Here is a 113,087-nt window from a genome sequence, read left to right on the forward strand (position 1 = left end):
TCCCCGGTGGCGCTGCGCTTACCGGGGCTACAAAACCTGGCCCCCACATCATTTTGTGATGCTCTTCTCCCTTTCCATCTTCCGCATTTGCCATTTATGTTCATTTTAATGAAGATATAACCATTCAATAAAATGAAGATAAATAATGAGCCGTAACTTTATCAAGAAAGAGGGCGTCGCGCAGAACAGCCTGGCGCGATACTTACTCGGCGAAAAAACCGGGAACCGTCTTAAGACCATTGACGAACTGGCCGGTGAGTGCGGGTTTTCCGTCGGCCTGATCCAGGCGGCGTTAAAAACCCTTGAAAGCGCCGGAGCAGTTGCGGTGGAACGCCGTGGGCGCAACGGCAGCTTTCTGGTCAACATGGACCACAAACTGTTACTGGATTTCGCCGATATCGGCAACGTCGTCTGTGCGATGCCGCTGCCCTATACCCGGCTGTATGAAGGGCTGGCCAGCGGGCTGAAAGCGCAGTTCGACGGCATCCCGTTTTACTACGCCCACATGCGGGGTTCGGATGTCCGCGTGGAGTGCCTGCTCAACGGCGTTTACGATCTGGCGGTGGTTTCTCGCCTGGCGGCGCAAAGCTATGTCGACAGAGGGGATGTGTACATGGCCCTGGAACTCGGCCCCCATACCTATGTGGGCGAGCACAAGCTGATTTGCCGGGCGGGTGCGCAACAGATCAAACGGGTGGGTCTCGACCCGCGCTCTGCCGACCAGCGCATCATGACGGATGTGTATTTCGCCGGGCAATCCGTCGAGCTGCTCGATGTGCCGTATCACGAGTGTCTCGCCCGGATCGTCAAAGGGGATATCGACGCGGTGATCTGGAACGTCGCGAACGAGATCGAACTCGATACCCACGGGCTGGTGGCGCAGCCTCTGAAAGGCGACCCGCGTTTTGAAGATGCCTCGGAAGCGGTGGTGTTGACCCGCGTGGACGACATCCCTATCCAGCAGCTACTGCGCACGGTGGTGAACAAATCTGCATTACTGGCTCATCAGCAGCGCGTTCTGGTGGGCGAACAAGAACCCAGTTATTGAGTGTTGATTAAATGAGGTAAGGCGATGGAAGAGAGGCTCAACCTGCTGTGTCAGGCGGGGATCATTGATAAGGATATCTGTGACGGCATGTCAGGTGTCGTCACACAGCTCGAAACCGTATGGGCCATTTCCGTGCACAACGAGCAGGGCGAGATGGCGATCACCCATATGGCGAATGCGCTGATGCGCAGCCGCCGTGGCGAGGAGATTGGTCCGCTGGACGCGGGTATTCTGGACGAGATGCAAAGCTGTGACATCTGGCCGCAGGTCGAGTCTGTACACCAGGCGGTGCTCGCGCCGTTCGATGTCCGGCTCCATCCCAACGAGGAAGGCTACCTGCTGGCGAATCTCTTTAGTTTGTGGATGGCCAGCAAAGGCTAAACGGTGCGTCAGGAACCAGCGTCTACGCATTAAATATTCAAAAAAATGATGATTTAAGTTGTTATCGTCTGCATGGAGTCGAGAGGCAAGGGCATGTTTACTGGAGCACTCAAGGCACAGAACCCGGCGCTGATAGAGGCCGCGTGTGAATTATGGCGGCAGGGAGCCATCCTGCCGGATACCTGGGTTATCGACGTCGATCGGGTGATGGAGAATGGCCGTCTCCTGCTTGAGACCGCAGCCCGGCACGGCATCACGCTCTATCTGATGACCAAGCAGCTCGGGCGTAACCCGTGGCTGGCACAAAAGCTGATAGAACTCGGTTTCCACGGCACCGTGGCGGTGGATTTTAAAGAGGCTCGCACCCTGCGTAAGGCCGACGTGCCGGTCTCGCACGTGGGCCATCTGGTGCAGATCCCGAAAAGCCAGATAACGGAAAACGTCCTCGCGCCGGTCGAGATGATCACCGTCTTCTCACTGGAAAAGGCGCGGGAGATTTCGGCTGCGGCGCTGGAGAACGGACGCGTTCAGCCCATCATGCTAAAAGTGTTCGACCCACAGGACAGGCTTTATCCTGGTCAGGAAGCCGGTTTTTCGCTCGCGGTGCTGGATGAAGTGGTATCGCTCATCCGCTCGCTTGCCGGTGTGAAACTGGCGGGGCTGACGCATTTTCCCTGCTTGCTGTGGGATGACGAGCAGCAGCAAACCCTGCCTACGCCCAACTTACACACTCTGCTGAAGGCCCGCGATCGTCTGCTCGCCCAGGGCGTTGAGCTTGAGCAACTGAATGCGCCATCGGCCTCGAGCTGCAGCACTCTTGCGCTGCTGGCCAGTTTTGGCGTGACGCATGCGGAGCCAGGTCACGCCCTGACGGGTACCATTCCGGCGAACCAGCACGGCGATCAGCCCGAGCGCATCGCCATGCTCTATCTCACGGAAGTTTCTCACCATTTTCAGGGCAACAGCTACTGCTTCGGCGGCGGGTACTATCGGCGCGGGCATGCGCAGAACGCGCTGGTTTATCCGCTTCAGGGCCACACCGGTATTCCCGCCAGCCTGCTGCCCATGGATGAGAGCAGCATTGATTATCACATTCCGCTGGCCGGTGAGTTTCCGGTCGGCAGTCCGGTGGTGATGTGTTTTCGCACGCAAATTTTCGTCACACGCAGCGATGTGGCGCTGGTGTCCGGGATCTCCCGCGGCGCGCCGGTGCTCGAAGCTGTGTATGACAGTCTCGGCAACCCGGTGTCAGGAGGTGGCAATGAGTAAGTTTGTGGTGGTGGTGATTGACAGTTTTGGCGTTGGGGCAATGGACGATGTGCCGCAGGTCAGGCCGCAGGATATCGGGGCCAACACCTGCGGGCACATTTTGCAGCATTTCCCCCGGCTTCGTTTACCCGTGCTGGAGAAGCTTGGCCTGATAAACGCGCTTGGGCAGGACGTGGGCGTGATGAAGCCATCAGCGAGTGCGGTTTATGGCACCGCGGCGTTGCAGCACGAAGGGGGCGACACTTTCATGGGTCATCAGGAGATCCTCGGTACGCTTCCCAAATCGCCGCTGCGAATGCCTTTTTCCACGGTGATTGATGAGGTTGAACAGGCACTGCTCGCCGATGGCTGGCAGATCGAACGTCGGGGCGAAGGGCTGCAATATCTGTGGGTGAATCAGGCGGTGGCGATCGGTGACAACCTCGAGGCGGATCTGGGGCAGGTGTTTAACATCAGCGCCAATCTCACGGATATCTCCTTTGAGGAAGTCCGCACCATCGGCGAGATCGTTCGCCGTCAGGTGCAAGTGGGGCGCGTGATCGCCTTTGGCGGCCTGCTGGAAAGCAGCCAGCAGATCCTGGACGCCTTGGAAGAAAAACAGGGCGTTTATATCGGGATTAACGCCCCGCGTTCGGGTGTATATAACAACGGTTTTCAGGTCGTGCACATGGGCTACGGCGTGGATGCCAGCGTTCAGGTTCCGCAAAAGCTGCACGAGGCAGGCATCAAAACCGTGCTGGTCGGCAAAGTGGCGGATATCGCCATTAATCCGCACGGCGTGAGTTACCAGAATCTGGTCGACAGCCAGCGCATTCTGGACATCACGCTCGATGAAGTGTGCCAGCCGGGTGATGCCTTTATCTGCACCAATATTCAGGAAACCGATCTCGCCGGGCACGCCCAGGACGTGGCGCGCTACGCCGACCGCTTGCAGCTGGTGGACAGCAATCTTGAGCGCCTGATGGAGGCCATGCAACTCGGGGACTGTCTGGTGGTGATGGCCGATCACGGCAATGACCCGACGATCGGCCACAGCAAACACACGCGTGAAAAAGTCCCTCTGCTGGTCTGGCAGCCGGGCATAGCGCCTGCGCAACTGGGGGCGAGGAAAACCCTGTCTGACGTAGGGGCTACGGTCTGTGACTTTTTCCACGCCGCCGCGCCGCAAAACGGCACGTCATTCCTCGCTTCGCTACATATGACTGACAACGGAGGCCATCATGGCTGAACAGATTCGTTTTGATGCGTCGGGGTATACCTATGCCCACGAACATCTGCATATCGATTTGTCCTCGTTCAAAAACAACATCGACTGCCGCCTGGATCAGTATGCGTTGATTTGTGCGGAGATGAAGACGCTCTACGCTCAGGGCGTGCGCAATATCATTGAGATGACCAACCGCTACATGGGGCGTAACCCGCAGTTTATGCTGGATATTATGGGCGATACGGGGATGAACGTGGTCGCCTGCACCGGTTATTACCAGCATGATTTTTTCCCGGCCCACGTCGCGACCACGCCGGTAGAGGCCCTGGCACAAGAGATGATCGACGAGATCACCCTCGGTATTGACGGCACCGAACTGAAAGCCGGGATCATTGCGGAAATTGGCTCGAGCGTGGATGTCATCACCCCGATTGAGGCCAAAGTGTTTGCCGCCGCGGCAATCGCGCACCGGGAAACGGGCCGCCCCATCTCCACACACACCTCATTCAGCACCATGGGCCTTGAGCAACTGGCGCTGCTGAAAAGCCACGGCGTGGATCTCTCCCGCGTGGTCATTGGGCACTGCGACCTGAAAGACAACCTCGACAACATCCTGCGGATGATCGATCAGGGGGCTTTTGTTCAGTTCGATACCATCGGCAAAAACAACTACTACCCGGACGAAAAGCGCGTGGCGATGCTGGTCGAGATTGCCCGCCGCGGCCTGCTCGGCCACGTGATGCTCTCCATGGATATCACCCGACGCTCGCATCTGAAAGCGAACGGCGGCCCCGGCTTTGACTATCTGCTGACCACCTTTGTGCCTCTGTTGCGCGAGGCTGGCTTCACCCAGGCCGACATTGATTTGATGTTACGTGATAACCCCTCTGTCTTCTTTAAATAAGGATCTCCCATGAAAAAGATCGGTGTTGCTGGCTTACAGCGCGAACTGATGAAAAAGACCATCGAATCCGCCGCGCCTGGCTGCTTTGAGGTGTTTATTTATAACGATATGGAAGCCGCGATGAAGGTGAAATCCGGCCAGCTCGACTACTACATCGGTGCCTGTAATACCGGTGCTGGCGCGGCGTTATCCATTGCGATTGCGGTGATCGGCTACAACAAAAGCGGCACTATCGCCAAACCCGGCATTAAGGCGAAGGAAGATCAGGTCGCCAAAATGGTGGCGGACGGCAAAGTCGCCTTTGGCCTGTCGGTAGAGCATATCGAACACGCCATCCCGATGCTGATTGCGCATTTAAAATAGAGGCCGCGCTATGGATTTCTATATTCAAATTTTAGTCGTGGCCTGCCTCACCGGGATGACGGCGCTGCTGGCGCACAAATCTGCGGCGGTCTTCCACGACGGCATCCGCCCGATCCTGCCGCAGCTTATCGAAGGCAATATGAACCGCCGCGAAGCGGGGAGTATCGCATTCGGTTTGAGCATCGGTTTTGTGGCGTCAGTGGGCATCTCATTCACCCTGAAAACCGGGCTGCTGAACAGCTGGTTGCTTTTCTTGCCGACGGATATTATTGGCGTGCTGGCCTTTAACAGCGCGCTGGCTTTTGGGCTCGGCGCAGTCTGGGGCGTGCTGATCCTCACCTGTCTGCTGCCGGTGAACCATCTGCTGACGGCGCTTCCGGTTGACGTGCTGGGCTCGCTGGGTGAACTGAGCTCGCCGGTGGTGTCGGCCTTTGCGCTGTTCCCGCTGGTGGCGATTTTCTATCAGTTCGGCTGGAAAAACAGCCTCTTCGCCGCGTTTGTCGTGCTGATGACACGCGTGATTATCGTGCGCTACTTCCTGCACCTGAACCCGGAATCCATTGAGATTTTCGTGGGGATGGTGATGCTGTTAGGCATCGCAATTACTCAGGATCACCGTACCCGCGGCGAGCGCGAACATGACGACGCCGGGCTGTCAGTGTTTGAAGAGCGAACCTCGCGGATCATTAAAAACCTGCCGTATATTGCCATCGTCGGCGGGCTGATTGCTGCCGTGGCCAGCATGAAGATCTTCGCCGGTTCCGAGGTCTCCATTTTCACCCTTGAAAAAGCCTACCATGCAGGACTCGATCCGGCGCAATCTCAGACCCTGATCAATCAGGCGGCGCTGGCAGAATTCATGCGCGGTCTGGGCTTCGTCCCGATGATTGCCACCACGGCGCTGGCGACCGGCGTCTACGCGGTGGCAGGCTTTACCTTCGTGTTTGCGGCAGGTTATCTGATCGCCAATCCGCTGATTGCCTTTGTGGTGGGGGCGCTGATCATCTCTGCCGAAGTGCTGCTCCTGCGCTCGATTGGCAAATGGCTGGGCCGCTACCCGTCGGTGCGTAACGCGTCGGACAATATCCGCAATGCGATGAACATGCTGATGGAGATGGCGCTGCTGGTGGGCTCGATCTTCGCAGCCATCAAAATGGCCGGTTACACCGGCTTTACCATCGCGGCGGCGCTTTACTTCCTGAACGGATCTCTGGGCCGTCCGGTTCAGAAGATGGCGTCTCCGGTGGTGGCGGTATTAATCACCGGGATTGTGCTCAACATGCTCTTCTGGTGCGGGCTGTTCGTTCCGGCCTGATCCCTTGCGAAACCTGCTGCTTCGGCGGCAGGTCTTCATGGAGTGAACCTATGAATACCTGGCCTTTGCAGAGCCTGACCATGGAACAGGCGCAGCAAAAACAGTTTCAGCTGGTGGATATTATCTGCCGTCATTTTCCGGGAAGCGATTTCCTCAGCGGCGGAGATTTGGGTCTGGTTCCGGGACTTAATCAGCCGCAGATGACTCAGCGGGTCGAAGCCGTCATCGCTGATTTTTTTAATGCGCCTAAAGCGGCGCTGGTGCAGGGGGCGGGGACGGGCGCGATTCGAAGCGGCCTCGCGGCTTTGTTGAAAGCGGGGGAGACGCTGCTGATCCACGATGCGCCGGTTTACCCGACCACGGCAGTGATTGTCGAACAGATGGGCCTTCGCCTGATTCGTGCCGATTTCAATCAGCTTGATGAGGTGGCGAAAGCGATTGAGGCACACCGCCCGCAGGCGGCGCTGATCCAGCATACGCGCCAGAAAATGGACGATGCCTATTCCCTGGAGGACGTCATCGCCTGCCTGAATCATTACGGCATTCCCTCGCTGACGGACGATAATTACGCGGTGATGAAGGTTGAGAAGATCGGCTGCGAGTGCGGCTCTGGCCTGTCCACCTTCTCGAGCTTCAAACTCTTTGGCCCGGCGGGAGTGGGGGTGGTTGTGGGTGACGAAAATGCCGTGAGCCGCGTGCGCCAAAGCATGTACTCCGGTGGCAGCCAGGTTCAGGGCGTTCAGGCGATGGAGGTCCTGCGCGGGTTAGTTTTCGCGCCCGTGATGCACGCGGTGCAAGCGCTGGTAAATGATCGTGTGGTGGCGGCACTGCAAAGCGGGGCGATCCCGCAGGTGAAGCAGGCGTTGATAGCGAACGCGCAGTCCAAAGTGCTGCTGGTGGAGTTTCATCAGCCGATTGCGGAGAAAGTGCTGGCCCGTGCCCATCAGCTGGGGGCGCTGCCTTACCCGGTTGGGGCTGAATCGAAATATGAAATTCCGCCGTTGTTTTACCGGCTTTCCGGGACGTTTCGCCAGTCCGACCCCACGCTTTCCCAGCGCATGATCCGCATCAACCCGAATCGCAGTGGGGCTGAGACGGTACTGCGCATTTTGCGGGAAAGTTGCAGAGACCTGTAGGTCTGATAAGCGAAGCGCCATCAGGCAATTTCCCCGGTGGCGCTGCGCTTATAAAAAAAACCGGCCATCGCCGGGTTTGTTTTTACATACGTTCTACGGTTTCGATCCCGAGGGTATCCAGCCCCAGCTTCAGCGTCTTCGCGGTCAGCTGTGCAAGTTTCAGGCGGCTGTTGCGAATTTCTTCGCTTTCGGCGGAGAGAATCGGGCAATGCTCGTAGAAGCCAGAGAACAGACCGGCCAGATCGTACAGGTACGCACACATCACGTGCGGCGTGCCTTCGCGCGCGACCACCGCCAGCGTCTCTTCGAACTGCAGCAGACGAGCAGCCAGCTGCGCTTCGCGATCTTCGTTGATCACCACGGTCGCATTCGCCAGCGCGCTTTCGTCGATGTCGGCTTTACGGAACACGGACAGCACGCGGGTGTAGGCATACTGCATGTATGGCGCGGTATTGCCTTCGAAGGCCAGCATGTTGTCCCAGTCGAAGATGTAGTCGGTGGTACGGTTCTTGGAGAGATCCGCGTATTTCACCGCACCGATACCCACGGCTGTCGCCAGTTTTTCCAGCTCGTCGGCTGGCATATCCGGGTTCTTCTCAGCGACCAGACGACGCGCACGTTCCAGCGCTTCATCCAGCAGGTCGGAAAGTTTCACGGTGCCACCGGCGCGGGTTTTGAACGGCTTGCCGTCTTTACCCAGCATCATGCCGAACATGTGGTGTTCCAGTGGCACAGAATCAGGCACGTAACCGGCTTTACGCACGATGGTCCACGCCTGCATCAGGTGCTGGTGCTGACGGGAGTCGATGTAGTACAGCACGCGGTCCGCATGCAGGGTTTCGTAGCGATATTTCGCGCAGGCGATATCGGTGGTGGTGTAGAGATAGCCGCCATCCTTTTTCTGGATGATCACGCCCATCGGTTCGCCTTCCTTGTTTTTGTACTCATCAAGGAACACCACCGTTGCGCCTTCGCTCTCCACCGCCAGTTTTTTGGCTTTCAGATCGGCCACGATGCCCGGCAGCATTGGGTTGTAGAGACTCTCGCCCATCACGTCGTCGCGGGTCAGGGTAACGTTCAAACGGTCATAGGTTAACTGGTTCTGAGACATGGTGATGTCGACCAGCTTGCGCCACATTTCGCGGAAGTAGGCGTCGCCGCCCTGCAGTTTCACCACATAGCTGCGCGCACGCTCGGCGAAGACTTCATCTTCGTCGTAATGTTTTTTGGCTTCACGGTAGAAACCTTCGAGGTCGGCCAGCGCCATTTCGCCCGCGTTTTCCTGCTGCTGTTTTTCAAGATAAGCAATCAGCATCCCGAACTGTGTGCCCCAGTCGCCGACGTGGTTGGCGCGAATCACTTTATGGCCGAGGAATTCCAGGGTGCGCACCGCGGCATCACCGATGATGGTGGAGCGCAGGTGACCGACGTGCATCTCTTTCGCCACGTTTGGCGCAGAGTAATCGATAACGACGGTTTGCGCTTGCGGCTGGGACACGCCCAGACGGTCAGATTTCAGCGCCGCGTCGATGTGACCGGCGAGGAAGGCCGGATCGAGGAAAATGTTGATAAAGCCTGGGCCTGCAATCTCAACTTTACTGGCAATGCCGTTGAGATCCAGATGAGTCAGCACCAGCTCAGCGAGTTGTCGCGGCGGCATGCCCAGTTTTTTAGCCACTGCCATCACGCCATTAGCCTGATAGTCGCCAAACTGTACTTTTGCTGACTGACGAACCTGCGGTTCGCAATCCGCAGGAGCCCCTGCGGCAATCAGTGCCTGACTGACTTTTTCGGAGAGAAGAGCCTGAATATTCACCTGGATACCTTACTTTTTTGCTGCGGGCGAGTTGAACCCACACCAGTTTGAGAATTTAGTGCCGGAGTATACTGCAAATGCCCTCTGGCGTCAGCATTGCACAGGCTCAAGAGCGCTCAGAAAACAGGCGAAGAAATAGTGCATAAGCATGCAGTCGGGAATTCGTGAAATCTGCGGTTGGTTGCAGCCATGCAACAGAGTAAATTAGCGGCTTTGCGACAGGATAAGAGAACCGCTGATGACGAACTGGCAATCCATTGACGAACTGCATGATATTTCCGCAGATTTACCGCGTTTCACCCAGGCGTTCACAGAACTTGCCACCCGGCTGGGGCTGGATATCGCTCCGCTCGACGCCGATCACATTTCCCTGCGCTGCCATCAGGACGCAACGGCGGAGCGCTGGCGTCGCGGGTTTGAACAGTGCGGCGAACTGCTGTCGGAAAATGTCATCAACGGTCGCCCGATTTGCCTGTTCAAACTCCATGAGCCTGTCTGCGTGGCGCACTGGACATTTCACGTGGTTGAATTGCCGTGGCCGGGCGAAAAGCGCTATCCGATCGAGGGCTGGGAGCATATCGAAATCGTACTGCCGGGCGACCCGGAAACCCTGAATGCCCGCGCGCTGGCGCTGCTGTCGGACGACGGCCTGAGTAAGCCCGGTATCTTTGTGAAAACCAGCTCGCCAAAAGGGGAGCGCGAGCGCCTGCCGAACCCGACGCTGGCGGTGACCGATGGAAAAGTGACGGTGAAATTTCACCCCTGGACCATCGAGCAAATCGTCGCCAGTGAAGCATAACCCGCAAAAGAGTGTGAACTCACGCTGAGTCCGCCGTTTTACGGCGTGGCATGATGGTTTATTACCGTGAATGAAAGGAGGAAGTGTGGCGCTACTGGAGATCTGTTGTTACAGCATGGAATGTGCTGTCACGGCGCAACAAAACGGGGCCGATCGCGTTGAACTGTGCGCCGCGCCGAAAGAGGGGGGTCTGACGCCGTCATACGGCGTGCTGAAATCTGTCCGCGAGGCGGTGACCATTCCCGTCCACCCGATTATTCGCCCGCGCGGTGGAGACTTTTGTTACTCGGCGGGTGAATTTGACGCCATGCTGGAAGATGTGACTCGTGTTCGCGAACTGGGCTTTCCGGGTCTGGTGATCGGCCTGCTTGATGAAGAGGGTAACGTCGATATGCCGCGTATGCGCCAGATTATGGCGGCAGCAAAAGGGATGGCGGTGACTTTTCATCGCGCGTTTGATATGTGTAAAGATCCGATTCAAGCCTTTGAAAATCTGGCCGAATTGGGCGTGGCGCGCATCCTGACATCCGGCCAAAAGTCGAGTGCTGAAAAAGGACTGCAATTAATTATGGAACTAAAAGCGCATTCCGGTGTTCCAATAATAATGGCAGGTGCGGGAGTCCGCGCCAGCAATCTGGAAACGTTTTTAAACGCAGGGGTGGAAGAGCTTCACAGCTCGGCAGGCAAGTGGACGCCTTCGCCTATGCGCTATCGCAATACAGGATTGTCAATGTCGACAGATGCCGAAGCGGATGAGTACTCCCGCTACGGGGTAGATGGAGAGTCGGTTGCGGTAATGAAATCAATGATTGAGCAGTTTCACGTGTAGCAGCGATTTTTACCGCGCATCATGTCGCCCAATATGATGCTTGCTTGTACCAGGCCCCTGCAATTTCAACAGGGGCCTTTTTTTCTCCTTCATATTTCAAGCCGCAGCTGCGTTGGCTGCCTCGCTCACACCGGTCACTGACTCATGTCAGCTCCCGGCGATTCGCTGCGTTGCCGCCTTGCTGCAACTTGAACTATTTTGGAGAAACCGTGCTAACTGCCGGGTGGCGGCTTCGCCTTACCCGGCCTACAAAATCGTAGGCCCGTGCAAGCGAAGCGCCGCCGGGCAAATCACGGCTTCGTCGCAATCAACACCGCACGCATCGGCGCGGGATAGCCTTCGATGGTTTTGCTGCTGTCGTTCGGGTCGAGGAATTCGGCCAGCGACTCGGTGGTCAGCCACTCGGTGCGACGCTGCTCTTCCGTCGAGGTCACGCACACATCCACAATGCGGATATCGACAAAACCACACTTCGCCAGCCAGTTTTTCAGCGCCAGCGCGGACGGGATGAAATAGACGTTACGCATCTGCGCGTAGCGATCGCCCGGCACCAGCACCGCGTTTTCGTCGCCTTCGATCACCAGCGTTTCCAGCACCAGTTCGCCGCCGCTGACCAGCTGATCTTTCAGCTGCCACAGATGCTCCAGCGGGGAGCGGCGATGGTACAGCACGCCCATCGAGAAGACCGTATCAAACGCATTCAACGCGGGGAGTTGTTCGATGCCCAGCGGCAGCACGTGGGCGCGCTGATCGTTACCCAGCAGTTTACGCACCGCTTCGAACTGGCACAGGAACAGCTGCATCGGGTCGATCCCGACCGCCAGATGCGCGCCCGCGCCAATCATGCGCCACAGGTGATACCCGCTCCCGCAGCCGACGTCCAGAATCGTGCGACCGGTTAAATCCGACAGATGCGGCAGAACGCGATCCCACTTCCAGTCGGAACGCCATTCGGTGTTGATGTTCAGACCGTACAGGGAGAACGGCCCTTTGCGCCACGGCATCAGGTTGCGCATCAGCTTTTCAAGACGCAGCAGCTGGCCTTCGCTCAGTGGCTCGGCACTTTCCGCCGTCACGCTGTGCAGCAGGTCCAGTTTGTACGGCGTCATTTCCGGCAAAAACTCGACCGCATTGCTCCACTGCTTAAACTGGCCGTGCAGGGAGTCGCGCTGCCAGGCAGCGACCTGAGCAGGCAGGGTTTCCAGCCAGTGGGAGAGGTGGTTTTTGGCGATAAGTTGATAGAAATTGCTGAAGTCGATCATGCGTTGTCCCCTTTCAGAGCCACCAGGGAACCAAAGTTAAAGCACTGGAACCAGAGTTCGCTGTGCTCAAAACCGGCTTTATGCAGGCGCGCTTTATGCGCTTCGACGGAGTCGGTGAGCATCACGTTTTCCAGCATGCTGCGCTTTTGGCTGATCTCAAGCTCGCTGTAACCGTTGGCACGTTTGAAATCGTGATGCATGTTGAACAGCAGTTCGCCGACTTTCGCGTCTTCAAAGCTGAATTTCTCTGACAGCACCAGCGCGCCGCCGGGGTTCAGCCCCTTGTAAATTTTGTCCAGCAACAACTGGCGATCTTCGGGCACCAGGAACTGCAGGGTAAAATTCAGTACCACCATCGAGGTGTTCTCGATGTGGATATCGCGAATATCGCCTTCAATGACCTCAACGGGCGTCGGCGCTTTATAGGCATCCAGATGACGGCGGCAGCGCTCGACCATCGCCGGAGAGTTATCGACGGCAATGATCTTGCAGCCTTCGTGATGCACGTTACGGCGAATCGACAGCGTCGCGGCGCCCAGTGAACAACCCAGGTCATAAACCTGCGTACCGGGTTGAACAAAGCGTTCAGCCAGCATGCCGATCATTGAGATAATATTGGAATAACCTGGAACAGAGCGCTGGATCATATCCGGGAAGACTTCGGCTACCCGTTCATCAAAGGTCCAGTCGCCCAGACTGGCGATAGGCGCGGAAAAAAGCGTGTCGCGATCAGACATAACGTAAAAATCCGGGAAAAATAAAGTGGCGTATTGTGCGCTAATGGAAGGAGAAAACCAACTCCCACGGCATATACCACAGGTTAGCCAGCACCATCAGCAAAAGCGAACACCAGGTCGCGCTCATGCCAGAACGACGCCAGCGGAATAAGCGGTGGTGAAAGCCGTAATAGTGCATCAGTCGTCCGGCGATCAACAGCAGACCGCAGACGTGAACCATCCAGGTTTCCGCGCCGTCCATCTCCATGAGCAGCAGCAAAATCAGCGCAACGGGAATGTATTCCACCGCATTGCCATGAATACGGATGGCGCTTTGTAACTCCGAAAACCCACCGTCACCGTATGAGACGCGGTATTGCATTCTCAGGCGCACAACATCAAACGAAAACTTAATCAGTAGTAATGCACCTAACACCGCGTACAGTGCGCTGACCATACAAACTCCCTGTTTTTGGCAGATGGCACTTCTATGATAGGGGCTGACGTCAGAAAAGAGAAGATTGTTGTGGGATGGAGGGGGCAGGGCCAAGGGACGGAACCGCAGCCTGCAAGGCTTGCCACAGAGCATCGACCAGTTCAGGTGCCTGGGCGATATCCGGCGTGTGCAGGAAAAGGTAAGGGGTGGTGGTTTGCTCCCACTTCGGCAGCGTTTGCAGCCAGACGGCGAACATCTCGCGATTTTGCTGCATATTGTCGCTGCCGATGAACCGTACCATCGGATTATTGGCCGTCACCACGGCGTGAACCGGCACTTTCGGTTTTTTGCGCTGGGCGTCGATAATGGCTTCGTTATGCGCCACGGCGCTGTGGACCGGGCGGCTGTCCAGAATGACCCGATTCACACCGCGCTCATGCAGCCCACGGTTAAGCGCTTGTTCCGCTTCGCCTTTGGCGAAAAATTCCTGATGACGCACTTCCACGCCGTAGGTGAATTCGCGGGGAAGGGCGTCGAGAAAAGCCCAAAGCGCAGGCAGATCGCGCGGGCCAAAGGTGGCAGGGAGTTGCAGCCAGTACTGGCCGATGCGGTTCGCCAGGGGCGACATCCTTTCGAAAAACTCCTCGGTTAAATCTCCGCACTGGCGCAGCGCGGCCTGGTGGGAAATGGTCGCCGGGAATTTAAAGCAGAAGCGGAAGTCATCGGTGGTCTGCTCGCGCCAGCGCGCGACGATCTCCGCGCGCGGCAGGGCGTACAGCGTGGTATTGCCCTCCACACAGTTAAAATGGCGGGCATACTCTTCAAGGCTGGTAATGCCAAGGCGCACCCATTTCGGGTGCGACCATTGGGGCAGGCCCAGGTAAATCATAACGCGCTGAGGATCTCGTCGGTGCTGCGCACGCGACCGATACGCGGGAAGATATGGGTCATGCTGCCCTGATGCTGATCCGCCGAGGCGGCGCTGCACGCGTCTTCGGCAATCACCAGGTTAAAGCCCAGCTCCCAGGCGTTACGCGCGGTGGATTCCACGCCGATGTTGGTGGAAATCCCGCACAGGATGATGGTGTCGATCCCACGACGGCGCAGCTGGAGTTCCAGATCGGTGCCGTAGAACGCGCCCCACTGGCGTTTGGTGACTTCGATATCGCTATCCTGTTTGCCGAGCGTTTCAGGATAGGTCCACCAGTTTGCCGGCAGCGCGGCAGCAGGGGCTTGCGCATCCACCGGCTGTTTCAGCGCTTCGGCGAAATCCGCTGACCAGCCCACGCGCACCATGACCACCGGCGATCCGCTGGCGCGGCATTTATCCGCAAGACGTGCGCTGCGGCTGACCACATCCGAAGCCGTATGCGGGCCTCCGGCGAACGGCAGAATGCCTTCCTGCAAATCGATCACGACAAGTGCGGTTTTGGTGGCATCAAGTGTTAACATCATTACTCCAGTCAAAAGATTAGCGTCCGTCACACCTTACGATGATACAGGGTAAGTAAGATCGGATAATTTTGTTAATTTTTGTGAGAATGCGCAATAAGAGCGCAGCAATCGCGCGTCTGGCAAGCTTCTCTCTTATCGTACGGCGGAATTTCCAGTATAATAGCCGCCTTTTTTCATCCAGTTGTGACATACAGAAAGCTGCGACATAGTAGCCTGTAACTCAGGCGACATTTAGCCTGCGGCTAAATTAAGGGATATCTCATGCGTACAGAATATTGCGGGCAGTTGCGTCAGTCCCACGTTGGACAGCAGGTGACCCTGTGTGGTTGGGTCAACCGTCGTCGTGATCTCGGTAGCCTTATCTTCATCGATTTGCGTGACCGTGAAGGCATCGTGCAGGTGTTCTTCGATCCGGATCGTGCGGACGCGTTAAAACTGGCCTCCGAACTGCGTAATGAGTTCTGCATCCAGGTCACTGGCACCGTGCGTGCGCGTGACGAAAAAAATATCAACGCCGACATGGCGACGGGTGCCATCGAAGTGCTGGCGTCCGACCTGACTATCATCAACCGTTCAGAATCGCTGCCGCTTGACTCCAACCACGTCAACACCGAAGAAGCGCGTCTGAAATATCGCTATCTGGATCTGCGTCGCCCGGAAATGGCTCAGCGCCTGAAAACCCGCGCGAAGATCACAAGCCTGGTGCGTCGTTTCATGGACGACCACGGTTTCCTCGATATCGAAACCCCGATGCTGACCAAAGCCACGCCGGAAGGCGCGCGCGATTACCTGGTTCCGTCTCGTGTGCATAAAGGCAAGTTCTACGCGCTGCCGCAGTCTCCACAGCTGTTCAAGCAGCTGCTGATGATGTCTGGTTTTGACCGCTACTATCAGATTGTGAAATGCTTCCGTGACGAAGACCTGCGCGCTGACCGTCAGCCTGAATTCACCCAGATCGACGTCGAGACCTCCTTCATGACTGCACCTCAGGTGCGCGAAATCATGGAAGCGCTGGTGCGCGGCCTGTGGCAGGACGTGAAGGGTGTGGATCTGGGCGATTTCCCGATCATGACCTTCGCCGAAGCGGAACGTCGTTACGGCTCTGACAAACCAGACCTGCGTAACCCGATGGAACTGGTGGACGTTGCTGACCTGCTGAAAGCGGTTGAGTTTGCGGTCTTCTCCGGCCCGGCTAACGATGCGAAAGGTCGTGTGGCTGCTCTGCGTGTACCTGGCGGTGCTCAGTTGAGCCGTAAACAAATTGATGACTACGGCAATTTCGTCAAAATCTACGGCGCGAAAGGCCTGGCTTATATTAAAGTCACCGAACGTGCGAAAGGCATCGAAGGCATCACCAGCCCGGTGGCGAAATTCCTGAACGCAGACATCGTGGAAGCGATCCTTGAGCGCACCGGCGCACAGGACGGCGACATGATCTTCTTCGGCGCAGACAACAAGAAAGTGGTTGCCGACGCGCTGGGCGCACTGCGCCTCAAACTGGGTAAAGACCTGAACCTGACTGACGAAGCCAAATGGGCTCCGCTGTGGGTGATCGACTTCCCAATGTTTGAAGATGACGGTGAAGGCGGCCTGACGGCGATGCACCACCCGTTCACCGCACCGAAAGACATGACCGCGAGCGAACTGAAAGCCGCTCCGGAAGAGGCGGTTGCGAACGCCTACGATATGGTGATTAACGGTTATGAAGTGGGCGGCGGTTCCGTACGTATCCACAGCGGCGAAATGCAGCAGACCGTGTTCGGCATTCTGGGCATTAACGAGCAAGAGCAGCGCGAGAAGTTCGGCTTCCTGCTGGATGCCCTGAAATACGGCACCCCTCCGCACGCGGGTCTGGCGTTTGGTCTGGATCGTCTGACCATGCTGCTGACCGGCACGGATAACATCCGTGATGTGATTGCCTTCCCGAAAACCACCGCTGCTGCGTGTCTGATGACCGAAGCGCCAAGCTTTGCTAACCCGGCCTCTCTGGCTGAGTTGGGCATTCAGGTTAAGCCGAAAGATAAAGGTGAGTTAGAGGCGAACGACTAGCATGTCATATAAGCTTCCCGTTTCTGTTCTGGTGGTCATCTATGCAGAAGACACGAAGCGGGTGCTGATGTTGCAGCGGCGCGACGATCCTGAGTTCTGGCAGTCGGTTACCGGCAGCCTGGAAGAGGGAGAAACCGCGTCGCAGGCCGCCGCGCGTGAAGTAAATGAAGAGGTCACCATTAATGTTGCTCAGGAGCAACTGACCCTGAAGGACTGTCAGCGCACGGTGGAGTTTGAAATTTTTAGCCATTTACGTCATCGCTATGCTCCGGGAATCGAGCGCAATACGGAATCGTGGTTCTGTCTTGCACTTCCCCATGAACGGCAGATCGTGTTCACCGAACATCTGACCTACCGCTGGGTTGAGGCGGCCGAAGCGGCCACCTTAACCAAGTCGTGGAGCAACCGGCAGGCGATTGAAGAATTTGTAATTAACGTTAATTAATTTCCAAGCATTTCAGTTTCCAGGAAGGCGGCAAGGTCGCGAATCGCCAGGAGCTTACGTTGGTAAGTAACTGGTGTGAGCGGACGCGGCCAACGCATCCGGAAGCTGAAAGGCGAAGGATAATTTTGGAGAACTTTTTATGGCAGGTCATAGCAAGTGGGCCAACACCAAACACCGTAAAGCGGCACAGGATGCCAAGCGCGGTAAGATCTTTACTAAAATCATTCGCGAGCTGGTGACGGCAGCCCGTCTGGGCGGCGGCGATGCGGGTTCTAACCCACGTCTGCGCGCGGCGATTGATAAAGCACTGTCTAACAACATGACGCGTGACACCCTGAACCGTGCCATCGCACGTGGCGTGGGCGGCGATGACGACGCGAACATGGAAACCATCATCTATGAAGGTTACGGCCCTGGCGGTACAGCGGTGATGGTTGAGTGTCTGTCCGACAACCGTAACCGTACCGTTGCCGAAGTGCGCCATGCGTTCACCAAAACCGGTGGCAACCTGGGCACCGACGGTTCCGTGGCTTACCTGTTCAGCAAAAAAGGCGTGATTTCCTTCGAGAAAGGCGACGAAGACGCGATCATGGAAGCGGCGCTGGAAGCGGGTGCTGAAGACGTGGTGACCTTCGACGACGGCGCAATTGACGTTTACACCGCCTGGGAAGAGATGGGCGCGGTGCGTGATGCGCTGGAAGCGGCGGGTCTCAAAGCAGACAACGCTGAAGTGTCGATGATCCCATCGACCAAAGCCGATATGGATGCGGAAACCGCGCCAAAACTGCTGCGTCTGATCGACATGCTTGAAGACTGCGACGACGTGCAGGAAGTTTATCATAACGGTGAGATCTCTGATGAGGTCGCCGCGACTCTCTAATGAGAGTCATTGAACCTCTAACCGGAGACGCGTGATGTCGATTATTCTCGGGATTGACCCCGGCTCGCGCATTACCGGTTACGGCGTTATCCGCCAGGTGGGTCGCCAACTGACCTACCTCGGCAGCGGCTGTATTCGCACCAAAGTCGATGATTTACCGTCGCGTCTGAAGCTCATTTACGCGGGCGTGTCGGAAATTATCACCCAGTTCCAGCCCGACTTTTTTGCCATTGAGCAGGTCTTTATGGCGAAAAATGCTGACTCGGCGTTAAAGCTGGGCCAGGCGCGCGGCGTGGCGATTGTCGCGGCGGTCAACCAGGATTTGCCGGTGTTCGAATACGCGGCGCGTCAGGTCAAACAGACGGTGGTGGGCAATGGCGGGGCAGATAAAGTGCAGGTCCAGCACATGGTGCGGACCTTGCTTAAACTTCCGGCCAACCCGCAGGCGGATGCCGCCGATGCGCTGGCGATTGCGATAACCCACTGCCATGTGAGCCAAAACGCCATGCAAATGAGCGAGTCGAGGCTCAATCTGGCGCGAGGCCGGTTACGATAATCACAAATCAGGCTGGATAAACATCCAGCCTTTTTTTATGATGACGGAAGTTAATTTCGCATCTCACGCAGGAGCATCATGTGATTGGCAGACTCAGAGGCATCATCATTGAAAAACAACCCCCGTTAGTTCTGCTGGAAGCGGGAGGCGTGGGGTATGAAGTCCATATGCCAATGACCTGTTTCTATGAACTTCCGGAGTCGGGTAAAGAGGCGATTGTTTTCACCCAGTTCGTGGTGCGTGAAGATGCCCAGCTTCTGTATGGCTTTAATAACAAGCAGGAACGCATGCTGTTCCGCGAGCTGATTAAAACCAACGGCGTCGGGCCTAAGCTGGCGCTGGCAATTTTGTCCGGCATGTCGGCGCAGCAGTTTGTGAATGCCGTTGAGCGTGAAGATCCCGCTGCGCTTATCAAACTCCCGGGCATCGGCAAAAAAACCGCTGAACGCCTGATCGTCGAAATGAAAGACCGCTTTAAAGGTCTGCATGGCGACCTGTTCACACCGGCGTCCGATCTGGTGCTGACCTCGCCGAACGGTCCGACGGATGACGACGCAGAGCAAGAAGCGGTGGCTGCGCTGGTGGCGCTGGGCTATAAACCACAGGAAGCCAGCCGGATGGTGAGCAAAATCGCCAAACCGGATGCCAGCAGTGAAACCCTGATTCGTGAAGCGCTCCGCGCGGCATTGTGAGGTAGTAGAGGATGATTGAAGCAGACCGCCTGATTTCGGCAGCCAGCAATGTTCCAGAAGATGTGGTGGATCGCGCGATCCGCCCGAAGCTGCTGGAAGAGTACATCGGCCAGCCGCAGGTTCGCTCACAGATGGAAATCTTTATCCAGGCGGCGAAACTTCGCGGGGATGCCCTCGATCATCTGCTGATTTTTGGTCCTCCCGGCCTCGGTAAAACCACGCTGGCGAACATCGTTGCCAATGAGATGGGCGTGAACCTGCGCACCACCTCGGGCCCGGTGCTGGAGAAGGCCGGGGATCTGGCGGCGATGCTGACTAACCTCGAACCGCACGACGTGCTGTTTATCGATGAGATCCACCGTCTTTCGCCGGTGGTGGAAGAGGTGCTCTATCCGGCGATGGAAGATTATCAGCTGGATATCATGATTGGTGAAGGCCCGGCGGCGCGCTCAATCAAAATCGATCTGCCGCCGTTTACCCTGATTGGCGCCACCACCCGTGCGGGTTCACTGACCTCGCCACTGCGCGACCGCTTCGGCATCGTGCAGCGCCTCGAGTTTTATCAGGTGGCGGATCTGCAGTACATCGTTGGTCGTAGCGCCCGCTTCATGGGGCTTGAGCTGAGCGACGAGGGCGCGTTTGAAGTGGCTAAGCGCTCGCGGGGTACACCGCGTATCGCCAACCGTCTGCTGCGGCGTGTGCGCGACTTCGCGGAAGTGAAGCATGATGGCACCATCTCGCTGGATATCGCCTCCCAGGCGCTGGATATGCTGAACGTTGATGCCGAAGGGTTTGACTATATGGACCGCAAGCTGCTGCTGGCGATTCTGGATAAATTCTTTGGCGGGCCGGTCGGGCTGGACAACCTGGCGGCGGCGATTGGCGAAGAGCGTGAAACCATTGAGGATGTGCTGGAGCCATATTTGATCCAGCAGGGCTTTTTGCAACGCACACCGCGTGGGCGTATGGCAACGGTTCGCGCGTGGAATCACTTCGGGATTACGCCACCGGAAATGCCGTAGTTCGCAGCGGAAAAAAAAGCCGGATGGTGGCTGACGCCTTATCCGGCCTACAACGAAACATGTCGCCCGGTACGCGCAGCGCGACCGGGGAAAAGAGTTAGCTCGCGGGTTTCTTCATCATACTGAAGATAAACATCAGCGCGGCACACAGCACCACTGACGGGCCGGCTGGCGTGTCGTAAAACGCCGAGAAGGTTAATCCACCGGTCACGGCAATGATGCCGACAATTACCGCCACACCCGCCATCTGCTCCGGTGTACGAGCGAAACGACGCGCGGTTGCGGCCGGGATAATCAGCAGCGACGTAATAATCAGCGCACCGACAAACTTCATCGCCACCCCAATCGTCAATGCGGTCACCAGCATCAGCAGCAGCTTCACGCGCTGCAGTTTAACGCCATCCACAAAGGCTAAATCAGCACTGACGGTCATCGCCAGCAGGTTGCGCCATTGCCACAGCAAAATCCCGAGCACGATCGCCACGCCAATGGCGATAGAGATCAGATCTTCCGGCGTCACTGCCAGAAGGTCGCCAAACAGATACGCCATTAAATCGACGCGAATGTTCGACATCAGGCTCACCACCACCAGACCGAGCGACAGCGCACTGTGGGCCATAATGCCCAGCAATGTATCCACCGCGAGGTGAGGGCGCTTCTCCAGCCACACCAGACCGGCGGCGAGCAGCAGCGTCACGGCAATGACGGCGTAGAACGGGTTCACATCCAGCAACAGGCCAAAGGCCACGCCCAGCAATGAAGCATGGGCCAGAGTATCGCCAAAATAGGACATCCGGCGCCAGACGACAAAAGAGCCCAGCGGGCCCGCGGCACAGGCGAGCATCACCCCGGCTAACCAGCCGGGTAATAACAATTCAATCATGAGTGTCCATTTCCCCGACGCAGGACAATCCGTCCCTGTAAATCATGGCGATGATTATGGTTGTGGCGATAAATCCCCAGCTGTTCGGCCCCGCGAGAGCCAAACATGGAGATAAATTCAGGATGCATCGACACCACTTCCGGCGTGCCGGAGCAGCAGATGTGGTGATTCAGACACAGCACTTCGTCGGTCTTCGCCATCACCAGGTGGAGGTCGTGCGACACCATCAGGACGGCGCAGTCCAGCTCGCGGCGCAGCTGATCGATAAGGTCGTACAGGGCGACCTGGCCGTTGACGTCGACGCCCTGGGTTGGCTCGTCGAGTACCAGCAGCTGCGGCTTGCTCAGCAATGCACGCGCCAGCAGAACGCGCTGGGTTTCACCGCCGGAGAGTTTCTGCATCGGCGCTTCGACCAGATGCCCGGCCTGAACGCGCTTCAGCGCGGGAAGGATATCGTCTTTACGGGTGCCCGGACGCAGTCGCAGAAAACGGCCGACCGTTAAGGGCAGGGTGGCGTCGAGATGAATTTTTTGCGGGACGTAGCCGATTCGCAGCTTGTCGTCACGCTTGATGACGCCTGAATCAGGTGCTACCAGCCCAAGAACCACGCGCACCAGCGTCGATTTGCCCGCGCCGTTTGGGCCGAGCAAAGTTAAAATTTTGCCGGGTTTGAGGTCCAGCGATACGTCAGAGAGGACGCGGCGCTGACCAAAAGAAACCGAGATATTTTCGAGAGAAACTAAATTCGTCATGTCAATTTAAGCTTGCAGAAGTCAACGAATGTTATAATATCACATTCCACGCATTCATTACGATCATAAGTTGCATTATGTTACATAAAAATACGCTTCTTTTCGCAGCATTATCCGCTGGCCTTTGGGCTTCAGCAGCACAAGATGTTAACGCCGCCGTTGTCGCTTCGCTTAAACCACTGGGATTCATCGCTTCGGCCATCGCCGATGGCGTGACAGAAACCCAGGTTTTACTGCCTGACGGGGCCTCCGAGCATGATTATTCTCTGCGCCCATCTGATGTAAAACGCTTACAGAACGCGGACTTAGTGGTCTGGATTGGTCCAGAGATGGAAGCCTTCATGCAAAAGTCCGCAAGCAAAGTTCCGCCGCAAAAACAGGTGACCATCGCCGAGCTTTCCGGCGTGAAACCGCTGCTCATGAAAGGGGCTGACGACGACGATGGCGATCACGACCATGATCACGCCGATGGCGAAAAAGGTGACGACCATCACCATCACGGCGAGTACAACATGCATCTTTGGCTCTCCCCAGAGATAGCGCGGCTCTCAGCGGTTGCAATCCATGACAAATTAGTGGAACTTATGCCGCAAAGTCGAGCCAAACTAGACGCCAACCTGAAGGATTTTGAGGCACAATTAGCCGCAACCGATAAGCAGGTGGGTAACGAGCTCGCACCGTTGAAAGGAAAAGGGTATTTCGTTTTTCATGATGCCTATGGCTACTACGAAAAACACTACGGCCTGACCCCGCTGGGTCACTTTACCGTCAACCCGGAAATTCAGCCTGGTGCGCAGCGTTTACATGAAATCAGAACACAGTTGGTTGAGCAAAAAGCGACATGCGTTTTTGCTGAGCCACAGTTCAGGCCAGCGGTCGTTGAAGCCGTGGCCAGGGGAACGTCCGTGCGCATGGGGACCCTGGACCCGCTTGGAACCAATATTCAGCTGAGCAAGGCGAGTTATTCGCAGTTCCTCAGCCAATTGGCGAACCAGTATTCGAGCTGCCTGAAAGGAGATTAACGAGGAAGTGAACACGTGCAACAGATAGCCCGCTCTGTCGCCCTGGCATTTAATAATCTGCCTCGACCCCACCGCGTTATGCTGGGGTCCCTTACAGTTCTTACATTAGCGGTCGCCGTCTGGCGGCCCTATGTGTACCACCCACATTCAGCCCCCATCATTAAAACCATCGAACTGGAAAAGAGCGAAATCCGCTCATTGCTGCCCGATGCCAGTGAGCCTATCGATCAGGCCGCTCAGGAAGACGAAGCTATTCCTCAGGATGAACTGGATGACAAAACCGCGAACGAAGCGGGCATCCACGAGTATGTTGTCTCTACGGGCGATACGCTGAGCAGCGTTTTGAACCAGTACGGTATCGAGATGGGTGATATCAGCCAGCTCGCCGCATCCGATAAAGATCTGCGTAATCTGAAAATTGGTCAGCAACTCTCCTGGACACTTACCAGCGGTGGCGATTTACAGCGTCTGACCTGGGAAGTCTCACGTCGTGAAACCCGTACCTACGATCGGTCTGGAAACGGTTTCAAAATGACCAGCGAAATGCAGCAGGGCGACTGGGTCAACAATGTGCTTAAAGGCACCGTGGGTGGCAGTTTTGTTGCCAGCGCACGCGAAGCTGGGTTAACGAGCGGTGAAATCAGCTCGGTCATCAAGGCCATGCAGTGGCAGATGGACTTCCGCAAACTGAAAAAAGGCGATGAATTCTCAATCCTGATGTCCCGCGAAATGCTGGACGGCAAGCGTGAGCAGAGCCAGCTGATGGGCGTGCGTCTGCGCTCAGAAGGCAAAGATTATTACGCCATCCGCGCTGAAGACGGTAAGTTCTATGACCGCAACGGTACGGGCCTGGCGAAAGGTTTCCTGCGCTTCCCGACGGCGAAACAGTTCCGCGTTTCATCCAACTTTAATCCGCGTCGTCTTAACCCGGTAACGGGCCGCGTGGCGCCGCACCGTGGCGTTGACTTCGCCATGCCGCAGGGCACGCCAGTGCTCTCTGTCGGTGACGGTGAAGTGGTTATCGCCAAACGCAGCGGCGCGGCAGGGTATTATGTCGCCGTTCGTCACGGTCGCACCTACACCACCCGCTATATGCACCTGCGTAAACTGCTGGTTCAGCCGGGTCAGAAAGTGAAACGCGGTGACCGTATCGCGCTGTCGGGCAACACCGGGCGCTCAACGGGCCCACACCTGCACTATGAAGTGTGGATCAACCAACAGGCCGTGAACCCGCTGACGGCGAAACTGCCGCGTACCGAAGGGCTGACCGGCAAAGATCGCACCGATTATCTGGCTCAGGTCAAAGAGGTTATGCCGCAACTGCGCTTCGACTAACCTGTCGTAATGTTAAAGCCGGTGCAGAGATGCGCCGGCTTTTTCTTTTGTGCGATGCAGCCTGCCTCGCTACACTAACTGATGATTATTTTTAGCTTCACCAGACCCTGGAACCCGCATGGAAACCCAAAAAAACAACAGTGAATTCATTCCCGAGTTTGAGAAATCTTTTCGCCACCCGCGCAACTGGGGCGCCTGGCTGGGCGTTTATGCGTTTGCGGGCATCGCGCTGCTTCCTGCATCTGTGCGCGATCCGGTTCTGGGCAAAATTGGCCTGATCGCCGGACGAATGGGCAAAAGCGCTCGCCGCCGCGCCCAAATTAATCTCTTCTACTGTTTCCCGGAAAAAAGCGACGCCGAGCGGGAAGCCATTATCGACGCTATGTTTACCACCGCGCCGCAGGCGATGGCGATGATGGGCGAGCTGGCGCTGCGCGGGCCGGAAAAGATTAAGGACCGCGTTGACTGGAAAGGGCTGGAGATTATCGAGGAGATGCGTCGCAACGACGAGAAGGTGATTTTCCTCGTGCCGCACGGCTGGGGCGTAGATATTCCGGCCATGCTGATGGCCTCTCAGGGCCAAAAGATGGCGGCCATGTTCCACAATCAGGGCAATAAAATCTTTGACTACGTCTGGAACACCGTCCGTCGCCGTTTCGGTGGCCGACTGCATGCGCGTAACGACGGTATCAAACCATTTATAAAATCGGTGCGCGAGGGTTACTGGGGCTATTATCTGCCCGACCAGGATCACGGCGCCGAGCACAGCGAATTCGTGGATTTCTTTGCCACCTACAAAGCGACGCTGCCCGCGATTGGTCGTCTGATGAAAGTCTGCCGTGCCCGCGTGATCCCACTGTTCCCGATTTACGATGGCAAAACCCATCGCCTGACCATCGAAGTGCGTCCACCGATGGACGACCTGCTGGAAGCAGACGACAACACCATCGCGCGCCGGATGAACGAAGAGGTCGAAATTTTCGTGGGGCCAAATCTTGAGCAGTACACCTGGATCCTGAAGCTGCTCAAAACGCGCAAGCCCGGTGAGACAGAGCCGTATAAGCGCAATGAGTTGTACCCGAAGAAATAAAAAATCCCCCGGCGACGGGGGATTTTTTTAGCAATAACACACTGGCGAAATTACTCGACAGTCATCACGCGAGTGGTGTTGGTCGAGCCAATGGTGCTCATCACATCGCCCTGGGTGACGATCACGATATCGCCGGAGACCAGATAGCCTTTATCGCGCAGCAGATTGACCGCGTCGTTCGCTGCGGCAACACCGTCGTTAGTGCTGTCGAAGAAGACCGGAGTCACGCCACGATACAGGGCCGTCAGGTTCAGGGTGCGTTCATGACGGGACATGGCAAAAATCGGCAGGCCGGAGCTGATACGGGAAGTCATCAGCGCGGTGCGGCCGGATTCGGTCATGGTGATGATCGCGGTCACGCCTTTCAGGTGGTTCGCCGCGTACATGGCGGACATGGAAATCGCTTCTTCCACGTTATCAAACTGAATGTCCAGACGGTGTTTGGAGACGTTGATGCTTGGGATCTTCTCAGCGCCCAGGCACACGCGCGCCATCGCGGCCACGGTTTCAGCCGGATACTGACCCGCTGCCGTTTCCGCAGAGAGCATCACCGCATCGGTACCATCCAGCACGGCGTTGGCAACGTCCATCACTTCCGCACGGGTTGGCATTGGGTTGGTGATCATCGACTCCATCATCTGGGTCGCGGTGATCACGGAACGGTTCAACTGACGCGCACGACGGATCAGCGCTTTCTGGATGCCGACCAGCTCAGGGTCGCCGATTTCAACGCCCAGGTCGCCACGGGCAACCATCACCACGTCAGACGCCAGAATCACATCATCCATGGCTTCCTGGCTGCAGACGGCCTCCGCACGTTCCACTTTAGCCACGATGCTGGCGTCGCAGCCTGCATCACGCGCCAGACGGCGAGCGTAGTTCAGGTCTTCGCCGCAGCGCGGGAAGGAGACGGCCAGATAGTCGACGCCAATCTGCGCGGCCGTGATGATGTCGGCTTTGTCTTTTTCGGTCAGGGCTTCAGCGGAGAGACCGCCGCCGAGTTTGTTGATGCCTTTGTTGTTGGAAAGCGGGCCGCCCACGGTCACTTCGGTGAACACTTTCATGCCCTGGACTTCGATCACTTTCAGCTGCACGCGACCATCGTCGAGCAGCAGGATATCGCCCGGCACCACGTCGGCAGGCAGACCTTTATAGTCGATGCCCACTCGCTCTTTGTCGCCTTCGCCTTTACCCAGGTTGGCGTCGAGGAGGAATTTATCGCCGATGTTAAGGAAAACTTTGCCTTCTTTAAACGTCGAGACGCGGATCTTCGGACCCTGCAGGTCGCCGAGGATAGCCACGTGACGTCCCAGTTTTGCCGCGATCTCACGGACCTTGTCTGCACGTAATTTGTGGTCTTCTGGCGTACCGTGAGAGAAGTTCATGCGTACCACGTTGGCGCCCGCGGCGATAATTTTCTCGAGGTTATTATCGCGGTCAGTTGCCGGACCTAAGGTGGTAACGATCTTGGTTCTGCGAAGCCTTCTGGACATGTAATACTCCGTTGACTGAAACAACTTTGGTGTTGCGTGAACATAGATTCGGCGCTGTGTAGAAACTACCGAATACCGAAAAAAGTAACAACCTTATAAAAACATTCAGGGTACATCGCCCTTAATGAGCAATTCTTTATCAAAACGCGATTCCTTGAGCGCTTCTTTGACCCGCTTCAAGTTATCTCTGAATTTCGCGCCGCGACGCAGGGTAAATCCCGTTGCCAGCACGTCGATGACCGTTAACTGCGCCAGCCGGGAGACCATCGGCATATACATGTCCGTATCTTCCGGCACATCCAGCGTAATGGCCAGCGTCGCTTCACGCGCCAGCGGCGTTCCCGCGGTGGTGAGGGCAATCACCATGGCATCGTTTTCACGCGCCAGCTGTGCCAGCTCCACCAGACTTTTGGTCCGCCCGGTGTGGGAGATCAGCACCACCACGTCATCTTCGTTACAGTTCATACAGCTCATGCGTTGCAGCACAATGTCATCGGAGTAAATCACCGGGACATTAAAGCGAAAAAATTTGTTCATCGCGTCGTGGGCCACGGCGGCGGAAGAGCCCAGCCCGAAGAAGGCGATTTTTTTCGCCTGGGTGAGCAGATCCACGGCGCGGTTGAGCGACTCTTTATCCAGCGACTGGCGCACATGGTCGAGCGTCGCCATCGCCGATTCAAAAATTTTGCCCGTATAAGCCTCTACGCTGTCGTCTTCATCGACATTGCGATTTACATAGGGCGTGCCGTTTGCCAGACTTTGGGCCAGATGCAGTTTAAAATCAGGAAAACCGCGCGTCTCAAGACTGCGACAAAAGCGGTTGACGGTAGGCTCGCTGACCCCCGACTCCTGCGCCAGAGCGGCGATGCTGGAATGAATGGCCTGAGTCGGTGAGGCGAGAATAACTTCCGCCACTTTACGCTCGGATTTGCTAAGGTGTTCCAGTTGAAACTGGATTTTTTCCAGCATGTTCATGATGACAAGACGCTCATGGGTGGAAACGATTTCATTAATTGATGAAATCGTGATTCGAATTAGGAAGAATATACCCCTCTGACCTGGTCGAAGGGTAATGAACAACACGAAAAGTTGTTGTTTTTTTTCATTACTTGATCGCGGTCGGGTTTTCGCAACGGCCCGGCCGCGCAAAGATCCAACGGATTCGTCGTGATTCCCGTAACTGAAGCGTGTAAACAATCAAAAATCGCGTTATCGCACGCGAGGTTAAGCGCTAATGGTTTCGGGAATGACGTAAAAGCAGTACAGTGCATTGTAATAAAATTACAACGATATTCTGGCAAAAGCACCAGGATATCCAACTGAGGAGAATGACATGGCGGTAACGCAAACAGCCCAGGCATGTGACCTGGTCATTTTCGGCGCGAAAGGCGATCTTGCACGCCGTAAATTGCTGCCTTCCCTGTATCAACTGGAAAAAGCAGGCCAGATCCACCCGGACACTCGCATCCTGGGCGTGGGCCGCGCTGACTGGGATAAAGACGCCTACACCAAAGTGGTGCGTGAAGCGCTCGAAACTTTCATGAAAGAGAAGATTGATGAAAGTTTGTGGGATGCGCTGAGCGGTCGTCTTGATTTCTGCAACCTGGATGTCAACGATACCAAGTCGTTTGGCCGTCTGGGCAAGATGCTGGACCAGCAAAACCGTGTGACCATCAACTACTTCGCGATGCCGCCAAGCACCTTCGGCGCCATCTGCAAAGGTCTGGGCGAAGCGAAACTCAACGCTAAACCGGCGCGTGTAGTCATGGAAAAACCGCTGGGAACTTCTCTTGCGACTTCGCGTGAAATCAACGACCAGGTCGGGGAATACTTCGAAGAGTGCCAGGTTTACCGTATCGACCACTATCTGGGTAAAGAGACGGTGCTGAACCTGCTGGCCCTGCGTTTTGCGAACTCCCTGTTTGCGAACAACTGGGACAACCGCACTATCGATCACGTGGAAATTACCGTGGCCGAGGAAGTGGGCATCGAAGGGCGCTGGGGTTACTTTGACCAGGCCGGTCAGATGCGCGACATGATCCAGAACCACCTGCTGCAAATCCTCTGCATGATCGCCATGTCTCCTCCGTCAGACCTCTCTGCGGATAACATTCGCGACGAGAAAGTGAAGGTGCTGAAGTCTCTGCGCCGCATCGATCGCTCGAACGTGCGTGAGAAAACCGTCCGCGGTCAGTACACCTCCGGCTTCGCGCAGGGTAAAAAAGTCCCTGGCTATCTGGAAGAAGAGGGCGCGAACAAGTCCAGCAACACCGAGACTTTCGTGGCGATCCGCGTCGATATCGACAACTGGCGCTGGGCGGGTGTTCCGTTCTATCTGCGCACCGGTAAACGTCTGCCGACCAAATGTTCTGAAGTCGTGGTCTATTTCAAGAACCCGGAACTGAACCTGTTCAAAGAGTCCTGGCAGGAGCTGCCGCAGAACAAACTGACTATCCGTCTGCAGCCTGATGAGGGCGTGGATATTCAGGTGCTGAACAAAGTGCCGGGCCTGGATCACAAACACAACCTGCAAACCACCAAGCTGGATCTGAGCTACTCCGAAACCTTCAACGAAACGCACCTGGCCGATGCTTACGAGCGTCTGCTGCTGGAAACCATGCGTGGGATTCAGGCGCTGTTCGTGCGTCGCGATGAAGTGGAAGAGGCGTGGAAGTGGGTCGACTCCATTACCGAAGCCTGGGCCGCCGATCAGGATGCGCCAAAACCGTATCAGGCAGGCACCTGGGGACCGGTCGCGTCAGTGGCGATGATCACCCGCGATGGCCGTTCCTGGAACGAGTTCGAGTAAGACGGAAGCTAATCCAAACGGGTTATTTTACCGGTAACATGATCTAACACAGATTGTGGCACAATTTTTAATCATTTAAGCTCCGCGTGGATTCACCCGTGGAGCTTTTTTTATTACACTGGCTGAAGCGATTTTGCCCCCGAGCTACGGACTGCAAGCGTTTCAGCCTTGTTAAGACAAGCGATTCATCTTGTTAACTCCCGCGCCTGGACAGATAAATTAGAGGAGCTTCTATGAATCCTGTATTGTTACGCGTAACACAGCGCATTGTTGAGCGCTCGAAAGAGACACGTTCTGCCTACCTCGCCCGCATCCAGCAGGCAAAAACCGACACGGTCCATCGTTCACAACTCGCCTGCGGGAATCTGGCCCACGGTTTCGCCGCCTGCCAGCCGGACGATAAAGCCTCGCTGAAAAGCATGCTGCGTAACAATATTGCGATCATCACCTCCTACAACGACATGCTCTCCGCGCACCAGCCGTACGAACACTACCCGGAAATTATTCGCAAAGCGCTGCACAGCGCCAACGCGGTCGGGCAGGTGGCGGGTGGCGTGCCAGCCATGTGCGACGGCGTGACCCAGGGTCAGGACGGGATGGAGCTCTCCCTGCTGAGCCGCGAAATCATCGCCATGTCTGCGGCGGTGGGCCTGTCCCACAATATGTTCGACGGCGCGCTGTACCTCGGCGTGTGCGACAAAATTGTCCCGGGGCTGGCAATGGCGGCCCTGTCGTTCGGTCATCTGCCCGCGATTTTTGTTCCGTCTGGCCCGATGGCGAGCGGTCTGCCGAATAAAGAAAAAGTGCGTATCCGCCAGCTGTATGCGGAAGGCAAAGTGGATCGCAGCGCGCTGCTGGAAGCTGAAGCCGCCTCATATCACGCTCCCGGCACCTGTACGTTCTATGGGACTGCCAACACCAATCAGATGGTGGTGGAGTTCATGGGTATGCAGCTCCCTGGCTCGTCGTTCGTTCAGCCAGATGCACCGCTGCGTCAGGCCCTGACCGAAGCGGCCGCGCGTCAGGTGACGCGTCTGACCGGCAACGGCAACGAGTGGATGCCGCTCGGTAAAATGGTTGACGAAAAAGTGATCGTCAACGGGATTGTCGCCCTGCTGGCGACCGGCGGTTCCACTAACCACACCATGCACCTGGTGGCGATGGCGCGTGCGGCGGGGATCCAGATTAACTGGGATGATTTCTCTGACCTGTCTGAAATCGTGCCGCTGATGGCGCGTCTCTACCCGAACGGTCCGGCAGATATCAACCACTTCCAGGCGGCGGGCGGCGTACCTGTGCTGATCCGCGAGCTGCTGAAGGGCGGCCTGCTGCATGAAGACGTCAACACGGTGGCCGGTTTCGGTCTGCAACGTTACACCATGGAGCCGTGGCTGAACGACGGCGAGCTCGACTGGCGCGAAGGCGCGCAGGATTCCCTCGACGAGCAGGTGATCGCCACCTTCGCGAAGCCATTCTCCCATCACGGCGGCACCAAAGTGCTGAGCGGCAACCTCGGTCGCGCGGTGATGAAAACCTCCGCCGTGCCGGTTGAAAACCAGATCGTGGAAGCGCCTGCGGTGATTTTCGAAAGCCAGCACGACGTGCTGCCTGCCTTCGAAGCTGGCCTGCTGAACAAAGACTGCGTGGTGGTGGTTCGTCACCAGGGACCGAAAGCGAACGGCATGCCAGAATTACATAAACTTATGCCGCCACTTGGTGTATTATTGGACCGCTGTTTCAAAATTGCGTTGGTCACCGATGGACGACTCTCCGGCGCATCAGGTAAAGTGCCATCAGCAATCCACGTCACTCCCGAAGCTTACGACGGTGGGTTACTGGCGAAAGTCCGCGATGGCGATATGATCCGCGTGAATGGCCAGACAGGCGAACTGACCCTGCTGGTGGATGAAGCCGAACTGGCCGCCCGTAAGCCGCATATTCCTGACCTGAGCGCGTCGCGTGTGGGAACAGGGCGCGAAATGTTCAGTGCACTGCGCGAGAAACTCTCCGGTGCTGAACAGGGCGCAACCTGTATTACGTTTTAAGACGACAAGAATTAACGATCTGGCGAGAGAAAAACACTGATGAAAAACTGGAAAACAAGTGCAGAAGCAATCCTGACAACTGGCCCGGTAGTGCCGGTTATCGTGGTGAACAAACTGGAGCACGCCGTCCCGATGGCGAAAGCGCTGGTTGCAGGTGGTGTTCGTGTTCTGGAAGTGACGCTGCGTACCGCATGCGCGATGGACGCGATCCGCGCTATCGCCAAAGAAGTGCCGGACGCGATTATCGGTGCCGGTACCGTGCTCAACCCTCAGCAACTGGCAGAAGTGACCGAAGCGGGCGCACAGTTCGCCATCAGCCCGGGCCTGACCGAGCCGCTGCTAAAAGCCGCAACCGAAGGCACGATTCCGTTAATCCCGGGTATCAGCACCGTGTCTGAACTGATGCTGGGTATGGATTACGGCCTGAAAGAGTTCAAATTCTTCCCGGCTGAAGCCAACGGCGGCACCAAAGCGCTGCAGGCGATTGCGGGCCCGTTCTCTCAGGTGCGTTTCTGCCCGACGGGCGGTATCTCTCCGGCGAACTACCGCGACTACCTGGCGCTGAAAAGCGTCCTGTGTATCGGTGGTTCCTGGCTGGTTCCGGCGGATGCGCTGGAAGCGGGCGACTGGGATCGCATCACTAAGCTGGCGCGCGAAGCAGTGGAAGGCGCGAAGTAATTTTTTGCTGTGGCGGGTGGCGGCTTCGCCTTACCCGCCCTACAAAATCTAACCGGGCAAACATCTGTTGCCCGGTTTTTATTATCCCTTCACACTGACGGCCTGCGCTGCACTTTTCGCGCGCTCAACTGCACTTTCCACGCTATCCCCGGTGGCTAACGCCACGCCGAGACGACGGATGCCGTCAATTTCCGGTTTACCAAACAGACGCAGTTGCAGACCCGCACCGACGGCGGCCTCAACATTATCAAAGGTGACGTTCTGGCTGGTCAGCTGCGGCAGGATCACCGCCGACGCGGCCGGGCCGTACTGGCGGATGCCGCCAACCGGCAGACTGAGGAACGCGCGCACGTGCAGAGCGAACTCCGAGAGATCCTGGGAAATCAGCGTCACCATCCCGGTGTCGTGCGGACGCGGGGAGACTTCGCTGAAAATCACCTCATCGCCGCAGACGAACAGCTCAACGCCAAACAGGCCGTAACCGCCCAGCGCCAGCACCACTTTGCGGGCCATCTCCTGCGCGCGCTCCAGCGCCAGGGCGCTCATCTGCTGCGGCTGCCAGGATTCACGATAATCGCCATCCTCCTGACGATGACCAATTGGGTCGCAGAAATGCACGCCATCCACGGCGCTGACTGTCAGCAGGGTGATTTCAAAATCAAACTTCACCACACCTTCGACTATGACGCGACCGGCACCTGCGCGGCCACCCTGCTGGGCGTAATCCCATGCCTTATCGAGCGCGGAGGCGTCACGGATAAAACTCTGACCTTTCCCGGAGGAGCTCATTACCGGCTTAATGATGCACGGGTAGCCAATCTGTTCGACAGCCTGCAGAAACTCATCTTTCCCGTCGGCAAAGCGGTAGCTCGACGTCGGAATCGCTAACTCCTCGGCGGCCAGACGACGAATGCCTTCCCGGTTCATGGTCAGTTTAGCGGCGCGGGCGCAGGGCACCACGCGCTGGCCTTCCTGCTCGAGGGCAATCAGCGTATCGGTGGCGATGGCTTCAATTTCCGGCACCACAAAGTCCGGTTTTTCCTCGGCAATCAGGGCGCGAAGGGCGTTCCCGTCCAGCATATTGATCACATGCGAGCGGTGGGCGACGTGCATCGCCGGGGCGTCGGCATAGCGATCGACGGCGATCACCTCAATCCCCAGGCGCTGGCACTCGATAGCCACCTCTTTTCCCAGTTCGCCAGAACCTAACAGCATGACGCGCGTCGCGGCCGGACGCAGAGCAGTTCCTAAAAGAGTCATAAAATCCCCCTGAAAAAGTTGCGCGCAGTATAAACGAAAACGTTTGCGTCTGTCTTCCCTCAACGGGCAGCGTGATGATGAGCGGGGGAAATTTGCGCTTCTTTAGCGCGGACAGACATTTCCTGACATCACCTCGCATAGGCTGTACCCATTGCGAACCGTTAAGTGGGGAAAATCATGTCAGGCTGGTTGAATCAATTGCAATCCATGTTAGGACAGAAGGCGTCGTCATCGGGCGGTGAGGGGCTGAGTAAGCTGCTGGTGCCCGGTGCGCTCGGTGGACTGGCGGGCCTGCTGGTCGCCAATAAATCCTCGCGCAAACTGCTGACCAAATACGGCACCGGCGCGCTGCTGGCCGGTGGTGGGGCCATTGCCGGAACGGTGCTCTGGAACAAATACAAAGAGAAAGTGCGGACAGCTCATCAGGATGAACCGCACTTTGGTGAGCAAATTTCACCGATGGATCTGCGTACCGAACGCCTGATCCTGGCCCTGGTGTTTGCCGCGAAAAGTGACGGCCACATTGATGACAAAGAGCGATCCGCCATCGAGCAGCAGATGCGGGAAGCGGGCGTGGAAGAGCAGGGCCGAGCGCTGGTGGCGCAGGCGATTGAACAGCCGCTCGATCCACTCCGTCTGGCGCAGAGTGTGAAAAACGAGGAGGAGGCGCTGGAACTCTACTTCCTGAGTGCCGCGGCCATCGATATCGATCACTTTATGGAGCGAAGCTATCTGAATGCCCTCGGCGACGCGCTGAAAATTCCGCAGGATGTTCGGGAAGGGATCGAACAGGATATTAAGCAGCAAAAACAGGCATTACAGGGGTAATTTTATCTGACGGCTGTCACGTTTCGCTTGCATCGTGCGCGCGTTTTGCCACCCTTATAGGGTGTAAAACCAAAAAGAAAAACTGACATGCTGCCAAAAGCCCGACGTATTCCCAAAGCGCTCACCACTCACGGTGACACGCGCATCGATAATTACTACTGGCTGCGGGACGACGAACGCTCGCAGCCGGAAGTGCTTGATTACCTTCATCAGGAAAATGATTACGGCCGCAAGGTGATGTCCTCGCAGCAGGCGCTTCAGGATCGTCTGCTGGAAGAGATGGTCGCGCGGGTTCCGCAGCGCGACATCTCGGCGCCCTGGACCAAAAACGGCTACCGCTATCGTCATCTCTACGAGCCGGGCAGCGAATACGCCATCTATCAGCGCCAGTCTGTGCTTTGTGCTGAATGGGACGACTGGGAAACCCTGCTCGATGCCAACCAGCGCGCGGCGCACAGCGAGTTCTATACTCTCGGCGGGATGGGTATTTCGCCGGATAACACCATCATGGCGCTGGCGGAAGACTATCTGTCACGCCGCCAGTACGGCCTGCGCTTTCGCAACCTGGACACCGGGAACTGGTATCCGGAAATGCTCGATAACGTTTCGTCGGACTTTGTCTGGGCGAACGACTCTGAAACCGTCTATTACGTCAAAAAGCACGCCTCAACGCTGCTGCCTTATCAGGTCTGGCGACATACGGTCGGCACCTCTTCGGGTACCGATGAGCTGGTGTACGAAGAACAGGACGACACCTTTTACGTCAGCCTGCACAAAACCACCTCGCGCCACTATGTGATTATTTCGCTTGCCAGCGCCACGACCACCGAAGTGCTGCTGCTTGATGCGGAGCTGCCCGACGCCCAGCCGCTCTGTTTTCTCCCGCGTCGCAAAGACCACGAGTACAGCCTCGACCATTTTCAGCATACCTTCTATCTGCGCTCCAACCGCGAAGGCAAAAACTTTGGCCTGTATAAAACCAAAGTGCGCGACGAGCGTAAATGGGAAGTGCTGATCCCGGCACGCGAACAGGTGATGCTCGAAGGCTTCACCCTGTTTACCGACTGGCTGGTGGTGGAAGAGCGTCAGCGAGGGCTGACCAGCATCCGGCAAATCAACCGTAAAACGCGCGAAGTGGTGGGGATTGCCTTTGACGATCCGGCGTACGTGACCTGGATTGGCTACAATCCTGAGCCTGAATCCTCGCGGTTGCGCTACGGCTATTCGTCGATGACCACTCCCGACACGCTGTTTGAACTCGATATGAATACCGGTCAGCGGAAAGTGCTTAAGCAGGCCGAAGTGGCCGGGTTCGACGCCAGCCACTACCGGAGCGAGCATCTTTGGATCACCGCGCGCGATGGCGTGGAGGTCCCGGTGTCGCTGGTGTACCACAAAGACCATTTCCACAAGCGTAAAAACCCGCTGCTGGTGTACGGCTACGGCTCTTACGGGGCCAGCATGGACGCCGATTTCAGCAGCAGCAGGCTGAGCCTGCTCGACCGGGGATTTGTCTTCGCCATTGCCCACGTGCGCGGTGGCGGAGAGCTCGGCCAGCACTGGTACGAAGAAGGGAAATTCCTGAAAAAGAAAAATACCTTTAACGACTATCTGGACGTGTGCGACGAATTGATTGCTCAGGGCTACGGCGATCCGAAACTGTGCTTCGGCATGGGCGGCAGCGCGGGCGGTATGCTGATGGGGACGGTGATCAACCTGCGTCCTGAGCTGTTTAAAGGTATCGTCGCCCAGGTGCCGTTCGTTGATGTGGTCACGACTATGCTCGACGAGTCGATCCCGTTAACCACCGGTGAATTCGAAGAGTGGGGCAATCCGCAGGACGAGACCTACTATCGCTACATGAAAGAATACAGCCCGTACGATAACGTCGAAGCGAAGGCTTATCCACACATGCTGGTGACCACCGGTCTGCACGATTCGCAGGTGCAGTACTGGGAACCGGCAAAATGGGTGGCGAAACTGCGGGAGCTGAAAACCGACGACAACCTGCTGCTGCTGTGCACGGATATGGACTCCGGTCACGGCGGGAAATCGGGACGTTTTAAATCCTACGAAGGGGTGGCGCTGGAGTATGCCTTCCTGATTGGCCTGGCGCAGGGGACGCTGCCAGGCCATGTTGCCGCGGATTAGGCGTCGTCGAGGTAATGGCGGAGCGTGAGACGCAGCTCCGGGCTCATGCGGTCGAGGTTGTTGTACAGCCAGCGCAGATAGCCCGGATCGCGCTCGGCCACTTCGGAGACCGGTTTGCCGCGATATTTACCAAAGGTAAAGGTGGTTAACAGCGCGGGGCGTCCGGTGATGGTCGCCATCTCATCCGGCGTCCAGCCGGTGTTATTCATGATATCAATGAGTAACGCCGCCGTGATGTAGCAGTCGTACAACGCGCGGTGATGATGTAACCCTTCCGGCGTTTTCACGCTGAGCTTGCGGGATTTATACAACGCCATATTGCTGTATTTAATCCCCGGCCAGGCGCGGCGCGCCAGCTTCATGGTGCAGATCCACTCGCCAGGCATCTCCGGCAATACGCGGCGGTCAAAGCTGGCGTTATGCGCCACGTACCACGGGCTACCGAAATAGTTCGGGATCACTTCCTCGATCCAGGGTTTATCCGCCACCATCGATTCCGTGATGCGGTGAATGGCCATCGCCTGCGCGCTGATAGGACGGTCGGGGCGAACCAGATGGCTCATAGGGTTGACGATCTGTCCGTCAATCACGTCAACGGACGCGACCTCTACAATCCCGCCCTGAAGATCACAGGTTTCGGTATCGATTACACGCAGCATGGCTCACTCCTGGCCTTAAAAACGTTAGCGTAATGGAATGATATCACCTTGCCAACCCTGCTTACCCCATGTTCCGGTTAATAACAGCTCGCCGCTGTCGGCGCGAACGATCAATTGCCCGCTGTCATCCCACAGGGCGCTGTGGCCGAGCGAGTTCGCCATCAGCACTGCAATAGCGTATTTATGGGAAAAACGCTGCAGACGACTGATGGCGTCGCGCCAGCTGCTCTCACCGACGGCCTGGCTGCAGGTGAATAACGCGGCGAGAGGATCGAGACTCGGCAGTTCCGTTTGCCCCTCCACGATGGTGAGCTGGGGTTTGCCGGGTATCAGACATGCGCCGCTGCCCTGCGGGTAGCGCATGGCCTGAGTGTGATTTGGGGAAAAGAGGGCCAGCCCTTTCTGCCGCACGCCGTGCGTCTCCAGGGTCATTCCGGCGATGACCGTGATGGAAAGGGTGTGTGCGGCGTCAACAATCGGAGCCAGTGTCTGTTCGTCAGGCGGCTCAGGCAACGTCACGCCATCGACGGCAGGGCCGGTTAGCGAAAGTTCAGGGAAAACGAGCAGATTACACTGCTGGCGGGCAGCAGCGTCGATAAAACGAAGGTGATGCTGAACGTGAGCATCAATGCAGTTATGCCGGGGAGCATACTGCGCGGCGGCAATATTCCATTGGGACATCGTGACTTCCTTATACACTCGTCTCAGGGATTCGATAATTCCCCTGAATACTTCAGGGTTTTCTTATCCTGCCACAAACCCTGTAAGGAAGTGTAACGAAAAGCCGCGTTTACTTAACTTTAGGTTCGTACGGGAGGCGCGACAGCGTGACGGACTTGAGGCGATGCGCAATTAAACGCTCGCGGAACCAGTCGCGCAGGTGAGGGGGCTGTTCGCGCTCAACGACTTCGGCGATCACCGGCATGTTATAGCGCTCTTTGAACGCCACGCCTGCGGCCGCGAGATCGACATTCACTTTGTCCATTTCATCCTGAGGGATGGTCGCCAGATTAATCTTCATTGCCTTCTCCTGATTATGCGGCGCTGACCTTACCGCGGTTGCCCTGCGTTGACAAGCCTGCGCAGGATCATCCTCGACTCAGATATTATACAGAGTTATCCTCTGTCATATAGACATAACAAAAAGGAATGATTGATATGGTATTCACCCCATCCCGCGCGGCCTGCGCACTGACATTTCTGCTTTCTATGGCGACGGCTCCGGCTGCGCTGGCTCATGCCCATCTTAAACATCAGTACCCGGCTGCCGACGCCGCCGTTACTGCTGCGCCGCAGGCGCTGACGCTCAATTTCTCGGAAGGTATCGAACCGAAATTCAGCGGCGTATTCGTCACCGGTGATAAGCAGCAGATCGTTAAAATCGGTGCGGTGAAACGCGCGGAGAATGACAACACCCAGCTAATCGTTACTCTCGAACAACCCCTGACGCCGGGGACCTATGCCGTTGACTGGCATGTGGTCTCCGTCGACGGTCACAAAACTAAAGGCAGCTATCACTTTAGCGTGAAATAAGATGCTGGCGTTCAGTTATGTCGCCCTGCGCTTCGTCCATTTTGCGGCGCTGATGCTGATTTTTGGCAATGCGTTTTACAGCGCGTGGCTGGCACCGTTCTCCCTGCAACGGCTGATGACCCGCCGTTTTCAGCGGCAGCAAAAAATCGCGGCGCTGGTCAGTCTGCTGACGGCGCTGCTGATGCTGGCGGTGCAGGGCGGGCAGATGGGTGACGGCTGGCGTGACGTGGTTCAGCCGGAGATTTGGCAGGCGGTCGCCAGCACGCGGTTTGGCGGCGTGTGGCTGTGGCAAATCGTCCTGGCACTCTTCACCGCCTGTGCGGCCTGGATCGCACCTGCGAAAAGCGCGCGCCTGTTGCTGTTGCTCGCCATCGGCCAGTTTATTTTACTCGCGGGTGTTGGTCATGCGGCGATGCGCGACGGCGTTCCGGGCGTTCTGCAGCGGGTTAATCACGCGATTCATTTGCTCAGCGCAGCGACCTGGGTCGGCGCGTTGCTCCCGCTGGTGTTTTGCATGCGGCTGGCAAAAGGGCGCTGGCGCGTGCCGGCTATCTATACCATGATGCGTTTTTCGCGTATCGGGCACTATGCGGTGGCGGGCGTGATCCTGACCGGTGTGGTCAATATGCTGCTGATCCTCGGCCTGAACTGGCCGTGGCGCACGGAATATGGGCAGTTGCTGTTGTTGAAATGTGCGCTGGTGGCGATGATGGTGGTCATTGCGCTGCTGAATCGGTATCTTCTGGTTCCACGATTTCGTCCTGAATCGGGGCGCGAACAACAATTCTTTATCTGGATGACACAGGCTGAGGTGGTTCTGGGGGCGCTGGTGCTGGCAATCGTCAGTCTGTTCGCGACCTGGGAGCCTTTCTGACAAGGTTTAAAACGTATGAAAAAAACAGTTCTTTCTCTCGTCTTGCTGGCGTGCGCCGGTTCCGCGTTTGCGGCACCACAGGTGATCACCGTGAGTCGTTTCGAAGTGGGTAAAGACAAATGGGCCTTTAACCGCGAAGAGGTGATGCTGACGTGCCGTCCGGGCCATGCGCTGTATGCCATCAACCCAAGCACGCTGGTGCAATATCCGCTCAACGATGTTGCCGAACAGCAGGTTGCCAGCGGCAAAAGCAACGGCCAGCCGATCGGCATTATCCAGATTGACGACCCGGCAAACCCGAGCCAGAAGATGAGTCTCGCTCCGTTTATCGAGCGCGCCGACAAGCTCTGCTAATTTCAGGTTTCCAATAAAAAAACCGCAGGCTTCTGACAGGAAGCAGTGCGGTTTTTTTGTTTTGGGATGCTCAATCGCGAAATTTTCTGACCACTTTTGCTGCGGACTGGAAAACCTGGCGTCGTCATCTATTCTTAAAGTGTCAGGCGACTTGAGCCTGCATTAATGCCAACTTTTAGCGCACGGCTCTCTCCCAAGAGCCATTTCCCTGGACCGAATACAGGAATCGTATTCGGTCTCTTTTTATCTGCATGAAAGTAAAAGTCTTTTCCTGTCTTCACTCATTGCAGATGAGGAACGTCCTGCGCCTCGGATTTAACCATACCACAATCTGGCAGGCCAAAGTCCAGCGCTTTTTGGCGGTTTTGTTAAATTTTTGTGTGGTGGCGGATGCCACCACCTCGGTTAAAAGCGGGCGTTAATCCCTTCGGCGATTTCATCCAGCAGGCCAAAACGGCGGCGGTATTCGGCGCGTTTTTTACTGGCGATTTCCTCAAGCGATTTACGTTCCATCTGTAACGGCAGCTGCCAGCGGAAGCGGGAGATTTTCTGGCCTTCGATGGAGGCCCAGAATTCGTCATAGCTGGCGTGGAAATGGCGGCCTTTGCTCAGGCGATAGCGCAGGGCGCGGAAGACGTGGCCTTCATCGCTGACGGCGTAAATGGCTTTGATATCGCTGTGGGCGGCAAGGTTAAAAATCACCTCCATTAGCACGCGTTTTGGGAACAGGCCATGGCAGGCGCGGGTCGCTTTCTTGATCGTTTCGCGCGTCACACCGCGACGGGGACCCTGCAGCCCGCCGATGACTAACGCCGAATGATCGCCTTCCGGCACGACGCTGAAGGTCACACTCGCCAGCAGCGTCTCTTCTTCATCGCGCAGCCACAGAGTGCTTTCACCTTCGCGCTCTGCTTTGCTGGCGGACGAGGCATAGACGGCGTAACGCGCGTCATCCTTCGCCTGGAAATGGACGATCGGCTGTGCGACGGGATGGGTAAGGGCATTGGCCAGGCTGGTATCCGGCAGGGCATCGAGCCACTCATAGTGGCGAACAACTGCCTCCGCGCGCTGGTTGGAATTGATACCGCGCGTCAGATACTGACGATGGGTTTTGCTCGGCAGCGTGACCTGAGCGGCCAGCAGGCGGTCGAAATCAGCGCGATGGGCCAGAGCGCTCAGCATGCGATTTGTCGAAGACCAGAACAGCAAAGAGCGCAGAAAGAACTTAATTCGATAGTCGCGCTTTCTCCAGATCGGCCCAGGGATAAGCTGACCGTTTGTCAGAGCGGAGATAATATTGGCAGGCTGTGCTTCTGGCACATCAATTTGCAGGCTGGTATTCGACACGATGGTGACCTCATTAGAATTCTGAATCTATTCTAAGGGGCGAGATGCGTCGATTTAAGAGCGGCTAAACCTTTATTCCTGCTTCGTTTAATGATGATTGAAGTTAGCAACATCATCGAGCCAGATCCTGATAAATGTGTATTAGCTATACTTCTTCATGGAGGGGCTATGTACCAGATTCTTGAAGGTCATCAATGGCGTCACGTCTGGGTTGTGAGCGACATTCACGGTTGCTGGCAACGGCTGATGGATGAATTAAAACGCCTTCATTTTAATCCCTATCAGGATTTGCTTATTTCCGTTGGGGACCTGATCGATCGCGGCCCGGACAGCGTGAAATGTTTAGCGTTGATGCAGGAAAATTGGTTTCGCGCCGTGCGCGGGAATCATGAACAAATGGCTCTGGATGCGCTCAGTAATAATGATTTTGCACTCTGGACGATGAACGGCGGAATTTGGTTTTCTCGCCTGACGAACCCGCAGAAATTAGATGCGATGGCGCTGCTCGAAGCCTGTCGGCAATTACCCTATATTATTGAAATCACCTGTGCCAATGGGCTCAACGTGATTGCTCACGCCGATTACCCCTCTGAAAGCTACGAACGGGATAAGCCCGTCAGCCGCAGCCGCGTGCTATGGGAGCGGGGGAGACTCAGCCATCTGATGAGCGGTCGCGGAGAGGGGATTTCCGGGGCGGATCACTTCTGGTTCGGGCATACGCCGCTGAATACACGTTTTGATTTCGGGAATTTACATTACATCGACACCGGCGCCGTGTTTGGCGGCACCTTCACCCTCGCGCAGCTCCAGTAGCTAAAAGTCACTGTATTCCTGAGCCGGGGTCCAGAAGCTGTCGATAAACTCCTCGACCGGGTAGCAGCCGCCGTGGCGAATGCGCTGCTCTTTTTTGGAAGCAACACACTGCATTTCGCTGTTATAGACATCAATCACGATGTCATCGCAGCCGCCGTCCAGATAACAAACAAAGAGTACCAGTGCGAACATCTCATCCTCTGATCTGGCGATCCGAATGATTAGTGTAGGGGAGGTTTTATCGCAGGGGAAATTGAGGGCATAAATAACCCGCCTTCGGGCGGGTTCTTTTTGGAATCAGGCAAGGCGCATGACCCAGGCATCGGACTTCTGATCGTAATGTTCACGGTATAGCACGGAATGTTCGCCATCCAGGATCGCCGGAATGCTGGTGTCAGCGTCCCAGGCATCGAGCTGCATACATAAATCCGGATCGGATTTACAGGGGATGGTTAACGTTCGATCGCCCTGATTATCGCCGCGCAACTCCGCATCGTCGATCTCAAAAGCGCCAATACGCACGCTGGTTTTCGTCATAATGCTCTCCGCAGTTTTGCTTAAAATCTGGTACGACCAGTGTGATCGCCCATTTTTCAGCGTAGTGCAGGAGAGCAAAAGCGCCAGTGAAAATGTGCTGTTTTTTATTCGCTGAGATCGTTACCGGTAAACAGGCGACCATCGCGAACCAGTTCGCGCGGATAGCTGTTCTTCAGACGTGAGCCGACTTTCTTCGCCAGGCCCAGCGGGAAGCCCTGATAGGTGACGATCATTTCGTCTGCCGGTGGCGTGGCTTCCGGGTACACATCGCGGCCGCGATACCACTCTTCCGCCTCTTTGTGCGTCAGGGCAAAGGTGTTTTCATCCCCCGCCAGGGCAATGACCGCTTCATGCTGCCAGCGATAGCCTTTGTTGTGCACTTCCGCCAGCCGCATACCGATGCGGGAGAAACGGACTTTGCCGATGAGAGGCTCGATCTCGACCGGGAAGAGCCAGATCTCTTTGTCGCGCTGCCACAGGCGCAGATTGTCGTCCCAGTGAAGGCCGATTTTATTCGCGGCTTCGGTGATCTGCGCGGTTTCGCGTCCTTTCAGTGGCGCGAACGGGAAGTTGCCGACTTTAAATTTCGGGGCCGGTAAAGCGTCAATGGCGGCCGTTTTACGCAGGCGCGCGACAAAGAAGCCTTCGCAGTCAAAAATCTGCGGGAAAACGTGGAGGAACCCCTCCGGCGTCAGGGCCTCTTTTGCGCCGTCGAACAGCCTGTCCAGCGCCACGAACTCGACGGCCTGCGGGTATTGCTCTTTCAGCCACAGACAGACGGATTCGTTCTCATCGCGGTTCAAGGTGCAGGTGGAGTAAATCAGCGTTCCGCCCGGACGCAGGGCGTGAAACGCGCTGTCGATGAGCTCACGCTGGGTGGCGGCAATCTCAAGGTTGCTGGCTACGGACCAGTTTTTAAGGGCATCGGGATCTTTACGCACCACGCCTTCGCCCGAGCACGGGGCATCCAGCAGGATCGCATCGAAGGATTCCGGTACCGCAGCGCCAAAAACGCGGCCATCGAAGTGAGTCAGGGCAACGTTGCTGATCCCGCAGCGGCTGATATTGGCATGCAGGACCTTCACCCGGCTCGCGGAAAATTCATTGGCCAGAATGACACCCTGATTGCCCATCCGCGCGGCGATCTGCGTGGTTTTCGAGCCGGGCGCGGCGGCGACGTCCATCACCCGCGCTGGCTGATTGTTATCGGCGAACAGCGCGGCAACGGGCAGCATCGAGCTCGCTTCCTGAATGTAAAATAGCCCGCTCAGGTGCTCGGCGGTGCTTCCCAGCGGCAGGGCATCTTCGTCATCGCGCTCAATCCAGAAACCTTCCGCACACCATGGGACGGGCGTCAGCTGCCAGCGGTAGGGCGACACCAGCGTCAGGAAATCGGCCACGCTGATTTTGAGCGTATTCACGCGAATGCTACGGCGTAAAGGGCGCTGGCAGGCGGCGATAAAATCATCCATCGAGAGATGAGCGGGAAGTGCCTCGCGCATCTGCGCCAGGAATTCGTCAGGAAGAAACACGGAGTTTTGAGCCACGGGCGTACCACAGGGAGTAGATAAGGCGCGCAGTGTACCATAAAGGCTCCGGTGCGTTGACACCGGAGCGTTCGATTAACGTGGCAGGGCGGTGCCCCATTCACGCCACTCTTTCGGTTCGCTTTCGAGCAACAGGAAGTGTTTGCCCGGCTGCGCTTTCGGGGCGAGCGGCGTGCCTGGAGGCGTCGCAAAGGCGATGCCGCCGCGGATGAACTGGTTGAAGGTCCCGGTTTTCACCACGCCGCCTGTCAGGCCGAAATCAAGGGAATACCCCGAGGCCAGCCAGAAGACGGAGTTGTTACGCACCAGATGCTGATAGCGCTCGCTGATCCGCAGCCCCACCATTACGCGATCCGACAGCGTACCCAGCGTCAGCCCGGTCACGGTACCGACCTCAATGCCGCGGAACAGCACCGGCGTGCCGATACTCATGGAACCCGCTTCCGGCACTTCCACCACAATGCTCAGACCATCGAGATAGCGGGAGTCCGTGATGGTCGCTTCCTGCAGCTCAAAGTCGCGGCGCGCGTTGCCATTGCCCGGTTCGACGTTGATGTACGGCTGCAGGATGGTGTCGAGATGCTCAACGCCGGCGGCAGAAATCTGCGGCGTCACCACCGAGAAGCGCGTACCGGTGCGGGCAAAGTTCTGCATGTATTCCGGATAAAGCACCGCCGTGGCCTGGACTTCATTGCGGGCAGTAATCAGCGTCAGCTTCTGGATCTGCCCGATATCAATGCCCAGGTAGCGAATCGGCATCCCTTCTGCGAGTTTGCCCGCGTCGAAGGCGTGGAGCGTAATCTGGCCGCCGACCGCGCGTGCGGCGGTTTCCGACGGATAGAGCACGCGTTTATCGCCTTTGCGCTGGTTCGCGCCTGCGCCGCTTAGGTTATCAAAGCTGATCGCCCCACGCAGCGCGCGGGAGAGGGGAGAGGCCTGCACGGTCAGTCCGCTGCCGTTAAGCTGCACTTTCGCGCCGCCTTCGGCCCAGAAGACGCTGTTGGCGGTGAGTAAATTGCGATACTCCGGTTTGATATGCAGTTCGATATCAAAGGCGTCGGCGCGCGGGCGTACGGTGATCACTTCGCCCACTTCGAATTTGCGGTACAGCACCACCGAACCGGCCTGCACGTCTGGCAGAGTGTCAGCGCGCAGCGTCAGGGTGGTGGTCGGCATATCGCTCAGGCTGTTTTCAATCGCTTTTTCCAGGTTGGCGTAGAGCGGATAGCTGTCGCGCATCTCGCCTTTCTGGCCCGGCAGAATACGAATGCCGCCGTTGATCCATTCGCTGGCGCTGGCTCCGAGGAACTCCACGCCGTCGAGACCGACTTTGACGTCGACCCGGCTGTTGACCACAAACTTGCTGTCGCCATGCACCAGGTCACGGTATTGCGGATCGACCGCGACGGAGAAGGTGACGCCTTTTTCGGTCAGTTTGCGCTCCAGCACCTGGCCGACCTGTACGCCGTGCAGAATCAGCGGCTGTCCGGCTTCAATGCCGTAACTCTCTGGCGCGGTCAGGGTCAGGGTCATCACGCCGGGTTTTTGCAGTAAGGCTTTATCTGCGGGCGCGATAACAAAATTGCTGTTGGGCTGGCCTTCGCCGGGGATCAGCTCAAAGGTGCTGCCCGTCAGCAGGCTGCTGATGCTGGCATCACTCAGAGAAATTTTCGGGTTGCGCAGTTCGATACGCGTTTTTTCACGCAGAAGATCGACGACGCTCGGATCGACGGTCATTTCGCCGGTCACCGAGCCGCCCGGGTTCAGCGTCAGTTTGGTGAGCTGCCCGACCTGCAAACCCTGGTACATTAATGGCGTCGAACCGGCGTTCAGCCCTTTGGCATCCGCCAGGGCCAGCTTCACGATCACACCGCGCTGGCTGTGGGCCAGGTCGGCATACAGGCCGAAGTTATCATCGGCGGCGGCGGTGTCCGAATTTTCCGGGGAGTCGAAGGCGATCGCGCCATTGACCAGCGCCGCGAGGCTTTCGAGCTTCACTTTCGCACCGCTGAAACTGACGTCGGCATCCACGCCCGAGACATTCCAGAAGCGACTGCCTTTTTTCACCAGACCGGTGAAGCGGCGTTCGATCAGCACGTCAATGGTGACGCCCTGTTTGTTGGGGTTAATGGCGTAGTCATAGACGCGACCGACCGGGATTTTGCGGAAATAGACCACCGAGCCGCTGCTCAGGGAACCTAAGTCCGGCGAATGCAGATGAATCATCAGATCGCCATTGTTCAGCCGGTATTTTGGCTGGGTGTCCAGGGCGGTGAAATGGTCCTGCGGTTCGCCTTTCCCGGGCATCATGCCGATATAGTTCCCGCCGACCAGCGCGTCCAGCCCGGAAACGCCCGCCAGAGAGGCTTTCGGCGTCACCAGCCAGAACTGGGTTTCGCTGCGCAGGGCATCCTGCATATCGGCTTTAATACTGGCGCGAACCTGAATTTTGTTCAGATCCTTGCCGAGCCGAATATCCTCGACCGTTCCCACTTCGACGCCCTGGAAGCGCACGGGGGTTCGCCCCGCGACGATGCCGTCCGCCGTCTGGAAGTCAATGGTGATGGTATTGCCGCGATCCTGATAGCTCGTCCAGATAAGCCAGCCCGCAATCATCAAAGCGATGACGGGCAGCAACCAGAATGGCGAAATGCGGCGTTTTGTTTTAATTCTCGCTTCAGTCGTCGAAGCGGGCGTTTCCTGACTCATGTGCATCCCAAAGTAAGCGGCTATCCAGCCATTCCACTGCAAGAATAGTCAATATCACCGCAGAGCCGAAATAAAAAGCCGCGGGTCCCATAGTAAAAGCGAGCAACTGATCGCGATTGATCAGCGACATCATTAACGAAATAACGAACAGATCCAGCATCGACCAGCGGCCAATCCACGTGACAAACCGCAGGAGCAGGATGCGGGTGCGTAACCCTTGCTCACATTTAAACTGAATGCTGATGAGCAGGGTGAACATGACGATGACTTTGGTGAAGGGCACCAGAATACTGGCTATAAACACCACCCCCGCCACGGCGAAGTTACTGCTCGCCAGCGACACAATACCTGACATGATAGTGTCTTCCTGTCGCGCACCGTTAACGTAAATGATCGAAATCGGTAACAGGTTGGCGGGCAAAAGGAAAACGATCGAGGCAATCAGCGCGGCCCAGCACTTTTGCAGGCTCTGTTTACGCCGCAAACGTAACGGAATGTGGCAGCGCGGACAGCGACCACGCGCGTCCGGCAGGCCGGTAAAATGGCAGCCGAGGCAGGCGCGCAGATTCGGGTCGGGCCGCGTCGCCGGGCGTTGCGGGTAAAAGCGCTCCCAGAGCTGTTCCACGTTCAGATGGATCAGCGTCATGATGCTGAGTAACACCAACGCGACAAAGGCAAACAGGCCGATGCCGGGCTGTAAGAACGCGTAATCCTGCACCTTAATCGACGCCACGCCGATGCCAACCAGATAGATATCCAGCATCACCCACTCTTTGAGCTTCTCCAGCATCAGCAGAACCGGGCGCAAGTTCATGCCCAGAATATTGCCGAACCAGAGATAGGCGATAGCGGCGACGAGTACCATTGGCGCGCCGACGGTGCAAAACAGCACCATCGCACCGGTCAACGGATCGCCCTGTCGGGTCATCTGCCAAATCCCCATCAGCAGGTTGGCGTCAATGCGCACCCCCAGCAGATATAACTTGAGCAGCGGTTCGCCCCAGGCAAAGGGCATGAGCAGGAGCATGGTGACGGCCATCGCCGCCAGACGGGTCAATGACCAGTCGCGTCCATCGCGAATTTTGGCGTCACAGCGCGGGCAATACGCGCTCTGATGCGATTTCATCTTCGGCAACATAAAAAGCGTATCGCACTGCGGACAACGCTGATAATGTGCACGAGGTAGCGCATCGCTGACCGAGTGGACAGTGATCTTTTTTGCCGGCGTAATTCTTGGAGTATTGAGTGCCATCAGTCGCGCATTAAAGGATTAATTAACGTTATATTAACTCATCTTGGGATTCATCTTGAGAATGAGCGCATTTAATGTTTATTTTAATAGGCTATGCTCTATTTTTTGTACGACAACCAAGTGATTGATTAATGAACAAAACAGAATTCTACGCGGATTTGAACCGCGATTTCCAGGCATTGATGACAGGTGAGACCAGTTTTTTAGCTACGCTGGCAAATACCAGCGCGCTGCTGTTTGAGCGTCTGTCGGATGTGAACTGGGCTGGTTTCTACCTGCTGGAAGGGGATACGCTGGTTCTCGGGCCATTCCAGGGCAAGCTTGCCTGCGTGCGGATCCCGGTGGGACGCGGCGTGTGCGGGACTGCGGTGGCGCAAAATCAGGTTCAGCGCGTTGAAGATGTGCATGCCTTTGACGGACATATTGCGTGCGATTCGGCGAGTAACTCCGAAATCGTCCTGCCGCTGACCGTAAAAAATCAGATTATTGGCGTACTGGATATCGACAGCACGGTCTTCGGACGCTTTAGCGCCGAGGACGAACAAGGGCTGCGCGAACTGGTCGCTAATCTGGAAAACGTATTAAACGCGACCGATTATCAAAAATTCTTTGCGAGCGTCGCAGGATAATCAACGGATAACGTAGCATTTACGGATGACGTCATTATAATGTCGCCTGTTCATGCCTGCGGCTAGTTGGCAACGTCCGTTGTAATCAGGAAATTTCATGGAAAATCAACCTAAGTTGAACAGTAGTAAAGAAGTCATTGCCTTTCTGGCTGAGCGTTTCCCACAGTGTTTCACTGCTGAAGGCGAAGCTCGTCCCCTGAAAATTGGTATTTTTCAGGATCTGGTAGCGCGCGTTGAGGGTGAGATGAGTCTCAGCAAAACCCAACTGCGTTCTGCCTTACGTCTTTATACTTCAAGCTGGCGTTACCTTTACGGTATCAAGCTGGGCGCGACCCGTGTCGATCTCGACGGCAACCCTTGCGGTGAGCTGGACGAGCAGCACGTTGAGCACGCACGCAAGCAGCTTGAAGAAGCCAAAGCGCGTGTTCAGGCACAGCGTGCTGAGCAGCAGGCGAAAAAACGCGAAGCTGCCGCAGCAAATGGTCAAGAAGAAGCGCCGCGCCGTGAGCGTAAACCGCGTCCTGCTCCACGTCGTAGTGAGAACAGCGATCGCAAACCGCGTGCTGATAAACCAGCCGCTAAAGCACAGCGTGCGCCTCGCGAAGAACAACGCCACACTCCGGTTTCTGACATCAACGCGCTGAGCGTCGGTCAGGCTCTGAAGGTGAAAGCGGGTAACAATGCGATGGATGCCACCGTACTCGAAATCACCAAAGATGGCGTTCGTGTACAGCTGACGTCTGGCATGTCAATGATTGTACGCGCAGAACACCTGGTGTTCTGAAACGGAGGCCAAGCCTGGCATGAACACTCTTTTTAGGATCACCGCGCTGGCTGGCCTGTTTGCAATAACAGGCCACGCTTTCGCAGTGGACGATATTACGCGTGCCGATCAAATTCCGCTGTTAAAGGAAGAGACTCAGCACGCGACGGTCAGTGAGCGCGTCACCTCGCGCTTCACCCGTTCACATTATCGTCAGTTCGATCTCGATCAGGCCTTTTCGGCCAAAATTTTCGATCGCTATCTGAACCTGCTGGACTACAGCCACAACGTGCTGTTGGCCAGCGATATCGAACAGTTCGCGAAGCGTAAAACCGAAGTCGGCGATGAGCTGCGCAGCGGTAAACTCGATCTGTTCTACGATCTCTACAACCTTTCCCAGAAGCGCCGTTTTGAACGCTATCAATACGCGCTGAAAGTGCTGGAACGTCCGATGGACTTTACCGGCAACGACAACTTTAATCTCGACCGCAGCAAAGCCCCCTGGCCGAAAGATGAAGCCGAGCTGAATGCGCTGTGGGACGGCAAAGTGAAGTTCGATGAGCTGAGCCTCAAACTCACCGGTAAAGATGAGAAAGAGATTCGCGAAACGCTGACCCGTCGTTATAAATCAGCGATTCGCCGTCTGGCACAGACTAACAGTGAAGACGTGTTTTCTCTGGCGATGACCGCCTTTGCTCACGAAATCGACCCGCATACCAACTACCTCTCCCCACGTAACACCGAACAGTTCAATACCGAGATGAGCTTGTCTCTGGAAGGAATTGGCGCGGTGCTGCAAATGGATGAAGACTACACGGTCATCAACTCCATGGTGGCAGGCGGCCCTGCGTCGAAAAGCAAAGCGATTAGCGTCGGCGATCGTATCGTCGGTGTCGGTCAGACAGGTCAGGGCATGGTCGACGTGATCGGCTGGCGTCTTGACGATGTCGTCGCACAGATCAAAGGCCCGAAAGGCAGCAAGGTTCGCCTTGAGATTTTGCCTGCGGGTAAAGGGACGAAAACCCGTATCGTGACCCTGACGCGTGAGCGCATTCGTCTGGAAGATCGCGCGGTGAAAATGTCCGTGAAAACCGTCGGCAAAGAAAAAGTCGGCGTGCTCGATATTCCTGGCTTCTATGTCGGCCTGACAGACGATGTGAAAGTGCAGCTGCAGAAGCTTGAAAAGCAGAATGTCAGCAGCGTGATCATCGATCTGCGTACCAACGGCGGTGGGGCACTGACCGAAGCGGTTTCGCTTTCGGGTCTGTTTATCCCGTCTGGACCGGTGGTTCAGGTACGTGATAACAACGGCAAAGTGCGTGAAGATGCCGATACGGACGGTGTGGTTTACTACAAAGGTCCGCTGGTGGTGCTGGTGGATCGCTTTAGCGCCTCCGCATCAGAAATCTTCGCGGCTGCGATGCAGGACTATGGTCGTGCGCTGATCGTCGGTGAACCGACCTTCGGTAAAGGCACGGTGCAACAGTACCGCTCCCTGAACCGTATTTACGATCAGATGCTGCGCCCTGAGTGGCCTGCGCTGGGCTCTGTCCAGTACACCATTCAGAAGTTCTATCGCGTGAACGGCGGCAGTACGCAGCGTAAAGGCGTGACGCCGGACATCATGATGCCGACCGGCACCGAAGAGACGGAAACGGGCGAGAAGTTCGAGGATAACGCGTTGCCGTGGGACAGCATTAATGCTGCCACCTTCGTGAAATCCGGCGACATGACCCAGTTCGGTCCGGAATTGCTGAAAGCCCATAACGACCGTATCGCTAAAGATCCGGAATTCCAGTACATCATGAAGGACATTGCGCGTTTCAATGCCCTGAAAGATAAGCGGAATATTGTTTCTCTCAATTTTGCTCAACGTGAGAAAGAGAACGAAGAAGACGATGCAACCCGCCTGGCGCGCATCAACGATCGTTTCAAACGTGAAGGCAAACCGCTGCTGAAGAAACTGGAAGATCTGCCGAAGGATTATCAGGAGCCAGATCCGTATCTGGACGAGACGGTACATATCGCTCTCGACCTGGCAAACCAGGAAAAGAGTAAACCGGCTGCACAACCCGCTCCGGTGAAATAACACCCCCGACAGGCACAAGAAATTGTGCCTGTTTTTTTTAGTTCTGCATCCTCCCGTCAGCAAGCTCATAAACAATGTAAAGTTGTGTCTTTCTGGTGACTTACGCCCCTCGAATCCTTGAAAATAGCCACAATACCCATACGATGTGGGTAATCGCATAGTGCGTTTTGTTAAACAGAGGTTAAAAGAAAATTATGATGCGAATCGCGCTTTTCCTGGTCACCAACCTTGCGGTCATGGTGGTATTCGGGCTTGTGCTAAGCCTGACAGGGATCCAATCAAGCAGCGTTCAAGGCCTGCTGATTATGGCGCTGCTGTTCGGTTTTGGTGGATCGTTTATCTCGCTGCTGATGTCGAAGTGGATGGCGTTGAAATCAGTCGGTGGCGAAGTCATTGAGCAGCCACGTAATGATATGGAACAGTGGCTGATGAACACCGTGGCTCAACAGTCGCGCCAGGCGGGTATCGCTATGCCGCAGGTGGCGATTTACCACGCGCCGGACATTAACGCCTTTGCCACCGGTGCGCGTCGTGATGCCTCGCTGGTCGCGGTCAGTACCGGTCTGTTGCAGAACATGAGCCGTGATGAAGCAGAAGCCGTCATCGCGCATGAAATCAGCCACATTGCCAACGGCGACATGGTGACCATGACCCTGATTCAGGGTGTGGTAAACACCTTCGTTATCTTTATCTCGCGTATTCTGGCGCAGATTGCCGCAGGCTTTATGGGCGGTAACCGTGATGACGGGGAAGAGAGCAACGGCAACCCGCTGATCTATTTCGCGGTCGCCACGGTGCTGGAACTGGTGTTTGGTATTCTGGCAAGCATCATTACCATGTGGTTCTCCCGTCACCGTGAGTTCCATGCGGATGCGGGTTCAGCAAAACTGGTCGGTCGCGAGAAGATGATTGCTGCCCTGCAGCGTCTGAAAACCAGCTACGAGCCGCAGGAAGCAACCAGCATGATGGCATTTTGCATCAACGGTAAATCAAAATCCCTGAGTGAACTGTTTATGACTCACCCGCCGCTTGATAAACGTATCGAAGCGCTGCGCAGTGGGGAATACATCAAGTAATCATGCAGTAAGAAAAAGAAGCCGGGTTGAGCAGAAATGCCGCCCGGCTTTTTTTATGCCTCGACGCGAGGCTGCGTGACGCGCAGGCCGCTGATGACGGCGGCGAGGGTGGCAAGCGTCCCGGCGGTGAACAGCGCGACATGCGTGCCGTTTTGCCCGGCGACGTTAAACATCAGCGCCACCAGTGCGGCCCCTGAACTTTGCCCTAACAGACGCGCGGTGCCCAGCATTCCGCTGGCACCACCGCTGCGATGACGCGGAGCGGCGGTGATGATGGTGTGATTATTCGGCGACTGGAACAGGCCAAAACCAGCCCCACACAGGATCATGCGCCAGATAATATCCAGGTCCGTCGGGGCTGTCGGCAGCATGGCCAGCGCGAACAGCCCGGTTGCCATCACCACCAGACCCAACGCCCCCAATAATCCCGCGTGAACCCGCTCGATGAGATACCCGGCAAGCGGCGCCATCACCATGGTAGCCAGCGGCCACGGGGTGAGCAGTAAACCGGTTTCGACTTCAGTGCGTCCAATCACGCCCTGCAAGAAGAAGGGCAGGGAGACCAGGGCCAGCATCTGGGCGCAGAAAGAACAGATGGATGTACCAATCGACAGGGAAAAGAGCGGAATACGCAGCAGATCGACGGGCAGCAGCGGGGTGGGGAGTGCCAGCTGACGGCGAACGAAAAAGAAGCCGATGATCAGCATGGCGACAATCTCCGCGCCAATCAGCGTCAGCGATTGCCCCTGAGCAAACCCGCTCAGCGCCGTGATTAGCAAACCAAAGGTCAGGGCGTTCATCACCGCGCTCGGTAAATCGAAGCGCGGCATCGAACTTTTCGCACTGTTCTCAGGCAGATAGCGCAGGGCAAACAGCAGGGCGATGATCCCCAGCGGAACGTTAATCAGGAACAGCCACTGCCAGGAGGCAACGGAAAGTATGGCCGCCGCGATGGTCGGCCCTGCGGCAGACGACACCGCGACAATAAATGAGTTAATCCCCATCCCGCGCCCAAGTTGACGCTGCGGGTAGATCAGACGTATCAGCGCCGTATTCACGCTCATCAGAGCCGCGCCCCCAAAACCCTGAGCGATACGCGCGAACGTCAGGGTGTGCAGCGAATCAGACAGCGCACAGAACAGGGACGTAACCGTAAAGACAACCAGCCCGCACTGATAGACGCGGCGGTAGCCAAACATATCGCCGAGAAAAGAGAAAGAAAGCAAAGAGACGACGATAGCAATCTGGTAGGCATTGACCACCCAAATGGAGCTGGCCGGAGAGGCGTGCAGGTCGCTGGCGATGGTTGGCAGCGCAACGTTGGCGATGGCGCCGTCGAGTACCGCCATTGAAATACCGATGATTATGGTGGCGATTGCGCCGTATCGCTGCGGCAATGGCAAGCCATCAGAGGATTGTTTTTCCATGGGAAATGAAACGCTCGGGGAGATATTATTATCAGACTGACTAGTTTAGCATCGTTATTTCGGTTTTATGTCGCAGATTTGTAACGAAGTAAACGCAGATCGATTGCAGCATGACGGTCACGAATTTATAATAAAAACCGGTTCTGATTTTTATAAAACACTCGCAATGAGGTGATAAATGGCAATCGCAGATTTGGATAAGCAGCCAGATTCTGTTTCTTCCGTGCTGAAGGTGTTTGGCATCTTACAGGCGCTGGGTGAAGAGCGCGAAATTGGTATTACAGAGTTGTCGCAGCGTGTGATGATGTCAAAAAGCACCGTTTATCGCTTTCTGCAAACCATGAAATCCCTGGGCTATGTCGCACAGGAAGGTGAATCTGAGAAATATTCTCTGACCCTGAAGCTGTTCGAACTTGGGGCTCGTGCGCTGCAAAACGTTGATCTCATTCGTAGCGCCGATATTCAGATGCGCGAGCTGTCGCGTTTGACGAAAGAGACCGTGCACCTGGGCGCGCTGGATGAAGACAGCATCGTCTACATCCACAAAATCGACTCTATGTACAACCTGCGCATGTACTCCCGCATTGGTCGTCGTAACCCGCTGTATAGCACCGCTATCGGTAAAGTGCTGCTGGCGTGGCGCGATCGCGAGGAAGTGAAAGAGATCCTCGAAGGCGTGGAGTATAAACGCAGCACCGAGCGCACCATAACCAGCACTGATGAGTTGCTGACCGTTCTCGATCAGGTGCGTGAGCAGGGCTACGGGGAAGATAACCAGGAGCAGGAAGAAGGGTTACGCTGCATCGGCGTACCGGTGTTTGACCGTTTTGGCGTTGTCATCGCCGGTCTGAGCATCTCCTTCCCGACGCTGCGCTTCTCGGAAGAGCGTCTGCACGAGTATGTCGCTATGCTGCATACCGCAGCGCGCAAGATTTCTGAACAGATGGGCTACAACGACTATCCATTCTGAAATCAACAATAAAAAACGCCGCTGAGAAGCGGCGTTTTTGTCTTTCTGTTCTGTCGGTTATCCGTTGTCGACGACCTGCTGGCTTTTACGCAGAATCGGGCAGTTAGACATTCCGATGATCCCGCTGTCGCTGTGCAGATATTGCGCGGTGCTGATACCGCGGGCGGTGAGATATTTACACTGGATACCCAGTCCCGCAGCGTTCTCTGTGCTTCCCATCAGCACGCCGTATCCCGTCAGTAAAATACCAATCCACAAAATGGCGAGGACAATAATTGTCCGAATAATGATGCGCATGAAAGCCTCATTTTTTTGCTAATAATGCTGTTAAGACTAATAGTTTTACTCTATGAAACAAGTGCATGATTCCGAAAATTTTCTGATGAAGGTACAGTTAGTCCTTGTTTAAGATAACCGTGATAACCTGGTTCAATCAGGTCATAAGACGGAGTGTGGAGTGAAAAAATTTCGCTGGGTAATTCTGATTGTAGTACTGATTGCCTGTGTCATTTTATGGACGCAGACAATTAATGTCATGTGCGATCAGGATGTACAGTTCTTTAGTGGCATTTGTGCAATCAATCAATTCATCCCCTGGTAGTATTCATTTTGATAACAGATGGTACGCTTCCTCAGCGTCAGTGCTAAAATGGCGTTTTTATTGAGGTGGTAAAATGGGTGAGTTACTGAATTCGGGGCTGCTGAACGTAGCCTCACTGGCGATCTCTCTGATCGTGATGATTATCGGCCTGGCGCTGTGGTTCTTTGTCAATCGCGCCAGCTCTCGCACCGATGAGCAGATTGAGCTGCTGGAAGCGCTGCTTGACCAGCAGAAACGCCAGAACGCGTTGCTTCGCCGTCTGTGTGAAGCCAACGAGCCGGAAGAGAAAGAAGCGCCAAAAGCTGCAGCAGAAGTGGTCAACGAAGACGAAGATGATTTCATTCGTCTGGTCGCTGAACGCTAACGGCTGAAAGGGGGAGGTGGCAGTGGTCTGGAAAAATCCCTGGTATAACCCCTCCCTCAAACATCATACCCCCGACGGATTTCGCAATATCGACTTCACCGGTCATCAACCGGGTGACGTCGAGCGCTGGCGAAAGGAGCGTAAAGCGGCCGGATTACCGAAGCCGCCTTCAGTTGGGTATCACGATTTTGTCCGCCAGTGGTGGCAGCCTGCCGAGCTGAACGACCTCTCAGAAGATGGCGTCTGGTGGCTGGGGCATGCCAGCGTGCTGCTGCGGTTAGATGGGCAATATCTGCTGACCGATCCGGTTTTCTCCCGACGCGCCTCTCCGTTACCCTTTGTAGGGCCGGAACGCAAAACCCCACCGGTTATCTCCGTTGAGACGCTCCCGCGGCTCGATGCGTTAGTCATCTCTCACAATCATTACGATCATCTCGATTCCGCCACTGTCCGCCGCCTGCTGCGCCGTTTTCCCGATCTCACGGTGTTTGTACCGCTGGGCCTCGGCGACTGGTTCCGCCGTCGCGGGGCGAAAAGCATTATTGAACTCGACTGGTGGCAGAGCGCTATCTTTCAGGGGCTCGCGATTACCGCAGTGCCCGCTCAACACTGGAGTATGCGCACGTTCTGGAACCGAAATCGTTCGCTGTGGTGCGGGTGGGTGTTCGAAGGGACAACGCAACGTTTCTGGTTCAGCGGCGATACGGGGTATTCTCCACAGCTGCTCGCCATCCCCGAAAGGCTGGGGGAGATCACCGCCGCGGCGCTACCTGCCGGTGCGTATGCACCACGCTGGTTCATGTCGGCCCATCATATGGATCCGCAATCCGCCATCGCACTCTGGCAGCAGATGGGAATGCCGCGCGCCTTTCCGATCCACTGGGGCGTGTTTGAGCTGGCCGATGAGTCCCTCGACGAGCCGGTGCTGGAGCTGACTCAGGAGCTGAGTAATGTAGCCGCGATTAATGACAACTTTAGAATATTGAAAATTGGTCAATATTTATCCCTGTGATCTCTCGCCGCTGCGATGAATATATTCTTTATTACAATTCTGGCCCTTACCGTGTATTTCCATCGAAACGTTTTTCTTGCTTTCTTTTGAAGCAAGGTCATAAAAGTTTCATTATTTTGGTGCAAAACTGAAAACTGACGTCTCAGACTTATATGATGAAGGCGAACAATAAATAACCGGAAAATTTCATTGTGAAACTCAAACCCTTACGTTGATTTCAGCATAACTTTTCGCAAATTGTTCTAACTCAATCATTGCATCTAATAAAGATTCCGCGCTGGCTGGATCTATATCAAAGATTGAGCTAAGGTAAAATTGCTTTAGATTACAGGGCCTCTGGGGGCTCCTGTCTGACGGTAGGCGCTGGTTGACGTGCGGTCATGCGTGCATGCAGTTGTGCATAATGTCGCAAGGTCACATCAGAGTTTGTGCGGCGGATCTAGACACGTTTAAAAATGGCTTGCCATAATTTTCGTTGTATGTAATAACACGTTTTGGGTCAAACGAGGTACAGTTCTGTTTATGTGTGGCATTTTCAGTAAAGAAGTCCTGAGTAAACACGTTGTCGTTGAATACCGCTTCTCTGCCGAACCTTATATTAGTGCCTCATGCAGTAATGTCTCAGTTTTATCTATGTCAATGCCTGCGGGCTAAGAAAACAATCTAAGGAATTTTGCAAATGGCAAAGATTAAAGGTCAAGTTAAGTGGTTCAACGAGTCTAAAGGTTTTGGCTTCATTACTCCTGCTGACGGCAGCAAAGATGTGTTCGTACACTTCTCTGCAATCCAGGGTAACGGCTTCAAAACTCTGGCTGAAGGCCAGAACGTTGAGTTCGAAATTCAGGACGGCCAGAAAGGTCCGGCTGCTGTTAACGTAACCGCTATCTGATCGAATCCCTGCTGATTCAGAAACGCTTAAGCGTTTCGCTCTCAGACATCAAGCCTCGCCTGTGCGGGGCTTTTTTAATCTTTTTCTTTCAAAATGTTACCTCTTTCGCTTCTGTTAGTAGTTTGTTGCAAAGCTACGAGGTTAGAAGCATTGTTTTCGCACCAAAAGTCACGTTTTTCCCGTTAAATCAGGGCGTTGTTTATCAGACCTGGAGCTCGGGTGAAAAAGAAAACTACTCCACCTGCCGGAAATTTCACCCCGGCGCGTTTTGTCCTGCTTTGCATCGCCATTTTAGGCAGCCTGACCTTCCTTCTGGGCCGCGTCGCCTGGTTACAAATCATCAAGCCTGACAACCTGGTTAAACAGGAAGATATGCGCTCCCTGCGCGAAGTGGCGATTAACGCGCCGCGCGGGATGATCACCGATCGTGAGGGCCGTCCGCTGGCGGTGAGTGTCCCGGTTCAGGCCGTATGGGCCGATCCGAAAACGGTTCTCGCCAAAGGGGGCGTCGGCTTTGACGACCGCTGGCAGGCGCTGGCGAATGCCCTGCATATCTCCCTCAGCAGCCTGGCCGCGCGAATCAATGCCAGTCCCCAGGGGCGTTTTATCTATCTGGCCCGTCAGGTGGACCCCTCCCAAGCTCAATGGATCGACAAACTCAATTTGCCAGGGATTAACCTGCGCGACGAATCACGTCGCTTTTATCCTGCGGGACACGTGGCCGCCAATCTGCTCGGCTTTACCAACATCGACGGGCAGGGGATTGAGGGCGTTGAAAAGAGCTTTAACGCCCAGCTAACCGGCAAACCGGGCGTTCGACGGGTAAGGGAAGACCGCTACGGGCACGTTATTGAGAACCTGACGGAAGTCTCCCCGGTTCCGGCGCATAACATTCAGCTCAGCATCGACGAGCGGCTACAGACCATCACCGAAGATGCGCTGGATAACGCCGTGGCCTGGAACAAAGCCGAGTCCGGGGCAGCGGTGCTGATTAACGTCCAGACCGGGGAGATTCTCTCGATGGCGAGTTTCCCGGACTTCAACCCGAACAACCGCGAAGGGGCGACGCTGAACGATTTCCGCAATCGGGCGATCAGCGACACCTTCGAGCCCGGTTCCACGGTCAAACCGCTGGTACTGATGACGGCGCTCCAGCAGGGCCTGGTGAAGCCGGACAGCGTCATTGATACGCATCCGTACACGCTGGATGGTCACCGGATCCGCGACGTTGGCTATTATCCTGAACTCTCCCTGACCGGCATTTTGCAAAAATCGAGCGATACGGGCGTGTCGCGCCTGTCGCTGGCGATGCCCATTCAGCACCTGCTGGATACCTATCAGGGCTTCGGTTTTGGCTCAAGCACCGGACTTGGGCTGACGGGGGAGAGCAGCGGCCTGCTGCCACAGCGTAAATTCTGGAGTCAGCTCGACCGCGCGACCTTTGCCTTTGGCTACGGTTTGATGGTCACACCGCTGCAGCTGGCGCACGTCTACGCCACCATCGGCAGCTACGGCCTGGAACGCCCGCTGTCGATTACTCGCATCGATCCGCCGGTGATGGGCCACCAGGTGATGCCGGAGGAGATTGTCCATCAGGTCGAACATATGATGGAGAGCGTCGCGCTGCCGGGCGGCGGAGGCATCAAAGCGGCGGTGCGTGATTATCGTGTGGCGATCAAAACCGGCACCGCGAAAAAGATTGGCGACGATGGCAAGTATGTCGATAAATACGTGGCCTACACGGCAGGCGTGGCGCCGGCCAGCCATCCGATGTTTGCCCTCGCCGTAGTCATTAACGATCCGCAAAACGGCAGCTACTACGGCGGGGCGGTGTCGGCACCCGTATTTAGCCAAATCATGGGCGATGTTTTGCGCATTGAAAACGTCGAACCCGACGGCCTGCCGCCTGATTCTAACCATCTTATCGTGATGCGCTAAGCCAGGCGTTTTATACCAGGGCGAATAGCGGTACACTTTCGCCCTTTGATATTGCCTGGAGTTACCATGTCATTCAGTTGTCCCTTATGCCACGCGCTGCTGACGCACGAACACAATAGCTATACCTGTCCGCAGGGGCACCGGTTTGACAAGGCGAAAGAAGGCTATGTAAATTTGCTGCCCGTTCAGCACAAACGCTCCCGTGATCCGGGAGATTCCGCTGAGATGATGCAGGCGCGTCGTGCCTTTCTCGACGCCGGTCATTATCAGCCGCTGCGTGATGCCGTGGCTGAACGGCTCGCCACGGTGATGGAAGAGAACGCCACCTCGATTCTGGATATCGGCTGTGGAGAAGGCTACTACACGGCAGCGTTTGCAGAGGTTGCAAAAAGCAAAGGCGCGGAAACGGTCGGGCTGGATGTGTCTAAATCTGCCATTCGCGCCGCGGCAAAGCGCTATCCGCAGGTGACATTTTGTGTTGCCTCGAGCCATCGTCTGCCGTTTGAAGAGGCCAGCCAGGATGCGATTATCCGAATCTACGCCCCGTGCAAAGCTGAAGAGCTGGCGCGAGTGGTCAAACCGGGCGGATGGGTGATCACCGTGACGCCAGGGCCGAAACACCTGATGGAAATGAAAGGGCTGATTTACGACGAAGTGCGTCTGCATGCCCCGCATTCCGAACAGCTGGCCGGTTTTACGCACAAGCATGAGCAGTCATTGGGCTACGAAATGACACTGACAGGCGAGGAGGCGGTGGCGCTGCTCCAGATGACGCCGTTCGCGTGGCGGGCAAAACCGGAAGTGTGGGAAACTTTAGGGAAACAAGAGGTGTTTCGCTGCCAGACAGATTTCAGTCTTCACTGCTGGCAGCGCGAGGGTTAACCGTAGAAGTGCGACCAGAGGATCTGTCCGCCAATCCCGATTAACACGATACCGCCCAGGATTTCGGCTCGCTTACCTAACAGTGGGCCGATAAAGCGACCGACCATTATTCCCAGCGTCGACATGATCAGCGTGGCACAGCCGATCGCCAGCGCGGTGGCGATGATATTCACCTGCAGGAACGCCAGACCAACGCCGACGGCCATCGCATCCAGGCTGGTGGCAATCGCGGTGGTCACCAGCAGCCAGAAACCGTGGCGGTGAATCGGCGCTTCGTCTTCGGCTGTACTTCCACGACACCCTTCAATCACCATTCGCCCGCCGAGGAACGCCAGCAGGATAAAGGCAATCCAGTGGTTCCACTCCAGCACAAACTGGCTGGCGAGCATGCCAAGTCCCCAGCCGATAAGCGGGGTGAGGGTTTCGATAGCGCCGAAAATAAGACCCGTGCGCAAGGCTTCAGAGAATTTTGGTTTGTGGAGCGTGGCACCTTTACCCATTGAGGCCGCGAAAGCGTCCATGGACATGCCGAAAGCGAGAAGGATCGTAGCGGAGATATTCATTTAAAGCGTCCAGACCGGGGATATCCATATGACACATCACTGCCCCCAGTAAACAGCAGTTGATGTATCTATGGTCTCGCCTGACCTCAATGCACAGAATCTGTGCAGAAAGCGATCCGTACGCACCACGTTTTTCAACGAGTATGTTGACACGTACATTTCCCTGGGACGGGAAATCGGCTACTCCCCAACGACGGGCGCAACCTTAACATATTTTGAGAATATAAAACAACAACAGGAAGGTATTATTCTATTAACTTGTTGATAACGATTTTCATTTAGATTTATTGGTGAGAATAACGTTAATAAATATAAGTTAATTCAGGCGGGAATATAGCTGTGGCTATATATTGCTCGCCGCGAAAAGAGACAATATATAGCCATTGCTATAAATTTAACTCATTGAGTTTTAACCATTAATTTGTATATTTTCTCAAGGTCATCAATATTCTTCACCCGGATGAGCAGGCGGCGCTGCTCTAATTGCATGACCAACACGCCGTCCTCGGATAAATTCATCTCTTTAATACGGTTATATTCTATCCACGCATTGGCGAAGAAAAAGCCATGACGTTTGAAGAGGATCTTCGGCGCTCTGATCCAGAAGAGATAAATCGCCATTAATGCCAGCGCACATAATAACCATGTGGTTAATAATGCACCGTGGCTCATGGCATTGTTGTAAATCAGAATGGCGAGCAGACCCGCGAAGATAAAAGCATCAACCCGACCGCGACGCAGGAGGGGGATGGAGAGCAGTGTCTCGCCGTGGCGGCGGGGCATCAGGAATTCGTCGTAAATGGCGTACGCCAGAAGGGCAACAATAAACAGAACCAGTACGATATCCGTAACCGTCATTCGTCCTCCAGAATAAAAAAACCGGGGGCAAGCCCCCGGTGGATAAAGCGAAAACTTACAGACCCAGCAGGCCGATAGCGTAACCCACGATACCGATGACGAAGAAGCCAACGATGATCCACAGGGCGTTCACTTTCTTACGCAGCAGCCACATACAGGCGAAGGTCAGCAGCAGCGGCACCAGGCCCGGCATCAGCTGGTCAAGGATGGTCTGGACGGTGGTCACACGCGTTTGTCCATCCTGACCGGTGATGGTCGACACCACCAGCGGGATGTTCACGTGCGTCCACTTGTTCACCAGGGCCCCCATGACAAAGAGGCCGAGAATGGACGCCCCCTCAGTCAGTTTCTGCAGGAAGCCGCCGCCCATATCAGAAACGATATCGACACCTTTACGGTAGCCGTAAGCCACGCCGTAGTAACGGGTCGCCAGACGGACTGCGTTGAACAGAATGAAGAACAGCAGTGGACCGAGCAGGCTGCCGCTCATCGCGATACCCGCGCCGAGTGCCGCGAAGACCGGACGTACGGTACCCCAGAAGATTGGGTCGCCCACGCCTGCCAGCGGACCCATCAGACCGACTTTGATACCGTTGATGGCACCATCGTCAATCTCTGCGCCGTTAGCACGCTGCTCTTCCATCGCCAGCGTTACGCCCAGAACCGGAGCCGCAACATAAGGGTGGGTGTTAAAGAATTCCAGGTGACGTTTAATCGCCTGGCGACGTGCTTCGTTGTTTTCCGGATACAAGCGTCGAATCGCCGGTACCATGGAGAAGCAGAAGCCCAGCGCCTGCATACGTTCGAAGTTCCATGAACCCTGGAACAGGTTCGAACGCAGGAATACGCCACGAATATCACCCGGAGTGAGTTTTTTCTCGGTGGTAGTTTTTGTCATATCAACCATTTCGCTCACCTGCTAGTCCAGTTCGTTATCGAGATCGTTGTTACCAGCAGCCTGCACTGGTGCACCCGCGACGCGGTTATATTTCGGGCTCAGCTGGATGTACAGAATCGCCATCACCGCACCAATCACACCCAGAGCAACCAGGTTGAAGTTAGTGAACGCCGCAGTAACAAAGCCGAGGTAGAAGAACGGCATCAGGTAGCCTGCGCGCATCATGTTGATGACCATCGCATAACCGACGACCACGATCATGCCACCTGCGATGTTCAGACCGCCGGTCACGACTTCTGGAATCGCGTTCAGCATGCTCTGCACTTCGCTGGTACCGACAGAGATGGCAACGATAACCGCAGGGATAGCGATACGCATGGCCTGCAGGAACAGGGACGAGACATGGATCCACGAGAGCGCCGTCAGGTTGCCATTATCTGCCGCCTTATCCGCCGCGTGCTGGAAGGCCACGGTGATAGTACGAACGATGATGGTCAGAACCTGGCCTGCTGCTGCCAGTGGGATAGCCAGTGCGATACCGGCACCGATGCTTTGATGTCCGGCAATAACCAGAACCGTAGAAATGATGGACGCCAGCGCCGCATCAGGCGCAACGGCCGCACCGATGTTCATCCAGCCCAGGGCGATCATTTCCAGCGTACCACCGATGATAATACCGGTTTTCATATCGCCGAGAACGGCGCCAATCAACGTACAGGCCACCAGTGGGCGGTGGAACTGAAATTCATCAAGTACGGATTCCATACCCGCAATACACGCGACGATGAACACCAGCACAATCTGAAGAGTGGTAATCTCCATTGTACTTCTCCTATAACATAAGCTTTATGTGAAAAATCAGCGCCTGGGTTATTTCCCAACCTTGCCGATCAAATCCATCATTTTCAGTCTCTGATCCGTGGAAACCTTACGGGCTTCCAGTTCAATACCGCGTGCATTCAGCTTATTGAAGGCTTCGATATCTTTTTCATCGACGGAAATCGCGTTGTTTACCTGCGTTTTGCCCTGACGGAAAGCCATACCACCGATGTTAACGGAGGTGATTTTCACGCCGCCTTCCACCACGCGTTCAACGTCTGTCGGGTTGGTGAACAGGAGCATGACGCGTTCACCGGCATATTTCGGGTTGTTATACACGCGGATCATCTTGGCGACGTCCACGACGTGTGCGGTAACGCCCGGAGGAGCAACCTGGGTGAGAAGGGTTTTACGAACGTGATCGGCGGCCACTTCGTCGCTGACGACGATAATGCGTTTCACGTTGGTCTCTTTGGTCCAGCGCGTTGCCACCTGGCCGTGGATTAAACGGTCATCAATACGCGCCAGCCCGATCACCATGTAATCGTTCGCGCCCATCGGTTTAGTGGGAACCGCGGCTTTCACCGCTGCGGCGACCGGGGCAGGTTTCTCTGCCGGTTTCGCTTTCAGCGCTTTCACGCCTTCGCGACCGGTTTCGACAGCCAGAGCGACCAGTTCGTCAAAGCTCGGGTTGTCGTCACGCGCCATCAGCGTTTCGACCAGCATAGGAATGTTGACGCCCGCGACAACTTCATAATGCTCTTTATCGACGACAATGCGGCTGGCGGCGTTAAACGGACTGCCACCCCATGTATCAACGAGAAACAGCACCCCGCTACGGGTATCCAGTTTCTCCAGCTGAGCCGTGTATTTTTCGATCAGCGTTTCAGCGTTTTCGCCAGGGACGAAATCGATCCAGCCAACGTTTTCCTGCTCACCCAACAGCATCTCTGCGGTTTTGAGTAACTGCTCTGCAGCCCAACCATGTGTGCCTATTACAATAGCAATGGTCACTTGCTACCTCCTTTTATTATCATGAATACAACTGCCAGGCAGTTGTACTGAGAATCTTCCCCGGCGCACCGAATCGATTCAGATAAAGGGTTAGAGTTAAATTAACGAAGACTTCCGGGAATTATTTTAGATAGTGAAAAAATAATTTATGTGATGAAGATCCGTAATTTAGCTACGCAGACGAGATTTATCTCAAATGAAAATCGACTCTGTAACAGATCTTTGCAAAGGAAAGTAAATCTTTGCTAAAAAGCCATTGTCTCTGATATGTTTAGCCTCCGTTTAATAACCAGGAGTATAGGGCTACAGCCCACTGTATGGATCGTCACCGACGTCAGTCATCTTCCAGGCCATTTTGCGCCTCGCACGCCGGCGAACCTCGCCACTCATTACACACGTCTACCGTCATTTCGCCCACGCTTTTCGGGGCGCCGTTTAGTCATTCCTTTAGCAGGAGCTTGTCATGGAATTCTTAATGGACCCGTCAATCTGGGTGGGATTACTCACGCTGGTTGTTCTTGAGATTGTTCTCGGTATCGACAACCTGGTGTTTATCGCCATCCTTGCGGATAAGCTGCCGCCAAAACAGCGCGACAAAGCGCGTCTAATCGGCCTTTCGCTGGCGCTGATCATGCGTCTTGCGCTGCTGTCCGTTATTTCGTGGATGGTCACCCTGACCAAACCGCTGTTCACCGTGATGGATTTCACCTTCTCCGGCCGTGATTTGATCATGCTGGTGGGGGGACTCTTCCTGCTGTTCAAAGCGACAACCGAGTTGCATGAACGGCTGGAAAACCGACAACACGACGATGGACACGGTAAAGGCTATGCGAGTTTCTGGGTGGTGGTTGCGCAGATCGTGGTGCTCGACGCCGTCTTCTCCCTGGATGCGGTGATTACCGCCGTCGGCATGGTGAACCACCTGCCGGTGATGATGGCCGCTGTCGTGATTGCGATGGCCGTGATGCTGCTGGCGTCTAAACCGCTGACCCGTTTTGTGAACGAACATCCAACGGTCGTGGTGCTGTGTCTGAGCTTCCTGCTGATGATTGGTCTGAGCCTCGTTGCAGAAGGTTTCGGCTTCCATATTCCAAAAGGCTACCTGTACGCCGCGATTGGCTTCTCGATCATTATCGAGCTGTTTAACCAGATTGCGCGCCGCAACTTCATCAAACAGCAGTCCAATCAGCCGCTGCGCGCCCGTACCGCTGACGCCATCCTGCGTCTGATGGGCGGTCGTCGTCAGACCAACGTCCAGCCGGAAACCGCGAACCGTAACCCGGTCCCGGTGCCTGAAGGTGCGTTTGTGGAAGAAGAGCGTTACATGATTAACGGCGTCCTCTCCCTGGCTTCCCGCTCGTTGCGCGGCATCATGACGCCACGCGGTGAAATCAGCTGGGTCGATGCCAACCTGACGGTGGATGAAATTCGCCAGCAGTTGCTCTCTTCGCCGCACAGCCTGTTCCCGGTGTGTCGCGGTGAGCTGGATGAGATCATCGGTGTGGTGCGCGCTAAAGAGATGCTGGTGGCGCTGGAAGAGGGCGTGAATGTCGAAGCGATTGCCGCGGCCTCCCCGGCGATTGTGGTGCCGGAAACCCTGGACCCGATCAACCTGCTTGGCGTCCTGCGCCGTGCCCGCGGTAGCTTCGTTATCGTTACCAACGAATTTGGCGTGGTGCAGGGTCTGGTGACCCCGCTGGATGTGCTGGAAGCGATTGCCGGTGAATTCCCGGATGCGGATGAAACGCCAGAGATCGTGGCCGATGGCGACGGCTGGCTGGTCAAAGGCACCACCGACCTGCACGCCCTGCAGCATACGCTGGGTCTCGATAACGTCATCAACGACGAAGAAGATATCGCGACCGTGGCCGGTTTAGTGATTGCCGTGAACGGTCAAATCCCGCGCGTCGGCGATATCATTGAACTCCCGCCGCTGCAGATCACTATCATGCAGGCGAATGATTACCGGGTAGACATGGTGCGTATTGTTAAAGAGCAGTCCGCCCACGACGAAGAAGAGTAATCAGGCTTAATGTAACGGCATAGCGGGCATCACGTGCCCGTTACGCGGGGCTGGCGGAGGCGAACTCTCCGCCAGCCACTGTGGAAAATCTTTCAGCGGCATCGGCCGCGCATACAAAAAACCCTGCAAAATATTGACCCCATGATGGCGTAAATAACGCGCCTGCTCCTGTGTCTCCACGCCTTCCGCCACCAGTTCAATATTCAGCCGCTGCCCCAGGGCAATAATGATATCCGTCACCGTCGAGTTCACCGCATCGGTGCCCAGCGCGGTGGTGAAAGACTTATCAATTTTCAGCACATCCGGACGCAGTTTTTCCAGCCACGACAGGGAACTATTGCCGGTGCCGAAATCGTCAATCGCCAGTTTGACCTCTTTGCGATGCAGCTCGCGCACAATGCGATAATCCACATCCAGCAGGGCGTCCCGCTCGGTGAGTTCAATGATTAGCTGCTGTTTCGGGCGGGCGTTGAACCAGTAGCGGTTCAGATCCTGGAGCAACACGCCGTTGCGGAAGTGGCTGGCCGCGACGTTAATCCCGATATGAAACCCCTTGTTCGCCGGGAAATAGCCAATCTGGCGGACGGTTTCCATAATCACGTAGCGCGTCAGAGGCACGATCAGATTGTGTTCCTCCGCCAGGGGGATAAATACGTCCGGCGAAATCCAGCCCTGGCGAGGGTTATTCCAGCGCAGCAGGATCTCCACCCCGACGCATTTCTGCGTCCGGGCGTTGAGCAACGGCTGGCAGAACAGCTCGAACTCACGCGCGGCTAACCCGAGGTTAATTTCCCAGGTAAAACTCATGCGGCTGGCGGTAGCAAGCCAGGCGATATAGCCCAGCAGCAGGCTCAGCAAGACGGCAAGCGGAAGCTGAGAGGGGAGATTCATCAGCGCCAGTTCGCTGGCACCCGGCCCGCTGACGGTGATGGTGAAGGGGAAATGGCCTGAGGTCTGGCTCAGGATCATGGTGTCCTGAGTGAACGCCAGCGAGTCGGTGACATTCTGCCCGTAGCGCAGGAATTTGTTCCCGACGTTCAGGCTGACGTCGGTGATCAGCGGGCGCTGCGGCTCGAGCATCATTTTGGTGATCAGATCGATATTCACAATCTGCATCACGCCATCTTCCCCGCTGTCGGAAACCGGATACCACTGGATCAAAATCGGGCTGCCTTTGAGCAGCGATTTGTCCGTCGACAGAACCAGCTGCGGCTGGCTGGAGGGCAGATCGGGCTGCACCTGACGAATGGGAACATCGCGATCGCCAAATATGCTGGAGCAGTAAAGAATACCGTCTTTGATCAGGGCGATAGAACGCACGGTTTGCAGGGTTGCGGCCCGTTTACGCAGCGTCAGATGGGCGTCAGGGCAGGGCGCGCCGACCAGGGCTTGTAAGGTTTCCCGGCCCGCCTGCAGCGGTAGCAGGATCTTATCCAGCGCAGTCACCGAGTGGCTGACAAAGGTGTGAATGCGTTCCTGATTTAAATTGCGCTGTGAAATAAACCGAATGCCGAGAGTCAGAAAGAGCGTAATAAAAGCCACCAGCACACAGACCATAATGCGGTTTCGGCGATAGCTTTTAATGATCCTTTGCGCATTCTGCATGAAAGGGGGCTCGATAAGCCGCCAGCACAGGAGCCAGGGCAACACAGAAAGTGTAGTGGGGAAATGTTACGGTGACGAGAAAGCGAATAAATATCGCCCATCCGTTGCAGATGGGCGAGAGAGAATAATCAATGGGGTGCTTAGTCGCACTGCACCTTAATGGCCAGACCGCCGCGTGAGGTTTCACGGTATTTGGCGTTCATGTCTTTACCGGTTTCGTACATGGTTTCGATGACCTTATCCAGCGACACGCGCGGTTCGCTGGTGCGGCGCATTGCCATGCGCGAGGCGTTGATCGCTTTCACCGAGGCGATCGCGTTACGCTCGATGCACGGCACCTGCACCTGGCCCGCAACCGGGTCACAGGTCAGACCGAGGTTATGCTCCATGCCGATTTCCGCGGCCACGCATACCTGCTCAGGGCTCGCGCCCAACAGTTCTGACAGACCCGCGGCCGCCATGGAGCAGGCCACGCCCACTTCACCCTGACAGCCCACTTCTGCACCGGAAATAGAGGCATTCATTTTATACAATGCGCCCACCGCACCGGATGCGAGGAAATAGCGGATGTAGATATCCGGTGTCACCGGCTCGATAAAGTGATCGTAATAGGCCAGCACCGCAGGAACGATACCGCATGCGCCGTTGGTCGGAGCGGTGACCACGCGGCCACCGGCGGCGTTCTCTTCGTTCACGGCCAGCGCAAACATATTTACCCAGTCAACCACGTTCATCGGGTCGTTGGAGAACTTATCGGTGGTGACCAGCATACGGCGCAGGGCAGAGGCACGACGCGGTACACGCAGTGGCCCAGGCAGTACGCCTTCGGTGTTGATCCCGCGATCGATACAGGCCTGCATGGTCTGCCACACGTTGCCAAAATAGTCTTCGATCTCTTTTTTGCTGTGCAGCGCCAGTTCGTTCTGCATCACCATGCCGGAGAGCGACAGGCCGGTCTGTTTGCAGTAATCCAGCATCTCTTGCGCGGATTTAAACGGGTAAGGGACGTTCACGTCACCCGCCGTATCTTTGCCAAAATGCTCTTCGTCGACGATAAAACCACCGCCGATGGAGTAGTAGGTTTTGCTGTAGATGACTTTGTCGCCGTTAAAGGCGTGGATCTGCATGCCGTTTTCATGCAGCGACAGATTGTCGCTACGGAAACGCATGCCGTCGTCGTGGGGGAAATCCACTTCGTGCTTGCCGTTAGCCAGTAGCAGACGACCGCGTGTTTCAGTGTCGCGAATAAACGCCGGAATGGCGTCAATATCCACTGTGTCCGGCATGTTACCTGCCAGACCCATAATAATGGCGATATCGGTGTGGTGGCCCTTACCCGTTAAAGAGAGCGAACCGTAAACATCAACGGCCACGCGGGTAGTGCTTTCCAGTAATCCTTTTTCGACCAGATCATCGACGAACTGTTTACCGGCCTTCATTGGGCCTACAGTGTGGGAAGAAGACGGGCCAATCCCCACTTTGAACATGTCGAATATACTAATCACTTTCTCACTCCTGACAGGGTTACCGGGGTTCCAGTAACGATGTTATAACTGCGCATAGTGTAAGAGGGAACCTCCAGGTCGGCTGAACTATTCACATGAATTAAACTAATGAATAACCCCTGATTTACTAATGATGCGACGCCACTCGCAAACGCGCAGAAAAAATCGGAATGTAAAGTATAGTCAAGGTTTCAGGCCGATTTGCAGCGCCAGCTCACGGATAATGCCCGCCGTCATGCCCCAGACAAAATAATGCTGATACCACGACAACCACACCCGGTGATCGTGTCCACGACGTTGAATATCCAGCGGATGATAACGGCTGAGACGCAGGGCTTCCGCCAGCGGCATTTCGAACACCGCCGCCACTTCATCTTCGCTGGCGTGATAATGCAGATTGGGCGGGATAATCCCCACCACCGGCGTCACCTGAAAACCGGTCACGCTGTCCACCGGCGGCAGCACGCCAATCACTTCAACGGCTTCTGGCGGGATCGCCACCTCTTCCTGAGCTTCGCGCAGCGCGGCGGCAATCAATGAGGCGTCAGACGCATCCACCGCCCCGCCGGGAAACGCCACCTGACCGGCGTGTTTACGCAGATGCGACGAGCGCTTGGTGAGTAACAATCCTGGCTGTTCGCGGCGCACCACCGGGATCAGCACCGCCGCCTGGCGGCTGTTCAGCGCGTCGCGGTTTACCTGCGGGCGCAACAGCTGAAAGCGCGACAGAAAATCATCCAGGGTCAGATCGTGGGTATCCAAACGTTAATTCTCCAGTTGGTGCAGGATGCGGTTCACTTTATCAAAGGTTTCCTGATATTCCGCGGCGCACTGGCTGTCGGCCACAATCCCGCCGCCCGCCGAGCAGTATAGCTGCCCGTCGCAGGCCGTCAGGGTGCGGATGGTAATGCTGGTATCCATTGTGCCGCACAGGCTCAGATAACCGATGCTGCCGCACCAGGCGTTACGGCGATGCGGCTCAAGCTCATCGATAATCTGCATGGCGCGCACTTTCGGTGCGCCGGTGATCGACCCCCCTGGAAATGCGGCGCGCAGCAGATCGCAGGCCGAACGGTTGGGAGGTAGTTGTGCCGTAATGGTGCTGACCAGATGATGCACCGCCGGGAACGGCTCCACGACGAAAAGCTCAGGCACGCGCACGCTGCCAGGCTCTGCCACGCGGCCAATATCATTACGCATCAGATCGACAATCATCAGATTCTCGGCGCGATCTTTCGGTGACGTGGCGAGTTTCTCCGCCTGTTGCTTATCCGCTTCAGGATCCGCCAGGCGCGGCAGGGTGCCTTTGATGGGCCGGGTCTGAATGGTGCCGCCTGCAAGATGGATAAAGCGCTCCGGCGACAAACTCAGCACTGCGCCCTGTTCCAGACGCAAAAAGGCGCTGAACGGCGCACGGTTGCTGGCGTTAAGACGCGTAAACGCCTGCCACTCGTCACCCGTGTAACCCGCCTGAAAACGCTGGGCGAGGTTCACCTGATAACAATCCCCGCTGTGCAGATACTCTTGCACCTGCCGGAATTTATCGGCGTAGGCGTCGGCGCTCATGTTGGATCGCCAGGCGGAAGTTAAGGTAAAATTAGAGAGTGAAACGGGCTGCTGCGCCTCTAACCACGCCAGCCGCGCGTGGGCGTCGGTGTGGCTCAGCAGGGAAACGGTTTTCTTGTGGTGATCGACAATCACCGCCCAGTCGTACAGCCCCACGGCCATATCCGGCAGGGAAATATCCTCTTCTGCAAGGTCGGGCAAAGCTTCAAATCGACGGCCTAAATCGTAACCAAACAGCCCCAGCGCGCCGCCCTGGAAGGGCAGATCCGCACTCGCTGTGGCGGTGAAAGGCAGGGCGCTCAGTTCGTGCTCCAGCAGTGACAGCGGATCATCGCCGCAGACTCGCTCGGCGTCTGACGAAATACGCGTGGTGTCGCCGTGCGTCAGAAGCGTGGTGAGCGGGTCGGCGACCAGAATATCAAAGCGGCTATAGGGATGATCCGCGTGCCCCGAGTGCAACAGCATCGCCCACGGGAGATGGCTTAAGCGCGAAAACCAGAATTCGGCGGCGTCTTGACGCCAGGGTAATGAAATGACAGTAGGGGGTAACGGGTTCATGTGTGGCATACTACCGGGCTGCGTGAATGTATTAGCGCAGATAATTTAGCAGGAGTTGATCATGTTTGCAGGTTTACCTTCCCTCAGTCACGAACAGCAGCAAAAAGCGGTCGAGCGAATTCAGGAGCTGATGTCCAATGGGATGAGCAGCGGCGAAGCGATTACCACCGTCGCCCAGGAAATTCGCGCCACCCATACCGGCGATCGGATCGTGGCGCGTTTCGAGGATGACGAAGAAGACGAGTAATCGTCTTACACCGCCGCGATTATCTTGATTTCAACTTTATACTGCGGCTTCATCAGCGTGGCCTGTACCGTACAGCGTACAGGCGCGTGACCCGCGACGACCCAGGCATCCCAGGCTTTATTCATCGCCGCGAAATCGTCTTTGTTCGCCAGGAAAATGGTCGCATCCAGAATGCGGGATTTATCGCTGCCCTGTTTTTCCAGAATCGCGTCAATTTGCGCCAGCGTGTTGGCCGTTTGCTCGAACGCATCGGCGTCCAGGTTTTCCGGTACACCGGTGTAATAGAGCGTCTGGTTGTGAATCACCACGTCAGACCAGCGGGCTTCGGCATCAATGCGCACAATTGTCATAAACCTTTCCTCATAAATGGCTTCAGGCCGCAAGACTGCCATAATGTTCCGTCAACGTCTATTTCGACTGGCACAGGAGAGGGCGGGCTGACATAATCCCTGTGCAAAAATACAGTGAGAGAGCAACGTGGCAGACGATTTTTCAGCAGACGGTCAGTTAGCGCAGGCGATTCCCGGTTTTAAACCGCGCGAGCCGCAACGACACATGGCAGAAGCGGTCACCCGCGCCATCAAAAATACCCAGTCGCTGGTGGTCGAGGCGGGAACCGGGACGGGTAAAACTTACGCCTATCTCGCCCCTGCGCTGCGCGCGAAGAAGAAAGTGATCATCTCGACCGGCTCTAAAGCCTTGCAGGACCAGCTCTACAGCCGAGATCTGCCGACCGTCGCGAAAGCTCTGAAATACAAAGGCCGACTGGCGCTCCTGAAAGGGCGCTCGAACTATCTCTGCCTGGAGCGCCTCGAACAGCAGGCGCTGGCCGGGGGCGATTTGCCGGTCAACACCCTGAGCGATGTGATTATCCTTCGCGCCTGGGCTAACCAGACCACCGACGGGGATATCAGCACCTGCGCCAGCGTCGCCGAAGATTCCCCGGCGTGGCCTCTGGTGACCAGCACCAACGACAACTGCCTCGGCAGCGACTGCCCGCTGTATAAAGATTGTTTCGTCGTCAAAGCGCGTAAAACGGCGATGGACGCCGACGTGGTGGTGGTGAACCACCATCTGTTCCTGGCCGATATGGTGGTCAAAGACGGCGGCTTCGGCGAATTGATCCCGGAGGCCGAAGTGATGATCTTCGATGAAGCCCATCAGCTACCGGACATCGCCAGCCAGTATTTTGGTCAGTCGCTCTCCAGCCGCCAGCTTCAGGATCTCGCCAAAGATTTCACCATCGCCTACCGCACCGAACTGCGCGACACCCAGCAGCTGCAAAAATGCGCCGATCGCCTGGCGCAAAGCGCGCAGGATTTCCGTATGCAGCTGGGCGAGCCCGGCTATCGCGGCAACCTGCGCGAGCTGTTAGCCGACAGCAACATCCAGCGCGCGCTGCTCTTGCTCGATGATGCGCTGGAGCTGTGCTACGACGTCGCCAAACTGTCGCTCGGACGCAGCGCACTGCTCGACGCCGCCTTTGAGCGCGCCACGCTCTACCGCTCACGCCTGAAACGCCTGAAAGAGATCAACCAGCCCGGCTTTAGCTACTGGTATGAATGCACCGCGCGCCAGTTCACCCTTGCACTCACGCCGCTGACCGTCGCCGATAAGTTCAAAGAGGTGATGGCGCAGAAACCGGGGAGCTGGATCTTTACCTCCGCGACGCTCTCCGTGAATGACGAGCTGCACCACTTCACCGAGCGCCTCGGGATTGAGGAATCGGATTCACTCCTGCTCCCAAGCCCGTTCGATTACGAGACCCAGGCGCTGCTCTGCGTGCCGCGCAATTTACCCCTGCCGAACCAGCCGGGCGCGGCGAAACAGCTGGCGGCGATGCTCAAACCGATGATCGAGGCCAACAATGGCCGCTGCTTTATGCTCTGCACCTCCCACGCCATGATGCGCGATCTCGCCGAGCAGTTCCGCGCCACCATGACCTTACCCGTGCTGTTGCAGGGCGAAACCAGCAAAGGCCAGCTGCTTCAGCAGTTTGTCACCGCCGGAAACGCGCTGCTGGTGGCGACCAGCAGCTTCTGGGAAGGGGTGGACGTGCGAGGGGATGCGCTGTCATTAGTCATCATCGACAAGCTGCCGTTTACCTCGCCTGACGATCCGCTCCTGAAAGCGCGGATGGAAGACTGTCGTCTGCGCGGGGGCGATCCCTTTGATGACGTCCAGTTGCCGGATGCGGTTATTACCCTGAAACAGGGCGTCGGGCGTCTCATCCGTGATACGGACGACCGCGGCGTACTGGTTATCTGCGATAACCGCCTGGTGATGCGCCCGTACGGCGCGACATTCCTCGCCAGCCTGCCGCCCGCACCGCGTACGCGGGACATTAATCGCGCGGTGCGTTTCCTGGCGAACCCAACGGCGGAGTAATTTCCGCCGGGGTGTGCTAAGATGCGCGCCATTTTGTGACTGACTATTGCGAGAGCGCGAGACCCATGCGAATTCTGGCTATTGATACCGCTACAGAGGCCTGCTCGGCAGCCCTGTGGGATAACGGTTCTCTCTTTGCCCATTTTGAAGAGTGCCCCCGGGAACATACCCAACGTATTCTGCCGCTGGTGAAAGAGATCCTTCACCAGGGCAACTCCACCTTAACTGAACTCGACGCGCTGGCGTTTGGCCGTGGGCCAGGCAGCTTCACCGGCGTGCGAATCGGGATTGGTATCGCGCAGGGCCTGGCGCTGGGAGCCGATCTGCCGATGATCGGCGTCTCGACGCTGGCGACCATGGCGCAGGGCGCATGGCGCATGACCGGCGCCACGCGCGTCCTCGCCGCGATCGACGCCCGGATGGGCGAAGTCTACTGGGCGGAATATACCCGCGATGAGCATGGCGTCTGGCACGGAGAAGAGACCGAATCGGTGCTCAAACCCGAGGCTGTTGCTGAACGGTTGAAACACCTTACGGGCGAGTGGGCTACAGTCGGTACAGGCTGGCCAGCGTGGCCGGACCTGGCAAAAGACAGCGGTCTCACGCTAGTCGATGGTCAGGTGTTACTTCCGCACGCCGAAGACATGCTGCCGATCGCCTGTCAGCTGCTGGCGGCGGGAAAAACCGTGGCCGTTGAACACGCTGAGCCAGTTTATTTACGAAATGAAGTGGCCTGGAAGAAACTTCCGGGCAGGGCGTGAATCTCAGTAATAAGCACTGAGAAAAGGGAGTCGCATCATGGCGGTTCAAACTAAGGCTGTACGCCTCTTCATAGCGGGCGCTATCGCTGTGGCATTAAGCGGATGTGTCACCGTTCCTGACGCGATCAAAGGGAGCAGTCCAACGCCGCAGCAGGATCTGGTGCGAGTGATGAATGCCCCTGAACTGTATGTCGGCCAGGAAGCGCGCTTCGGCGGTAAAGTGGTCGATATCCAGAACCAGCAGGGTAAAACTCGCCTCGAAATCGCGACGGTACCGCTGGACAGCGGCGCACGACCGACTCTTGGCGAACCGTCCCGTGGGCGCATTTACGCTGACGTGAACGGTTTCCTCGACCCGGTCGATTTCCGCGGTCAGTTAGTGACGGTCGTTGGGCCGATTACCGGTGCGGTGCAGGGCAAAATCGGCAACACGCCGTATAAATTCATGACCATGCAGGCGAACGGCTATAAACGCTGGCACCTCACTCAGCAGGTCATGCTGCCACCGCAGCCGATGGACCCGTGGATGTGGGGACCACACCCATACCGCTATGGCGGCTACGGTGGATGGGGCTGGTACAACCCGGGCCCGGCGCAGGTGCAGACCATCGTTACCGAGTAAGTTACTGTTATATTTAGATAAGAGACAGCGGCTCAGCCGCTGTCTCTGTTTTTTACGGACGAAACACAAAAAAAAGAGTGACGCGCTTCGCAACCTTAAATCCGAACAATTAATAAACTGGTACGCTGAGTTAATATAATGTTAACGAACTGTTTATTATCGGGGTTGTGATGACGACGAACACTCATTTCAGAGGTGATGCATTGAAAAAGGTTTGGCTTAACCGTTATCCCGCAGATGTGCCTGCGGAGATCAATCCTGACCGTTATCAATCCCTGGTTGAATTATTTGAGCACTCGGTTTCGCGCTATGCGGATCAGCCTGCGTTTGTGAACATGGGCGAAGTGATGACCTTCCGCAAACTGGAAGAGCGCAGCCGGGCGTTTGCGGCCTATTTGCAGGAAGGCTTGGGGCTGAAGAAGGGCGACCGCGTCGCGCTGATGATGCCTAACCTGCTTCAGTATCCGGTGGCACTGTTCGGTATTCTGCGGGCGGGGATGATTGTGGTGAACGTCAACCCGCTTTATACCCCGCGCGAGCTGGAACACCAGCTTAACGACAGCGGTGCGGCGGCGATTGTGATCGTCTCCAACTTTGCTCATACCCTCGAAAAAGTGGTCGATAAGACTCAGGTCCGCCACGTGATCCTGACCCGTATGGGCGATCAGCTTTCGACGGCCAAAGGCACGCTGGTTAACTTTGTCGTCAAATACGTCAAACGTCTGGTACCGAAATACCATCTGCCGGATGCCATCTCCTTCCGTCGGGCGCTGCACAGCGGGTATCGCATGCAGTACGTGAAACCGGAAGTGGTGTCAGAGGATCTGGCCTTCCTGCAGTACACCGGCGGCACCACCGGCGTCGCCAAAGGGGCAATGCTGACCCACCGCAACATGCTGGCGAACCTCGAACAGGTCAACGCCACCTACGGCCCGCTGCTGCATCGCGGCAAAGAGCTGGTGGTGACGGCGCTGCCGCTGTATCACATCTTTGCCCTGACCATGAACTGCCTGCTGTTTATCGAGCTGGGCGGACAGAATTTACTCATCACCAACCCGCGCGATATTCCGGGGCTGGTGAAAGAGCTGGCGAAATACCCGTTCACTGCGATGACCGGCGTCAACACGCTGTTCAACGCGCTGTTGAATAACAAAGAGTTCCAGCAGCTCGATTTCTCCACGCTGCACCTCTCTGCGGGCGGCGGGATGCCGGTTCAGCAGGCGGTGGCCGACCGCTGGGTGAAGCTTACCGGGCAGTATCTGCTGGAAGGCTACGGCCTGACGGAGTGCGCGCCGCTGGTCAGCGTTAACCCGCACGATATCGATTATCACAGCGGCAGCATCGGTCTGCCGGTGCCGTCGACGGAAGCCAAACTGGTCGACGACGAAGGCAACGAAGTGCCGCACGGCGAGCCGGGTGAATTATGCGTGAAAGGGCCGCAGGTGATGCTCGGCTACTGGCAGCGCCCGGACGCGACGGATGAAATCATCAAAGATGGCTGGCTCTATACGGGCGACATCGCGGTGATGGACGATGAGGGCTTCCTGCGCATTGTCGATCGCAAGAAAGACATGATTCTGGTCTCCGGCTTTAACGTCTATCCGAACGAAATCGAAGACGTGGTGATGCAGCATGAAGGCGTGCAGGAAGTGGCCGCCGTCGGCGTGCCATCTGGTAGCAGCGGCGAAGCGGTGAAGATCTTTGTGGTAAAAAAAGACGCCTCGCTGAGCGAAGACGAACTGATCGCCTTCTGCCGCCGTCAGCTCACCGGCTACAAAGTGCCGAAGCTGGTGGAGTTCCGCACCGAGCTGCCGAAATCGAACGTCGGGAAGATATTACGACGAGAATTACGTGACGAAGCCCGCGCCAAAGTGGACAATAAAGCCTAAGCTTCGAGTGAGTCGCCATCACACGCCGGTTAGCCGGCGTTTTTTATGGGCGCAAACCAGAGAGAAACCGTTTTGAATTACCAGATGATCACCACCAACGACGAGCTGGCAACGCTGTGCGACGTCACCCGCGACTTTCCCGCCATTGCTCTGGATACCGAGTTTGTTCGCACGCGAACCTACTATCCTCAGTTGGGTTTGATCCAGATGTACGACGGAAAAAAGGTCTCGCTGATTGACCCTCTGGGCATCACGGACTGGACGCCGATGCGCGATCTGCTGCTCGACACGGCGGTCACCAAATATCTGCACGCGGGCAGTGAAGATCTGGAAGTGTTCATGAACACCTTTGGCGTGATGCCAGAGCCGCTGATTGATACGCAAATCCTGGCTGCTTTCTCCGGTCGTCCGCTTTCCTGGGGCTTTGCCGCGATGGTGGAAGAGTACACCGGGATTGCACTCGACAAGAGCGAATCACGCACCGACTGGCTGGCCCGTCCGTTGACCGAACGCCAGCTCGACTACGCCGCCGCCGACGTGTTTTATCTCCTGCCGATCTGCGGCCAGCTGATGAAAGCGTGCGAAGAGGCCGGCTGGCTGGACGCGGCGCTGAATGAGTGTCGCATGACTCAGCAGCGTCGTCAGGAAGTGCTCGACCCGAAAGACGCCTGGCGCGATATCACCAACGCCTGGCAGCTGCGCACCCGTCAACTTGCCTGCCTGCAACTGCTGGCCGACTGGCGTCTGCGCAAAGCGCGCGAGCGCGATCTGGCGGTGAATTTTGTAGTACGTGAAGAGCACCTGTGGGCCGTGGCGCGCTACATGCCGGGCAGCATGGGCGAGCTGGACAGCATCGGATTGTCCGGGAGCGAGATCCGCTTCCACGGCAAAACCCTGCTGGCGCTGGTCGCCAAAGCGCAAGAGCTGCCGGAAGACCAACTGCCTGAGCCGCTCCTGAACCTGATGGATATGCCGGGGTATCGCAAAGCGTTTAAAGATATCAAAGCGCTGGTGCTGGAAGTGGGCACAGAAAACAAGGTGAGTCCGGAACTGCTGGCGTCACGCCGTCAGATCAATCAGCTGCTGAACTGGCACTGGAAGTTAAAACCGAACAATGGCCTGCCGGAACTGGTCGCGGGCTGGCGCGGGGAGCTGATGGGCGAACGTCTGAAAACCCTGCTGGAAAGCTATCCGCAGTAAAAATAGCGTGAGTATGTCGGTTTTGTAGCCCCGGTAAGCGAAGCGCCACCGGGGGATTTGCCGGGTGGCGCTGCGCTTACCCGGCCTACAACCGACATGTTTTAATGCTATGGACGCGACTCTTCCGCTTCCGGCAGCGTCACGTTCAGCTCCAGAATCGAAATATCTCCGTCCTTCTGCTCAAGCTGCACGGTGACCATTTCCGGATCGATCTGCACGTACTTACAAATCACTTCCAGGATGTCTTTGCGCAGCTGCGGCAAATAGTGAGGTTCAGCATCGCTGCGGCGACGCTCGGCAACGATAATTTGCAGTCGCTCTTTCGCGATGTTGGCGGTGCTTTTTTTCCGCGAGAGAAAAAAGTCCAGTAATGCCATAACTTATCCTCCGAACAGGCGTTTGAGGAAACCTTTCTTCTCTTCTTCAATGAAGCGGAAAGGACGATCTTCTCCCAGCAGACGGTCAACGGTATCAGCGTAGGCTTTACCCGCGTCTGCCATCGTATCAAGGATCACCGGCTCACCCTGGTTAGAGGCGCGCAGCACGGACTGATCTTCCGGAATCACGCCGACCAGTTTGATGCGCAGGATCTCCAGCACATCTTCCATGCTCAGCATGTCACCTTTGTTGACGCGGCCCGGATTGTAGCGGGTCAGCAGCAGGTGCTCTTTAATCGGGTCCTGACCATTTTCTGCACGACGAGATTTCGACGCCAGAATGCCCAGAATACGGTCGGAGTCACGGACAGACGACACTTCCGGGTTGGTGGTGATGATGGCTTCGTCAGCGAAGTACAGCGCCATCAGCGCGCCCGTTTCGATACCGGCAGGGGAGTCGCAGACCACAAAGTCGAACTCCATCTTCTTCAGCTCGTCGAGCACTTTCTCCACGCCTTCACGGGTCAGCGCATCTTTGTCGCGCGTCTGAGAGGCCGGGAGAATAAAGAGGTTTTCCGTGCGCTTATCTTTGATCAGCGCCTGGTTTAAAGTCGCATCGCCCTGGATGACGTTAACGAAGTCATACACCACGCGACGCTCGCAGCCCATGATCAGGTCGAGGTTACGCAGGCCGATATCGAAATCGATAACAACTGTCTTCTTTCCCTTCTGGGCCAAACCAGTAGCGATGGCCGCGCTGGAGGTGGTCTTGCCAACGCCTCCTTTACCCGAAGTCACAACAATAATGCGTGCCATAGAAATTCCTTGTTAAAAAGGGATCAATTCAACGGTTGAACAGTCAAAGCGTTCTCTGCCAGACGCAGTCGTGCCGCTTTGCCATAAAATTCGGCTGGGATCTTGTCACTCAGCCAATATTCTCCTGCGATGGAAACCAGTTCCGCCGTCAGGTTAGTACAGAAAATTTGCGCATCCCGATCGCCACTGGCACCTGCCAGCGCGCGTCCCCGCATCATACCGTAGACGTGAATGTTGCCATCGGCAATCAGCTCAGCGCCAGCGCTGACGTGGCTTGTCACAATCAGATCACAGTTTGGTGCATAAATGCGCTGACCGGAACGAACCGGCACATCAATCATTCGCGTTTTTGTGATAGCGGTAACATTTTGCGCGGGCGGTGGGGAAGTCGGAGCGGCTTTTGGCACAGAACGCACAGGTTTCTCTTTGCCTTCAGTGAGAAGGGGCAGACCGGCGCGCTCGATTTCATCTTTCAGTCGGGCATCTTTACAGCCGCTGATACCGACAATTCGCAGCCCGGTCGAGGCGACCGCCTGCTGCAGATGCTGCCAGTTCACAGGCGCGTCCAGACCGCTGACGTTCACCACCACGGGGGCGTGTTTCAGAAAAGCGGGTGCCTGCGCGATTTTGTCTTCTAACGCCTGACGAATAACCTCGGGTTTTGCATCATGCAAATGAACCACTGATAAGGTGAAGCTACTGCCTTTAAGCTCGATGGGCGTGTTTGACATCCTGGCCTTACTCAATTTGCTGTTAATCGCAGCACATTCGTTGCGATATTCCGAAGAGTATCAGGCATGTTATAGTCACTGTTATATTGAGGCAAGCAACCACCGATAATTCAGAGTAAAAACATGTTTTGTGTGATCTACAGAAGTACTAAACGCGACCAGACTTATCTTTATGTCGAGAAAAAAGACGATTTTTCCCGCGTGCCGGAAGAATTAATGAAAGGCTTCGGTGCCCCGCAGCTGGCGATGCTGCTGCCGCTGGATGGTCGTAAAAAACTGGTGAATGCCGATCTGGAAAAAGTGAAAACCGCGCTGAAAGAACAGGGCTATTATTTACAGCTTCCGCCACCTCCTGAGAATTTATTAAAACAGCATCTCGCGGGTGACGGAAAAAAATAACCCCGGCCAACTCCGTGGGTGACATATCAACCGTTTAGGGGACGAGCATGTATCAACATCACAACTGGCAAGGCGCATTACTGGATTATCCCGTGAGCAAAGTGGTCTGCGTCGGCAGCAACTATGCGAAGCACATTCAGGAAATGGGCAGTGCCGTGCCAGAAGAACCTGTGTTGTTTATCAAGCCGGAAACGGCACTCTGCGATATCCGCCAGCCGCTGGCGCTACCGCAAGGGCTGGGGTCGGTTCACCACGAAGTCGAACTGGCGGTACTGATTGGCGGCACGCTGCGTCAGGCCTCCGAAGAGCACGTGCAGAAAGCGATTGCGGGCTATGGCGTTGCATTGGATCTGACCTTACGCGATGTGCAGGGCAAAATGAAGAAGGCGGGGCAACCGTGGGAAAAAGCCAAAGGTTTTGATAATTCCTGCCCGATCTCCGGTTTTATCCCGGCCGCCGAATTCCATGCCGACCCGCAAAACATTCCCCTGAGCCTGAAAATTAACGGCGACGTGCGCCAGCAGGGCAACACCTCAGACATGATCCACAAGATCCTGCCGCTGATTGCTTACATGAGCCGCTACTTCACCCTCAAACCGGGCGATGTGATCCTCACCGGCACGCCGGAAGGCGTCGGCCCGCTGACCAGCGGCGACGAACTGGAGATTGGGTTTAACGGGCAATCCGTTAAGACCCGCGTGCTGTAAAACCCCCTTGCCGCCGTTATTCGGCGGCAAAACTTGCATCCACGTGCCAGACTGGTTATAAGGTGCGCTTTCTTTTGACGTGTGGACATCCCTATGAGCGAAACCCCTTTCTGGCAAAGCAAGACTCTCGACGAAATGACCGACGTGGAGTGGGAATCGCTGTGTGACGGCTGCGGGCAGTGCTGCCTGCACAAGCTGATGGACGAAGACACGGACGAAATCTACTTCACCAACGTCGCCTGCAAGCAGCTGAACATCAAAACCTGTCAGTGCCGTAACTATGAGCGCCGTTTCGAGTATGAGCCGGACTGCATCAAGCTGACCCGCGACAATCTCCCGACCTTTGAATGGCTGCCGCACACCTGCGCGTATCGTCTGCTGGCGGAAGGGAAAGGGCTGCCGGACTGGCACCCGCTGCTGACGGGCTCAAAAGCGGCGATGCACGGTGAGCGCATTTCAGTGCGTCACATCGCGGTGAAAGAATCCGAAGTGCAGGACTGGGAAGACCATATTCTCAACCATCCTAAACGTGCATAAATAAAAAACCCGCCGAGGCGGGTTTTTTGTTGGGGGTTGGGCGGTGTGTACGGTGCGGCCTGTTGCCCTCACCCCGGCCCTCTCCCACGGGGAGAGGGAGAAAACCTTAAAAACGGCAACTTGCGTTGCCGTTTTGCTTTTATCTTCCAAACAAATCGCGTTTTTTCGGTTTGAACGGCTGGGCAATCAGCACCAGCAGCGCTATCACGAAGTAGGCGACGAAAATACCGACCAGCCACTGCGGCATCTCCAGCGTCAGAAATTCCCACTGACGAACAGAGCAGTCACCGGAGGCAACAAACACCTGCGGCAGCCATTTGTCCAGCGGCAGCCAGCTCGGGAAGCGGGCGGCAAAATCGCAGGTCATAAATGGCGACGGATGCAGCTGCATCATGGTGTGCTGCCAGGCCAGCTCAATGCCTTTCCAGGCACTGTACAACCAAATGGCGATCCCGGCATAACGCAGTGGGGATTTCGGCGCAATTGCCCCGACCAGACCCGCACCCATAATGCCGAACAGCGCACAACGTTCGTAAATACACAACACACAAGGTTTCAGCAACATCACATGCTGGAACCACAGCGCTACCATTTCCAGCGCAAAGGCGGTCAGGGCCATCAACAACCACGCTCCGCGACCGCGAGAGCACTGGTTCAAAAATCGCAACATAATCATTTCCCTGGAACAGGCTTAGAAAGCGCAGTGTAAACCAAAACGCTTTAAGCGCCAGATCCACCTGGCAAAATAAAACGTAATTGGATGTTTATAATGCAGAAAGTCAAACCGGGCAGCGAACTGCCCGAATTCAGGGACTTAATGCGCGGCCAGTATACCTATATGCAACAACCATTGCGTATAAGGAATGAGGGTAAATTTGACGCACAGCAAACCGACCAGCGTTAATACCAGCGTATACGGCAGCGCCATCCACACCATCCGCCCGTAAGAGAGACGAATCAGCGGGGCCAGCGCCGAGGTCAGCAGGAACAGGAACGCCGCCTGGCCGTTCGGTGTCGCCACCGACGGCAGATTGGTGCCGGTATTGATCGCCACCGCCAGCAGCTCAAACTGATTAATACTGATAACGCCATGCTCCAGCGCGGATTTGGCTTCGTTGATATACACCGACCCGACAAACACGTTATCAGAAATGGACGAGAGCAGGCCATTAAACAGATAAAACAGCGACAGCTGCGAGTCCGGCGATGCTCGCAGAACAAAGTCGATAATCGGCGAAAACAGCTGCTGATCGACAATCACCGCCACAATGGCAAAAAACACCGCCAGCAGGGCGGTAAAGGGCAGTGCCTCGGTAAAGGCTTTGCCGATGGCATGTTCATCGGTCACGCCGGTGAACGAGGTGGCGAGAATAATCACCGACAGGCCAATCAGCCCGACCTCCGCCAGGTGAAACGCCAGGGCGATGATCAGCCACACGCCGATGACACCCTGCGCTATCAGGGCCAGCTTCTCCTGACGCGTGCGCTGGCGACGGCTTTTCAGATCAAACTCGTGCAGCACGTCGCGCACCGGCCCCGGCAGCTGTGCGCCGTACCCGAAGCTTTTAGTTTTTTCAAGCAGCACGCAGGTGATTAAACCGCAGAAAAAGACCGGAACACTCACCGGCGCGATGCGCAGGAAGAACTCCGTAAAATTCCAGCCCGCCGCTTTGGCGATAATCAGGTTTTGCGGCTCGCCGACCATCGTCATCACGCCCCCGAGCGCCGTACCAACGCCCGCGTGCATCATCAGGCTGCGCAAGAAGGCGCGGAATTGTTCCAGCACCTCGCGCTTCGGCGTTTCAATCTGGCTGTCATCCTGCAGATCGCTCTCGGGTTTAGACGACACCACGCGATGATAAATGGCGTAAAAACCGACCGCGACGCTGATCACGACCGCCACCACCGTCAGCGCATCGAGGAATGCGGAGAGAAATGCGGCGGCGAGACAGAAGGAGAGGGAGAGCACGGTTTTGGAACGAATGCTCAGCAACAACCGCGTGAAGATGAACAGCAGCAGCTGTTTCATAAAGTAGATCCCGGCGACCATAAAGATCAGCAGCAGGAGCACTTCAAGGTTGGTGGCCAGCTCGTGTTTGACGCGCTCGGCGCTGGTCATCCCGATGAACACCGCTTCAATCGCCAGCAGTCCGCCGGGGAGCAGCGGATAGCATTTCAGCGCCATCGCCAGAGCGAAGATAAACTCCGCCACCAGCAGCCATCCGGCGGTAAATGGCGAAAAGATAAACACCAGCGGGTTGAGGATCAGAAAAGTGAGTAACGTGAGCTTGTACCAGTCGGGAGACTGGCCTAAAAAATTGCGCCACAGGGCGCGTCCATAAGACATTTCCACCAGAGAGTTCCTTCCTCGCCAAAGTTAAGCAAAACATTATTATACGCACAATTTGCATGAATAACGGTCACGTAGCGGGGACGGGTATTTAACAGAAATGAAACGGCGATCCCTTTTTTCCCGCGTCGCTGCGCTACCTGCGCCTGTCAGCCTCTGGTATGATGAGTGAATTAGCTAAAGCTGTGTAATGGAAATCTCACTATGGTCATAAAGGCGCAAAGCCCGGCGGGTTTCGCTGAAGAGTACATCATTGAAAGCATCTGGAATAACCGTTTCGCCCCTGGAACGATCCTTCCCGCTGAACGTGAACTTTCTGAACTGATTGGCGTAACACGTACCACTTTACGCGAAGTTCTTCAGCGTCTGGCACGTGATGGCTGGTTGACGATTCAACACGGCAAACCGACCAAAGTGAATAACTTCTGGGAAACGTCGGGTCTGAATATTCTTGAAACGCTCGCCCGTCTCGATCATGAGAGCGTTCCGCAGCTGATCGATAATCTGCTGTCGGTGCGCACCAACATTTCCACCATCTTTATCCGCACCGCATTCCGTCAGCACCCTGATAAGGCGCTGGAAGTGCTGGCAACCGCCTCTGCGGTTGACGATCACGCAGATGCGTTCGCGACGCTGGATTACAACATCTTCCGCGGTCTGGCGTTTGCCTCGGGCAACCCGATTTACGGGCTGATCCTCAACGGCATGAAAGGGCTTTATACCCGCATTGGTCGCCACTACTTCGCCAATCCGGAAGCGCGCAGCCTGGCGCTCGGCTTCTACCACAAGCTGAGCGAGCTCTGCACCGAAGGTCTGCACGATCAGGTTTACGAAACGGTGCGCCGTTACGGCCACGACAGTGGCGAGATCTGGCACCGGATGCAGAAGAATCTCCCGGGCGATTTGGCGATTCACGGTCATTGAAAATAAAAAAACCTCTCTTTCGAGAGGTTTTTTTTGCCCGACGGCGCTGCGCTTGCACGGGCCTACAAGGACGTCATTCGTAGGCCGGGTAAGGCGTAGCCGCCACCCGGCAAGCAGGCCGCAGAGCGTTAAAATTACAACGTATTCCCCCGCGCCGGACACCGCTCCAGCAACTCCACGCTACCGTCCTCGTTCTGCTGCTCCATCAGCACGTCAAAGCCCCACAGGCGATGAACATGCTTGAGCACCTCTTTACGCCCTTTATCCAGCGGCGCGCGGTTGTGCGGAATATAGCGCAGCGTCAGCGAGCGATCGCCGCGCAAATCCACGTTCCACACCTGAATATTCGGCTCCAGATTGCTCAGATTGTACTGAGAAGAGAGACGCGAGCGGATCTCACGATACCCCTCTTCGTTATGAATCGCCGAAATCTCCAGGTAGTTATTCCGGTCGTCGTCCAGCACCGTGAAGAAGCGGAAATCACGCATGATTTTCGGCGACATAAACTGGCTGATAAAGCTCTCGTCCTTAAAGTCGCGCATCGCGAAATGCAGCGTTTCCAGCCAGTCGGACCCGGCAATGTCCGGGAACCAGTATTTATCCTCTTCCGTCGGCGACTGACAGATGCGTTTGATATCCTGGAACATCGCAAAGCCGAGGGCATACGGGTTAATCCCGCTGTACCACGGGCTGTTGTACGGCGGCTGGAACACCACGTTAGTGTGGCTGTGCAAAAACTCGAGCATAAACCGCTCGGTCACTTTGCCTTCGTCATACAGGTGATTGAGAATGGTGTAGTGCCAGAACGTCGCCCAGCCTTCGTTCATCACCTGCGTCTGTTTTTGCGGATAAAAATACTGACTCACCTTACGTACAATACGTAAGATTTCCCGCTGCCACGGCTCCAGCAGCGGCGCATTTTTTTCCATAAAGTAGAGTAAGTTCTCCTGCGGCTCAGACGGATAACGCCGCGCTTCGGCGATCGTCTTCTCCTCTTCGCGTTTCGGCAGGGTACGCCACAGCATATTCACCTGGCTTTGCAGATACTCTTCGCGACTTTTCTGCCGCGCTTTCTCCTCCTGCAGGGAGATTTTTTGCGGACGTTTGTAGCGGTCGACGCCGTAATTCATCAGTGCGTGACAGGAGTCGAGCAGTTTCTCCACCTCGTCCACGCCGTAGCGCTCTTCGCATTCGGTAATGTATTTCCGCGCGAAGATCAGGTAATCGACAATCGAGCTGGCATCGGTCCAGCTGCGGAACAGATAGTTATTTTTGAAGAACGAGTTGTGCCCGTAACAGGCGTGGGCCATCACCAGAGCCTGCATGGTAATGGTGTTCTCTTCCATCAGATAAGCGATACACGGGTTGGAGTTAATGACGATCTCATACGCCAGGCCCTGCTGGCCGTGCTTGTAGAGTCGCTCTGTCTCAATGAATTTCTTACCGAACGACCAGTGCGGATAGTTGATCGGCATCCCGACGCTGGAGTAGGCGTCCATCATTTGTTCGGAGGTAATGACTTCGATCTGGTGCGGATAAGTGTCCAGTCGATACAGCTTCGCTACCCGGTCGATCTCGGCCAGATAGACATCCAGCAGCTCGAAGGTCCAGTCGGGTCCATCGCTGAGACGAGTGCTGTCCTTGGATATGGAGTCAAGTGTAGCCATTAGCGCGCCCTCGTTATTGATAGCTCTCTCTGATCTGGAGAACCTCTTTTCAAGCATAGATCAACGCATTGAAAAGCGTGCTGACACAGAAATTTTTTCTTTGCGATTTCCCGTTTTCGATCCCGCAGAAAACAGGTGTCTCGCAGAATATTCTGCTGGCTAAAAAGAGCGCGCAGGAAAAGATCCTAAATAACCGCTATCCCCGCTGGCTGGGGAAGATGTGAGATAAGTCACCATAAAAAAGTCGTATGTTGAATAATATTTTCAACTAGGTTATCAATCTGTAATTAGAAGATTGTTCTTTTGCTCATAACGGAGTGGCTATGCGAGTTGTCATACTGGGAAGTGGGGTTGTCGGCGTCACCAGCGCCTGGTATTTAAGTCAGGCAGGGCATGAGGTGACGGTCATCGATCGCGAACCGGGACCGGCACTGGAGACCAGCGCGGCCAACGCCGGGCAGATCTCCCCTGGCTATGCGGCTCCGTGGGCGGCTCCGGGCGTACCGCTGAAAGCCATTAAATGGATGTTCCAGCGCCACGCGCCGCTGGCAATCAGCCTCGACGGCACCCAGTTTCAGCTCAAATGGATGTGGCAGATGCTGCGCAACTGCGACACGCGCCATTACATGGAAAACAAAGGCCGCATGGTGCGTCTGGCGGAGTACAGCCGCGACTGCCTGAAAGAGCTACGCCACTCCACCGGAATTGAATACGAAGGGCGGCAGGGCGGCACGCTCCAGCTCTTCCGCACCGCGCAGCAGTATGAAAACGCCACCCGCGATATCGCTGTCCTGCAGGATGCGGGCGTGCCGTATCTGCTGCTCGAAGCCAGTCAGCTGGCGCAGGTGGAACCGGCGCTGGCAGAAGTGGCACACAAACTGACGGGCGGGTTGCGTCTGCCGAACGACGAAACCGGCGACTGCCAGCTCTTTACCCAGCGTCTGGCGAAGATGTGCGAACAGGCGGGCGTGACGTTCCGCTACAACACCTCTGTCGATAAGCTCCTGTACGAAAGCGAAAAAATCTACGGCGTGAAGTGCGGAGAGGAAGTGATCAAAGCCGATGCCTACGTCATGGCGTTCGGTTCCTACTCCACGGCGATGCTGAAAGGCATTCTCGATATTCCGGTCTATCCGCTGAAGGGCTACTCGCTGACCATTCCGGTGAAAGAGGACAACGGTGCGCCGGTTTCAACTATCCTTGATGAAACCTACAAAATCGCCATTACCCGTTTCGATGACCGAATTCGCGTCGGCGGCATGGCGGAAATTGTCGGCTTTAACACGGAATTGCTGCAACCGCGCCGCGAAACCCTGGAGATGGTGGTGCGCGATCTGTTCCCGCGCGGGGGCTTTGTCGAGCAGGCCACGTTCTGGACCGGTTTACGTCCTATGACACCGGACGGCACGCCGATTGTCGGCCGCACGCCGTTTAAGAACTTATGGACCAACACCGGCCACGGAACCCTCGGCTGGACCATGGCCTGCGGTTCGGGTCAGCTGCTGAGTGATTTGATCTCGGGCCGCACCCCGGCGATTCCGTTTGATGACTTAAGCGCCGTGCGCTATCAGTCCGGATTCACGCCATCTCGCCCGCAGCATCTGCATGGCGCGCATAATTAACAAGGAGCTGTCATGTCCCGTCCTATTCTGGCTCAGCTGGATCTGCAGGCGCTGAAAAACAACCTGCAGATTGTCCGCCGTGCTGCGCCGGGCTCTCGCGTCTGGTCGGTGGTGAAAGCCAACGGCTACGGCCACGGAATTGAGTCCATCTGGAGTGCGCTCAGTGCGACGGATGGTTTTGCCCTGCTGAACCTGGAAGAGGCGATCCTGCTGCGCGAGCGCGGCTGGAAAGGGCCCATCCTGCTGCTCGAAGGCTTCTTCCACGCCGATGAGCTGCCGCTGCTGGATAAGTACCGTCTGACCACCAGCGTGCACAGCAACTGGCAAATCAAAACCCTGCAGAACGCCAAACTCCACGCGCCGCTGGACATCTACCTGAAAGTGAACAGCGGCATGAACCGTCTCGGCTTCCAGCCGGATCGTGTCCATACGGTATGGCAACAGCTGCGCGCCCTGAAAAACGTCGGCGAGATGACGCTGATGGCGCATTTCGCCGACGCCGAAAAGCCGGACGGCATTAACGATGCGATGGTGCGCATCAATCAGGCAGCGGAAGGGCTGGAGTGCGCCCGTTCCCTGTCGAACTCCGCCGCCACGCTCTGGCACCCGGAAGCCCATTACGACTGGGTGCGGCCGGGGATTATCCTCTACGGCGCGTCGCCGTCGGGCCAGTGGCAGGACATCGCCAACAGCGGCCTGAAACCAGTGATGACCCTGCGCAGTGAAATTATCGGTATTCAGACGTTAAAAGCGGGCGACACCGTCGGGTATGGCAGCCGCTATCGCTCGACGGGAGAGCAGCGCATCGGCATCGTGGCGGGCGGCTATGCGGACGGCTATCCGCGCATCGCCCCAACGGGCACGCCGGTGTGGATCGACGGAGTACGTACCGGCACCGTCGGTACGGTTTCGATGGATATGATGGCGGTGGATCTCACCCCGTGTCCGCAGGCAGGTATCGGTTCGCCGGTGGAGCTTTGGGGGAACGAGGTGAAAGTCGATGACGTGGCCGCAGCGGCGGGGACGGTGGGGTATGAGTTGTTAACCGCTTTGGCTCCGCGCGTGCCAGTTGTGACGGTGTAACATCTTGCCGGATGGCGGCTACGCCTTATCCGGCCTACGGTTCTGGTTTCCCCCTCTCCCTGTGGGAGAGGGCCGGGGTGAGGGCACCAGACCGCACTTCACCCGGCACAAAACTACTCCGGCTCATCCTCCATCGGACGCACACCCACCTTGCGCACCGCGTTATCTTCTTTCTCGGCGACGGTCCAGATCATCCCGGCAAACTCCACCTGGTCACCCACGACCGGCGCAGCGCCCAGTAACTGCTGCACAATCTCGCCCAGCGTCTGCTGCTTGTCGCGATACTCCAGCCCTTCGTCGAGGCCGTAAATCAACGCCACGTCGGCAAACTTCGCATTCGCTTCCAGAATAAAATCGCCGAAGAAACGCTGGTCCAGCGCCACCGGCGGCGACTGGCTGAACAGTTTCCCGAGCGCGGGCAGATCCGTTTCACGCCCAATCACGCAGAGAATATCCCCCTCGCGCAGACGGGTGCTGCCCGTCGGGTGCAGCAGGGCGTTATCGCGAAACAGCGCCGCAATCCGCGTTTCCGTCGGCATATGCAGGTCGCGAAGCGACGCGCCCACGCACCATTTATCGGCGCTCAGCTGGTAAACAAACTGCTCCCACGGGTTTTCCGGATGAATATCCAGCCCGACGCGTGAAACCGGCAGCCCAACCGGCGGTACCACCACTTTGGCTTTTTTCGCCGCCCATCCGAGAGACGTCCCCTGGAACAGGAGCGACACCAGCACCACGAAGAAGGCGACGTTGAAGAACAGGCGGGAGTTATCCAGACCGGCCATCATCGGGAAGACCGCCAGAATGATCGGCACCGCCCCGCGCAGGCCCACCCAGCTGATAAATATCCGCTCACGCAGGTTAAACCCGCGGAACGGCAGCAGCCCGGCGAACACCGACAGCGGACGGGCGAAGAAGATCATCCATGCCGAGAGGATCAGCGCCGGAATGGCAATCGGCAGCAGATCCGACGGCGTCACCAGCAGGCCGAGCACCAGGAACATGCCGATTTGCGCCAGCCACGCCAGGCCGTCGAAGTTCTGCAAAATGGCGTGGCGGTTGCGGATCGGACGATTGCCCAGCAGGAAGCCGCACAGATAAACGGCGAGAATACCGCTGCCGTCCATCGCCGTGGTGAGGGCGAAAATCAGGATCCCGCCGCTCAGGGCCAGCAGCGGATACAGCCCGGCAGGCAGGGAGATACGGTTAATCATCTGCTGCAGCAGATACCCGCCGGAAAGGCCAATCACAATCCCGAGGCCAAACTGCTGGAGAATATGCCAGGCAAACATCCAGCTCAGGCCGGTTTCGTGCGCCTGAATCATCTCGATCAGCGTGATAGTGAGAAACACCGCCATCGGATCGTTGCTGCCGGATTCAATCTCCAGCGTCGAGCCAACGCGTTCGTTCAGCCCTTTACCGCCGAGCAGAGAAAAGACCGCCGCCGCATCGGTCGAGCCGACAATGGCGCCGATCAGCAAGCCTTCCATGATATTCAGATGAAACAGCCAGGCGGCCATCATCCCGGTCAGGCCGGAAGTAATCAGTACACCAACGGTCGCCAGCGACAGCGCCGGGCCGAGTGCCACGCGAAAGGAGCTGGCCTGGGTGCGCATCCCGCCGTCCAGCAAAATGACCGCCAGCGCGAGGTTACTCACCATGTAGGCGAAGGGATAATTATCGAATGGAATACCGCCGATGCCGTCGATACCCGCGAGCATGCCGATGGCCAGGAAGATAACAAGGATAGGTATGCCGAGACGCGAAGAAAATGAACTTAATAAAATACTGCAGGTTACTAATACTGAACCCAGAATGAAAAGACTGATTATCGCTGCGGCATCCAATGTTGTCTTACTCCCACCTCAATGTTGTGACTGTTACTAAAACCCTATCATATTAACGACAGAAACAGCGTTTTATTGAGGTGGAAATACGGCTTTTTTATGCCTTTAAGACAGGATGACCGCTCAGAGTTAACCGGCTTCCCGCCTGCGAGTGCGAAAGCGTCGCCTGAGCGCCGAGCGGCAGCGTCACCGTCTGCTGTTCGTGACCAAACGCCAGCCCGCTGATGACCGGAATATCCACGCGCGTACGCAGATAATCGATCATCGTTTCAAGCGTATAACCCGCATCGTAATCGTTCGGCGTCGCGCCGCTAAAACTGCCCAACACCACGGCGCGCTGACGGTCGAGAATCCCCGCGTGCTTCAGCTGCAACAGCATGCGTTCGACGCGGAACGGATGTTCATTGATGTCTTCCAGCACCAGAATGCCGTTGTCGACTTTAGGCAGCCACGGCGTGCCGATAAGCGACACCAGCATCGCCAGATTGCCGCCCCACAGCTGTCCCTGGGTTTCACACGCCGGGCCATCGCCTTGCCACTCCACGCTAAACGTTGGGTTTTGCAGCGCGCGCCAGAAGTGCTCCTCGGTAAAGGCATTCAGCTCCGGCGCGCCGAAATTCCCCGCCAGCATCGGGCCGCTAAAGGTGATGACGTTATGCAGGGCCAGCAGCCCGAGCTGAATCACCGTGAAATCGCTGTGACCGCAAATCAGCAGCGGGTCCTGCTGCTGACGTCGGGCCAGCCCGTCCCAGTCGATCGCGTCCAGTAAGCGGCTCGCGCCGTACCCGCCGCGCACCGCCAGAATAATCTGGTTTTTCCCCTCGAGGGTGGCCAGGTCGTTGATATCAGCCACTCTTTGCTGTTCAGTTCCGGCGAAACGCTGCAGACGGCGGGGGATAATCGTCTGATGAGCGACCCTGTGGCCGGACGCTTCCAGGCGCTGCACGCCAAGCCGGGCGGCGTCCTGGTTAATGCAGTACCCGGACGGGGCAACAAGATGAAACTGAGACATGGCAAATCCTTGCTGAATGAGAAACTAAATGCCTATATCATGCCGCCTGTATGCGGTCTGCTTCAAGGGGCGGATGCTTAACCGCGATGATCGGCTATAAGGATAGATGACGTGAAATTGAGATGGTTTGCTTTTTTGATTGTATTGCTGGCGGGCTGTAGTTCAAAACAGGATTATCAAAATCCGCCGTGGAACCCGGAAGTGCCGGTTAAACGCGCGATGCAGTGGATGCCGATCAGCGAACAGGCCGGTAAGGCGTGGGGCGTCAGTCCGCGTCTGGTGACGGCGATCATTGCGGTCGAATCCGGCGGCAACCCAACGCTGGTGAGCAAATCCAATGCGGTGGGCCTGATGCAGCTGAAAGCCTCCACCGCCGGGCGCGAAGTTTACCGCTACATGGGCTGGAGCGGGCAGCCGTCCACCAGTGAGCTGAAAAACCCGGAGCGCAATATCTCCATGGGGACCGCCTATCTGAGCATTCTGGAACACGGGGTGCTGAAAGGCATCGAAGATCCGGAAGTAATGCAGTATGCGCTGGTGGTGTCGTACGTGAACGGGGCGGGGGCGTTACTGCGCACCTTCTCGTCGGATCGCAAAAAGGCCATCAGTGAGATTAACGGCATGGATAAAGACGAGTTCTTTGATCATGTGGTGAACAATCACCCGGCACCACAGGCACCACGCTATATCTGGAAAGTGCAGAAAGCGATGGACGCCATGTAATGCCGTAGCCGGGCAGCGAGCCGCTGTCCGGCGCGTTTCAGAGCACCTTATTCGCGCGCTCCCGTGCTTCTCGCTCCAGCGAGAAAATAATTCTCTGCAGTTCCCTTTCAGCCCCAGGCCCGACATTCAAAAAGCGAAAGCTCAGCCGCGGTGTGGTGATGGTCTCATTTTTGCTGTCGACCACCTTGCGTTCGCTGATCGCAATCAGCTGCGCGTCAAAGTAAAAACGTCCCCAGCCAGCCATATCCAGTTCAATCTGTGAAAAACGCATCCCTTCCACCAGTCCGTCCGGTCGTGGTGTGTCCATCAGTGCGCCCATCCCGCCGAGTGACAGGTCGAAGAGGCGAAAGCGGATCTCTTTTTTGTCCGGCATTTTGGCCTTACAAAAATAGGAGGGGTGCAGCGGGGCGTTAATACGAAAATACTCCCGGCGCTGGACAAACCACAGGCTGTCCGGCAGCGGAGTAATAAACGCCGGCAGATTGAGATATTCGCCTTGTTCCACATGCGGCAGGACAAACTCAACCTTCGCCCCTTTGGTTTCTGCCAGCACGGAGATGTTTTTCGCACGCAGTACCGCCCGGTTCTCATACTCCTGGCTGCCGAGGTCAATCACCAGACGCTCCGGTGTCGCTTCCAGGATCCTGCTTATGAACTGATTTGTAGCCCAACTGATGCGCACAGGCACTTCGCCCTTGTGCAGGTCGCGTAATACACCTAATACAGCCAGCGGATTTTGCTTCAGGAACTGCTCACTGTAATTACTCACGCCGAATGGCTCCTCGATTGTCTGACGGACTGTCCCAGAAGTATCGGCAATGGTGAGCGGAACTTAATACAAACCGGTGATTTTTTTTCAAAATTGAGAGGTAATTAAGTCGGTGAGAAGAAAACGGTTTTAGCGCGGTGACCTATACTTAAGTCACTTGCGCGAAACATTTTCAGCGCATGCATTTCATCTGCAAGAGGGCATCGCAATGGGTATCATCGCCTGGATTGTCTTTGGTCTTATCGCCGGCGTTATCGCAAAATTCATTATGCCGGGACGTGATGGTGGCGGTTTCATTCTGACCTGCGTGCTGGGGGTCATCGGTGCGGTAGTCGGTGGCTGGCTGGCGACCATGTTTGGCGTCGGTGGCAGCGTCAGCGGCTTTAATCTGCACAGTTTCCTGGTGGCTGTCGTGGGCGCAATCGTCGTCCTGGCGGTTTTCCGCCTGCTCAGACGGGCATAAACAGCGAAACGGCTCTCACTGAGGGCCGTTTTTTTTGCCCCCATATTGCTTTGTTAATCGAAATGAGAATAATTGTCGTTCTTTGTATCATCTAATAATAAGACGACAATATGAACACCTCGCGTTTTGCAGTATGTGCGTTGGCAGGAGCCGTTTCACTGGCGTTGCAAACCTGTGCGTTTGCGGAAGAATCCACGATAGTCGTGACCGGATCAGAGCAGGGCAGCGCGCTTCCGGAGTGGACCAACAGCGCCACCAAATCAGCGGTGGCCGAAAGTAAAACCCCACAGGTCATCAATACCATTTCCGCCACCGAGATCGAACAGCGCCACGCGAATTCGGTCAACGAAATCCTGCGCTATGCCCCGGGCGTGTCGACGGAAGTGCGCGGCAACACCTCCTACATGAGCGAATATAAAATTCGCGGATTCACCGTCGAGCAGGAGTATTACAACGGCCTGCAGCTGCCGTACAACGTCACCGGGAACACCAAAGCGCGCATCGATCCGCTGCTGATCGAGAGCGTCGATATCCTCAAAGGCCCGGCTTCCGTGCTCTACGGCGGCGGCTCACCGGGCGGGCTGGTCAATATTCAGGGCAAAAAACCGCAAAAAGCGGCGCAGACGGAAGTGGGCTTTACTACCGGCACGCGTAACCTGAAAGAGGGGTATCTCGACTCCACCGGGCAGATCGCCAGCAGCGACTGGAACTACCGTCTGCTGGGTAAAGCGACGGAGGGCGACGATCAGCCGCACACCACCCGCACGGAAAACTACCTGGTGGCCCCGTCCGTCACCTGGCAGCCGGACAGCAAAACGCGCCTGACCCTTGACGCGCTGGCGCAAAACTCCCCGAGCCTGACGCCATCTAACCCGCTGCCGCTCTCTTACCTGCGCTCGAAATATGCCGATCGCCGCGATTATGCTGGCGACGAGTGGAGCGGTTTCAAACAGCGCCAGTGGATGCTGGGCTACAGCTTTGAACACGAGTTCGACAGCGGCTGGGGCTTCAACCAGAAAGCGCGCTATTTCGATGTGGACACGCACCAGCGCAGCATCTACTCCACCGGACCGGGCGCACAAGTCTATGAGCTGAACCGCTTTGCCTATACCACCGATGAAGATCTGCAGAGCTTTAATATCGATAACCAGGTCACCAAAACGCTTGAGCTGGGCGACTGGAAACATCATCTGCTGGCGGGGTTTGACTACCAGAAGCTGAACTCGCACTTCCACTATCGCTACGCGTCCAACACACCGGGCATCGACATGCGCGACCCGGACTACTCGCAGGTTAACGACGGGGCGCTCGGTCTTTACACCGCGCAGAAAAACCGCCTGAGCTATCAGCAGAACGGCTACTACCTGCAGGACCAGATTGAATTCGGCGGCCTGAACCTGCTCGGCAGTCTGCGCTACGACGACTACCGTTCAGTCACTACCGATTATCTGCAAAACGGTGATAAAGCCTGGGTGTCGCAGGATCGCGTCACCAAACGTCTGGGGGCGCTGTACGCCTTCGAAAACGGCATTTCACCGTTTATCAGCTACTCCGAAGGCTTTGCGCCGGTCTCGCCGCAGGGCACGCTGACGGCGAAAGATGTCAAACCGACCACCAGCAAACAGGTGGAAGGCGGGGTGAAATACCTGCTGGAGGAGTACGCCACCACCTTTACCGCCTCGGTGTTCAACATCCGCCAGAAAAACGTGGTCACCAGCGATCCGGGCTTCCTCAATTATCGCCAGACTGGCGAGGTGGAGTCGAAAGGGGCAGAGCTGTCGGCCATCAGCCGTCCAACGGATAACCTGACGCTGATTGCCAACTACGCCTACACCCACGCGATTAACACCGAGGATGAGAAGTACAAAGGCAAACGCCCGACGCAGGTGCCGGAAAACGCCTTTAATCTTTGGGGGGATTACACCTTCGACAGCGCGCCGCTGAAAGGGCTGAACCTCGGCGCAGGGGCGCGCTACACCGGGCCGATGGAGATCGCGCCGACCAACGATCGGGGCAAACTGGGTGGCACGACGCAGTACGACCTGGCCGCCTCGTATCAGATGGGTGAAATCATGCCGTCGCTGGCCGGGCTGACCCTGAAAGCCAGCGCGCAGAACATCACCAACAAAGAGACCTTCACCTGCTACGACACGACCAACTGCTGGATTGGGCGGGATCGCACGGTGCAGGTGGGGGCGAGTTATAGTTTCTGAGTTTTCCCCTCACCCTAACCCTCTCCCAAAGGGAGAGGGAACTCGCTTGCTTTTCTCCCTCTCCCCGTGGGAGAGGGCCGGGGTGAGGGCATCAGACCGCACAACTCCTACTGCGCTGCACTCTTCTCCACCGGCGCCACATCATCATTCGCCGCCGGCTGCGTCGCCGGCAAGCTGTCGCACGGTTTCTCTTTCGGGCACACCAGGTCCAGCATCTTCAGCGTCACGCCGTTGGTCCAGCCGAAGCCGTCCTGCAGCGGATACTCACCGCCGCCTCCGCCGGTCCCGGTGGTTGACACATCATATTTCTCGACCAGTTTCTGCTCGCGATCGTAGGTGTGCTGCACGTTAGTCAGGAAGCGCCAGGTGACATCCATCGCCACTTTCTTGTGACCATAGTTCTGCAACCCTTCGGCGGCCACCCACTGCAACGGTGCCCAACCGTTCGGCGCATCCCACTGCTGCCCGCTGTTAATCGTGGTGGTGGTGACACCACCCGGTTTCAACAGGCGCGAGGCGGTAGCGCTGGCGACTTTATCCGCCCGCTCTTTGGACGCCGCGTTGACATACAGCGGGAACAGGGCGGCGGCGGTTAGCTGATTGCGCACCTTTTTGCTCTTCAGATCGTAATCCGCATACCAGCCCTCTTTGTCATTCCACAGATGGCTCTCAATCGCTTTTTGCCGCGCACTGGCCAGCGCTTCATAGCGATTGGCACGCTCGGTATCCCCGGATTCCTGAGAAGCTTTCGCGAGCAGTTTTTCCATCTTGAACAGCAGGGCGTTCAGATCCACCGGCACAATGCTGGTGGTGCGAATAGTGCCGAGTTTTTGCGGATCGTCCATCCAGCGCGAGCTAAAGTCCCAGCCGGACGCCGCGGCGGAGCGCAGGTCGCGGTAGATCTCAGTCGCCGGGCGGTTCGGATTATTTTTGGCGGTGTTGACATCATCCAGCCAGGATTCCGGGCGCGGCGTGTCGCGATCGTCCCAGTAGCGATTCAGAATCGATCCGTCATCCAGTTTCACCACTCGCTTGTTGGCCTGACCGGGCTGCAGCGTCTCCACGCCTTGCATCCAGTAGCTGTACTCTTTTTCCATCTGCGGCAGGTAAGTTTTCAGCGCGTCCTTGTCGTGCGTCGCCAGCAGTTCGACCATCAGGGCGAAGAACGGCGGCTGGGAGCGGCTCAGATAATAGCTGCGGTTGCCGTTGGGGATATGACCGAAGTTGTCCAGCTCATAGCCGAAGTTCGCCACCATATCGCTGATTTTGTCCCAGTGGTCGCTCTCCGCCAGCCCCAGCATGGTGAAATAACTGTCCCAGTAATAGACCTCGCGGAAACGCCCGCCCGGCACCACGTAAGGCTTCGGCAGCGGCAGCAGAGAATCCCATTTGTCTGCCTTATCGGTGGTGCGCGTCAGCACCGGCCAAAGGCCGTCGATATGCTCGCGCAGGCTCTGTCCGGCAGGGGGAACGTACTTCTCGCCTTCGCCCGGCAGGGTGAAATTCACCTCCACGAAGTGGCGCAGGTCAAAACCGCGCTGCTGATGCTGCATACGATAATCCGCCAGAATCATCAGCGGATCGCTTTTCGGTACCGCATCAGCGAAGGTTTTTTGATCGGGGAACAGTTTGGCGCTTTGCACGTCGCTAAACAGGGGGCCGAGCAGAATATCTGGCGACTGTTTTTGCCCGGAAGGTAACTCATCAGCAACGCTCATTGCAGCGACGCTCAGCAGCGCGCACCCTAATGCCACGCGCAGCGCAAGCGGTGCGGGACGGCGCATCTCGGTTCTCGTCATCGGTCTTCTCCTTTTTATTCGCGAGCAGCGTCGCCGCTGCCGTCAATCACCTGAAAACCTTAGACGAATCTGACGGGTTTCGCGTGTCGAACCTCCCATTTTTCACAGTTCCAGACTCTTTACCCGTATCAGGATAAGCGGATATTTAACGTTAATAGATTTACTTGGTTTATTAATTTTAAATATTTATAGGCGCCGTAATTATATTTTTTATTTTTCTTTATGGGTTGCTGTAATTATAAGTGTGATCTCGCGCGTGCTCCGTTATTGAATTTCTCACTAAAGGCTTCTTCACGATCACATAAATAAAAAATCATAATCAACAGGTGAAAAAACGTAATGGAACCCGCCGCCCTGATTAGGCGAAATACCGAAGCTGTTCAGGAATGTCATAATAATTTATCAGGAAGGGATCCATGAGAATAAAACTTATTGTTTTGGCCGTCAGCGCACTCTGTTCCGCTGGGATCAATGCCGCACAGAATTCCCCCGATCTGGAAGAAAAACTCGCGCAGCTGGAAGCGCGTCTGGAAAAAGCCGAAAGCCGGGCAGAAAAGGCCGAGGCGCAAATTGAGCAATTAGAGAAAAACCAAACCGTGGCGGCAAAAAATCAGCCGACCGTGGCGGTGCAGTCCGCCGAGCCGGTGAGCGCCGCCGCATTACCCAAACTCACGCTCTCGGGCTATGGGGATATTAAATTTTATGGCGACGTCGAATTTAATATGGATGCCGCCAGCCGAAGTGGCGCATTAACCTCGATTAAAACCAGTGCTAACAAGGACTGGGCATCGGGAAATAATGAACGCTGGGATATTAACGGCCGTCTGCTGTTAGGGTTTGATGGATATCGCCGAATGGAGGACGGTAATTTCGCCGGATTCTCCGTCCAGCCGCTGGCGGATCTGACGGGTAAAATGAATCTCGATGATGCGGTGTTCTTCTTCGGCAACGAAAATAACTGGAAGATTAAAGTCGGCCGCTTCGAAGCCTACGATATGTTCCCGCTGAACCAGGATACCTTTATTGAGTACTCCGGGAATACCGCCAACGATCTCTACAGCGACGGCTACGGTTATATCTACATGATGAAAGAGGGTCGAGGCCGTAGCGACAGCGGCGGCAATTTCCTGATGAGTAAAACCCTCGATAACTGGTATTTCGAGGTCAACACTCTGCTGGAAAACGGCAGCACGCTGTTTGTCGATAAGCAGTATCACGGCATCGATCTCGATAACGACAAAAACGTCGCCTACGTCCGGCCGGTGATTTCATGGCAGAGCGGGCGCTTCTCCACGGCGGTGGCGATGGAGAGCAACCTTGTCAACAACGCCTACGGCTATCGCGACGCGTCCGGGCAGTGGGTCGATCAGTCCGATCGTACCGGGTATGGCCTGACGATGACCTGGAACGGGCAAAAAACCGATCCGGAAGAGGGCGTGGTGGTAAATCTCAACACCGCCTACATGGACGCCACGGATGAAACCGACTTTACCGCCGGGACTAATGCCCTGTGGCATAACTTCGAGCTGGGCTACATCTATGCCCACAACCAGGTGGATAAATTCAACTCTGCGAATGTATTCGACAACTGCGACAACGACTGCTGGATAACCGATCCGGGCGACTACGACATCCACACCATTCACGCCTCGTATCTCATCCCGAACGTGATGAAAATGAAGAACTTTAATATCTATCTCGGGGCCTACGCCTCATGGGTGCAAGCGCATCCGAACGACGGCGACGGAAATAACGACGACCGCTACGGTGGCCGCGTGCGCTTTAAATATTACTTCTGACGCCTCGCCGGTCAGACCTCTTCCGGGGTCTGGCTGGCCTCCCGCAGCGTGCCCGGCGCATGGCCGACAATACGCTTAAACGCCCGGCTAAAGGCCGCCAGCGATCCATATCCCAGCCGCAGCGCCACCGTCTCAATCGCCTGATGCTCATGTCGAATATACTGAATCGCCAGGCGCATTCTTAATTCACTCAGATACTTAGCGGGCGTGGTACCGGTCGCGGACAAAAAGCGCTCGGCGAACACGTAACGCGAAGTTCCGGCCTCTTTCGCCAGCTCCGCCACGCTCCAGTTGACGCCCGGCTGCTGATGCATGGCGTAAATTGCGCGGCTCAGACGCGGGTCGCGCAGCACCTGTACCCAGCCCGTGGCTTTCACGCAGCCCGCTTCCACCCAACCACGGACGATCAGCGCCGCTACCACGTCGGCGAGGCGCGCCAGGATCCCGGCGAAACCCACCTGGCGGGTCATGGATTCCCGCTCCATCGCCGCCAACAGCGGGTGGATCTCCGGCCAGGTCGACATCAGACGGCTGACCATCATCACTTCCGGCATCGCTTTGATCAGCGGCTGCATCCCGCCGAGTTCAAAATCCATGCATCCGCTGAATATCACCGTGTGTGCGCTTTCCGGGCACGGCTCGCAGGTGATGGCGCACACGGAGTTGCAAATCGGCTCGCTGGGAAAGGCCGACACCGGCGTGACGCAGGCATTTTCGTTCGACAGCAGGGCGTGGGCATTGCCGTTGGGGATAAACAGCGCATCGCCGCTGCTCAGGTTAAACACCGCGCCGCTCTCCATGCGCAGCACCGCCGAACCGTGGCTGACGAAGTGAAACTGCGCCTTGCCGGGCGCCTGACTAAACGCCACGCCAAAAGGGGCGCTGGCCTCAATCCGGCGATATTTCACTCCGGAGAGGCGCATTCCACGTAAAAGCTCACTGATTAAATCGGGCGACTGAACGGTCATCGGCACAACTCCGGACGAATTATCAATAAGTGGAGATTATATGTCATAGATCGTCCACGGGGAACACTCTATGCTTTTGCGATGTTTGTCACATTTTTCTAACTGGAGAGCAACAGATGAATTCAAGTATCGCGGCAAGCGAGGCCATAGCGCCCGCCAGACCCGCCTGGCGCGCGGTCTATTCACTGGGACTGGGGGTTTTTGGCCTGATCACGGCGGAGTTTTTACCCGCCAGTTTGTTAACGCCGATGGCCGCAAGCCTCGGCGTCAGCGAAGGGATGGCCGGGCAGGCGGTGACCGCGACGGCGCTGGTGGCGCTGGTGACCGGGCTGCTCATCACCCCGGCCACCAAAAGCATCGACCGCCGCTGGGTGCTGATGTTTTTCTCGGTGCTGCAGATCATCTCCAGTCTGCTGGTGGCCTTCGCGCCGAATTTGCAGGTGCTGCTGATGGGCCGCCTGCTGCTGGGCGTCGCCATCGGCGGGTTCTGGGCGATGTCGACGGCCACGGCAATGCGTCTGGTGCCTGCGCAGCACGTGCCGAAAGCGCTGGCGATCATCTTCTCCAGCGTGTCGATTGCGACCGTGGTGGCCGCACCGCTCGGCAGCTATCTCGGCAGCCTGATCGGCTGGCGCAACGTCTTTATCCTCTGCATTCTGCCGAGCATGCTGGCGCTGCTCTGGCAGCTGTGGGTGCTCCCGTCGATGAAACCGGAAAGCAGCGGCAGTCTCGGGACTTTGCTGCGCGTGCTGCGCCGTCCGGGGATGATCGGCGGCCTGCTGGCGACGGTGCTGATTTTTAGCGGTCACTTTGCCTTCTTCACCTATCTGCGTCCGTTCCTCGAAACCGTCGGGCAGGCGAGCGTCGAGAGCATTTCGCTGATCCTGCTCGGCTTTGGTCTCGCTAACTTTGTCGGTACCTCGATTGCCGGGCACCTGCTGGCACGACACTTACGCCTGACCCTGGCGCTGGTACCTTTCGTGATGGGCGTGCTGGCGCTGACCATGGTGGCGTTCGGTCATCTGGCGATGCTCGATGGATTGCTGGTCGCGATGTGGGGCTTCGCCTTCGGCCTGGTGCCGGTGGGCTGGTCAACCTGGCTTGCGACCACCGTGCCGGACGAAGCCGAAAGCGCGGGTGGCCTGCTGGTGGCATCGATTCAATTTGCGATTGGCGCGGGTGCCGCAGGCGGCGGGGCAGTGTTTGACCTCAACGGCGCCAGCGGCGTCTTCGCCGGAAGCGGGCTGTTGCTTGTCTCCGCGATGGTGATTGTGCTGATGGGTGTACGCGTCAAAGCGGCGTAAAAACTGCCCGGTGGCGCTGCGCTTACCGGGCCTACAAAATCAAAACGTAGGCCGGGTAAGGCGTAGCCGCCACCCGGCTTTTCTGTTACACCCCTTTCTCATCCATCAGCACCGCCAAATCCACCAGGCGGTTGGAGAAGCCCCACTCGTTGTCATACCACGCGAGGATCTTCACCATATTCCCGCCAATCACCAACGTAGAAAGCCCGTCGATAATTGATGAACGCGGGTCACCCTGATAATCACTCGACACCAGCGGTTCATCGCTGTACCCCAGAATGCCTTTCAGAGGTCCCGCAGAGGCCGCTTCACGAAAGGCGTTATTCACCTCTTCAACCGTCACTTCCCGGCTCAGGGTCACCGTCAGATCGACAATCGATACCACCGGCACCGGGACGCGCAATGAATACCCGGTCAGACGCCCGTCGAGCTCTGGAATCACCTTCCCGAGCGCTTTCGCCGCGCCGCTGGAGTAGGGCACAATCGACAGGGCCGCCGCGCGCGCACCGCGCAGATCTTTCTCCGGCTGGTCGTGCAGCGCCTGGCTGTTGGTGTAGGCGTGAGTGGTGTTCATCAGGCCATGCTCGATGCCGAAGTGCTGATGCAGCACCTGCGCCGCCGGGGCCAGACCGTTGGTCGTGCAACTCCCGTTACTCACCACAAAATGCTGAGCCGGATCGTACAGCTGATGGTTCACGCCCATCACTACCGTCAAATCATCGTTCTTACCCGGCGCGGAGATGATGACCCGTTTCGCGCCGCCTTTATCGATATGCACTGCCGCTTTCTCGCGGTCGGTGAAGAAACCGGTGGCCTCAATCACCACATCCACGTCGACGCTGCGCCACGCAATATTCGCCGGGTCGCGCTCGCTGAAGACCGTAATCCGTTTGCCATCCACCTGCAGATGGTTATCGGCAGCCTCTACGGGCACCGGCAGCGTCCCGAGCAGGGAGTCGTATTTCAGCAGATGAGCGAGGGTTTTACTGTCCGTCAGATCGTTAATCGCCACGATCTCAATGTCCGGATTGCCGAGGGCAGCGCGCAGGAAGTTGCGTCCAATTCTGCCGAAACCATTAATACCGACCTTAACCATGATGCACTCCTTAACTGTGGTGTCTGGAGTCACTGTAGGCGTCAGGCCGGTTGGCGTAAATGACAAAAAAGGATCACATTACGCCATTTTGCGGCAGTGGAAGCGCTGGCGATACTCGCCGGGAGTGAGGTGGAGCTGTTTCTCAAACACGCGCCTGAGGTTGATGCTGCTGCCAAACCCGCTCTGCTCCGCGATGCGCTCCAGCGGTTCGCTGGTCTGCTCCAGCAGCTGACGGGCGGCGGCGAGGCGGGCTTCCATCACGTAACGCGCCGGGGAGGCCCCGGTTTCGCGGGTAAAGACGCGGGTGAAATTGCGTGGGCTCATCGCCGCCTGTTCCGCCAGCTTTTCGACGCACAGATCGTCCGTGAGATGGTTCAAAATCCAGGTCTGGAGTTCACCGATCGGCCCGGAACTGCTGTACTGGTGCAGGTTGTAGCGGCTGAACTGCAGCTGCCCGCCGGGGCGGCGCAGGTACATCACCAGATCCTGCGCCACGTCGCGCGCCAGGGTAAAACCGTAATCCTCTTCGACCAGCGCCAGCGTCAGATCAAACCCCGAGCTCACGCCGCCAGAGGTCCAGATCGGACCGTCCTGAATATAGAGCGGGCCGCCTTCGACTTTGATGGTAGGCCAGGTTTTTTGCATCGTCTCCAGCAGCCGCCAGTGGGTGGTGGCGCGGCGACCGTCGAGCAAACCGCTCTGCGCCAGCAGCATCGCGCCGCCGCAAATCGAGGCGATGCGCCGGGCGTGCGGGGCGGCCAGATGCAGCCAGTCCACCACCGCGGTGCTCTCCAGCTCGTTCATCCCGCGACCGGTAATGATGATGGTGTCGAGCGGTTCGCGCGGATCCAGCTCCGGCAGGCGATAGTCCGCCAGCAGGTTTAATCCGGACTGACCGTGGATCACCTGATGCGGCTGGGTGGTGGCGATAATAATGCGATAGCGAGGCTGGGCGAGGCCTTCCGGATGGAGCTGGTTGGCCTGCATCAGAATGTCTGCGATACCGGCGGCTTCGAACAACATGCCGCCGTCAGGGACGATAATCAGGATTTTCTTCATGTCCTGAAAAGTATCTTTTTTACATAATAAGTCAAGTCGAGAGTGGGGCGGCGGCTTTTTGCACAGCGGTTTTGCTCATCGGGATCAGGGCGATAATCAGCGCGCCCAGCACCAGGAATCCGGCCACCATAAAGATCCCGGCGTTGAAGTTCCCGGTGACGTCTTTCATCCAGCCCATCAGCAGCGGCCCGAGCGCCGCGCCGGTCATCCCGGTGGCGTTGATCACCGCGATCCCCACCGCACGAGCGCGCAGAGAGATAAAGCGGTCCGGCGTGGTCCAGAAGATCACCATCGCCGCAAACGCGCCTGCCGACGCCATCACAATGCCGGTAAACTGCAGCATCGCATGGGTACTCGAGGCGGTTAACATCCAGCCTGCGGCGGCAAAGAGATACGGCAGCAGGGTGTGGATTTTGCGCTCGTTCAGGCGGTCGGAGCGCTTACTCCACCAGACCATCGCCACAATCGTACACACCTGCGGAATGGCGCTCAGCAAACCGATGGTGACGTTGCTGCTGGTTTCGTTGAAGCTGCGCAGGATCAGCGGCGTCCAGACGCTCAGGGCGCTCAACGTGTTGGTGAGACAGAAATAGGCCACCGTGTAGAGAATAATAATCGGTGTGAACAGTTCGCGCGCCACGCTGCGCTGGGGCAGGGTATTCGCTTCCAGCTGGGTTTTGCTGGCGGCGATTTTATCCGCTTCGAGCATCTCTGCCAGACAGGCTTTGTCATCCTCGGTCAGCCATTTGGCCTTCGACGGGCTGTCATCCAGCCAGAACCAGACCACCAGACCGAGCAGCACGGACGGGAAGCCCTCCAGCAGGAACAGCCACTGCCAGCCCTTCAGATTCAGCAGGCCGTCCATGTTCAGAATGTAGCCGGAGGCCAGCGACCCGAGCGCCATCGTCACCGGCATCGCAATCATAAACAGCGCGTTAGCACGCGCACGATAATGGGCCGGGAACCAGTAGGTTAAATAGAGCAACAGGCCCGGTAAAAAGCCCGCTTCGGCGATCCCGACCAGCATGCGCAGGACGTACAAACTGTTCGGCCCGGTGGCGAACATGGTGGCGGTGGAGGCGATACCCCACACCACCATCAGCACCGCAATCCAGCGCCGCGCGCCGACGATACTCAGCATGATGTTGCTCGGAATGCCGCAAATCACGTACATCACGTAGAACAGGGTAGTGGCGAGGCCAAACATGGTGCTGGTCAGGCCCAGATCTTTGCCCATCGTCAGACCGGCAAAGCCAATGTTGATGCGATCGAGGTAGGAAAATACGAACAGAATAAATAAAAACACAATCAGCCGACGGAACAGCTTTTTGATCACGGCCTGCTGGCGAGGGTCCAGAGCGTCGGGCGCAGACGACGGCGGGCGCGTCTGCTCCACAGAAGAACGTTCGTTCATAAAATGCTCCACATTGCGATTATTAGAATTTTCAACGACAGCTAACGTATAGAAAATAGCCACCGCAAACGTCAATGCAATGTGTAAAAAATGATACGTAATTGTTAATCAGTCAGCAATTTTGAATCATAATGCGATCGGGATCTCTTATACGTTTCAGCACGCTCTCAGATAGGCTTAGTCGCCGCCGGATCGCGGGGTATAATCGTTCACTCTGACGCTTTTTTTGGTAAGGAAACGCATGACAACTCTAAAAAATACCCCGGACGGCGCACCTGACGATCCCGCCTTTCATCGCGAAGCGTTTCCGTTCTACTGGATCGTGAATGTTTATGCGCGTTACACGCAAATCATCGAAATCACACTGAAAAAAGCCCAGCTGGACGTGTCTCGCTTTCGGGTGCTGATGGTCACGCACCAGTACGGCAAAGCCAGCATTTCGCAGATTTCTGAATACGCGATGGCGAAAATGCCGACCATCACCAAAATCGTCGGGCGGCTGCGCGATGACGGTCTGGTGACCACCGCCAGCAGCGAACAGGACGCGCGCGTCACCGAAGTGATGCTCACGGCGGCCGGTCTGAAAAAAGTGGAAGAAGCCTACGCCCTGACCGAAAAAGTGTTCGAAAAAGGCTTCAAAGGGATGAGTGTGTCGCAGGTCGATAAGATGAATCTGTCACTCGCCAAAGTACTGGATAACCTCAACGAACTGTGAGGTCAAATTATCCGATGACAAATTTGTGAACTCCGTAGTATTTCTCTCTAACCTTCTGTAATTACAACCATAAATTGCTTATGTCGCTCTGAATCTCCGGAGCGACACGGCTTTCTGTTTCCCGCCATTTTGTCTTATTTTTCATCATCCTGAATCAGTAACCTTGCAGAATTAAAGGTTAATAAAATGTTGCGTCAGCGTAAAATTAACGTGAAAGATTACTTGAATTTTCATCTAATTCTTCCATGATTGACCTAACGTTAGTCAGGACAAAAAGGCAGCAGTGACTGCCAGCCTGAATATGATTCACTTTTTCTGGTTAAGGTATCAATCATGAAGCCAGTTTATGAGAGCAATGGTTACGTTGAGCAATTCGTCCTCGGCGAAGGCGACCTGCGATTCGCGGTGAAAGACACCCTGGACGTCGCCGGGCATCAGACCCGCGCAGGCTGCCCGGCGCTGGCAAACGTCCCGGTCGCCGGGCAGCACGCCAGCGTGGTCGCTGCGCTGCTGGCAAAGCACTGCCAGCTGACGGGCAAAACCACCCTGCATGAGCTGGCGTTTGGCGTCACCGGAATCAACCCCTGGGGCGGCACGCCGGTCAATCCGCGCTATCCGGCGCTGATTCCGGGCGGCTCGTCCAGCGGCTCTGCCGCCGTGGTCGCCTCCGGTGAGGTCGATTTTTCGCTGGGCACCGACACCGGCGGCTCCGTGAGAATGCCCGCCGCCTGCTGCGGAATTCTCGGATTCAAACCCGGCTTCGGCGTGCTCAGCCGTGACGGCGTGATGCCTGCCCAAAGCTCTCTCGACTGTGTCGGCGTTTTTGCGAGCGACGCCGCGGTGTTGCGCCAGGCGATGACCCGTCTCTCGATTCCCGTCGGCGACCCGCTGGACGCGCTGCCGGCGATGGCGTTTATCTCCGCCGCGTCAGAAGACATCGACGCAACGCTTCTGAATTTCCTTGAACAGCAGGGCGTGACGCCGCAACAGGCGCCACTCCCGGATCTCCATGATGCCCACCGGGCAGGCTTAACCCTCATCAGCCACGAAAACTGGCAGGCGTTCAGCCCGCTGCTGGCTGGCAATCAGGTTTCGCCGGACGTCGCCTCGCGTATCCGCGCCGGGGCGGACGTCAGCGCCGAAGCGCTCGATGCCGCCGAACAGATACGCGCAACCTTCACCGCGCAGGTCGATGCACTGCTTGCGAAAACCTCGCTGCTGGCGCTGGCGACGCTGCCTGAACTCCCGCTGACGCTTGAGGAAGCCGCCGATCCGCTCGGCGTGGTGAACCTCACGCGGCTGGTCCGCCCGTTCAACCTCAGCGGCCATCCGGCCATCACGCTTGCGGTGGCTGAACGGCGTGGGCGTCCGGTTTCGCTCCAGCTGATTGCCGCCAAAGGTCACGACGGGCTGCTGGTGCAGGCCGTCGAGTGGCTCACGGGCCGACGACAAGCGTAATTCCCGTTTTTCTTACCCGATGACTCAGTGAGTACGACTCATTGCGGCCGCGCTCGCCTTGCGCACACCGCACAACCCTTTTCGGAGGACGCCATGTCTGCCATTCCTGTTCGTGAAGAACTTGTTCCGCTTCTGAGTGATGTCGCGGCTCGCAGCCGGGAGTTTGAGCATCAACGTCATATCTCTGACGACATCATCGCCCGTTTCAGACAGGTGGGCGTCTACCGCGCGCTGGTGCCGAAAATCTACGGCGGCGACGAATGCTCCCCGGCGCAGTTTTGCGAGCTGGTGGAGCAAATCTCCACCGCCGACGGCTCCGCAGGCTGGGTGGCGAGTTTCGGCATGAGCCCGTTTTACCTCGGCGCGCTGCCGCCAGACACCCTGCAAGAGCTCTACCGCGACGGGCCGGACGTGGTCTTTGCGGGGGGGATCTTCCCGACGCAAAAAGCCACTCAGGCCGACGGCGGGTATCGCGTCAGCGGACGCTGGAGCTTTGCCAGCGGCAGCATGGGCGCCTCGGTGCTGGGCGTCGGGATTTTGCCGGACGCCGATCAGGCCCTGCCGCGCATGGCGGTCCTACCGCGGGCCAGCGTGCAGATCGATCCCGTCTGGGACACGGTCGGCCTCGCCGGAACCGGCAGCCACGATCTGGTGGTCAACGATGTTTTCGTCCCGCAGGAGTGGACCTTTATTCGCGGCGGGGCGCTGAATGTCGAGGGGCCGTTGTATCGCTATCCGGTGCTGTCGCTCGCGACCCAGGTGCTCTCCGTGGTGGCGCTCGGGGTGGCTCGCGCGGCGCTCAACGAAATCTACGCCATCGCCCATCGTCAGCAGTCGGTGACCGGCGCGCCGCGTCTGGCCGACCGCCAGCAGGCGCAGATGCAAATTGCCCGCTGCGAAGCCGAACTGCGCTCCGCCCGCGCCTGGTTCTACGAAGCCATCGACGACGTCTGGCAGAGCCTGCTGGCCGGGGACGACGCGAGCTGCGAGCAGATTAATGCGCTCAGACTTTCATCGACCCACGTCACCCGCGTCGCCGCCGACGTAGCGCGTCAGGCGCTGGCGCTGAACGGCATGGGCGGCGTCACGCTGACCAGCCCGCTGCAGCGTTTTGTCCGCGACACCATGGTGATCACCCAGCACGCCTTTATGGGCGATCTCTCGTACCTCAACGCCGGTACGGTCTTTTTCGGCGGCAAACCGCTGCCCGGTTACTTGTGATTTTTTAACGTAAGGAGCAACAGATGAGCCAGTCAACAACGTTACGTGTGCTGTTTTGCATCGGGGTGAATCAGAACTTTTTCGACGCCAGCCCGGCGGAAGCCAAACAAGTATGGGGCGCCTTCGGCGTGATGATGAAAGGGATCGAAGAGACCCCAGGTATTCGCGTCATCGGCAACATGGATGACGACCAGCTGATGGTCGGCCCGTCCACCACCGCGCCCTGGACCACCTACGTGCTGGCGGATGCCGAGAAACTGGAGAACGTCGCCGCCGTCTGCAACCTGTTCCGCACCACGCCGGTGGGCGAGGGCGGCAGCAAACTGTGGAAGTACTGCAAAATCGAAGCCCGCGTGGGCCGCGAACTGATTATCCAGGGCTAAGACCATGAACGCACAGGATGCGCTGCGCTTACAGCAGCTCGAAGACAGCCAGGCGGCGCGGGTGTGCATCAGCGATTACATGCGCCTGTGCGACCAGCTCGACAGCCCTGACACCGTGCAGGCGATTGGCGCGCTATTTACCGCCGACGCCTGCTGGGAGGGGCTCGGCGAACCCTACGCCACGCGTCTCGGTAAACACCTGGGGCGCGAGGCAATTGTCACCATGATGGCGAGCTACGTGCGCCTTCCCGCGCATTTTGCCCTCAACGCGCATTTCCTGTGCTCGGAAGCGCTGGGCCATACGCCGGACGGCGAGCTGCGCGGGCGCTGGCTGATGCTGCAAACCTCGGAATTTACCGCCGGAGGTGCGCACCTCAACGCGGCGGAAATCTGCGTCACCTTTGTGCGCAACGCGAACGGTATGGCGATGCGCCACTTTACCACCCGCAACCTGTTCAGCCGACCGGTGGACCGCTGGCATGCGGCGGATGAATTACCTGTCCCTGATAAAAAAGAAAACGTGCAGGAGAACCAGACATGAATTGCGATCACCTGATCACCATTAAAAATATCGACACTACGCCGCAATCTCTGCCGACATCGGCAGAGATTGCCGGACTGGTGCAAAGCGACCGCGTCCACACCTCGCTTTATACCTCCGACAGCCTGTTCCAGCTCGAGCTGGATCGCATCTTCAGCAAGACCTGGGTGTGGGTGGCGCACGCCAGTGAAATCCCGGAGACCGGCAGCTTCAAAACCACCGAGCTGGGTACTCAGCCGGTGATTGTGGTGCGCGATCGCAAAGGCACCGTCCACACGCTGCTCAACCGCTGCCGCCACCGCGCGGCGACCGTGTGCGAACACCGCAGCGGCAAAACTAACAGCTTCGTCTGCCCGTACCACGGCTGGGGCTATGCTCTGGACGGCAGCCTGCGCGGCGTGCCGCACCCGGAAAGCTACGCCGATCAGCTGGAAAAAGGCGAGCTGGGGCTGGTTTCCCTGCGTACGGAACAGTACGCGGGGATGATTTTCGCCACCTTTAACGAGCAGATTGAGCCCCTGGAAGATTTCCTCGGCGCGGCGAAAAAGTGGATGGATCTGTTTATGAAGCAGGGCGCGGGCTATCCGATCAAAACCGGCCCGGCGCACCGCTTCCGCTTCCCCGGCAACTGGAAAATCCAGCTCGAAAACACCACCGACGGCTACCACTTCCCGGTGGTTCACCGCTCGTTCTTAAGCTCCGTCGATAAGCAGACCGAAGAGATGCTCAACTTCGTCGACGGCAGCGGCTACGTCGAAGATCTGGGCAACGGCCACAGCGTGATGGTGATGATCCCGGAATTAGTGGATCTCGAGGCCAATCTCGACGCACCGATCCCCGAGCGCTTTGAACAGCTGGCCGAGGCCCTGCGCGCCGACCACGACGAACAGCAGGTGCGTCGCATCGTGCGCGCCGTCGGCGGCTCCGGTTTCAACCTCAATATCTTCCCGAACATCGCCTGTTCGATGGCCTTCTTCCGCGTGCTCCAGCCGGTGTCCGTCAACGAAACCGAAATCCACCACGCGGTGATCACCATGGACGGCGGCCCTGAAATCGCCAACCAGGCGCGCCTGCGTCTGCACGAACACTTCCAGGGGCCGATGGGCTTCGGCACGCCGGACGACTCGGAGGCCTGGGAGCGCGTACAGCGCGGCGCCACGGCGGGCGACGACCTGTGGATCATGCTCAACCGCGGGCTGGCGGGCGAGTACCGCACCGACGACGGCCTGCGCAGCGACGTCAGCGCCGAAACCGGGATGCGCGCCGCCTACCAGCAGTGGAAAAAACTGATGACGGAGAGCGAACAATGATGACGCCAGAATCTCAACTCTTTGCCGCCGTGACCCTGATTAACCTCGAGGGCGACCTGCTCGATCAAGGCGA

General features: G+C 56.7%; 111 protein-coding genes and 2 pseudogenes (1 of these 113 cut by a window edge). 67 read left to right on the forward strand and 46 right to left on the reverse strand.

Annotated features, from left to right (window positions below; translation table 11 throughout):
* Positions 1-145: 145 nt before the first annotated feature.
* The 8 genes from yhfZ to AC3WS9_RS08855 all read left to right on the forward strand — a co-directional run bounded on the left by yhfZ (position 146) and on the right by AC3WS9_RS08855 (position 7,623).
* A complete protein-coding gene (yhfZ, locus tag AC3WS9_RS08820; protein WP_285158083.1) occupies positions 146-1,048 on the forward strand; it encodes a GntR family transcriptional regulator YhfZ in 903 nt (300 codons plus the stop codon).
* A gap of 24 nt (positions 1,049-1,072) precedes the next feature.
* Positions 1,073-1,429 (forward strand): PRD domain-containing protein, encoded by a 357-nt coding sequence (locus AC3WS9_RS08825; RefSeq protein WP_282494672.1) that lies wholly within the window; start codon positions 1,073-1,075, stop codon positions 1,427-1,429.
* Positions 1,430-1,522: 93 nt separating this feature from the next.
* Positions 1,523-2,698, forward strand: a complete 1,176-nt coding sequence (locus AC3WS9_RS08830; protein WP_492487821.1) for a YhfX family PLP-dependent enzyme — start codon at positions 1,523-1,525, stop codon at positions 2,696-2,698.
* Positions 2,691-3,926: a phosphopentomutase gene (locus tag AC3WS9_RS08835; protein WP_492487823.1), complete on the forward strand. Its 1,236-nt coding sequence runs from the start codon at positions 2,691-2,693 to the stop codon at positions 3,924-3,926. Before AC3WS9_RS08830 ends, AC3WS9_RS08835 begins: the two co-directional genes overlap by 8 nt.
* A gap of 4 nt (positions 3,927-3,930) precedes the next feature.
* Complete coding sequence (locus AC3WS9_RS08840; protein WP_285144373.1) at positions 3,931-4,809, forward strand: phosphotriesterase-related protein; 879 nt, start codon at positions 3,931-3,933, stop codon at positions 4,807-4,809.
* Between the two features lie 9 nt (positions 4,810-4,818).
* Positions 4,819-5,172 (forward strand): DUF2620 domain-containing protein, encoded by a 354-nt coding sequence (locus AC3WS9_RS08845; RefSeq protein ID WP_282494669.1) that lies wholly within the window; start codon positions 4,819-4,821, stop codon positions 5,170-5,172.
* Between the two features lie 10 nt (positions 5,173-5,182).
* On the forward strand, positions 5,183-6,487 hold the full coding sequence (locus AC3WS9_RS08850; RefSeq protein WP_492487825.1) for a YhfT family protein: 1,305 nt from the start codon (positions 5,183-5,185) through the stop codon (positions 6,485-6,487).
* Positions 6,488-6,537: 50 nt separating this feature from the next.
* The gene (locus tag AC3WS9_RS08855; protein WP_492487827.1) at positions 6,538-7,623 is read left to right on the forward strand and encodes an aminotransferase class V-fold PLP-dependent enzyme; all 1,086 of its coding nucleotides are present in this window, start codon (positions 6,538-6,540) and stop codon (positions 7,621-7,623) included.
* An 82-nt stretch (positions 7,624-7,705) separates the two neighbouring features.
* Here AC3WS9_RS08855 and argS read toward each other — a convergent pair whose 3' ends face one another.
* Positions 7,706-9,439, reverse strand: a complete 1,734-nt coding sequence (gene argS, locus AC3WS9_RS08860; protein ID WP_282494665.1) for an arginine--tRNA ligase — start codon at positions 9,437-9,439, stop codon at positions 7,706-7,708.
* Positions 9,440-9,677: 238 nt separating this feature from the next.
* Between argS and AC3WS9_RS08865 the strand changes: the two genes are divergently transcribed.
* Both AC3WS9_RS08865 and cutC read left to right on the forward strand, forming a co-directional pair.
* On the forward strand, positions 9,678-10,238 hold the full coding sequence (locus AC3WS9_RS08865) for a VOC family protein (protein WP_492487829.1): 561 nt from the start codon (positions 9,678-9,680) through the stop codon (positions 10,236-10,238).
* Positions 10,239-10,323: 85 nt separating this feature from the next.
* Positions 10,324-11,067, forward strand: a complete 744-nt coding sequence (gene cutC / locus AC3WS9_RS08870) for a copper homeostasis protein CutC (RefSeq protein ID WP_492487831.1) — start codon at positions 10,324-10,326, stop codon at positions 11,065-11,067.
* Positions 11,068-11,357: 290 nt separating this feature from the next.
* On the opposite strand, the gene cmoB is transcribed toward cutC, so the two are convergent.
* Genes cmoB through AC3WS9_RS08895 form a run of 5 tightly spaced genes read right to left on the reverse strand, consistent with a single transcriptional unit; the run spans position 11,358 to position 14,933 of the window.
* Positions 11,358-12,329, reverse strand: coding sequence for a tRNA 5-methoxyuridine(34)/uridine 5-oxyacetic acid(34) synthase CmoB (gene cmoB / locus AC3WS9_RS08875; protein WP_095282397.1), 972 nt, complete (start codon positions 12,327-12,329; stop codon positions 11,358-11,360).
* Positions 12,326-13,066 (reverse strand): carboxy-S-adenosyl-L-methionine synthase CmoA, encoded by a 741-nt coding sequence (gene cmoA / locus AC3WS9_RS08880; protein ID WP_492487833.1) that lies wholly within the window; start codon positions 13,064-13,066, stop codon positions 12,326-12,328. The genes cmoB and cmoA overlap by 4 nt, the downstream gene beginning before the upstream one ends.
* Positions 13,067-13,106: 40 nt before the next feature.
* Positions 13,107-13,502, reverse strand: a complete 396-nt coding sequence (locus tag AC3WS9_RS08885) for an MAPEG family protein (RefSeq protein WP_095282395.1) — start codon at positions 13,500-13,502, stop codon at positions 13,107-13,109.
* A gap of 49 nt (positions 13,503-13,551) precedes the next feature.
* Positions 13,552-14,370, reverse strand: coding sequence for a DUF72 domain-containing protein (locus tag AC3WS9_RS08890; RefSeq protein ID WP_492487836.1), 819 nt, complete (start codon positions 14,368-14,370; stop codon positions 13,552-13,554).
* Positions 14,367-14,933, reverse strand: coding sequence for a hydrolase (locus AC3WS9_RS08895; RefSeq protein WP_285144247.1), 567 nt, complete (start codon positions 14,931-14,933; stop codon positions 14,367-14,369). The genes AC3WS9_RS08890 and AC3WS9_RS08895 overlap by 4 nt, the downstream gene beginning before the upstream one ends.
* A 264-nt stretch (positions 14,934-15,197) precedes the next feature.
* Here AC3WS9_RS08895 and aspS point away from each other — a divergent pair, with 264 nt between their 5' ends.
* The 6 genes from aspS to ruvB all read left to right on the forward strand — a co-directional run bounded on the left by aspS (position 15,198) and on the right by ruvB (position 20,580).
* Complete coding sequence (gene aspS, locus AC3WS9_RS08900; RefSeq protein ID WP_285144248.1) at positions 15,198-16,985, forward strand: aspartate--tRNA ligase; 1,788 nt, start codon at positions 15,198-15,200, stop codon at positions 16,983-16,985.
* A gap of 1 nt (position 16,986) precedes the next feature.
* Entirely contained in the window at positions 16,987-17,430 is a 444-nt protein-coding gene (gene nudB, locus AC3WS9_RS08905) for a dihydroneopterin triphosphate diphosphatase (protein ID WP_492487839.1), read from the forward strand.
* A gap of 139 nt (positions 17,431-17,569) precedes the next feature.
* Positions 17,570-18,310: a YebC/PmpR family DNA-binding transcriptional regulator gene (locus AC3WS9_RS08910; protein ID WP_064326513.1), complete on the forward strand. Its 741-nt coding sequence runs from the start codon at positions 17,570-17,572 to the stop codon at positions 18,308-18,310.
* 34 nt (positions 18,311-18,344) lie between these two features.
* A complete protein-coding gene (ruvC, locus tag AC3WS9_RS08915; RefSeq protein ID WP_492487841.1) occupies positions 18,345-18,866 on the forward strand; it encodes a crossover junction endodeoxyribonuclease RuvC in 522 nt (173 codons plus the stop codon).
* 80 nt (positions 18,867-18,946) lie between these two features.
* Positions 18,947-19,558 carry a Holliday junction branch migration protein RuvA gene (ruvA, locus tag AC3WS9_RS08920; protein ID WP_282494657.1) on the forward strand — a complete coding sequence of 204 codons (612 nt, stop codon included), beginning with the start codon at positions 18,947-18,949 and terminating at the stop codon, positions 19,556-19,558.
* An 11-nt stretch (positions 19,559-19,569) separates the two neighbouring features.
* Positions 19,570-20,580, forward strand: a complete 1,011-nt coding sequence (gene ruvB / locus AC3WS9_RS08925; protein WP_100779779.1) for a Holliday junction branch migration DNA helicase RuvB — start codon at positions 19,570-19,572, stop codon at positions 20,578-20,580.
* Between the two features lie 97 nt (positions 20,581-20,677).
* Here the strand turns inward: ruvB and znuB are convergent, their stop codons facing one another.
* Positions 20,678-21,463, reverse strand: coding sequence for a zinc ABC transporter permease subunit ZnuB (znuB, locus tag AC3WS9_RS08930; protein WP_282494656.1), 786 nt, complete (start codon positions 21,461-21,463; stop codon positions 20,678-20,680).
* A complete protein-coding gene (gene znuC / locus AC3WS9_RS08935) occupies positions 21,460-22,215 on the reverse strand; it encodes a zinc ABC transporter ATP-binding protein ZnuC (RefSeq protein WP_282494655.1) in 756 nt (251 codons plus the stop codon). The genes znuB and znuC overlap by 4 nt, the downstream gene beginning before the upstream one ends.
* Before the next feature lie 77 nt (positions 22,216-22,292).
* On the opposite strand from znuC, the gene znuA reads away from it, so the two are divergent.
* The 3 genes from znuA to lpxM all read left to right on the forward strand — a co-directional run bounded on the left by znuA (position 22,293) and on the right by lpxM (position 25,662).
* Positions 22,293-23,237, forward strand: coding sequence for a zinc ABC transporter substrate-binding protein ZnuA (znuA, locus tag AC3WS9_RS08940; RefSeq protein ID WP_492487844.1), 945 nt, complete (start codon positions 22,293-22,295; stop codon positions 23,235-23,237).
* Positions 23,238-23,252: 15 nt separating this feature from the next.
* On the forward strand, positions 23,253-24,572 hold the full coding sequence (gene mepM, locus AC3WS9_RS08945) for a murein DD-endopeptidase MepM (RefSeq protein ID WP_492487846.1): 1,320 nt from the start codon (positions 23,253-23,255) through the stop codon (positions 24,570-24,572).
* 118 nt (positions 24,573-24,690) lie between these two features.
* Positions 24,691-25,662, forward strand: a complete 972-nt coding sequence (lpxM, locus tag AC3WS9_RS08950) for a lauroyl-Kdo(2)-lipid IV(A) myristoyltransferase (protein ID WP_492487848.1) — start codon at positions 24,691-24,693, stop codon at positions 25,660-25,662.
* A gap of 50 nt (positions 25,663-25,712) precedes the next feature.
* On the opposite strand, the gene pyk is transcribed toward lpxM, so the two are convergent.
* Both pyk and AC3WS9_RS08960 read right to left on the reverse strand, forming a co-directional pair.
* Entirely contained in the window at positions 25,713-27,155 is a 1,443-nt protein-coding gene (gene pyk, locus AC3WS9_RS08955) for a pyruvate kinase (protein ID WP_282494651.1), read from the reverse strand.
* Positions 27,156-27,260: 105 nt separating this feature from the next.
* Positions 27,261-28,130: a MurR/RpiR family transcriptional regulator gene (locus AC3WS9_RS08960; RefSeq protein WP_492487850.1), complete on the reverse strand. Its 870-nt coding sequence runs from the start codon at positions 28,128-28,130 to the stop codon at positions 27,261-27,263.
* A 358-nt stretch (positions 28,131-28,488) separates the two neighbouring features.
* On the opposite strand from AC3WS9_RS08960, the gene zwf reads away from it, so the two are divergent.
* The 3 genes from zwf to kdgA all read left to right on the forward strand — a co-directional run bounded on the left by zwf (position 28,489) and on the right by kdgA (position 32,687).
* Positions 28,489-29,964, forward strand: coding sequence for a glucose-6-phosphate dehydrogenase (gene zwf, locus AC3WS9_RS08965; RefSeq protein ID WP_282494650.1), 1,476 nt, complete (start codon positions 28,489-28,491; stop codon positions 29,962-29,964).
* A 233-nt stretch (positions 29,965-30,197) separates the two neighbouring features.
* The gene (edd, locus tag AC3WS9_RS08970; protein WP_492487852.1) at positions 30,198-32,009 is read left to right on the forward strand and encodes a phosphogluconate dehydratase; all 1,812 of its coding nucleotides are present in this window, start codon (positions 30,198-30,200) and stop codon (positions 32,007-32,009) included.
* Between the two features lie 39 nt (positions 32,010-32,048).
* A complete protein-coding gene (gene kdgA, locus AC3WS9_RS08975; RefSeq protein WP_095282378.1) occupies positions 32,049-32,687 on the forward strand; it encodes a bifunctional 4-hydroxy-2-oxoglutarate aldolase/2-dehydro-3-deoxy-phosphogluconate aldolase in 639 nt (212 codons plus the stop codon).
* A gap of 81 nt (positions 32,688-32,768) precedes the next feature.
* On the opposite strand, the gene purT is transcribed toward kdgA, so the two are convergent.
* Entirely contained in the window at positions 32,769-33,947 is a 1,179-nt protein-coding gene (purT, locus tag AC3WS9_RS08980) for a formate-dependent phosphoribosylglycinamide formyltransferase (protein ID WP_492487855.1), read from the reverse strand.
* 177 nt (positions 33,948-34,124) lie between these two features.
* On the opposite strand from purT, the gene AC3WS9_RS08985 reads away from it, so the two are divergent.
* Together AC3WS9_RS08985 and ptrB are read left to right on the forward strand one after the other, a co-directional pair.
* A complete protein-coding gene (locus AC3WS9_RS08985) occupies positions 34,125-34,775 on the forward strand; it encodes a tellurite resistance TerB family protein (RefSeq protein ID WP_285149481.1) in 651 nt (216 codons plus the stop codon).
* Between the two features lie 87 nt (positions 34,776-34,862).
* Positions 34,863-36,926 carry an oligopeptidase B gene (gene ptrB, locus AC3WS9_RS08990; protein WP_492487857.1) on the forward strand — a complete coding sequence of 688 codons (2,064 nt, stop codon included), beginning with the start codon at positions 34,863-34,865 and terminating at the stop codon, positions 36,924-36,926.
* Here ptrB and exoX read toward each other — a convergent pair.
* The 3 genes from exoX to AC3WS9_RS09005 form a co-directional block, all read right to left on the reverse strand.
* Positions 36,923-37,585, reverse strand: a complete 663-nt coding sequence (exoX, locus tag AC3WS9_RS08995; RefSeq protein WP_285149483.1) for an exodeoxyribonuclease X — start codon at positions 37,583-37,585, stop codon at positions 36,923-36,925. The genes ptrB and exoX overlap by 4 nt on opposite strands.
* Positions 37,586-37,609: 24 nt before the next feature.
* Positions 37,610-38,266: a nitrilase-related carbon-nitrogen hydrolase gene (locus AC3WS9_RS09000; RefSeq protein WP_492487860.1), complete on the reverse strand. Its 657-nt coding sequence runs from the start codon at positions 38,264-38,266 to the stop codon at positions 37,610-37,612.
* Between the two features lie 109 nt (positions 38,267-38,375).
* A complete protein-coding gene (locus AC3WS9_RS09005) occupies positions 38,376-38,606 on the reverse strand; it encodes a DNA polymerase III subunit theta (RefSeq protein WP_282494643.1) in 231 nt (76 codons plus the stop codon).
* Between the two features lie 137 nt (positions 38,607-38,743).
* Here AC3WS9_RS09005 and yobA point away from each other — a divergent pair, with 137 nt between their 5' ends.
* From yobA to AC3WS9_RS09020, 3 genes are read left to right on the forward strand one after another with little or no spacing between them, the layout of a single operon-like run.
* A complete protein-coding gene (gene yobA, locus AC3WS9_RS09010; protein WP_492487862.1) occupies positions 38,744-39,118 on the forward strand; it encodes a CopC domain-containing protein YobA in 375 nt (124 codons plus the stop codon).
* Between the two features lies 1 nt (position 39,119).
* Entirely contained in the window at positions 39,120-39,992 is an 873-nt protein-coding gene (copD, locus tag AC3WS9_RS09015; protein ID WP_492487864.1) for a copper homeostasis membrane protein CopD, read from the forward strand.
* 15 nt (positions 39,993-40,007) lie between these two features.
* Complete coding sequence (locus tag AC3WS9_RS09020) at positions 40,008-40,346, forward strand: YebY family protein (RefSeq protein ID WP_282494640.1); 339 nt, start codon at positions 40,008-40,010, stop codon at positions 40,344-40,346.
* A 405-nt stretch (positions 40,347-40,751) separates the two neighbouring features.
* Here AC3WS9_RS09020 and AC3WS9_RS09025 read toward each other — a convergent pair whose 3' ends face one another.
* Positions 40,752-41,693 (reverse strand): VirK/YbjX family protein, encoded by a 942-nt coding sequence (locus AC3WS9_RS09025; protein ID WP_492487865.1) that lies wholly within the window; start codon positions 41,691-41,693, stop codon positions 40,752-40,754.
* A 168-nt stretch (positions 41,694-41,861) separates the two neighbouring features.
* On the opposite strand from AC3WS9_RS09025, the gene pphA reads away from it, so the two are divergent.
* A complete protein-coding gene (gene pphA, locus AC3WS9_RS09030) occupies positions 41,862-42,506 on the forward strand; it encodes a protein-serine/threonine phosphatase (protein WP_285149579.1) in 645 nt (214 codons plus the stop codon).
* Here pphA and AC3WS9_RS09035 read toward each other — a convergent pair whose 3' ends face one another.
* The 5 genes from AC3WS9_RS09035 to yebS form a co-directional block, all read right to left on the reverse strand.
* Positions 42,507-42,698 carry a YdfD/YebW family protein gene (locus AC3WS9_RS09035; RefSeq protein ID WP_282494632.1) on the reverse strand — a complete coding sequence of 64 codons (192 nt, stop codon included), beginning with the start codon at positions 42,696-42,698 and terminating at the stop codon, positions 42,507-42,509.
* Between the two features lie 105 nt (positions 42,699-42,803).
* Positions 42,804-43,043 (reverse strand): YebV family protein, encoded by a 240-nt coding sequence (locus tag AC3WS9_RS09040; protein ID WP_095282365.1) that lies wholly within the window; start codon positions 43,041-43,043, stop codon positions 42,804-42,806.
* A 104-nt stretch (positions 43,044-43,147) separates the two neighbouring features.
* The gene (rsmF, locus tag AC3WS9_RS09045) at positions 43,148-44,590 is read right to left on the reverse strand and encodes a 16S rRNA (cytosine(1407)-C(5))-methyltransferase RsmF (protein ID WP_492487867.1); all 1,443 of its coding nucleotides are present in this window, start codon (positions 44,588-44,590) and stop codon (positions 43,148-43,150) included.
* 75 nt (positions 44,591-44,665) lie between these two features.
* Positions 44,666-47,299: a PqiB family protein gene (locus AC3WS9_RS09050; protein WP_285155839.1), complete on the reverse strand. Its 2,634-nt coding sequence runs from the start codon at positions 47,297-47,299 to the stop codon at positions 44,666-44,668.
* A complete protein-coding gene (gene yebS / locus AC3WS9_RS09055; protein WP_285144270.1) occupies positions 47,268-48,551 on the reverse strand; it encodes a membrane integrity lipid transport subunit YebS in 1,284 nt (427 codons plus the stop codon). The genes AC3WS9_RS09050 and yebS overlap by 32 nt, the downstream gene beginning before the upstream one ends.
* Positions 48,552-48,682: 131 nt before the next feature.
* On the opposite strand from yebS, the gene AC3WS9_RS09060 reads away from it, so the two are divergent.
* The 4 genes from AC3WS9_RS09060 (at position 48,683) to htpX (ending at position 53,108) form a co-directional block, all read left to right on the forward strand.
* Complete coding sequence (locus tag AC3WS9_RS09060; RefSeq protein WP_282494628.1) at positions 48,683-49,180, forward strand: GAF domain-containing protein; 498 nt, start codon at positions 48,683-48,685, stop codon at positions 49,178-49,180.
* 97 nt (positions 49,181-49,277) lie between these two features.
* On the forward strand, positions 49,278-49,964 hold the full coding sequence (gene proQ, locus AC3WS9_RS09065) for an RNA chaperone ProQ (protein ID WP_282494627.1): 687 nt from the start codon (positions 49,278-49,280) through the stop codon (positions 49,962-49,964).
* A 19-nt stretch (positions 49,965-49,983) separates the two neighbouring features.
* Complete coding sequence (gene prc / locus AC3WS9_RS09070; RefSeq protein WP_282494626.1) at positions 49,984-52,032, forward strand: carboxy terminal-processing peptidase; 2,049 nt, start codon at positions 49,984-49,986, stop codon at positions 52,030-52,032.
* 194 nt (positions 52,033-52,226) lie between these two features.
* Complete coding sequence (htpX, locus tag AC3WS9_RS09075; RefSeq protein WP_095282358.1) at positions 52,227-53,108, forward strand: protease HtpX; 882 nt, start codon at positions 52,227-52,229, stop codon at positions 53,106-53,108.
* Positions 53,109-53,161: 53 nt separating this feature from the next.
* Here htpX and AC3WS9_RS09080 read toward each other — a convergent pair whose 3' ends face one another.
* Complete coding sequence (locus AC3WS9_RS09080; RefSeq protein ID WP_282494625.1) at positions 53,162-54,535, reverse strand: MFS transporter; 1,374 nt, start codon at positions 54,533-54,535, stop codon at positions 53,162-53,164.
* 178 nt (positions 54,536-54,713) lie between these two features.
* Between AC3WS9_RS09080 and kdgR the strand changes: the two genes are divergently transcribed.
* Positions 54,714-55,505 carry a DNA-binding transcriptional regulator KdgR gene (kdgR, locus tag AC3WS9_RS09085; RefSeq protein ID WP_285144273.1) on the forward strand — a complete coding sequence of 264 codons (792 nt, stop codon included), beginning with the start codon at positions 54,714-54,716 and terminating at the stop codon, positions 55,503-55,505.
* A 57-nt stretch (positions 55,506-55,562) separates the two neighbouring features.
* On the opposite strand, the gene AC3WS9_RS09090 is transcribed toward kdgR, so the two are convergent.
* The gene (locus AC3WS9_RS09090; RefSeq protein WP_282494623.1) at positions 55,563-55,802 is read right to left on the reverse strand and encodes a YobH family protein; all 240 of its coding nucleotides are present in this window, start codon (positions 55,800-55,802) and stop codon (positions 55,563-55,565) included.
* Positions 55,803-55,962: 160 nt separating this feature from the next.
* Between AC3WS9_RS09090 and mgrB the strand changes: the two genes are divergently transcribed.
* The 7 genes and pseudogenes from mgrB (at position 55,963) to rlmA (ending at position 61,191) form a co-directional block, all read left to right on the forward strand.
* On the forward strand, positions 55,963-56,106 hold the full coding sequence (mgrB, locus tag AC3WS9_RS09095) for a PhoP/PhoQ regulatory lipoprotein MgrB (RefSeq protein ID WP_095282354.1): 144 nt from the start codon (positions 55,963-55,965) through the stop codon (positions 56,104-56,106).
* Positions 56,107-56,179: 73 nt separating this feature from the next.
* Entirely contained in the window at positions 56,180-56,470 is a 291-nt protein-coding gene (locus AC3WS9_RS09100; protein WP_282494622.1) for a YebO family protein, read from the forward strand.
* Between the two features lie 22 nt (positions 56,471-56,492).
* Positions 56,493-57,482: an MBL fold metallo-hydrolase gene (locus tag AC3WS9_RS09105; protein ID WP_492487872.1), complete on the forward strand. Its 990-nt coding sequence runs from the start codon at positions 56,493-56,495 to the stop codon at positions 57,480-57,482.
* Positions 57,483-58,004: 522 nt separating this feature from the next.
* Positions 58,005-58,149 (forward strand): annotated as a pseudogene (locus AC3WS9_RS09110) (DUF2627 domain-containing protein).
* A 12-nt stretch (positions 58,150-58,161) separates the two neighbouring features.
* Positions 58,162-58,371, forward strand: coding sequence for a transcription antiterminator/RNA stability regulator CspE (gene cspE / locus AC3WS9_RS09115; protein WP_001062678.1), 210 nt, complete (start codon positions 58,162-58,164; stop codon positions 58,369-58,371).
* Between the two features lie 219 nt (positions 58,372-58,590).
* Positions 58,591-60,309, forward strand: coding sequence for a peptidoglycan glycosyltransferase FtsI (ftsI, locus tag AC3WS9_RS09120; RefSeq protein ID WP_285158013.1), 1,719 nt, complete (start codon positions 58,591-58,593; stop codon positions 60,307-60,309).
* Positions 60,310-60,375: 66 nt separating this feature from the next.
* A complete protein-coding gene (rlmA, locus tag AC3WS9_RS09125; protein ID WP_492487885.1) occupies positions 60,376-61,191 on the forward strand; it encodes a 23S rRNA (guanine(745)-N(1))-methyltransferase in 816 nt (271 codons plus the stop codon).
* On the opposite strand, the gene mntP is transcribed toward rlmA, so the two are convergent.
* The 5 genes from mntP to manX form a co-directional block, all read right to left on the reverse strand.
* Positions 61,188-61,754, reverse strand: coding sequence for a manganese efflux pump MntP (gene mntP, locus AC3WS9_RS09130; RefSeq protein ID WP_282494618.1), 567 nt, complete (start codon positions 61,752-61,754; stop codon positions 61,188-61,190). The genes rlmA and mntP overlap by 4 nt on opposite strands.
* Positions 61,755-62,153: 399 nt before the next feature.
* Positions 62,154-62,612 carry a DUF986 family protein gene (locus AC3WS9_RS09135; RefSeq protein ID WP_285144276.1) on the reverse strand — a complete coding sequence of 153 codons (459 nt, stop codon included), beginning with the start codon at positions 62,610-62,612 and terminating at the stop codon, positions 62,154-62,156.
* A gap of 55 nt (positions 62,613-62,667) precedes the next feature.
* A complete protein-coding gene (locus tag AC3WS9_RS09140) occupies positions 62,668-63,519 on the reverse strand; it encodes a PTS mannose transporter subunit IID (RefSeq protein WP_095282347.1) in 852 nt (283 codons plus the stop codon).
* A gap of 12 nt (positions 63,520-63,531) precedes the next feature.
* Positions 63,532-64,332 carry a PTS mannose transporter subunit IIC gene (gene manY / locus AC3WS9_RS09145; RefSeq protein WP_492487888.1) on the reverse strand — a complete coding sequence of 267 codons (801 nt, stop codon included), beginning with the start codon at positions 64,330-64,332 and terminating at the stop codon, positions 63,532-63,534.
* Positions 64,333-64,380: 48 nt separating this feature from the next.
* Positions 64,381-65,343 carry a PTS mannose transporter subunit IIAB gene (gene manX / locus AC3WS9_RS09150; RefSeq protein ID WP_282494615.1) on the reverse strand — a complete coding sequence of 321 codons (963 nt, stop codon included), beginning with the start codon at positions 65,341-65,343 and terminating at the stop codon, positions 64,381-64,383.
* A 317-nt stretch (positions 65,344-65,660) separates the two neighbouring features.
* Between manX and AC3WS9_RS09155 the strand changes: the two genes are divergently transcribed.
* Entirely contained in the window at positions 65,661-65,819 is a 159-nt protein-coding gene (locus AC3WS9_RS09155) for a protein YoaL (RefSeq protein WP_409339921.1), read from the forward strand.
* Positions 65,807-67,366, forward strand: coding sequence for a CNNM family cation transport protein YoaE (yoaE, locus tag AC3WS9_RS09160; RefSeq protein WP_282494614.1), 1,560 nt, complete (start codon positions 65,807-65,809; stop codon positions 67,364-67,366). Before AC3WS9_RS09155 ends, yoaE begins: the two co-directional genes overlap by 13 nt.
* Positions 67,367-67,372: 6 nt before the next feature.
* Here the strand turns inward: yoaE and AC3WS9_RS09165 are convergent, their stop codons facing one another.
* The 4 genes from AC3WS9_RS09165 to pabB form a co-directional block, all read right to left on the reverse strand.
* Positions 67,373-68,971 carry an EAL domain-containing protein gene (locus AC3WS9_RS09165; RefSeq protein ID WP_492487891.1) on the reverse strand — a complete coding sequence of 533 codons (1,599 nt, stop codon included), beginning with the start codon at positions 68,969-68,971 and terminating at the stop codon, positions 67,373-67,375.
* 140 nt (positions 68,972-69,111) lie between these two features.
* Positions 69,112-70,476: an L-serine ammonia-lyase gene (gene sdaA / locus AC3WS9_RS09170; protein WP_282494612.1), complete on the reverse strand. Its 1,365-nt coding sequence runs from the start codon at positions 70,474-70,476 to the stop codon at positions 69,112-69,114.
* A 183-nt stretch (positions 70,477-70,659) separates the two neighbouring features.
* Entirely contained in the window at positions 70,660-71,238 is a 579-nt protein-coding gene (locus AC3WS9_RS09175; protein WP_282494611.1) for a CoA pyrophosphatase, read from the reverse strand.
* A gap of 3 nt (positions 71,239-71,241) precedes the next feature.
* Entirely contained in the window at positions 71,242-72,600 is a 1,359-nt protein-coding gene (pabB, locus tag AC3WS9_RS09180) for an aminodeoxychorismate synthase component 1 (RefSeq protein WP_492487893.1), read from the reverse strand.
* Positions 72,601-72,661: 61 nt separating this feature from the next.
* On the opposite strand from pabB, the gene AC3WS9_RS09185 reads away from it, so the two are divergent.
* On the forward strand, positions 72,662-72,847 hold the full coding sequence (locus tag AC3WS9_RS09185; protein WP_282494609.1) for a YoaH family protein: 186 nt from the start codon (positions 72,662-72,664) through the stop codon (positions 72,845-72,847).
* 5 nt (positions 72,848-72,852) lie between these two features.
* Here AC3WS9_RS09185 and AC3WS9_RS09190 read toward each other — a convergent pair whose 3' ends face one another.
* Positions 72,853-73,197, reverse strand: coding sequence for a RidA family protein (locus AC3WS9_RS09190; protein ID WP_095282339.1), 345 nt, complete (start codon positions 73,195-73,197; stop codon positions 72,853-72,855).
* Positions 73,198-73,324: 127 nt separating this feature from the next.
* On the opposite strand from AC3WS9_RS09190, the gene yoaA reads away from it, so the two are divergent.
* The 5 genes from yoaA to rnd all read left to right on the forward strand — a co-directional run bounded on the left by yoaA (position 73,325) and on the right by rnd (position 79,707).
* On the forward strand, positions 73,325-75,235 hold the full coding sequence (gene yoaA, locus AC3WS9_RS09195) for a DNA repair helicase YoaA (protein ID WP_492487896.1): 1,911 nt from the start codon (positions 73,325-73,327) through the stop codon (positions 75,233-75,235).
* A 65-nt stretch (positions 75,236-75,300) separates the two neighbouring features.
* Complete coding sequence (tsaB, locus tag AC3WS9_RS09200; protein ID WP_492487898.1) at positions 75,301-75,996, forward strand: tRNA (adenosine(37)-N6)-threonylcarbamoyltransferase complex dimerization subunit type 1 TsaB; 696 nt, start codon at positions 75,301-75,303, stop codon at positions 75,994-75,996.
* 37 nt (positions 75,997-76,033) lie between these two features.
* Entirely contained in the window at positions 76,034-76,618 is a 585-nt protein-coding gene (locus AC3WS9_RS09205; protein ID WP_282494606.1) for a Slp family lipoprotein, read from the forward strand.
* Between the two features lie 203 nt (positions 76,619-76,821).
* A complete protein-coding gene (gene fadD, locus AC3WS9_RS09210) occupies positions 76,822-78,507 on the forward strand; it encodes a long-chain-fatty-acid--CoA ligase FadD (RefSeq protein WP_282494605.1) in 1,686 nt (561 codons plus the stop codon).
* Positions 78,508-78,579: 72 nt separating this feature from the next.
* Entirely contained in the window at positions 78,580-79,707 is a 1,128-nt protein-coding gene (rnd, locus tag AC3WS9_RS09215) for a ribonuclease D (protein WP_285144282.1), read from the forward strand.
* 107 nt (positions 79,708-79,814) lie between these two features.
* Here the strand turns inward: rnd and minE are convergent, their stop codons facing one another.
* The 3 genes from minE to minC are packed head-to-tail and all read right to left on the reverse strand — an operon-like array spanning position 79,815 to position 81,631.
* Complete coding sequence (minE, locus tag AC3WS9_RS09220; protein WP_010432714.1) at positions 79,815-80,084, reverse strand: cell division topological specificity factor MinE; 270 nt, start codon at positions 80,082-80,084, stop codon at positions 79,815-79,817.
* Positions 80,085-80,087: 3 nt separating this feature from the next.
* Entirely contained in the window at positions 80,088-80,900 is an 813-nt protein-coding gene (gene minD / locus AC3WS9_RS09225; RefSeq protein WP_282494603.1) for a septum site-determining protein MinD, read from the reverse strand.
* Between the two features lie 23 nt (positions 80,901-80,923).
* Entirely contained in the window at positions 80,924-81,631 is a 708-nt protein-coding gene (gene minC, locus AC3WS9_RS09230) for a septum site-determining protein MinC (RefSeq protein WP_492487902.1), read from the reverse strand.
* Between the two features lie 123 nt (positions 81,632-81,754).
* Here minC and AC3WS9_RS09235 point away from each other — a divergent pair, with 123 nt between their 5' ends.
* The 3 genes from AC3WS9_RS09235 (at position 81,755) to ycgN (ending at position 83,274) form a co-directional block, all read left to right on the forward strand.
* Positions 81,755-82,030 carry a YcgL domain-containing protein gene (locus AC3WS9_RS09235; RefSeq protein ID WP_282494601.1) on the forward strand — a complete coding sequence of 92 codons (276 nt, stop codon included), beginning with the start codon at positions 81,755-81,757 and terminating at the stop codon, positions 82,028-82,030.
* 47 nt (positions 82,031-82,077) lie between these two features.
* On the forward strand, positions 82,078-82,737 hold the full coding sequence (locus tag AC3WS9_RS09240) for a fumarylacetoacetate hydrolase family protein (protein WP_492487904.1): 660 nt from the start codon (positions 82,078-82,080) through the stop codon (positions 82,735-82,737).
* A 93-nt stretch (positions 82,738-82,830) separates the two neighbouring features.
* Positions 82,831-83,274, forward strand: coding sequence for a cysteine cluster protein YcgN (gene ycgN / locus AC3WS9_RS09245; protein WP_095282330.1), 444 nt, complete (start codon positions 82,831-82,833; stop codon positions 83,272-83,274).
* Between the two features lie 139 nt (positions 83,275-83,413).
* Here the strand turns inward: ycgN and dsbB are convergent, their stop codons facing one another.
* Both dsbB and nhaB read right to left on the reverse strand, forming a co-directional pair.
* Positions 83,414-83,944, reverse strand: a complete 531-nt coding sequence (gene dsbB / locus AC3WS9_RS09250; protein ID WP_095282329.1) for a disulfide bond formation protein DsbB — start codon at positions 83,942-83,944, stop codon at positions 83,414-83,416.
* A 144-nt stretch (positions 83,945-84,088) separates the two neighbouring features.
* Entirely contained in the window at positions 84,089-85,627 is a 1,539-nt protein-coding gene (nhaB, locus tag AC3WS9_RS09255; protein WP_492487907.1) for a Na(+)/H(+) antiporter NhaB, read from the reverse strand.
* A 201-nt stretch (positions 85,628-85,828) separates the two neighbouring features.
* On the opposite strand from nhaB, the gene fadR reads away from it, so the two are divergent.
* Positions 85,829-86,548 (forward strand): fatty acid metabolism transcriptional regulator FadR, encoded by a 720-nt coding sequence (gene fadR, locus AC3WS9_RS09260; RefSeq protein ID WP_282494597.1) that lies wholly within the window; start codon positions 85,829-85,831, stop codon positions 86,546-86,548.
* A 134-nt stretch (positions 86,549-86,682) separates the two neighbouring features.
* Here fadR and AC3WS9_RS09265 read toward each other — a convergent pair whose 3' ends face one another.
* A complete protein-coding gene (locus AC3WS9_RS09265) occupies positions 86,683-88,215 on the reverse strand; it encodes a SpoVR family protein (RefSeq protein ID WP_492487909.1) in 1,533 nt (510 codons plus the stop codon).
* A 323-nt stretch (positions 88,216-88,538) separates the two neighbouring features.
* On the opposite strand from AC3WS9_RS09265, the gene AC3WS9_RS09270 reads away from it, so the two are divergent.
* From AC3WS9_RS09270 to AC3WS9_RS09280, 3 genes and pseudogenes are all read left to right on the forward strand, one after another.
* On the forward strand, positions 88,539-89,837 hold the full coding sequence (locus tag AC3WS9_RS09270; protein WP_492487911.1) for a D-amino acid dehydrogenase: 1,299 nt from the start codon (positions 88,539-88,541) through the stop codon (positions 89,835-89,837).
* Between the two features lie 12 nt (positions 89,838-89,849).
* Positions 89,850-90,920 (forward strand): catabolic alanine racemase DadX, encoded by a 1,071-nt coding sequence (gene dadX, locus AC3WS9_RS09275; protein WP_492487913.1) that lies wholly within the window; start codon positions 89,850-89,852, stop codon positions 90,918-90,920.
* Between the two features lie 11 nt (positions 90,921-90,931).
* A pseudogene (locus tag AC3WS9_RS09280) lies at positions 90,932-91,096 on the forward strand (hypothetical protein); the annotation flags it as partial.
* On the opposite strand, the gene AC3WS9_RS09285 reads toward AC3WS9_RS09280, so the two are convergent.
* Positions 91,034-92,767: a potassium/proton antiporter gene (locus tag AC3WS9_RS09285; RefSeq protein ID WP_095282324.1), complete on the reverse strand. Its 1,734-nt coding sequence runs from the start codon at positions 92,765-92,767 to the stop codon at positions 91,034-91,036. The pseudogene AC3WS9_RS09280 and the gene AC3WS9_RS09285 overlap by 63 nt on opposite strands.
* Positions 92,768-92,864: 97 nt before the next feature.
* A complete protein-coding gene (gene ldcA / locus AC3WS9_RS09290) occupies positions 92,865-93,779 on the reverse strand; it encodes a muramoyltetrapeptide carboxypeptidase (RefSeq protein ID WP_285144288.1) in 915 nt (304 codons plus the stop codon).
* A gap of 111 nt (positions 93,780-93,890) precedes the next feature.
* On the opposite strand from ldcA, the gene emtA reads away from it, so the two are divergent.
* On the forward strand, positions 93,891-94,502 hold the full coding sequence (gene emtA / locus AC3WS9_RS09295; protein ID WP_282494592.1) for a membrane-bound lytic murein transglycosylase EmtA: 612 nt from the start codon (positions 93,891-93,893) through the stop codon (positions 94,500-94,502).
* Between the two features lie 37 nt (positions 94,503-94,539).
* Here emtA and ycgR read toward each other — a convergent pair whose 3' ends face one another.
* Positions 94,540-95,271 (reverse strand): flagellar brake protein YcgR, encoded by a 732-nt coding sequence (ycgR, locus tag AC3WS9_RS09300; RefSeq protein WP_285144289.1) that lies wholly within the window; start codon positions 95,269-95,271, stop codon positions 94,540-94,542.
* 208 nt (positions 95,272-95,479) lie between these two features.
* On the opposite strand from ycgR, the gene AC3WS9_RS09305 reads away from it, so the two are divergent.
* Together AC3WS9_RS09305 and AC3WS9_RS09310 are read left to right on the forward strand one after the other, a co-directional pair.
* A complete protein-coding gene (locus AC3WS9_RS09305; protein ID WP_282494590.1) occupies positions 95,480-95,734 on the forward strand; it encodes a GlsB/YeaQ/YmgE family stress response membrane protein in 255 nt (84 codons plus the stop codon).
* Positions 95,735-95,844: 110 nt separating this feature from the next.
* Entirely contained in the window at positions 95,845-97,947 is a 2,103-nt protein-coding gene (locus tag AC3WS9_RS09310) for a TonB-dependent siderophore receptor (RefSeq protein ID WP_492487917.1), read from the forward strand.
* A gap of 107 nt (positions 97,948-98,054) precedes the next feature.
* On the opposite strand, the gene AC3WS9_RS09315 is transcribed toward AC3WS9_RS09310, so the two are convergent.
* The gene (locus AC3WS9_RS09315; protein WP_492487919.1) at positions 98,055-99,746 is read right to left on the reverse strand and encodes an alpha,alpha-trehalase; all 1,692 of its coding nucleotides are present in this window, start codon (positions 99,744-99,746) and stop codon (positions 98,055-98,057) included.
* Between the two features lie 416 nt (positions 99,747-100,162).
* Here AC3WS9_RS09315 and AC3WS9_RS09320 point away from each other — a divergent pair, with 416 nt between their 5' ends.
* Positions 100,163-101,545, forward strand: a complete 1,383-nt coding sequence (locus AC3WS9_RS09320; protein ID WP_324722637.1) for a carbohydrate porin — start codon at positions 100,163-100,165, stop codon at positions 101,543-101,545.
* Between the two features lie 11 nt (positions 101,546-101,556).
* Here the strand turns inward: AC3WS9_RS09320 and AC3WS9_RS09325 are convergent, their stop codons facing one another.
* Positions 101,557-102,513: an AraC family transcriptional regulator gene (locus tag AC3WS9_RS09325; RefSeq protein ID WP_492487921.1), complete on the reverse strand. Its 957-nt coding sequence runs from the start codon at positions 102,511-102,513 to the stop codon at positions 101,557-101,559.
* A 116-nt stretch (positions 102,514-102,629) separates the two neighbouring features.
* Between AC3WS9_RS09325 and AC3WS9_RS09330 the strand changes: the two genes are divergently transcribed.
* Positions 102,630-103,817: an MFS transporter gene (locus tag AC3WS9_RS09330; protein WP_492487923.1), complete on the forward strand. Its 1,188-nt coding sequence runs from the start codon at positions 102,630-102,632 to the stop codon at positions 103,815-103,817.
* An 85-nt stretch (positions 103,818-103,902) separates the two neighbouring features.
* On the opposite strand, the gene gap is transcribed toward AC3WS9_RS09330, so the two are convergent.
* From gap to hpaX, 3 genes are all read right to left on the reverse strand, one after another.
* Positions 103,903-104,913: a type I glyceraldehyde-3-phosphate dehydrogenase gene (gene gap, locus AC3WS9_RS09335; protein ID WP_492487925.1), complete on the reverse strand. Its 1,011-nt coding sequence runs from the start codon at positions 104,911-104,913 to the stop codon at positions 103,903-103,905.
* A 78-nt stretch (positions 104,914-104,991) separates the two neighbouring features.
* Positions 104,992-105,972: a GlxA family transcriptional regulator gene (locus AC3WS9_RS09340; RefSeq protein WP_492487927.1), complete on the reverse strand. Its 981-nt coding sequence runs from the start codon at positions 105,970-105,972 to the stop codon at positions 104,992-104,994.
* 31 nt (positions 105,973-106,003) lie between these two features.
* A complete protein-coding gene (gene hpaX / locus AC3WS9_RS09345; RefSeq protein ID WP_285144299.1) occupies positions 106,004-107,386 on the reverse strand; it encodes a 4-hydroxyphenylacetate permease in 1,383 nt (460 codons plus the stop codon).
* Between the two features lie 241 nt (positions 107,387-107,627).
* On the opposite strand from hpaX, the gene AC3WS9_RS09350 reads away from it, so the two are divergent.
* The 7 genes from AC3WS9_RS09350 to AC3WS9_RS09380 all read left to right on the forward strand — a co-directional run.
* Positions 107,628-108,101 carry a MarR family winged helix-turn-helix transcriptional regulator gene (locus AC3WS9_RS09350; RefSeq protein WP_492487929.1) on the forward strand — a complete coding sequence of 158 codons (474 nt, stop codon included), beginning with the start codon at positions 107,628-107,630 and terminating at the stop codon, positions 108,099-108,101.
* 333 nt (positions 108,102-108,434) lie between these two features.
* Positions 108,435-109,559, forward strand: a complete 1,125-nt coding sequence (locus AC3WS9_RS09355; RefSeq protein WP_492487931.1) for an amidase — start codon at positions 108,435-108,437, stop codon at positions 109,557-109,559.
* Positions 109,560-109,652: 93 nt separating this feature from the next.
* Positions 109,653-110,780 carry an acyl-CoA dehydrogenase family protein gene (locus AC3WS9_RS09360; protein WP_492487933.1) on the forward strand — a complete coding sequence of 376 codons (1,128 nt, stop codon included), beginning with the start codon at positions 109,653-109,655 and terminating at the stop codon, positions 110,778-110,780.
* Between the two features lie 23 nt (positions 110,781-110,803).
* Positions 110,804-111,163 carry an IacB protein gene (locus AC3WS9_RS09365; RefSeq protein WP_282494577.1) on the forward strand — a complete coding sequence of 120 codons (360 nt, stop codon included), beginning with the start codon at positions 110,804-110,806 and terminating at the stop codon, positions 111,161-111,163.
* Between the two features lie 4 nt (positions 111,164-111,167).
* A complete protein-coding gene (locus tag AC3WS9_RS09370) occupies positions 111,168-111,704 on the forward strand; it encodes a nuclear transport factor 2 family protein (RefSeq protein WP_492487935.1) in 537 nt (178 codons plus the stop codon).
* Positions 111,701-113,014 (forward strand): aromatic ring-hydroxylating oxygenase subunit alpha, encoded by a 1,314-nt coding sequence (locus AC3WS9_RS09375; protein ID WP_492487937.1) that lies wholly within the window; start codon positions 111,701-111,703, stop codon positions 113,012-113,014. The genes AC3WS9_RS09370 and AC3WS9_RS09375 overlap by 4 nt, the downstream gene beginning before the upstream one ends.
* Positions 113,014-113,087, forward strand: the 5' end (the start) of a protein-coding gene (locus AC3WS9_RS09380) for an aromatic-ring-hydroxylating dioxygenase subunit beta (protein ID WP_492490313.1). Its footprint extends 406 nt past the window's final position; 74 of the gene's 480 nt are visible here — the first part of the coding sequence; its start codon is at positions 113,014-113,016; its stop codon lies beyond the right edge, outside the window. Before AC3WS9_RS09375 ends, AC3WS9_RS09380 begins: the two co-directional genes overlap by 1 nt.

Source organism: Lelliottia sp. EB106-05-01-XG201 (assembly GCF_058791735.1).

What these genes read in the sequence shown, in the direction of transcription:
- yhfZ (WP_285158083.1), top strand. Translation starts at nt 146, where the DNA reads ATGAGCCGTAACTTTATCAAGAAAGAGGGCGTCGCGCAGAACAGCCTG.
- AC3WS9_RS08825 (WP_282494672.1), top strand. Translation starts at nt 1,073, where the DNA reads ATGGAAGAGAGGCTCAACCTGCTGTGTCAGGCGGGGATCATTGATAAG.
- AC3WS9_RS08830 (WP_492487821.1), top strand. Translation starts at nt 1,523, where the DNA reads ATGTTTACTGGAGCACTCAAGGCACAGAACCCGGCGCTGATAGAGGCC.
- AC3WS9_RS08835 (WP_492487823.1), top strand. Translation starts at nt 2,691, where the DNA reads ATGAGTAAGTTTGTGGTGGTGGTGATTGACAGTTTTGGCGTTGGGGCA.
- AC3WS9_RS08845 (WP_282494669.1), top strand. Translation starts at nt 4,819, where the DNA reads ATGAAAAAGATCGGTGTTGCTGGCTTACAGCGCGAACTGATGAAAAAG.
- AC3WS9_RS08850 (WP_492487825.1), top strand. Translation starts at nt 5,183, where the DNA reads ATGGATTTCTATATTCAAATTTTAGTCGTGGCCTGCCTCACCGGGATG.
- AC3WS9_RS08855 (WP_492487827.1), top strand. Translation starts at nt 6,538, where the DNA reads ATGAATACCTGGCCTTTGCAGAGCCTGACCATGGAACAGGCGCAGCAA.
- AC3WS9_RS08865 (WP_492487829.1), top strand. Translation starts at nt 9,678, where the DNA reads ATGACGAACTGGCAATCCATTGACGAACTGCATGATATTTCCGCAGAT.
- cmoB (WP_095282397.1), bottom strand. Translation starts at nt 12,329, where the DNA reads ATGATCGACTTCAGCAATTTCTATCAACTTATCGCCAAAAACCACCTC.
- cmoA (WP_492487833.1), bottom strand. Translation starts at nt 13,066, where the DNA reads ATGTCTGATCGCGACACGCTTTTTTCCGCGCCTATCGCCAGTCTGGGC.
- AC3WS9_RS08885 (WP_095282395.1), bottom strand. Translation starts at nt 13,502, where the DNA reads ATGGTCAGCGCACTGTACGCGGTGTTAGGTGCATTACTACTGATTAAG.
- AC3WS9_RS08890 (WP_492487836.1), bottom strand. Translation starts at nt 14,370, where the DNA reads ATGATTTACCTGGGCCTGCCCCAATGGTCGCACCCGAAATGGGTGCGC.
- AC3WS9_RS08895 (WP_285144247.1), bottom strand. Translation starts at nt 14,933, where the DNA reads ATGTTAACACTTGATGCCACCAAAACCGCACTTGTCGTGATCGATTTG.
- aspS (WP_285144248.1), top strand. Translation starts at nt 15,198, where the DNA reads ATGCGTACAGAATATTGCGGGCAGTTGCGTCAGTCCCACGTTGGACAG.
- nudB (WP_492487839.1), top strand. Translation starts at nt 16,987, where the DNA reads ATGTCATATAAGCTTCCCGTTTCTGTTCTGGTGGTCATCTATGCAGAA.
- AC3WS9_RS08910 (WP_064326513.1), top strand. Translation starts at nt 17,570, where the DNA reads ATGGCAGGTCATAGCAAGTGGGCCAACACCAAACACCGTAAAGCGGCA.
- ruvC (WP_492487841.1), top strand. Translation starts at nt 18,345, where the DNA reads ATGTCGATTATTCTCGGGATTGACCCCGGCTCGCGCATTACCGGTTAC.
- ruvB (WP_100779779.1), top strand. Translation starts at nt 19,570, where the DNA reads ATGATTGAAGCAGACCGCCTGATTTCGGCAGCCAGCAATGTTCCAGAA.
- znuB (WP_282494656.1), bottom strand. Translation starts at nt 21,463, where the DNA reads ATGATTGAATTGTTATTACCCGGCTGGTTAGCCGGGGTGATGCTCGCC.
- znuC (WP_282494655.1), bottom strand. Translation starts at nt 22,215, where the DNA reads ATGACGAATTTAGTTTCTCTCGAAAATATCTCGGTTTCTTTTGGTCAG.
- znuA (WP_492487844.1), top strand. Translation starts at nt 22,293, where the DNA reads ATGTTACATAAAAATACGCTTCTTTTCGCAGCATTATCCGCTGGCCTT.
- lpxM (WP_492487848.1), top strand. Translation starts at nt 24,691, where the DNA reads ATGGAAACCCAAAAAAACAACAGTGAATTCATTCCCGAGTTTGAGAAA.
- pyk (WP_282494651.1), bottom strand. Translation starts at nt 27,155, where the DNA reads ATGTCCAGAAGGCTTCGCAGAACCAAGATCGTTACCACCTTAGGTCCG.
- AC3WS9_RS08960 (WP_492487850.1), bottom strand. Translation starts at nt 28,130, where the DNA reads ATGAACATGCTGGAAAAAATCCAGTTTCAACTGGAACACCTTAGCAAA.
- zwf (WP_282494650.1), top strand. Translation starts at nt 28,489, where the DNA reads ATGGCGGTAACGCAAACAGCCCAGGCATGTGACCTGGTCATTTTCGGC.
- edd (WP_492487852.1), top strand. Translation starts at nt 30,198, where the DNA reads ATGAATCCTGTATTGTTACGCGTAACACAGCGCATTGTTGAGCGCTCG.
- kdgA (WP_095282378.1), top strand. Translation starts at nt 32,049, where the DNA reads ATGAAAAACTGGAAAACAAGTGCAGAAGCAATCCTGACAACTGGCCCG.
- purT (WP_492487855.1), bottom strand. Translation starts at nt 33,947, where the DNA reads ATGACTCTTTTAGGAACTGCTCTGCGTCCGGCCGCGACGCGCGTCATG.
- AC3WS9_RS08985 (WP_285149481.1), top strand. Translation starts at nt 34,125, where the DNA reads ATGTCAGGCTGGTTGAATCAATTGCAATCCATGTTAGGACAGAAGGCG.
- ptrB (WP_492487857.1), top strand. Translation starts at nt 34,863, where the DNA reads ATGCTGCCAAAAGCCCGACGTATTCCCAAAGCGCTCACCACTCACGGT.
- exoX (WP_285149483.1), bottom strand. Translation starts at nt 37,585, where the DNA reads ATGCTGCGTGTAATCGATACCGAAACCTGTGATCTTCAGGGCGGGATT.
- AC3WS9_RS09000 (WP_492487860.1), bottom strand. Translation starts at nt 38,266, where the DNA reads ATGTCCCAATGGAATATTGCCGCCGCGCAGTATGCTCCCCGGCATAAC.
- AC3WS9_RS09005 (WP_282494643.1), bottom strand. Translation starts at nt 38,606, where the DNA reads ATGAAGATTAATCTGGCGACCATCCCTCAGGATGAAATGGACAAAGTG.
- yobA (WP_492487862.1), top strand. Translation starts at nt 38,744, where the DNA reads ATGGTATTCACCCCATCCCGCGCGGCCTGCGCACTGACATTTCTGCTT.
- copD (WP_492487864.1), top strand. Translation starts at nt 39,120, where the DNA reads ATGCTGGCGTTCAGTTATGTCGCCCTGCGCTTCGTCCATTTTGCGGCG.
- AC3WS9_RS09020 (WP_282494640.1), top strand. Translation starts at nt 40,008, where the DNA reads ATGAAAAAAACAGTTCTTTCTCTCGTCTTGCTGGCGTGCGCCGGTTCC.
- pphA (WP_285149579.1), top strand. Translation starts at nt 41,862, where the DNA reads ATGTACCAGATTCTTGAAGGTCATCAATGGCGTCACGTCTGGGTTGTG.
- AC3WS9_RS09035 (WP_282494632.1), bottom strand. Translation starts at nt 42,698, where the DNA reads ATGTTCGCACTGGTACTCTTTGTTTGTTATCTGGACGGCGGCTGCGAT.
- AC3WS9_RS09040 (WP_095282365.1), bottom strand. Translation starts at nt 43,043, where the DNA reads ATGACGAAAACCAGCGTGCGTATTGGCGCTTTTGAGATCGACGATGCG.
- AC3WS9_RS09050 (WP_285155839.1), bottom strand. Translation starts at nt 47,299, where the DNA reads ATGAGTCAGGAAACGCCCGCTTCGACGACTGAAGCGAGAATTAAAACA.
- yebS (WP_285144270.1), bottom strand. Translation starts at nt 48,551, where the DNA reads ATGGCACTCAATACTCCAAGAATTACGCCGGCAAAAAAGATCACTGTC.
- AC3WS9_RS09060 (WP_282494628.1), top strand. Translation starts at nt 48,683, where the DNA reads ATGAACAAAACAGAATTCTACGCGGATTTGAACCGCGATTTCCAGGCA.
- proQ (WP_282494627.1), top strand. Translation starts at nt 49,278, where the DNA reads ATGGAAAATCAACCTAAGTTGAACAGTAGTAAAGAAGTCATTGCCTTT.
- prc (WP_282494626.1), top strand. Translation starts at nt 49,984, where the DNA reads ATGAACACTCTTTTTAGGATCACCGCGCTGGCTGGCCTGTTTGCAATA.
- htpX (WP_095282358.1), top strand. Translation starts at nt 52,227, where the DNA reads ATGATGCGAATCGCGCTTTTCCTGGTCACCAACCTTGCGGTCATGGTG.
- AC3WS9_RS09080 (WP_282494625.1), bottom strand. Translation starts at nt 54,535, where the DNA reads ATGGAAAAACAATCCTCTGATGGCTTGCCATTGCCGCAGCGATACGGC.
- kdgR (WP_285144273.1), top strand. Translation starts at nt 54,714, where the DNA reads ATGGCAATCGCAGATTTGGATAAGCAGCCAGATTCTGTTTCTTCCGTG.
- AC3WS9_RS09090 (WP_282494623.1), bottom strand. Translation starts at nt 55,802, where the DNA reads ATGCGCATCATTATTCGGACAATTATTGTCCTCGCCATTTTGTGGATT.
- AC3WS9_RS09100 (WP_282494622.1), top strand. Translation starts at nt 56,180, where the DNA reads ATGGGTGAGTTACTGAATTCGGGGCTGCTGAACGTAGCCTCACTGGCG.
- cspE (WP_001062678.1), top strand. Translation starts at nt 58,162, where the DNA reads ATGGCAAAGATTAAAGGTCAAGTTAAGTGGTTCAACGAGTCTAAAGGT.
- rlmA (WP_492487885.1), top strand. Translation starts at nt 60,376, where the DNA reads ATGTCATTCAGTTGTCCCTTATGCCACGCGCTGCTGACGCACGAACAC.
- mntP (WP_282494618.1), bottom strand. Translation starts at nt 61,754, where the DNA reads ATGAATATCTCCGCTACGATCCTTCTCGCTTTCGGCATGTCCATGGAC.
- AC3WS9_RS09135 (WP_285144276.1), bottom strand. Translation starts at nt 62,612, where the DNA reads ATGACGGTTACGGATATCGTACTGGTTCTGTTTATTGTTGCCCTTCTG.
- AC3WS9_RS09140 (WP_095282347.1), bottom strand. Translation starts at nt 63,519, where the DNA reads ATGGTTGATATGACAAAAACTACCACCGAGAAAAAACTCACTCCGGGT.
- manY (WP_492487888.1), bottom strand. Translation starts at nt 64,332, where the DNA reads ATGGAGATTACCACTCTTCAGATTGTGCTGGTGTTCATCGTCGCGTGT.
- AC3WS9_RS09155 (WP_409339921.1), top strand. Translation starts at nt 65,661, where the DNA reads ATGGATCGTCACCGACGTCAGTCATCTTCCAGGCCATTTTGCGCCTCG.
- yoaE (WP_282494614.1), top strand. Translation starts at nt 65,807, where the DNA reads ATGGAATTCTTAATGGACCCGTCAATCTGGGTGGGATTACTCACGCTG.
- AC3WS9_RS09165 (WP_492487891.1), bottom strand. Translation starts at nt 68,971, where the DNA reads ATGCAGAATGCGCAAAGGATCATTAAAAGCTATCGCCGAAACCGCATT.
- pabB (WP_492487893.1), bottom strand. Translation starts at nt 72,600, where the DNA reads ATGAACCCGTTACCCCCTACTGTCATTTCATTACCCTGGCGTCAAGAC.
- AC3WS9_RS09185 (WP_282494609.1), top strand. Translation starts at nt 72,662, where the DNA reads ATGTTTGCAGGTTTACCTTCCCTCAGTCACGAACAGCAGCAAAAAGCG.
- AC3WS9_RS09190 (WP_095282339.1), bottom strand. Translation starts at nt 73,197, where the DNA reads ATGACAATTGTGCGCATTGATGCCGAAGCCCGCTGGTCTGACGTGGTG.
- tsaB (WP_492487898.1), top strand. Translation starts at nt 75,301, where the DNA reads ATGCGAATTCTGGCTATTGATACCGCTACAGAGGCCTGCTCGGCAGCC.
- AC3WS9_RS09205 (WP_282494606.1), top strand. Translation starts at nt 76,034, where the DNA reads ATGGCGGTTCAAACTAAGGCTGTACGCCTCTTCATAGCGGGCGCTATC.
- minE (WP_010432714.1), bottom strand. Translation starts at nt 80,084, where the DNA reads ATGGCATTACTGGACTTTTTTCTCTCGCGGAAAAAAAGCACCGCCAAC.
- minD (WP_282494603.1), bottom strand. Translation starts at nt 80,900, where the DNA reads ATGGCACGCATTATTGTTGTGACTTCGGGTAAAGGAGGCGTTGGCAAG.
- minC (WP_492487902.1), bottom strand. Translation starts at nt 81,631, where the DNA reads ATGTCAAACACGCCCATCGAGCTTAAAGGCAGTAGCTTCACCTTATCA.
- AC3WS9_RS09235 (WP_282494601.1), top strand. Translation starts at nt 81,755, where the DNA reads ATGTTTTGTGTGATCTACAGAAGTACTAAACGCGACCAGACTTATCTT.
- AC3WS9_RS09240 (WP_492487904.1), top strand. Translation starts at nt 82,078, where the DNA reads ATGTATCAACATCACAACTGGCAAGGCGCATTACTGGATTATCCCGTG.
- ycgN (WP_095282330.1), top strand. Translation starts at nt 82,831, where the DNA reads ATGAGCGAAACCCCTTTCTGGCAAAGCAAGACTCTCGACGAAATGACC.
- dsbB (WP_095282329.1), bottom strand. Translation starts at nt 83,944, where the DNA reads ATGTTGCGATTTTTGAACCAGTGCTCTCGCGGTCGCGGAGCGTGGTTG.
- fadR (WP_282494597.1), top strand. Translation starts at nt 85,829, where the DNA reads ATGGTCATAAAGGCGCAAAGCCCGGCGGGTTTCGCTGAAGAGTACATC.
- AC3WS9_RS09265 (WP_492487909.1), bottom strand. Translation starts at nt 88,215, where the DNA reads ATGGCTACACTTGACTCCATATCCAAGGACAGCACTCGTCTCAGCGAT.
- AC3WS9_RS09270 (WP_492487911.1), top strand. Translation starts at nt 88,539, where the DNA reads ATGCGAGTTGTCATACTGGGAAGTGGGGTTGTCGGCGTCACCAGCGCC.
- dadX (WP_492487913.1), top strand. Translation starts at nt 89,850, where the DNA reads ATGTCCCGTCCTATTCTGGCTCAGCTGGATCTGCAGGCGCTGAAAAAC.
- ldcA (WP_285144288.1), bottom strand. Translation starts at nt 93,779, where the DNA reads ATGTCTCAGTTTCATCTTGTTGCCCCGTCCGGGTACTGCATTAACCAG.
- AC3WS9_RS09305 (WP_282494590.1), top strand. Translation starts at nt 95,480, where the DNA reads ATGGGTATCATCGCCTGGATTGTCTTTGGTCTTATCGCCGGCGTTATC.
- AC3WS9_RS09310 (WP_492487917.1), top strand. Translation starts at nt 95,845, where the DNA reads ATGAACACCTCGCGTTTTGCAGTATGTGCGTTGGCAGGAGCCGTTTCA.
- AC3WS9_RS09315 (WP_492487919.1), bottom strand. Translation starts at nt 99,746, where the DNA reads ATGACGAGAACCGAGATGCGCCGTCCCGCACCGCTTGCGCTGCGCGTG.
- AC3WS9_RS09320 (WP_324722637.1), top strand. Translation starts at nt 100,163, where the DNA reads ATGAGAATAAAACTTATTGTTTTGGCCGTCAGCGCACTCTGTTCCGCT.
- AC3WS9_RS09325 (WP_492487921.1), bottom strand. Translation starts at nt 102,513, where the DNA reads ATGACCGTTCAGTCGCCCGATTTAATCAGTGAGCTTTTACGTGGAATG.
- AC3WS9_RS09330 (WP_492487923.1), top strand. Translation starts at nt 102,630, where the DNA reads ATGAATTCAAGTATCGCGGCAAGCGAGGCCATAGCGCCCGCCAGACCC.
- gap (WP_492487925.1), bottom strand. Translation starts at nt 104,913, where the DNA reads ATGGTTAAGGTCGGTATTAATGGTTTCGGCAGAATTGGACGCAACTTC.
- AC3WS9_RS09340 (WP_492487927.1), bottom strand. Translation starts at nt 105,972, where the DNA reads ATGAAGAAAATCCTGATTATCGTCCCTGACGGCGGCATGTTGTTCGAA.
- hpaX (WP_285144299.1), bottom strand. Translation starts at nt 107,386, where the DNA reads ATGAACGAACGTTCTTCTGTGGAGCAGACGCGCCCGCCGTCGTCTGCG.
- AC3WS9_RS09350 (WP_492487929.1), top strand. Translation starts at nt 107,628, where the DNA reads ATGACAACTCTAAAAAATACCCCGGACGGCGCACCTGACGATCCCGCC.
- AC3WS9_RS09355 (WP_492487931.1), top strand. Translation starts at nt 108,435, where the DNA reads ATGAAGCCAGTTTATGAGAGCAATGGTTACGTTGAGCAATTCGTCCTC.
- AC3WS9_RS09360 (WP_492487933.1), top strand. Translation starts at nt 109,653, where the DNA reads ATGTCTGCCATTCCTGTTCGTGAAGAACTTGTTCCGCTTCTGAGTGAT.
- AC3WS9_RS09365 (WP_282494577.1), top strand. Translation starts at nt 110,804, where the DNA reads ATGAGCCAGTCAACAACGTTACGTGTGCTGTTTTGCATCGGGGTGAAT.
- AC3WS9_RS09370 (WP_492487935.1), top strand. Translation starts at nt 111,168, where the DNA reads ATGAACGCACAGGATGCGCTGCGCTTACAGCAGCTCGAAGACAGCCAG.
- AC3WS9_RS09375 (WP_492487937.1), top strand. Translation starts at nt 111,701, where the DNA reads ATGAATTGCGATCACCTGATCACCATTAAAAATATCGACACTACGCCG.